Here is a 114,291-nt window from a genome sequence, read left to right as displayed (position 1 = left end):
GTCGCGGATCGCCTCGGCGGCGCTGGTGTAGATCGGGCCGCCCACGGGCAGGATGACGTCGGCGTTCTGGTCGATCAGGGTCTGAGCGGCCTGGCGCGCCTCGGTGCCGGCGGCGAAGCCACCGGTGAACGAGCCGGTCTCCTTGTCCCAGCCGACGACCTCGACGTTCTCGCCGGTCTCCTCGTTGTAGTACTGGACGCCGTCGTAGAAGCCGTCCATGAAGATCGTCACCGGCGGGATCTGGATGCCGCCGAAGGTGCCGACGACGCCGGTCTCGCTGTAGCTCGCGGCCGCGTAGCCCGCGAGGAAGGCGGCCTGGGCCGTGTCGAAGACGATCGGCTTGCCGTTCTCGACGTCCGGAGCGCCGTCCTGGTCGGCGTCCAGCTGGTCGTCGATGATGGCGAAGTTGATGTCCGGGTTCTCGTTCGCGGCCTCGATGGTCGCCTCGGCGAGGAGGAATCCGACCGTCACGATCAGGTTGCAGCCCTGGTCGACGAGGTTGGTGATGTTCGGCGCGTACGCCGACTCATCCGCCGACTCGACGGTGATCGGGGTGACGCCGAGCTCCTCCGAGGCGCGCTCGAGGCCCGTGAGCCCCAGCTCGTTGAACGAGTTGTCGTCGAAGCCACCGGCGTCCGAGACCATGCAGGGCACGAAGTCGCTGGGCGCCTCGGCACCGGGCTCGGCCGAGGGGTTCTCCGACTCCTCCGGGGCGGCGGCGCACCCGGCGAGCACGAGGGCGCTCGCGCCGAGCGTGGCAAGACCCGCGAAGGCCTTACGGGAAGTGATTCTCAAGATGTCCTCCAAGATGCTGCCCGGCGGTGAGCCGGGACCATTGAGGTACACGCTATCGACAAGAAACCCGGGAGGAAGGCCGCTGGAAGCGGTTGCGACCGAATGGTTATCAATCCGCGACGGAGGCGAGATGCCGCCGAAACAGCGGTCAGTCGGGGGTGCTTGGCGAAGTGACCTCGAGTGCGCCCTCGACGATGGCGGCACGCAGCTCGTTGATCTCGGCTGCCAGCTCCGGCGACACCCGCTCCTGCAGGTCGTGGTACGGGGCGATGTCGACGCCCCCGTTCTCGAGCGTCCCGATGAACGGCTCGTTCGAGAACTCGTCGTTCATGCTCGATTCGACGATCTCGACGACCGCGTCACCGGTGTTCTTGAGCACCGAGGTCAGCACGACCGGGCGGTACTCCTCCGGAAGCGTCTCGTAGCCGTCGGAGTCGACCCAGATGATGAGCGCGTTGCCCGAGTCGAGCGCGGCCTGCGCCGCACCCTGCCCGACCTGACCCGCCACTGGGAGGATCACGTCGGCGCCCTGGTCGATCAGCGACTGGGCCGTGGTCACGCCCTTGTTGATGTCTTCGAAGTCGCCGGTGAAGGTGCCGTCCTGCTCCTCCTTGTCCCAGCCGAGCAGGCGCACCTCGGCGTCGTGCTGCTCGTTGTAGTGGTCGACCCCGTCGGCGAAGCCGTCCATGAACAGGGTCACCGGCGGCTGGTTGCCGCCGCCGAAGGTGCCGACGATGCCGGTCTCACTCACCCCCGCAGCCAGGTAGCCGGCGAGGAACGCCGCCTGCGCCGTGTCGAAGACGATCGGCTTGATGTTCTCCCCCTCGACCAGCTCGTCGACGATGGCGAAGTCGACGTCGGGGTTCGCCTCGGCGAAGGACTGCGTCGGGGGCGCCAGCTCGTAGCCGACGGTGAGGACGAACCCGCACCCCGTGCCGACCGCCTGCTCGACGTTCGGCTCCAGATCCGTCTCCGCGGTCGAGACGAGCACATCGGCGTCGATGCCGAACTCCTCCTCGGCGACCTGCAGCCCCTCCCAGCTGGCCTGGTTGAATGAGCGGTCTTCGAGGCCGCCGGAGTTCGTGACCATGCGCGCGCAGAAGTCGGTTGCAGGCGCCGTCTCGCCGCCGCCCGGAGTGCGCTCCGGGGCGGGCGCGCAACCGGCCGCCCCGAGCACGACGGATGCCGCGGCGACGGCGACGAGGAACGGACGGGAGCGAGTCATGGAGCCACCTCTCTTCCCCAACATCTTGCCGCAGGGGTCGGTCACGGCGAGGTCACGGTTCGGGTTCTCAGCCCGTCACGTGCGCTCAGCCCTCCGGCCCTTCACCTCGGCAGACTCAGCACAAGCGACAAACCCAAGGACCGACTACAGCACGTCGGAGCGGCCGGAGATCTTCAGCGCGTCGACGACCGCCTTCACACGCTGGGCGTTCGCACTCGTGGTGACGAGGAGCGCATCCGGGGTGTCGACCACGACGATGTCCTGCACCCCGATGAGCGAGATGAGCCGGCCGCTCTGGCTGACCACGACGCCGCTCGACGCGTCCGCCAGCACGCGCGCGTTCTCCCCCAGGATGGCGAGGTCCGACTTGCGGCCGCCGGAATGCAGCTTCGCGATGGAGGCGAAGTCGCCCACGTCGTCCCAGTCGAAGTCCCCCGGGATGACGGTGAGCTTCCCCTCGGCGGCGGCGGGCTCCGCGACGGAGTAGTCGATGGCGATCTTCTCGAGCCGCGGCCAGACCGCGTCGACGACCGCGCCGCGGCGTGGACTGTCCCACGCCTCCGCCAGTTCGCGGAGCCCGGCCACCAGCTCCGGCTTCGACTTCGCCATCTGCTCCAGCAGCACGTCGGCGCGGCTGATGAACATGCCGGCGTTCCAGAGGTGGTCACCGCCCCGCACGTACCGTTCCGCGGTCTCCAGGTCCGGCTTCTCCACGAAGGCGCCGACGCCGAGCGCGCTCGGCGCGCCGTCCAGTGGCATCGGCTCGGTGCAGCTGATGTAGCCGAACCCGATCGCCGGCTCCGTCGGCGTGATGCCGACCGTCGCGATGTAGCCCGCGTCGGCGGCGGCGACCGCCTCGGCGACGGCGCGGCGGAACCGGCGCTCTTGCCCGATGACGTGGTCTGCCGCGAAGGAGCCGACGATCACGCCCGGCTCCCGGTGCTCGAGGATCGCGGCAGCAAGCCCGATCGCCGCCGAGGAGTCCTTCGGCTCGCTCTCCAGCACGACGTTATGGTCGGCGAGCTCCGGGATCACGGCTTCGACGGCCGCCCGGTGGGCGCGGCCCATGACCACCATGATGCGGTCGGGTCCGGAGAGCGGGACGAGGCGCTCCCAGGTCGAGCGCACCAGCGACTTGCCGGAACCGGTGAGGTCGTGGAGGAACTTGGGGGCGTCGGCCCGGGAGAGCGGCCAGAGCCGCGAGCCGATCCCGCCCGCCGGGATCACACTGTAGAAGCGGTCGAGCGGTGCCTCGGTTCCGGTCATGCGACCACCCTAGACCGCGCCCGCCGCCCGTCCGGGGACGGCCTCGCCCCGCCCGGCCGGTGCACAGCGAGCCCCGGTTCTGGCCCAATAGACTGGGGGCGAGGCTCGACGAAGTGACCGCGGCATCGACGCGCGGCGCCGGATCGAGTGCCCGCGAGGAGTGAAGAGCGTGTCAACAACCGCCGGAGGACCCCTGGTGGCGGATCCGTCCGCCACGTCGTCATCGCAATCCCGGATTCCGCTGCCGAAGCGTCCGGCCGGCACCGTCTACCGCGGACGCGAGGGCATGTGGTCGTGGGTGCTGCACCGGATCACGGGCGTCGCGATCTACTTCTTCCTGCTGGTGCACATCCTCGACACCGCGCTCGTGCGCGTGAGCCCTGAGGCGTACAACGCGGTCATCCAGGCGTACAAGACGCCGATCATGGGCGTCGGTGAGCTGGCCCTCGTCGCCGCGATCGGGCTCCACGCGCTCAACGGACTGCGCATCATCCTCGTGGACTTCTGGTCCGTCGGCACCCGGCACCACCGCCTGATGTTCTGGATCGTGATCGCGCTCTGGGTCCTGCTGATGGCGTTCTTCACCCCCCGCCACCTGATGCACGTCTTCGGAGGCTGACCCGTGACCACCGAGACCGTCGAGGCACCACGCTCCGCGCAGAAGGCGCGCCGCAGCACCAACCTGGAGAAGTGGGGCTGGATCTACATGCGCGTGAGCGGCGTGGTGCTCGTCGTGCTGATCTTCGGCCACCTGTTCGTCAACCTGGTCGCGGGCGAAGGCGTCTCCGCGATCGACTTCGCATTCGTGGCCGGCAAGTGGGCGGACCCGTTCTACGTGGTGTGGGACACCCTGCTGCTCTGGCTCGCCCTGATCCACGGTGCGAACGGCATGCGCACGATCATCAACGACTACGCCTACCGCCCGCTGCTGCGACGGCTCCTGCAGCTGGCGCTGCTGGGCTCGACCGTCGTCCTCCTCATCCTGGGAACCCTTGTGATCTACACCTTCGACCCGTGCCCCGTCGGCGCCGACCCGTCGCTGCTGCCCTCGTTCTGCGGGGCGGGGCAGTGACGTCGCGGAGCCGCATCGAATCGGCGCTGGACGCAGGCGAATCGACCGTCCTGGACGGGGTCCACTACCACCGCTACGACGTGGTCATCGTCGGCGCCGGCGGCGCCGGCATGCGCGCCGCGATCGAGGCCGGCCCGAAGGCGCGGACCGCCGTGATCTCGAAGCTGTACCCGACCCGGTCGCACACCGGTGCGGCGCAGGGCGGCATGGCCGCCGCGCTCGCCAACGTCGAAGAGGACAGCTGGGAGTGGCACACCTTCGACACCGTCAAGGGCGGCGACTACCTGGTGGACCAGGACGCTGCGGAGATCCTCGCGAAGGAGGCCATCGACGCGGTCCTCGACCTCGAGAACATGGGTCTGCCGTTCAACCGCACCCCGGACGGAAAGATCGACCAGCGGCGCTTCGGCGGCCACACCGCCGAGCACGGCAAGAACCCGGTGCGCCGGGCCTGTTACGCCGCGGACCGCACCGGCCACATGATCCTGCAGACCCTGTACCAGAACTGCGTCAAGCACGGCATCAACTTCTTCAACGAGTTCTACGTGCTCGACCTCGTGATGACCGAGGTGAGCCCCGGCCCGTTCAAGAAGAAGGTGCCGCAGCCGAGCGGCGTCGTCGCGTACGACCAGGCCTCTGGTGAGCTGCACGTCTTCCAGGCGAAGTCGATCGTCTTCGCCACCGGCGGGTTCGGCAAGATCTACAAGACCACCTCGAACGCGCACACCCTCACCGGTGACGGCGTCGGCATCATCTGGCGCAAGGGCCTGCCGCTGGAGGACATGGAGTTCTTCCAGTTCCACCCGACCGGCCTCGCCGGCCTCGGCATCCTGCTCACCGAGGGTGCCCGCGGTGAGGGCGCCATCCTCCGCAACGCCTCCGGCGAGCGGTTCATGGAACGGTATGCCCCGACGATCAAGGACCTCGCCCCGCGCGACATCGTCTCCCGGTGCATGGTGCAGGAAGTGGCGGAGGGCCGCGGCGCCGGCCCGAACAAGGACTACGTGCTGCTCGACTGCACGCACCTCGGAGCGGAGGTGCTCGAGACGAAGCTCCCGGACATCACCGAGTTCGCCCGCACCTACCTCGGCGTCGACCCGGTGCACGAGCCGGTGCCGGTGATGCCCACCGCGCACTACGCGATGGGCGGCATCCCGACCAATGTGAAGGCGGAGGTGCTGCGCGACAACGACACCGTGGTGCCGGGCCTCTACGCCGCCGGCGAGTGCGCCTGCGTGTCGGTGCACGGCTCGAACCGTCTCGGCACCAACTCCCTGCTCGATATCAACGTCTTCGGCAAGCGCGCAGGCAACAACGCGGTGGAGTACGCCCGCACGGTGGACTTCACCCCGCTCCCCGACGACCCGGCGGGGCCCATCCGGGAGCTCGTCGAGTCGCTGCGGAACTCCACCGGCACGGAGCGGATCGCGGCCATCCGCAAGGAGCTCCAGGACGAGATGGACCGCAACGCCCAGGTGTTCCGCACCGACGAGTCCCTCGAGAAGGTGACGCACATCATCGCGGGCCTCCGCGAGCGCTACCGGAACGTCGGCATCCAGGACAAGGGCAAGCGCTACAACACCGACCTGCTCGAGGCGATCGAGCTGGGGTTCCTGCTCGACCTCGCCGAGGTCGTCGTCTTCTCCGCGCGGAACCGCAAGGAGAGCCGCGGCGGGCATATGCGCGACGACTACCCGAACCGCGACGACGCGAACTACATGCAGCACACCATGGCGTATCTCACCGGCGACGCCCAGTCGTCGCTGGCGGACGACCACATCCGCCTGGACTGGAAGCCGGTCGTGATGACCCGCTACGAACCGATGGAACGGAAGTACTGATGAGCTCCGCGACTCTCGAGAACACTGCGGCCGAACCGAACGAGAACACTGCGGCCGAACCGAACGAGGTCATCCCGGCGGAGTCGAAGGAGGTCAGTGCGGCACCCGCGAACGCCATTCAGGCGTTCACGGTGACCCTGATCATCCGCCGCTTCGACCCCGAGCGGGATGCCGAGCCGTTCTGGCAGGACTTCGACGTCGAGCTCTACGCCACCGACCGGGTGCTCGACGCGTTGCACAAGATCAAGTGGGAGCAGGACGGGTCGCTCACCTTCCGCCGCAGCTGCGCGCACGGCATCTGCGGCTCGGACGCGATGCGCATCAACGGCCGGAACCGGCTGGCGTGCAAGACGCTGATCAAGGACCTCGACATCTCGCAGCCGATCTACGTCGAGGCGATCAAGGGCCTGCCTCTCGAGAAGGACCTCATCGTCGACATGGAGCCGTTCTTCGAGTCGTATCGCGCGATCCAGCCGTTCCTCGTCGCAACCTCGAAGCCGGAGAAGGAGCGCATCCAGAGCCCGGTCGCCCGGGAGCGGTTCGACGACACCACCAAGTGCATCCTGTGCGCGGCGTGCACCTCGAGCTGTCCGGTGTTCTGGACCGACGGCCAGTACTTCGGGCCGGCCGCGATCGTGAACGCGCACCGCTTCATCTTCGACGATCGCGACGAGGCCGCGAAGGTGCGCCTGGACATCCTGAACGACAAGGAGGGCGTCTGGCGCTGCCGCACGACCTTCAACTGCTCGGAGGCGTGCCCCCGCGGCATCGAGGTCACGAAGGCCATCCAGGAGGTCAAGCAGGCGCTCGTCCTCGGCAAGCGCTGACCGTCCCCTGCGCTTTCGACGCGGCCGCTGCCGTGCGAAAGCGGGCCACTTCGGCATCTGCGGCCCGCCGCGGCGGGCCGCATGCGCCGAAACGGGCCATTCTCGCGCGACGCTGCTACGGCGCATCTCCGCCGGCTCTGTTCCGCCCCCGAAACAGGTCGGCGGAGGCGCGCTGACCCCCGCGCGCCTCCGCCAACGGCGGTCCCCCATGGGCCTTCAATGGCCCGGAGTCCGCTTCACCCCTGATCCCTTCCCGGGCCTCTGGTCCCTTGGGAATCGATCCGTTTCTGCCCCTCCGAAGGAGCGGCAGACGACTCGTTCCTTAGTATCACCCGGACGGCTCGAAACGCCGTATTCAGGATTTGTGGCGCCTTTTTCCAGTCGATTTTTCTTCGCCGGAGCGATCAGGGTTTTTTCGGAATCGGCACCGATTCGCACGTTTCAAAAATCTTCTCGGTGAAGATTGCTGCCGTGCGGGTGCTATATGGCCCGCCGGAGCAGGCGCTCTTCTCGAGCGGGATCCGGTGTTCCGAAGGCGCAACGCGCTCAGCTTCTGCGGATACGTTCACCGGCATGCCGAACCCCGAATTCGATCACTCCGAACTGACCGCCGTCTTCTTCAACACGACCCTGAAGCGCAGCCCCGCCGTCAGCAACACGCAGGGCCTCATCGACATCAGTGCCCGGATTCTGCGCAAGCAGGGTGTCACCGTCGACATCATCCGCTCGGTCGACCACGACATCGCGAGCGGGGTGTACCCGGACATGCGCGAGTACGGCTGGGAGACGGACGAGTGGCCGGAGCTGACCAAGCGGGTGCTCGCAGCCGACATCGTGGTGATGACGGGACCGATCTGGCTCGGGGAGCAGTCGTCGGAGGCGCGGAAGGTGATCGAGCGCCTGTATGCGCTGAACTCGCAGGTGCGCGACGACGGGCAGTACCTGTTCACCGGGAAGGTCGGCGGGGCGATCGTGTCGGGCAACGAGGACGGCGTGAAGCACGTCACCTCGAGCTGGCTGTTCAGCCTCGCCCACATGGGGTTCACGATCCCGGCGAACGCGGACTCCGGCTGGCTCGGTCCCATCGGACCGGGGCCGAGCTTCCTCAACCCCGCCTCCAACGGCCCCGAGACCGACTTCACGAACCAGACGCTGACGACACTGAGCTGGAACCTCATGCATCTCGCGGCGATGCTCAAGCGCGCCGGCGGCTATCCGCGGTGGGGCAACCTCCCGAACGCGTGGGCGGAGGGCGAGCGCTTCGGTTTCGAGCCGTACCGCGGTCCCTTGACGGACGATTGATCCGTCGCACCGTTTCGAGACCCGCCCTGGCGGGTGCCCACCTCAACCAGCGAGCTCGGCCGCCTGCCGCGCGTCCGCGGCGGTGCGCGCGCCGCACGCGGCGGCCGCTTTGGACCGGGCCTGTTCCAGCGTCACGGCGGCGAGCGCGGCCCGTACGTCCGCCAGCGCTGCGGGGGTCATGCTGAGCGTCGTCACGCCGAGGCCCACGAGCACCACGGCGAGCGCCGGATCCGCCGCCGCCTCACCGCAGACGCCGACGCCCTTGCCGACGGCCGCGCCGGCATCGCCGAGCAGCTTCACCAGCCGCAACACCGCCGGATGCCACGGGTCCTGGTACCCGGCCACGCTACCCAGCAGCCGGTCCGCCGCCAGCGTGTACTGGGCCAGGTCGTTCGTGCCGATGCTCACGAAATCCGCGACCTCGAGCACCTGGTCCGCGACCACCGCGAGGGAAGGCACCTCCGCCATCACCCCGACGGTGTTCAGGCCGAGCTCTTTGCCGAGCCGCACGAAGTACTCCGCCTCCTCGGCGTCGGCGACCATCGGCGCCATCACCCACAGGTCTGCCTCCGAGGCGTCCTGCGCGTGCTTCAGCGCGATCAGCTGGTCCCGCAGGACGTGCTCGCTGACCCGCAGCGCCCGCAGCCCCCGCAGGCCGAGTGCCGGATTCTGCTCGTGGGCGTCGGTGAGGAAGCTGAGCGGTTTGTCGGCGCCGGCGTCCAGCACCCGGACGACGACCCTCCTCCCCGGAAACGCCTGAAGCAGCCGCGTGTAGCTGTCGCGCTGACGCTCGATGCTCGGCGCGGTGTTGGCATCGAGGAAGAGGAACTCCGTGCGGAAGAGCCCGACGCCCTCGGCGCCGAGCTGCACCGCTGCCGGTGCATCATCCGGTGAAGCGAGGTTCGCCAGCAGCGGCACCTTCGTGCCGTCGGCGAGGGCGCCGTCCGTGATCGGCGCGGTGGCGGCCTCCGCACGTTCGGCGATGCGGCTACGTGCGTCGTCGATCAGCGCCTCCTCCGGATCGACGAGCACGGTGCCGGCAGCGGCATCGGCGATCACCACGGTGCCTGGCGTCAGGTCGAGCGCCCCCGTCACGCCGACGATGGCGACGATGGCATGGTGCCGGGCGAGAATGGCCGTGTGCGAGGTGGGGCCACCCTCGCTCGTGACGAGTCCGAGCACCTTGTCCAGATCGAGGAGCGCGGTGTCGGCGGGGGCGAGGTCACGGGCGACCAGCAGGAACGGCTCGTCGCTCGCCGGCACACCGGGAGCGGGCACGCCACGCAGCTGCGCGCGGATCCGCTGGGACACGTCGGCGAGGTCGGTGACACGCTCAGCCATGCGGCCGCCCATCGCCGTGAGCGTCTCCTCGAACGCGGCGAACGCCTCGAAGACCGCTCGCTCCCCCGTCGTGCCGCCGACGACCCGGGCCCTCACATCGTCGATGAGCATGGGGTCCTGCGCCATCATGGCGGCGGCCTCGAGCACCCGTTGGGCGTTCCCCCCGGCGACGGCGCCGCGTCGCGCGAGTTCGGCGGCGACCGCGTCGAGCGCATCGGTCACCGCCCGGAACTCCCGATCCGCGTCCCCGTCGTGCTTCGCCTGCTGCGGCTCCGGCAGAGGGTCGGGCATCCTCACGATCGGTCCGACCGCGACGCCACGTCCGACACCAGCACCGCGAAGCTCCATGCAGTCCTCCTCTGTGCCCTCGGGTCCTTGCCCGAGTGCGGATCGCTGGCCGCCAGCATATTCCCGGCGACTACCCTGACGGGCATGGCGGAATCAGGCTCGACCGAGTCGCTCGGGCAGCGCGCGGCGAAGCTGTTCGCCAGGGCGCAGACGCTGCGGCCGGTGCGGGTCGCGGTGCACTACATCGAGGTGCGCGGACCGATCCTCGGCAGCGGACTGGCCTACTCGGCGATCTTCGCCGTCTTCGCGGGACTCTATGTCGGGTTCGCGATCGCAGGATTGGTGATCTCCGGTGACATCGGCCTCCGCCAATCGCTGATCTCATTCGTCAACGAGAACGTCCCCGGGCTGATCCAGGCAGGCGACGGCGCCGGCGGCGCGATCGACCCGCAGGACCTGCTGAACGCCGACGTCTTCGGCTGGACCGGCGCCTTCGCCCTCGCGATCCTGCTTGTGATCGCGGTGAGCTGGCTGGGCTCGGCGCGGGACGCCGTGCGGGGCATCTTCGAGCTCGACCCGCTGGAGGCCAACTTCGCCCTGCTGAAGCTGAAGGACCTCGGCCTCGCCGTGGCGTTCGGCGCCGTGCTGCTCGTCTCAGCGCTGCTCTCGGTGGCAGGGACGCAGGCCACGGGCTTCGCGCTGGGTCTCCTGGGCATCGACGAGGACTCCCTCGTCGGCACCGTGCTCGGCCGGATCGTCACGCTCACGATCATGTTCGCGCTCGACGCGTCGCTGCTCGCCGGGGTGTACCGGATCCTCTCCGGGGTGCCGATCCCCTGGCGGCGTCTGCGCGGCGGTGCCCTGATCGGGGCGGCGGCGCTGGGCGGGCTGAAGGTGGCGGCGTCCGCCTCGCTCATCGGAGCGGGCGGGACGAACCCGCTGCTGTCATCCTTCACGGTGATCATCGGGCTGCTCATCTTCTTCAACCTGATCTGCCAGGTGATCCTGATCGCTGCCGCCTGGATCGCCGTGGGGATCCGCGACCGCGGCATCGTGCTCGACCCGGCGCTGCGGGAGAAGCGGCTCGACGAGGCGCGGGAGCTGATCGCGGCGCACCGGCGCGGAGAGCCGGAGCCGCCGCAGGAGCCGGCCGCCGGACCGCGCCGCCGCCGGACGGGAAGCAGGAAACGCCGATCATAGGATGGAGCGCGTGCCCCGACCGCTCCGCATCGCCACCGTCAACGTCAACGGCATCCGGGCCGCGTTCCGCAAGGGGATGGACGACTGGCTGGAGGCGTCCGGCGCGGACATCGTCGCGATGCAGGAGGTGCGCGCGACGACCGAGGACGTCGAGGCACTGCTCGGCCCTGAGTGGGACATCCTGCACGACGCAGCGACGGCGAAGGGTCGTGCGGGCGTGGCCATCGCCAGCCGCCACCGCGCGCACATCCACCGGGTGAGTCTCGGGGCGGACGACTTCGACAGCGCGGGCCGGTGGCTGGAGGCGGACTACGACGTCGACGGCGCGATCGTCACCGTGGTGAGCACCTACGTGCACAGCGGCAGCGAGGCCGACGAGGTCAAGCAGGCGGAGAAGTACAAGTTCCTCGACGCGATGGAGGAGCGGCTGCCCCAGCTGCAGCACCACAACGAGCGGGCGATCGTGCTCGGCGACCTCAACGTCGGCCATACCCAGCTCGACATCAAGAACTGGAAGGGCAACCAGAAGCACGCCGGCTTCCTGCCCCGCGAACGCGCCTACTTCGACCGTTTCTTCGGCGCGCGCGGGGAGAAGGTGACGGGCACGGACGGGTCGGATGGCGTCGGGCTCGGCTGGGTCGACGTGGGCCGGCGCCTCACCGGTGATGTGGAGGGCCCGTACACCTGGTGGAGCATGCGGGGGAAGGCCTTCGACACCGACACCGGCTGGCGGCTGGACTACCACGTCGCGACGGCCGCCCTCGCGGACACCGCCACGAACTACCGCATCGACCGTGCCCCGTCCTGGGACAGCCGCTGGTCCGACCACGCCCCGGTCACCGTCGACTACACCCTCTAGCCCTCGCTATTGTTCCCATTCCGGCTCGATGTGCCCGCCGCGGCGGCAACAATGAGCCGGAACGGGAACAATCAGCGGGATGAAAGACTGAATGGCATGACGAAGCCCCGCCTGTTCTCCGGAATGCAGCCGTCCGCGAACTCCCTGCACATCGGCAACTACATCGGGGCGCTGCTGCAGTGGCGGGAGCTGCAGACCACGCACGACGCGATCTTCTGCGTGGTGGACCTGCACGCCATCACGGTGCCTCAGGATCCGGCGGCGCTGCGGGCGCAGACCCGGCGCACGGCGGCGCAGTACATCGCCGCGGGCATCGACCCGGCGCGCTCCACACTGTTCGTGCAGTCGCACGTCGCCGCGCATCCGCAGCTCGCCTGGGTGCTGAACACGATCACCGGCTTCGGTGAGGCGAGCCGGATGACGCAGTTCAAGGACAAGACGGCGAAGCAGGGCACCGAAGCCGCGAGCGTGGGCCTTTTCACCTACCCCGTTCTGCAGGCGGCCGATGTGCTGCTCTACGACGCGGTGGTGGTCCCGGTCGGCGAGGACCAGCGCCAGCACATCGAGCTGACCCGCGACCTGGCGCAGCGCTTCAACAGCCGCTTCGGAACGACGTTCGTCGTACCGGAGGTGAGCATCCTCAAGGAGACGGCGAAGATCTACGACCTGCAGAACCCCGCCTCCAAGATGTCGAAGTCGGGCGAGACCCCGGCCGGCATCATCTGGCTGCTGGACGAGCCGGCCGTCACCGCCAAGAAGATCCGCTCCGCGGTCACCGACACCGGCCGCGAGGTCGTCTACGACCCGGAGGGCAAGCCGGGCGTCTCGAACCTGCTCACCATCCTGTCGGTGGTCACCGGCGCGAGCCTGGACGCGCTGGCGGCCCAGTACGACGGCCGCGGGTATGGCGACCTGAAGAAGGACGTCGCGGATGCGGTGGTCGCCGAGTTCGAGCCCATCCGCACGCGAGCGCTCGAACTGCTCGACGACCCGGCGGAGCTCGACCGGGTGCTCGCCGGGAACGCCGACCGGGCGGCCGAGATCGCGGATGCGACGCTCGCGCGCGTCTACGACCGCGTCGGGTTCCTGCCGCGCGCATGATCCCGGTCGTCCTCCGCACCGAGCGGCTGGTGCTCGACCAGCCCGCGGAACGTGACATCCCGCTCATCACCGAGTACTGCCGTGACCCCGTGTTCGAGCACTACCTCACCACACCCTGGCCGTACGAGGAGCAGCACGCCAGGGGCTTCGTCACCGCCTTCGTGCCGAGCGGCTGGGCGGAGGACCGGGAGTACACCTGGGCGATCCGCGAAGCCGAGGGCGGCCCGCTGCTGGGGGTCGTGGGGAACGGCGTGGCGCCCGGCGGGATCGGCTTCTGGCTCGGCGCGCCGCACCGAGGCATGGGCTACATGACCGAGGCGGTGCGCGTGGTGCTGGATTGGGCGTTCGAGCGCGGCGCATCCCGGATCGCCTGGGAATGCGTCGTGGGGAACCACGCCTCCGCGGCCGTGGCACGCAAGTGCGGCTTCCGGTACACCGGCGAGCGGCCCGTTGGCGCATGGCGGGGTGCGTCGCGCCCGCTCGCCTGGCACGGCGAACTGCTGGCGGACGATGATCGCGCCGAGAAGGACGGCTGGCCCGCGTGACGTCGGTGGTGCTGTTCGACCTCGACGACACGCTGTTCGCGCATCGTCGGGCAGTGGAGCTGGGCGTGCTGGCGCAGCGGGCCGAGCACGGCGGCGACGTCGCGCTGGCCGACGACGCCGCGGAGCTCCACCGCTGGACGCAGCTGGAGGAGCTGCACTATCACCGGTATCTCAGCGGGGAACTCGACTTCCTCGACCAGCGCCGCCATCGTGCCCGCGACTTCGTGGCACCGTACGGACTCGACCTCGCCGACGACCTGGCCGCGGACACCTGGTTCGACGCGTACCTCGAGAAGTACCGCGACGCGTGGACCCTGCTCCCGGACGCGCTCCCGTGCCTGGCGGAGCTGCGCCGCAGGATCCCAGGCGTTCGGTTCGGCGTGATCACGAACGGTGAGCTCGCCTTCCAGACGGCGAAGATGGACGCCGTCGGGCTCAGCGCGCACGTCGAGCACGTGATCGCCTCCGGGCACGTCGGCTTTGCCAAACCCGACCCGCGCATCTTCCGGCTGGCGTGCGGAACCTTCGGCGTGACCCCGGCGAACGCCGCGTACGTCGGCGACCGGCTCCGCACCGACGCGCTCGGTGCGCGCGACGCCGGCCTCACCGGCGTCTGGCTCGACCGGCCGGACCACGCAGCCCCCGAACCGCCGGACGACCCCGCGGATCCCGGCGTCCCGCGCATCCGCACACTCGCCGAGCTCCCCGACCTCCTCGCCCGGCCCGCGAGCTGAGGTGGTCGACCGCCGCTGACGCCGGAATGGTCCCCCGTTACGGGGAATACTTCGTCTGGAGCCCGGTTCTATACACTCGTATTCAGCAATACACGTGCTCCGGGGTCGGTGAGAGTCCGAACCGGCGGTGACAGTCCGCGAGCTGCGGGAGGCGAAAGCCGAACGCGGTTGATCCGGTGGAATTCCGGAACCGACGGTGAAAGTCCGGATGGGAGGATGCACGAGCGGGCGCGTCGCGCCCGCGGGTCGACCGACCCTTCCCGGAGCCGTCTCGAGACGAGAGGCACCGGATGACCGACTTCGAGCAGGCCATGCGCCACGCGCTCGCGCTCGCGTCGCACGGGCCCGTGACGGGCGGCAACCCGCAGGTCGGATGCGTGCTCATCGACGAGAACGGCTCCCGCGTCGCCGAGGGCTGGCATCGCGGTGCCGGCACCGCCCACGCCGAGGTCGACGCCCTCTCGAGGCTCGCCGCAGCCGGCCGCTCCGACGCGAGCGGCCTCACCGCCGTCGTCATCCTCGAGCCCTGCAATCACCACGGCCGCACCGGCCCGTGCGCTGGGGCTCTGCTCGATGCCGGGGTCGCACGGGTGGTCTACGCCGTTCCGGACCCGGGCGCGGCGTCAGCCGGCGGCGCGGAGCGTCTCGCCGCCGCAGGCGTCGAGGTGATCGGCGGCGTGCTCCGCGCCGAGGTCGAGGACTTCCTCCGCCCGTGGCTGACCGCGACCCGGCTCGGCCGGCCGCACGTTGTCGTGAAGTGGGCGTCGACGCTCGACGGGCGCGCGGCGGCCGACGACGGCACCAGCCAGTGGATCACCGGGGAGGCCGCGCGGCAGCGGGTGCACGAGCAGCGCTCGCAGGTCGACGCGATCCTCGTCGGCACCGGCACCGTGCTGGCCGACGACCCGAGCCTGACCGCACGCGGCGGCGACTACGGCGAGTTCCTGCCGTTCCAGCCACTGCCCGTGGTGATCGGCGAGCGCCCCGTGCCCGCCGACGCGAAGCTGCGCTCCCACCCCGCCGGACTGCTCGAGACCGGAACCCGCGACCTCGACGAGGTGCTTCGCGACCTCTACGCCCGCGGCATCCGGCGCGTGCTGGTCGAGGGCGGCCCGACGCTCGCCAGCGCGTTCCTCGAGGCCGACCTCGCCGATGAGCTGTCCGTCTACCTGGCGCCGGTGCTGCTCGGCGGCGGCCGCCTCGCGGTCGGCGACATCGGCGTTCCGACGCTCGCGGCGGCGAAGCGGCTGACGCTCTCGTCGGTCGAGTCGCTCGGGGGCGATCTGCTCGTCATCGCCCGCCCCACCGCTTCCGCATCGCAGCCCGCCGGCGCGCCGGTGCTGCACGACACCGTCAAGTCCACAGCCACCACCGCGGCGCCCGCTGCCGCGGAGAAGGAGTGATCATGTTCACCGGATTGATCGAAGAGGTCGGCGAGGTCGTCGGCGTGGAGCGCGGCGGTGACGCCGCCCGGCTGACGGTCCGCGGCCCGCTCGCCGTCTCCGACGCCACCCACGGCGCGTCCATCTCGGTGAGCGGCGTCTGCCTCACCGTCATCGACTCCGGCCCTGACTGGTTCACCGCCGACGTGATGTCGCAGACCCTCGCCATGAGCTCGCTCGGGGAACTCCGCGAAGGGCAGCCGGTGAACCTCGAGCGCGCCGCCCAGGTGGGTGACCGTCTCGGCGGGCACATCGTGCAGGGCCACGTCGACGGAACCGCCGAGGTGCTCGCGGTGACGGACGGATCGGCGTGGCGTGTTGTGCGGTTCACCCTCCCCTCGGACCTGGCCCCGCTCGTCGCCTCGAAGGGCTCCATCGCGGTGGACGGTGTCTCGCTCACCGTGTCCGACGTCGGACCGGACTGGTTCGAGGTATCGCTGATCCCCGAGACGCTGACCGCGACGACCCTGGGCACCCTGGTGGCCGGGTCCCGCGTGAACCTCGAGACCGACATCCTCGCCCGCCACGTGCAGCGGATGCTGCAGTTCACAGAAAACTTGGACCTCACCGGGTCCACGACCGACCGAAGGAGCGGACAGTGAGTCTCGCCACCATCCCCACCGCCCTCGAGGCGCTGCGCGCCGGCCGCCCGGTGCTCGTCGCCGACGACGAGCACCGCGAGAACGAGGGCGACGTCATCCTCGCCGCCGAGCACGCCACGCAGGAATGGATCGCCTGGACGGTGCGCCACACGTCCGGATTCCTCTGTGCGCCGATGACGAACGAGATCGCCGACCGCCTCGAGCTGCCCGTGATGGTTCTCGACAATGAGGACCCGCGCGGAACGAACTACACGATCACCGTCGACGCGGCCGACCGGAACACGACGGGCATCAGCGCCGCGGACCGTGCTCACACGCTGCGCGTGCTGGCCGACCTGAGCTCCACCCCGGCGAGCCTCCGCCGGCCGGGTCACATCCTGCCGCTGCGCGCGGCGGACGGCGGTGTGCGTGAGCGGAACGGGCACACGGAGGCGGCTGTCGACCTGCTGAAGCTCGCGGGGCTCACCCCGGTGGGCGTGATCGGCGAGGTGGTCGCCGACGACGGCGAGATGATGCGGCTTCCGGGCCTGCTCGCCCTCGGCGACGAGTTCGGCATCCCGGTGATCACGATCGCGGAGCTGATCGAATTCCTTCAGGAGTTCCACTGCGACACCCAGGTGCCGATGCCGGTCGAGATCCCGGAGTCGCCGCAGGTGCGCTTCGAGGTCGAGACCACGGTGCCGACGGAGCACGGACCGTTCCGGATGCGGGCGTACCGCGACCGCACGACGGGATCCGACCATGTCGCGATCGTGAACGGCGAGGTCCGGGACGGCGCGCTGGTGCGCGTGCACTCCGAATGCCTGACGGGCGAGGCGTTCGGGTCGCTCAAGTGCGAGTGCGGCCCGCAGCTGGACGCTGCGATGGAGTCGATCGCCCGCGACGGCGGAGTCGTGATCTACCTCCGGGGCCATGAGGGTCGCGGCATCGGCCTTGTGAACAAGCTGCGCGCGTACCGGCTCCAGGAGCAGGGCATGGACACGCTGGACGCGAACCTCGCCCTGGGCCTGCCTGCAGACTCACGCGACTACGGCGCCGCGGTCGGCATCCTGCGGGACCTCGGCCTCAGCAGCGTGCGGCTGCTGAGCAACAACCCCGAGAAGATGCGCCAGCTGACCAAGCACGGTATGAACGTCGAGGAGCTGGTTCCGCTGCTCGTCGGGGTCGGCATCGACAACGAGGGCTACCTCGAGGCGAAGCGGGACCGGATGGGCCATCGGCTGCCGGAGATCCTCACGAGCGACCAGCTGCTCGCCGACCTGGAAGGACACCCGTCATGAGCGGAGCAGGATCACCGGAGCTCGAGGTGGACGGGACCGGCATCCGCGTGACCATCGTCGCCGCCTCGTGGCACGAGCAGATCATGGACGGCCTCATCGCGGGCGCCCGGCGGGCGCTTGACGCTGCCGGCGCCTCGGTGAGCGAGGTGCGGGTGCCGGGCAGCTTCGAGCTGCCCATCGTCGCGAAGGCCGCACTCGAGCGCGGAGCGGATGCGGTGGTGGCGCTGGGCGTCATCATCCGGGGCGGAACGCCGCACTTCGACTTCGTGTCGAACGCCGCCACCGACGGCCTGACCCGGGTGGCGATCGACACCGGGATGCCGATCGGCTTCGGCGTGCTCACCCTCGACGACGAGCAGCAGGGCATCGACCGCGCGGGACTGCCAGGCTCGAAGGAGGACAAGGGCGCGGAGGCCGCGCAGGCGGCGCTCGCGACCGTGCAGCTGCTCCGGCAGATGCGCGGCGTCATCCCGCCCGCGAAACCGGATCTGGTGGTCGCGAACCCCGGTTCCGCGGAAGAGGGATGAGCCGGACATGCTGAAGGGAATCGACCCGCTGCTCAGCGGTGAGCTGCTGAGGATCCTCGACGAGATGGGCCACGGCGATCAGCTGCTGCTCGTCGACCGGAACTACCCGGCCGCGGCATCCGGCAAGCCGGTCGTGCGGCTCGGCGAGGCCGGCGTGGTGCGGGCCGCCAGCGCGATCCTCAGCGTGTTCCCGCTCGACAGCTTCGTGGAGCGGCCGCTCGAGCGGATGGAGGTGAACGACGATCCGTCGATCGTCACCCCGAACCAGGAGGCCGTCCTTGCCCTCGCCCGCGAGGAGCACGGCGAAGATCTCGAGTTCGGGATCATCCCGAGGCTGGAGTTCTACGAGCGCGCGAAGCACGCGTTCGCCGTGGTGCACACCCTCGAAGCGCAGCCATACGGGTGCTTCCTGCTGCAGAAGGGCGTCATCTTCGAGCCGGGGTCGTAGCGCGTCCCCAGCCGGCTGAGCGGTCCGCTCAGTCGAGGAAGAGGGCCTTCAGGCGGGTGGTGGTGAACACCATGCCGATGGCCACCATTGCGGCGAAGTAGAGCACGTGCCACAGCATCGCGATGCTGAGTGCGCCGGTGGTGAGGCCGCGCAGCAGCTCGACGCCGTGCCAGAGCGGCAGGGCCTGGATGACGTACTGGATCGGCTCGGGGTACACGGTGATCGGGTAGAACGTCGCCGAGAAGAGGAACATCGGCAGCATCACGAACGCGATCCAGTCCATCTGCTGGAACGTCTTCATGTAGCTGGTGATCGCCATCCCGACGCTCGCGAAGCCGAACGCGATGAGCAGCACCGCGGGGAGCGCCAGCAGCGCCGTCCATGCCAGGTTCAGCCCGAGCAGCTGCATGACGACGAGGAAGGCGGCCGCGTACATCAGGCCCCGCAGCAGCGCGAGCGAGATCTCGCCGATCGCCACGTCGAGCGGCCCGAGCGACGTGGACAGCATCCCGTTGTACAGCTTCGAGTACTGCATCTTGAAGAACACGTTCCACGTGGAGTCGTAGATCGCGCCGTTCATCGCGGACACCGCGAGCAGGGCGGGTGCGATGAACGCCGCGTACTGAACCTCCTGACCGGTCGTCGTGGCGACCGTGCCGACGTACCCGCCGAGTCCGATGCCCATGGAAACCAGGTAGAACAACGGCTCGAAGAATCCGCTCGCCACCACCAGGTAGTTGGTGCTCTTCGTGGCCAGGAGCCCCCTGCGGACGACGGAGCGCGCGTTGCCCGCGTAGAGCGAGCCGAGCACCCGGGCGCGCTGGCGCGGCAGGTCGAGCGTGGTCGGCGCGAGCGTCATTTGTTCAGCCTCCTCGTCACCACGCGCTGCGTGATCCACCAGCACACGACGGTGATGGCGGCCAGATACGCGACGTGCAGCAGGGTGACCCAGATCGGCTCCTCCAGCCCGTAGCTGAACACCCGGCCGAGCTCCGTCCCGTGCCACAGCGGAGAGACCCATCCGATCCACCAGAAGTAGACGGGCAGGTCGGTCAGCGGGAAGAACGTGCCGGAGAACAGGAACATCGGGGTGACGCCGAAGCGCATGATCATCGCCATCTGCCCCTTGTCCTCCTCGATCCGGGAGGTGTAGGAGGCGATCAGCACCCCGACCGCGATGCCGGTGAGGGATGCGGTCAGGATGTTGACCACACCCGATGCCAGCGGTACCGCGCCGAAGAGCAGCATGACCAGGTAGTAGATGCCGACGGTGGGCAGGATCCGGGCGAGGATCGCGAGGATCATCCCGTTCGCGATCTGATTGCCGGAGATCGGCGCGGCGTTCATGGCGAAGGCGATGGGGTTCCACTTGAACGCCATCATGAACGGGTAGGTGCTCTCCTCGGTGGCCACCATCACGGCGGCCGTGGCGAGCAGCGCGGGAGCCACGAACGTCAGGTAGCCGACCGCCGCGCCGCCGCCCGCCGGCACTGCCTGGTCGACCAGCGTGGCGAGCCCCACCCCGAGAGCGAACAGGTAGACGAGCGGGTTGCCGATGCTCGTCATCACGATGGTCTGCAGGTAGGCGCGCATCGCGAGGAGCCGGTGTTCGAGGATGTACAGCGATCCGAACCGGCGCGGCTTGACGCCGGCCGCTAGCGCGGCGTCGGTGACATCGGTCCCTGAGCTCGTGAAAGGGGTCATTCCACCAGGCTCCGTCCGGTGAGCCGCAAGAACACGTCCTCGAGGCTGGAGCGGCGCACGAGGCTGGTCTTCGGGTTGAGTCCGAGCGCCGTGACACGCTCCAGCTCAGCCTCGCCGTCGGAGCTGTAGATCAGGATGCGGTCGGGCAGCACCTCATGCCGTTCGCCGATGCCGCTCAGCTGCTCCGCGATGCCTGCGTTCTTGTCGGAGCCGAAGCGGACCTCGAGCACTTCACGGCTGGAGTAGGTGCGGATCAGCTCCGCCGGCGACCCCTCGGCCATGATCTTGCCCTTGTCCACCACGACGAGCCGGTCGCAGAGCTGCTCCGCCTCGTCCATGTAGTGCGTGGTCAGCACCAGCGTCGTGCCCTGCTCCTTCAGCCGGAACAGGCGATCCCAGAGGATGTGCCGCGCCTGTGGATCGAGTCCCGTGGTCGGCTCGTCCAGCATGAGGATGCGCGGGTCGTTGACGAGCGCCCGCGCGATCGTCAGGCGGCGCTTCATGCCGCCGGACAGGTCGTCGACCTTGGCCTTCGGACGGTCGGACAGCTGCGCGAACTCGAGCAGCTCGTCGGCCTTCTTGCCGAGCTGCGACCGCGGCAGCCCGAAGTAGCGCCCGTAGACGATCAGGTTGTCGCGGACTCGCAGCTCCTGATCGAGGTTGTCCTGCTGCGGGACCACGCCGAGCTGCGACCGGATCTCGGGCCCGTGCCGGTCCGGATCCAGGCCGAGGATGCTCAAGCTGCCGCTGGTCCGGCTGGAGACGGCGCCGACCATGCGCATGGTGGTCGACTTGCCGGCACCGTTCGGACCGAGCAGGCCGAAGGACTCTCCCGGCGCCACCTCGAAGCTGATGCCGTCGACCGCCGGGAAGTCCTTGTACTTCTTGGTGAGGTCCTGTGCGGTGATCACGGGGGCTGGCACAGTATGCGAGCCTAACGGGATCCGCCCACACCGGCTCGGCCTCGGTGTTCGCTTTCGGCTGACGCAAGGATGTCAACCTGAGTTGACACGCTCGGCCGGCCGGAATAACGTCGGACTGTGACCGATCTCCTCACCGCTCTCGCGAGCGAATCCGGCGACGAAGACCCGCTGAAGGCCCTGCGGGCGCTCCGCGCCATGCGGACGGAGCTCGACCGGCAGGAGGGCGCACTCGTCCGCAAAGCGCGGAACATCGGCTGCGGCTGGCAGATGATCGCGACCGCGCTCGGGGTGACACGGCAGGCGGTGCACAAGAAGTACGGGCGTCGCTAGGCGCACTCGAAGCACGGGCGTCGCCGGACGCACTCGATCAGAAGGAACCCATGAGCACCGCCGCTGCGACGCGGCGCGGCATCTTGCGCCGCGCTACGCCCGAGGAAGGCCCCCGCGCCACATTCGGGCAACTGCTGCCATACCTGCTGGAACACAAGAAGGCCCTCGCGGTCGTCATCGCACTCAGCATCCTCAGCGCGGCGGCCGCCCTGGTGCAGCCGCTGCTCGTCGGCCAGGTGATCACCGTGGTGCAGGCCGGCGAGTCGTTCGGCGGCCTCGTCTGGGCGGTCGTCGCGCTCGTCCTCGCGGCCGCGATCCTCAGCGGCGTGCAGCACTACCTGCTGCAGCGGGCGGGGACCGCGGTCGTCTACTCCGCCCGGCGGACGCTCGTCCGGCGCCTGCTCAACCTGCCGATCCGGGAGTTCGACACCCGCCGCACCGGTGACCTCGTCTCCCGCGTCGGCTCCGACACCACCATGCTGTACGCAGTCCTCACGCAGGGCCTCGTCGACGCGATCGGCGGTGCGCTGGTCTTCGTCGGCGCGCTGATCGCAATGCTCATCATCGACGCGCTGCTGCTGGGACTCACCGTGCTCGTCATCGGGGTCGCGATCCTGACGGTCGTCACGCTGTCGCGGCGGGTGCGCACGGCCAGCCAGCAGCAGCAGAGGAAGGTCGGCGACCTCGCCTCCGCGGTGGAGCGGGCGCTCAGCGCCATCCGCACGGTCCGCGCGACGAACGCGACGGACCGTGAGGTCGAAGCGATCCAGGAGGAGGCGCAGGGGGCGTATCACTCCGGCATCCAGGTCGCGAAGGCCTCCGCGTTGATCGTTCCGATCTCCGGGATCGCCATGCAGGCATGCTTCCTCGTCGTGCTCGGCGTCGGCGGATTCCGCGTCGCCGCGGGTGAGCTCTCCGTCGCCTCGCTGGTGGCGTTCGTGCTGTTCCTGTTCATGACCCTGCTGCCGCTCGGCCAGGCGTTCGGCGCCATCACGTCGGTGAACCAGGCCCTCGGCGCACTCGGCCGCATCCAGGAGATCGTCGACCTGCCGAGCGAGCGCGAGGCGGACTCCGGCGTCACGCCCGCCCCGCCGGTGCCCTCCAGTGCGGCAATCGCGTTCGAGGAGGTGCACTTCAGCTATCCCGAAGGCGCCGACGAGGCCGCCTCCGGCGGTGGCTCGGTCTCCGACGCCGACGCGGTCGCCGCCGCGGAGGAGGACCCGGTGACCCACGAGCTGACCGTGCTGCGCGGCGTCACCTTCTCGGTGCCGCGCGGATCCCGCACCGCGCTGGTCGGGCCATCGGGCGCGGGGAAGAGCACCGTCCTCGCGCTGATCGAGCGCTTCTACGATCCGACGGCCGGCGTGGTGCGTTTCGACGGCGTGGACATCCGCGCGATGGACCGCACGCAGCTGCGGAGTCAGATCGGCTACGTGGAGCAGGATGCTCCGGTGCTCGCCGGCACCCTCCGCGACAACCTCACCCTCGCCGCCCCGGACGCCACCGAGGAGCAGTGCATCGAGGTGCTCCGCGCGGTGAACCTGGGCGGAGTGTTCGAGCGGAACGAGCTGGGGCTGGATGCGCCGGTCGGCGAGGACGGCGTGATGCTGTCCGGCGGCGAGCGTCAGCGTCTCGCGATCGCCCGGACGTTGCTGGCGGCCCCGCCGATCCTGCTGCTCGACGAATCGACGTCGTCGCTCGACGGGCTCAACGAGCAGCTGTTGCGCGAGGCCATCGATGCGGTGGCCGAGAACCGCACCCTCATCGTGATCGCACACCGGCTGTCGACCGTCGTCGACAGCGATCAGATCGTCGTGCTGGAGCGCGGCCAGGTCGTCGGCGTCGGAACCCACTCCGAACTCGTGAACACGACTCCGCTCTACCGAGACCTGGCGAAGCACCAGCTCCTGGTGTGACGGCACACGAACCGGTCGCTGGTGTTCCCGTTCCGGCCCAGTGGGTCCGGCGCAACGGGAACAACAGGCCGGAACGGGACGTCAGGCGGCGTTCGAGTCCGAGACGGTCGCGCCAGCCGCTGCCAGCTCCTCGAGCGCGGCGTCGCTCGACGTCGGCGCCACCCCGGCGATGAGGTCGCGCAGCACGCGAACGGTCCGTCCGGCGTGCAGCGCGTCGAGCGCCGACGCGCGAACGCAGTAGTCCGTCGCGATCCCCACGACGTCGACTTCAGTCACGGCGAGATCATCCAGCACCTGCGGAACCGAGCGGCCGTCCTCGGTGGTGCCCTCGAAGATCGAGTACGCCGGCACCCCTTGGCCCTTCTTCACGTGCACGTCGATGAGCGACGTGTCGATCGCCGGGTGGTACTCCGCCCCCGGAGTTCCCGCCATGCAGTGCCTCGGCCACGTCACCACGAAATCCGGAGCCGCATCCGTCGCGAAATGCCCGCCGTTGTCGTTGTCGGGGTCATGCCAGTCGCGCGACGCGAACACATGGTCGTACCGGCCCGGGTTCGCCCGCAGGTACCCGGTGACCTGCGCCGCGACGGCGGCGCCGCCATCCACCCCGAGGGCGCCGCCCTCGGTGAAGTCGTTCTGCACATCGATCACGAACAGTGCTCGGCTCATGCCGCTATTGTCCCAGTTCCGGAGCCCCGTGTCGGCGCCCGGCCGGTCCACGGGGCAGGGACGGTCTACAGGTTCGACAGATTGTCGCCGCAGCTGTAGACGCCTGTGGCGAGGGTGTCGAGCGCGAGCTTCGCGTCCTCCCGCACGTTGCCGATCGCGTAGAAGGCGAACGTGAGGCGCACGCCGTCCTTCGCGTTGATGACGCCGCCGAGGCTGTACGCCGTGTCGATCCAGCCGGTCTTCGCGACGACGTTGCCCCGGGCGACGCCGTTCTCGCCGGTGAAGCGTGCGGCGAGGCTCCCGGACTGACCCGCCACCGGGAGCCCGTCGTAGAGGAGGTTGAGGTGCTGCTCACCGCTGATGACCTTCACCATCAGCTCCGCCACGTACGACGGCGCCACGTTGTTGAACTCGCTCAGGCCGCTGCCGTCTTTGATCACGAGCCCCGACGTGTCGACGCCGTAGGCTTCCAGCGCACCCGGGATCGCCTGCTGGAGCGATGCGGCGGAGCCGTCGAGCCCCATCGCCTTGCTGGTCACGCGGGCGAGCATCTCGGCGATGGTGTTGTCGCTGACGAGGAGCATCTGCTGGATGAGCGACCGCACCGGCTGCGAGCGGACTTCCGCGAGTTGCGCCGCGTCCGCCGGCGCCGCGCCGGTGGTCACCGCGAGGTCGCCGGCGATCACTCCCCCGGTGTCCGCCTGGCGGAGGGCGTCGACGAAGAACTGGCCGGCCCGGCCGATGGGATCGGTGCTGCGTGGGCTGGTGCTGCGCGTCGGGTCCGAGCGATCGGCGTCGACCTGGAGCGCGGTCACCTCGGAGTGGTAGCCGATCTCCTGTTCGCTGCGCTTCCACGCCGGGTCCCACCGGTCGGCTGGATCCCAGTAGCCGGCGTCGAGGAGCACCTGCGTGATCGGCTGACCGGGGTTCGCGGCGGCCCAGGCGCTGACCGCCTGAGCGGCGAGGTCACCGAGCTTCGGGGCGCCGCGGTAGAAGCTCTCCTGACCCGGACCGAGACGGGTGATCGTCGCGTCGCCGCCGCCGACCAGCACGATGCTGCCCGGCGTGGGTCCCGCCATCACCCGGGTGCGGAGCTGGTAGTCGGGACCGAGCTCGGCGAGCGCCGCCGCAGCGGTGAGGATCTTCAGCACGCTGCCGGTGCGTGCGGGAACCGTGCCCTTCCGGTCGAACAGCGCCTCGCCGGTGTCGGCGCGCAGCACATAGCCCTGGAAGTCGGCGAGCCGCGGGTCCTTCGCGAGATCGTCGACGGAGCAGGTGCGAAGGCGGCTGGCCTCCGGAACGGCTGAGGGCGTCGGCCGTGGCGGCTCGGGCGTGACGGTCGGAGTGGGCGTCGGGGTCGGAGCGGGCAGCGTGCCGGCCGCGACGCCGGCGAACACGGCCCCGGTTCCGAGCAGCACGAACACCACGGCGAGCACCGACGCCAGCCATGCGGTCGGATGCGCACGGACGGTGCCCAGCAGACCGCCCGGCGTGCCCGCCCCGGCCGGCTCGCCGGAGCCGGCAGGCGCGGCGCGACGGCGCTCCGCGGCGCGCTGAGTCTCCCCCGGATCAGTCACCCCACCATGGTAGGCGCTGCCTCACCCTGGGCTCACTCGTTCGGGTACCGCACGCCGATCTGGCGCCTGATCTCGTCCATGGTCTCCAAAATGGAGACGGACTCCTCAGTGCTGAGGATGTCGCCCGAGAGCGCACCCGCGGCGGCGAGTCGCTCCAGCTCGAACGCCTGGAACTGCATGCCGCGGCCGGTGACCTGCGGCACCTCGTACCGCTCGAGCACCTCATCGCGGGCGTCGAAGACGGTGAACGATGTCGGCGTGTACCAGACGGGATCGATCGCGATTCGGCCCTGCGTGCCGAGGATGGCGGCCGTGTTCGGGCCCTTCGCGTCGAGCGCCGTGTGGATCAGCGCGCTTCGGCCGTCCTCGTACCCGAGGACGATGGAGGTCTGCGCGTCGACGCCGGTCTCGGTCGGCGTCGAGAACGCCTGAATGGAGTTTGGCGTGCCGAGGATGTCGGATGCGAAGGAGAGCGGGTACACGCCGAGATCGAGCAGTGCGCCGCCGCCCAGCGCGGGGTCGTACATCCGGGAGGTGAGGTCTCTCTTCACCAGCTGCGTGTGATCCGCGATCAGGGTCCGGACGTCGCCTATTGCACCGCTTGCGATCACCTCGCGGAGGCGCACCATCGTCGGCACCCACCGGGTCCACATCGCCTCGAGCACCACGAGCCCTCGGGCGGCTGCCAGGTCGACGACGGAGCGCGCCTCCGCGGCGTTCAGGGTGAACGGCTTCTCGACCAGCACGTGCTTGCCCGCGTTCAGTGCCAGCTCCGCGTTCGAGGCATGGAACGGATGCGGCGTGGCGACGTAGACGGCGTCGACGGCGTCGTCCGCGACCAGGTCCGCGTAGCTGCCGTGCGCGTTCGCGATCCCGTACCGTCCGGCGAACTCCCGCGCCGTGCCGTCCGAGCGTGACCCGACCGCGGTGACGGTTCTCCCGTTCGCCTGCAGGTCCTTCACGAAGGCGCCGGCGATGCCGCCCGCGCCGAGGATGCCCCACCGAAGCCCTGTCGCCATGACTAGGACCGTAGCAGTCGGCGGCACCGTGCCCCCAGCGGGGCGCCCGCCGGCCGGATGAACACGGCCGTCATCGCAGCGGGGCAGGCACCGTCTTCGACTCTTCCCACGCGATCGTGTACACGACGCGGCGGAGCTCCCGGCGGAGGACCTCCTCGAGCGCGGTCCGCGCCGCGAAGTCCATCGACGCGTCCCGCGCGATGTACTGCAGACGCAGCGCGCTCTCCATCTCCGCCATCACCACCGTGCCGACCGACGGCATGTGGAGCACGATCCGGTTGTCCGGCATGCGGATGGATTCGTACCGGCTCACGAAACGCCGCGCGAGCCGTGGCACGGTGACTTCGGGATATTGAGCGAACACCGTCGCGGATGTCGAGATCATGGCTCGATGCTCACAGGGGCGGGTTCACGGCGGGTGAACTTGGCGTGACCAGCGTGTGACCATCCCTCCATGGCGAGTTTGGCGGAAAGCGCCACGAACAGCGCCCAATTGCCCTCGACGAGCAGCCGGCTCTCCGTGAGCGCTTGCGCCAGCAGGGCGCACAGCAGCAGGAACGGCCCCCAGCCCGGCGACGCCGTCGTCGTCAGCGGACCGCCCATCGCGCGCGTCCACCCACGGACGAGCGCGGCGACCGCCAGGACACCAGCGATCGCCGCACCCACCACGCCGAGCTGAAGCAGCACATCGAGCAGGGCGTTGTGCGCCTGAAGGTATTCGACACCGTCGATCACGACGAGGCCGTCATACGGCTGGACCCACGGCGCCCAATAGCTGACCCAGCCCCAGCCGAGCGCCGGTCGCTGCTCGACGAGCCCGAGCACGGTCCGCCAGATGTCCACCCGGTTGGTGAGGTCGCTGCGGCCCAGCACCCCGAGCGCGACCGGAAGGATGGAGAGCACGCCGGCGAGCCCGACCGAGAGCACCGCCAGCACCACGCCCTGGAAGAGGCGGCGAGTGCGCGGAGGCACCCGTCGTACGAGGAGCAGCACGCCGATCAGCATCGCGAGCCCTGCGGTGACGGCGATGACCGTGGCGGATCGGGTGAGGGTCAGCGTGCCGATCGCGAGGCCGACGGTCCACGGCGCGCGGCGGACCGCTTCGCCGCCGACGATGCGGGCGCCGATCGTGAGCAGCAGCAGCAGCGCCAGGAACGCGAGCAGGTTTCGGTTGCCGACGATCCCCTGGACGGGACCGCCGAGCAGCAGCTGGTTCTCGCTCCAGAAGTAGGCACCGGGGGACGTGGCGCCGTACCCCGTCCAGAGCGGGGCGACGCGGTCCTGCACGATCAGGGCCACGAAGCCCTCGAAGGCCAGGCTGAGCAGCAGCACGCGGCTGAGCGCCGACGACAGCGCCGCGACGAGCTGCCGCCACGAGAGCGAGAGCGCCAGCCAGATCCCCGCGGCGGCGGTTCCCCACTGCGCGAGCAGGCCAAGCACGGTCGCCCACCGATATTCGCTCCAGAGCAGCGAGCAGGCGCTGAACAGCAGGAACGCCACGAGTTCCGGCGGGACGGACAGCAGCCGGGGGTCCCTCCGGTGTCGCCAGAGGCTCAGCGCGACGAGCCCCGCGAGCGCCCCGGCGACCCCCAGGTACCCCGGCCATCCCGCCAGATTCCGCACGCCCTGCGCGGCGAAGAGGAAGAACAGCATCCACTCGCCCAGCCGCTGAGCGATCGGCGCCGGTGTGGGCGGTGGAAGTCGCGCTGCGATCTCCCGCCCGGTCATGGTCAGAAGATAGGTCCGCGTTCCGCCGTTCCGGGAAGAAGTCGCGAAGCCTTCTTCACAAGTTCACCGGCCGGTCACCGAATCCGAGGCCACCGGCGAGGGGTGCCGCCGGAGGCGATTCCCCCGCCATCGCGAGACTGCGCAGCCCGCCGCGCGGCGGCACCTCCACCGGGATCGGCCAGCGAGGCTGCAGCTGCCCGCCGGCGGCCGCACCCGGCGGCACCGCGATGGCGGGGGCCAGCCAGCCCCGCACCTGGCGCATCCACGTCGCCCCTGTCCCCGCCAGCGGCCTGCGGTGCGCTGCCGCGGCGTCTGGCGGCTCGTCGGTCGGAGCGACGCCAAGCACTCCGAGCAGGTGCCTGGCGAGTTCCGCGTGGCCGGCGCGGGATGGCGATGTCCCGTCCGGCGACCACAGCCGCTCCGCCCGCAGCTCGTCCCGGTCCCATGGGTCCACGAGCACGGCGCCCCGGTCGTGCGCGATTCGCCGAACGGCGGCGTTGAAGAGGACGGTGCGGTCATCCGACGGGTCCGCCGCCGAGGTGAACAGCACCACAGTCGCCCCCGTCTCGCCGAGCACGGAGGCGACGAACTCGTACCGGTCGAGCACGGCCGCCAGTTTGGTGCTCGACAGCAGGACGTCGGTCGGGCCGACGGACACAGTCACCAATGTCGGCTCGAACTCCAGCGCTGACGGGAGCTGCTCAGCGATCAGCGCGGTCAGCCGCCGGCCGCGGAGGGCAAGGTTCGCGTACTCCCATCCGGGAGCCGTAGCGGCGAGCCCTTCGGCTACCCGGTCCGCCCAGCCGCGCACCCCGTTCGGAAGCCGCCGATCCGGGTCACCGACGCCCTCGGTGAAGCCTTCTCCAAGCGCCACGTACCGGCACGCCGCTGCAGTGCTCCGGCGGGCGACGGCGCTGACCTTCATCGAGCCATCGTGACGGGGCTGGTTGACCGGGAGGTCACCGCCCGGTTGCGGTACGGCGAAGGATCGTCGGGCGGATTGAACTCTGGGTGAACAGCATGCCGGAACCGGTGCGCGGCCGGGCCGGAGCGCGGAGTATGGGCTACAAGGTCGGGTTCGCGGGTGAGGAGGACGCAGTGGGTGAGATGGACGATGGTGCTCGATGCGCGGAGCATGTCGGCGAGGTGTTCCCGCCGCGGTGCCCGCAGTGCGATGCGCTCCACGAGGAGAGCGTGCTCGACGAATGGGATCCGGTCGCGATGACGGACCGGCATCCCTTCCCGCTCGCGAGCTGACCCCCGCCGGTGCGCTGGGACGCCCGCCCGCAATGGCGCGGACGGGCGTTCCGGGCGGCTGAGTCAGCGGCGCATCAGGCGCCGCATGCCGACGAGCGTCCCGCCGAGCAGCAGCAGGAGCGTGGCGGAGGCTGCCAGGGGCAGCGCGGCTCCCGCGCCGGTCGTGGCGAGGCCGTCGCCGTTCCCGGTGGCTCCGCCGGCCGGCTGCGGCTCGGCGGCGCCGTCGTCGGGGCCGCCTCCGGTCCCGTCGTCGCCTCCGTTGTCGTCGCCGCCGTTGCCGTTCCCGCCGCCGCCGTTGCCGCCGTCACCACTGCCCCCGTCGCCTCCGCCGTCCGGGTCGACGTCCACGGCGGCGAGCGTGATATTCCGCATCTGCGGACGGCTCGAGTTGCCGGCCACGTCCACGGCGACGACCTCGATGGTGGTGGTGCCGGGCTGGGCGATGGTGAAGGTCGCTTCGGCGCCGCCTCGCGTGCCGCCCGCCGTGGTCGCGCCGGTGAGCTGCCAGCGGAGCTCCCGCACGCCGAGGTTGTCGTCCGCGTGCAGGGTCACCTCCACCGGTCCGTCGTACTTCCCCGACGCCGGCAGCGGGGGCAGGCTGATGTCGACGATCGGCACCTCCGAGTCCACGACCGTGTAGCGGAACTCCACAACCGTCCGGTGCCATGCCATGTCGACCGCCTCGACCTCGATCACGTGCTCGCCGATGCTGTGGGTGTCGAGCGGGGCATTGGGATCGTAGACCGAGTCGCAGACGCGGAGGCCCGATCCCTCGTCCCCGCATGAGTAGTCGAACACCGCCTCCTCGTCCAGCCCATAGAGCACGTCCGTCGGCACGGTGATCGTCGGTGCGTTCCCGTCGATCGGGAACTCGTGGATCGTGCGCGGCGAGACGTTGCCGATCTCGTCGGCCGCCCACACCTCAAGGCCGTGCCGGGCGTCGCCGGAGATCTCGACTTCGGCCGACGCGGCGTTCACGGTCTGCGTCGCTCCCCGGTCGACCCGGTAGAAGATGGTCGCCACCTCGGACTCGCTGTCCGTGGCCGAGATCGTCGCAGTCGTCGGGCCCGCATACCAGCCGGTGCTCGGCAGCGTCTCCTTCGTCACGGTTACCGCGGGCGGCGTCCGGTCGCTGCTGGTGCGCGCGACGACCTGATAGGAGAAGGAGTCGCGGTTGTCGTTGCCTGCCTGGTCGACGCCCCAGAGGCCCACCGAGAACGTGCCGACCGTCGAGGTGTCGAGCCGGGCGCCGGAGGGAAGGCTGCCGCCGCAGTCCTGCACGCCCGAGAGGTGGTCGACGCAGAGGTAGTCGAACGTGACGACATCGCCCTGGAAGACCTTCGTCGGCGTCTCGGTCGAGAAATGGGGGCCGGTGGTGTCGATCGGCACCTCGAACGACTGGTTCCCCTCCCGGTTGCCTGCCACGTCGACCGCGGCGAAGTCGAGGGTGTGCCGCCCGTCGCCGCCGAAGGCCAGGCTCGCCGTGTCACCGGCAACGGAGGTGTCGACGCCGTCGATCGTGTACAGGATCCTCGCAACGCCGGATTCGTCATCCGTCGCCGTGATGGTCATGCTCACAGTGCCGTTGACGTACCAGCCGCTCGCCGGCAGCGCCGGCATGTGCAGCGTGGACTCGGGGGCGTGGGTATCGGGCGCCGCCGGTTCCGCCGCCGCGGCAGCGCCTGCGACGACGGAGCTCGCGAGGATGCCGGTCACTGCGGCGCCGACGAGCGTTCGCTTGCGCCGGCGGGATGTCGAGGTCGGGTCGGAAGTCATGCGCTGCGGGGTTCCTTGTGCTCGGGAGTCGTCTCGGCCCACCTGAGCCTCATCGAGATTCCCGGGCCGGGTGTCCCGGCGGTAAGGGATCGGCGTCACGACATGTCGGCACGAGGTCGGGACACGGGACGGCCCCCGGCTGAGACGCGAAGAGGCGCGGGCGCATCGTTCGCACCCGCGCCTCTCACGTCAGCTCAGGACTCGGCGCCGTCCTGGTCCTCAGCGCCGGATCCCCGTCCCTGGTTCAGCACATCGCCGGCTCCCGGGCCGCCGATGAGCTCATCGTCACCGTTGTCGCCGTTCAGCGTGTCGACACCGAAGCCGCCCAGCAGGAGGTCGTCGCCGTTGCCGCCGGCGAGAGTGTCGTCGCCGCGACCGCCGCAGATGATGTCCTCACCGTTGCCCCCGGTGATGACGTCGTCCCCGGCGAGGCCCATGATCACATCGGCGCGGTTGGTTCCGCGGAGCACATCATCGCCCTCCGTGCCCGTGATCGTCGGCAGCAGCCCGGAGCAGCGCTCTTCGAGGTCGATCCCGAGCACCACCGGGTCGTGGTCGCTCGAGCGGTACGGGGTCGGTGCGTAGAGCGCCGGGTCACCGGAGTACTGGTGGGCGAACGACTCGACGGCGTTGATGTTCCAGTGCGTGAGGTCGGTCACCTTCTCGGCCAGCGGTGCGGTCGCCATGGCGTGGTCCAACGACCCCGACATGTCGTTGAAGACGTAGCTGTACCGGCCCGGGTCGAGCAGCTCGCCCAGGTCGATGTAGCCGGCGTCGCGGAGCGCCTCGATCGGATCCTCCTGCGTGTACGCGTTGAGGTCGCCCATGATCAGCACGTCGTCGTCGCCGGTCTGCTCCCGGAGGCCGGCGGCGAACGCGGCGAGCGCCTCCGCCTGACGCACGCGGTCCCCGTTCCAGAAGCCCTGACCATCGCCATCGTCGACGTTGTCCGGCGACGGCGCGGGATCGCCATCCCGCGGACCGCTCTTCGACTTGAAGTGGTTCGCGATCACGGTGAAGGCGTCGCCGTCCATCACGAACGTCTGCGCGATCGGCTCGCGTGCGTTGAACCACACCTCCTCGTCGACCGGCGCGACGGATTCGCCGACCGGCTGGACCACATCGTGCTGGTAGATGATGCCGTTGCGGATCGCGTCGCGGTCGACTCCGTACAGCTCGTCCGGAAGCGGCACGTAGCTCCACTTGTCGTACCCGGCAGCCTCATTGAGGCGGCGAACGAGGTCAGCGAGTGCCTGGTCGGCGTCGCCCGGGGAGTAGCCGGTGGAATCGGTGTCCTCGATCTCCATGAGGGTCACCACGTCGGCGCCGAGCGCCTCGATCGCAGGCACGATCTTGGCGGCCTGCAGCTCGAGCTGCTCCGCGCTGCGGGCGCCACGGCCCTCCCCGCCGAAGGTGACGAAGTAGTTCAGCACGTTGAATGCACCGACCTGCACATCACCGCCGACATCCTCCGGCTCAGCGGGGCGGGTGTTCTGCGGCGCGAAGACGCCGTCGGCGGTGCCGTCGGCCGGCTGCAGCCGCCACTGGCTGAAGCCGTAGCCCAGCACCAGCGGTTCCGTGAATGCGAGCTCGTCACCGACGCGCACGGGGGTGGTCGGCGACAGGTACGGACGGGTCGTCGTGCTGACTCGGGCGCTTCTTCCGTCGTCGAGCACGATGCGGCGCAGTTCGTTGTTCTCCGCGACCTCGGCCGCCTCGGCAGTGCCGGGGCGGGCGAGTTCGGTCGGCTGCACGAGCAGGCCGCCCTCGGAAAGGGTCAGCTCGCCGAAGCTGGTGAGGTCGAAGACCTCGCTCACGGTGAGGGTGTCGACGGGCTCGACGAGCATCCCCTCGAGGCGCTCCCGCGTCGCGTCCTCGGCCGGGAGGTCGAGCGCAGCCGCAGCCGGGAGGTCCGCCACGGTGCCATCGGCACAGACTGCCACGTCCTCGCGCGAGGTGATCTGTGTCTGCCCGCCGAACTCGCTCGCCGAGCCGGTCACGGCAACGGTGTCCCCGAGGTCCACCGCAACCGGGCTGAAGACGAAGATGCCGTCCGAGGTGGCAGGGTTGCCGTCGCCGTCCACGTCCTGGAGATAGAAGCCGGAGAATCCGGGAACGTCGCCGACGACGACACCGCGCACGGTGACCCGCTGACCAGCGAGCGGTGTCTGGGCGCCCTCACCCTGGACGGCACCGATGTCGTGCGTCGGCGCGACGTCACAGACGGCGACCGGGTCCGGCTCGGGCTCGGTGGTCCCGCCGCCGTTCACGGCGCCCTTCGTTGCAGGCGCCGGACCCGACCAGACCAGCCTGTCGGAGGTGGGGTCGTAGCTGCGGGACAGCGACTGTCCGGCGGGAGTCGAGTTGGTCTCCGTCACTCCGATGTCGGTGCTCGGGATCCCTGCCGCGGGGCCGGTGGTTGGCGTCATCACCCCGCCGTAAGACAGGAACTCGAGCACCTCGGCACCGCGGACGAGGGCTACGCCGTCCGGGTTCCCGTTCTGGATGCCGTTCACCGGATACTCCAGCACGGCGACGGCGGCCGCCCCGGCGGGAGCTGTCACGGCCGGCAGGGCGTCGGTGTCGTACACCGCCCCGTTGCCGCCGTTGTACAGCACGATGGACAACCCGGCGGAGCTGGTGCCGGCGGGCAGATGCACCTCGATGAACTCGCCGGTGTCGGTGCCGGCGTTGTCGTAGTGGATCTCGGAGATGTACGGCGCCGTCGGCGGCGCCGCGCTCGCGCCGACTGCCGGAAGCCCGGCCAGTGCGAGGGTGGCGACGGCACCGAAAGCGCCGAGAGCAACGGCTCTGGGCCGGTGCGGATCGAGGGTGGTGAGTGGCACTGAGGGTTGTCCTTCCGGGGGTGGCGTTGTGCGTCCTGGCGACCGTAAGTGACGAACGTGAACATCGCATTTCCTCTTCGGCGTGTCCCGGCACGCGCCGGTCACCTCCCGGTCACCTCGACTTGGGAACGTGTAGCGTTCCTGTTTCCGACCCACGAGGAGATCCATGTCATCCGCTCCAACTCGTCGCGCGCTCGCCGTCACGGCGGCCGCCGCGACGCTGCTGGCGTGTGCGGCACCTGCCGCAGCCAGCGCCGCTAAGCCTGTGAAGTCCCCCAAGCCCGACTTCACCCTCACTGTGCTGCATGCCAACGACCTCGAGTCCGCCCTGCTTCCGACAACCACGGACGACGGCGTCACGTACGGCGGCGCCGACCGCTTCGTCGAGCTCATCCAGCAGCAGCAGAAGGCCGCCACGACCGGAAAGCCCGGGCCCGGCCAGGCCGGCAAGCGCGGCGAGCTGACCATCTCCGCGGGCGACATCTTCCTGCCCGGCGCGCAGCTGGCCGCGAGCGAGGAGTCGGGCGAGCCGATCTACGACGCGACCGCCTTCTCGGCCGCCGGGTTCGACGTCTCGATCTTCGGCAACCACGACTTCGACCAGAACCCCGACTTCCTCGCGCAGTGGCTGGGTGACGTGACCTCGGACACCGCGTTCGTCTCCGGCAACCTCGGGTTCGAGGCGGAGCCGTCGCTGCTCGCCTACGTGGAAGACGGCACGATCGTCACCACCCACGTCGAGAAGATCAAGGGCGAGCAGGTCGGCATCATCGGTCTCACGACTCCGGACCTTCCCCGACTGTCCAGCTCCCGGAACGTGACGGTGGATCCGGATCTGGCCGGCATCGCGAACGCGCAGGCTGCGGCCTATGCCGAGGCGGGCGTCGACAAGGTCGTGCTCGTGTCGCATCTGCAGGACATCGACAACGAGCTCGCCCTCGCCGCGGAGCTGAGCGGGATCGACATCATCGTCGGCGGCGGCGGCCACGAGCTTCTCGCGGACGAGGGCGACCCGCTCCTGCCGAACGGCTCGACGGTGTACGGAAGCTACCCGTTGACGCCGACCGATGCGGACGGCGACGTGGTGCCCGTCGTGACGACCAACGCGCTGTACGGCTACGTCGGCCGGCTCGTGGTCACCTTCGACAAGGCAGGCGAGATCCTGACGGTGCACGACGACCTCTCCCGGGCGATCCCGGTCACCTCCGTCGGCCCCGACGCGGTCGATCCCGACCCCACCGTGCGGGAGCAGGTCATCCGCCCCGTCGAAGGCTACGTCGAGGCGCTGGCCGAGGAGATCGTTGCTGAATCCGAGGTGCCGCTCAACGGCATCCGGAATGACGTCCGCAGCCGGGAGACCAACCTCGGCAACCTGGTCGCCGACGCACTGCTCGCGGCGGGTCAGCGTGAGGCGGAGGCGGCCGGGGTGACGGCGCCCGTGGTCGCCCTGCAGAACGGCGGCGGCATCCGGAACGCCAGCGTGCTGCCGACCGGCGACCTGAGCGCACTCGACACCTACACGGTGCTGCCGTTCGCGAACTTCGTGGCCGTCGCACCGGCCATGCCGGTCGAGACATTCATCGCCGGGGTCGAGCACGGCCTGTCCGGTGCGGTGAAGGACGGGGTGCTGCAGCCGGCTGGCTCCTTCGCCCAGGCGGCCGGATACTCGGTCACCTACGACGCCGACCAGCCCGCGGGATCCCGCATCGTAGACCTCGTTCTCGACGACGGAACCGTCCTCGTGGAGGACGGTGTTCCGACCGGCGCGCTGGAGACGATCTCGGTCGCCACGATCGACTTCCTGCTCCGCGGCAGTGACGGATACCCGTTCGACGGCGTGGACTTCACCGTGCTTCCGGTCACCTATCAGCAGGCGTTCCAGACGTATCTGGAGGTGGACCTCGGCGGCACCGTCACGGCTGAGCAGTACCCGGTCGGCGGCCAGGGCCGTATCGTCGCGGTCTGACGCACCCCACAGGGATGGGCGCTCCACACTCAGGTCTGGGGCGCCCATCGTCGTTGCCGGGAATCGTCCCGGTGCCGAGACCGTCTGCTGCGCGCCGCTCCCGCCGTCCGGTCGACGGGCGCGCGCGCCCGCTCAACAGACGAAGGAGCCGTCCATCCGGACGACGCCTTCTTCCTGTGGAGGGGCTTTCCCGGTATTCCGTTCTCCGGCATGAGATCAAGGGTTGGCGGCATCGCCTGGAAGGGCAGATCCTCCGGACGCTTGGCTGGAATCCTCCGGTGGAGCAGCAAGATCGTCGGCTCGTCCTCCGGGACGGGGGCCGCCGCGGCCGCCTGTCCGCCGGTCGGTGTCTAGACCGAACCACGGATAGGCGGGTACGATCAGCTCGATCGAGACGAGGAGGTGGCCAATTGTCGGACGTCAACCGCATGGTCCCTACCGCTCACCTCGCTGCCTGACCCGATCTCGGACTATCTGGGCGCTCTGCGCGGCGAACTGGTGAGGACTTCCGCCCTGCCCGGCGGATGCCAGTCGTTGCTGCGTATTCCGACACCTTTTCCTAGTCGAGGTCTCCTTACATGTCCCGGGTCCGGGTGCGATCGCGTTCGCGATCAGTCTTGTCATCTTCTTCGCCGTCATCCCAGGCGCGTGCGCAATGAGCGCCGCGCAGCACCTGGCCTGGCGAACTCGATTCCGATGGTTTCTTGCGGCCGGTACTGCCACAAGTGCCGGTGACGGCATCCGATTGGCCGGTGGCCCGCTGCTCGTCGCCTCGGTCACATCAGATCCGGTGCTCGTCGGCGCCTCGATCTTCGTGCAGCAGATGCCGTGGGTCGTGATCGCACTTCCCGCAGGCGCCTGGATCGACCGCGTGGACCGCGCACGATTCCTTGCAATCGTCACCTTGTTACGTTCGCTCATCGCGCTCACCGTGGTGGCGCTCCTACTCAGTGGCGGTATTGCCGTACCCGTGCTTCTCGGGACGCTGTTCTTGATGGGAGTCGTGGAGGTGATGGCCGACACCACCTCCGGGGCACTGTTGCCTGAGTTGGTTCCCAGCGAGCACCTGGCCCAAGCCAACGGCCGGCTCGGTGCCGTCTTCGTCGTGGGAAACCAGATGGTCGGTCCGACCGTCGGCGCTCTGCTGTTCGCCGTGGAACCGATATGGCCCTTCGTGGTCGACGCGATCGCCCTGGTGCTGGCCGCGACGTGCCTGACCGGATTGCACCGCCGCCACGTCCGCCCCTCGCGACCCCCAAGCGGGCCCAGCACGATCCGGCGCGACATCAGCATCGGGATGCGCTGGTTGTCGACGAACCGGCCCGTACGACTCCTCGCGCTGCTGCTCGCCGTGATGAACGTCACCTTCGCCGCGGCGTTCGCATCCTGGGTGCTCTACGTGAACGTGCGCCTCGGACTCCCCCCAGCGGCATTCGGCTTACTCATCACCGCCAGCGCGGTCGGCGGGTTCACCGGCAGCCTCATCGCCCCCCGCCTGATGCGCCGCTTCGGCGCAACCGCACTGCTCCGCACCGGTCTCATCGTGGAAGCAGCCGTTCTGGCGATCCTCGGCACAACGCAAAGCCCTGCCATCGCTGGCCTCGCCATGCTCGTCTTCGGTGCACACGCCGCAGTCTGGGGAACCGTTGCAACCACCACCCGGCAGCGCCTCGTACCAGAGCCGATGCAAGGGCGAATCGGCAGCCTCTACGGCCTCATCACCATGGGTGGCTCAGCGATCGGTGCACTCATCGGAGGAGCCATCGCCCAAGGCACCAGCCTTTGGACGCCGTTCCTCATCGGTGCGGCGATCGACGTGGCATTCACTCTCGCCGTGTGGCGATCGCTCGGACGAACCATGAAGATCGACAATCGCGGTGCTGAACGCACGTGAGTCACCACGCCGGCAGAGCCGCGAATCCAAGAAGCACCTGGTTGAGCCAGGAGGCTTTCACACTTCTGGGCACGATCCAGGTAGATGAAACCGGGAAACAATACCGGGAAGGTATCCCGAAGATACCGGGATACCCTCTGTGGAGCCGCCTAAGGGAATCGAACCCTTGACCTATTCATTACGAGTGAATCGCTCTGCCGACTGAGCTAAGGCGGCGTGGCCGCGGGGCACCCGGCGCACAGCAAGAAAGCTTAGCCGATCAGCGCGGGCGTTCCGATCCGACCAGCGACTCGAGCTGCTGGAACTACTGCCGCAAGGTATCGCCGCTGTTGCACAGTGGCAGACGCGGACGCGCAGGGGTCAGAACCCGCACCTGAAATCCTCGTCCGGAACCGCGCCGGTGAGGAGATAGTCATCCACGAGTGTGTTCACGCACGGGTCGCCTTCGTCGTATGCGATGTGGTCGTCACCGTCGTAGCTGATCAGGACGCCGCTCTCCAGCTGTTCGGCCACCTCGACCGCGGACTCATACGGGGTGGCGGGGTCACCCGTCGTTCCGATCAGCAGGATCGGGTCAGCGCCCTTCCCCTCCACCGGTCCGACGATGTCGCGTGGCGGGTACGGCCAGTTCGTGCAGACGGGGTCGGCGATCGGGACATCGCCCTCGAGCGGGCTGATCCGGTTCAGCTCCTCTACCTGGCGCTCCAACTCGGCGGGGTCGGTCTCCGACGGGTGATCGATGCAGGTGATCGCGTAGAACGACTCGAAGAAGTGGCCCTCGTACTCGCCGTCCACCCGCTGGAAGTAGGCGTCCGCGAGCGCGAACGTGGTGTCCGTCTCCCCCAGCGCGATCTCCTGGAAGGCCTGGCTGAGGATGGGCCAATACCGCTCCTCGTAGAGGGCCGCGCTGATGGCCGTGTCGAGAACGCCGGCGCTGAGCATCCTCCCGTCGTCGTGCGGCAGCGGGGACTCGTCGAGCCGGTCGTAGAGGTCGGCGATCACCTGGATGTCGGTGTCCGGGTCTTCGGTGAAGGGGCAGGCGGTCTCGCGGCAGTTCTGGAGGTAGTTGCGCAACGCCCGGTCGAAGCCCTCCGTCTGGCCGAGGATCCGCTCGTACATGGTCTCGGCAGGGTTCACGACTGCGTCGAGGACCATCCGCCCGACCTTCTCGGGGAAGAGGTCCGCGTACTGGGCGCCGATCTGGGTTCCATACGACATGCCGAAGTAGTTCAGCTTCTCGTCGCCGACGAGCGCACGAAGCAGGTCCAGGTCGCGCACGGTGCTCAGCGTGTCGATGAAGCCGAGCAGCTCCCCCGTGTTCTCGGCGCAGGCGTCGACGAAGTCTTCCCCGGCACGCTCGACGTCCGCGATCCACTCCGCCGAGCCGGGCTCGCCTTCCGGGATGCCGAAGAGGAACTCGTCGAAGTCCTTCGGATCCGTGTAGCAGACGACGGCGGACGACGAGCCGACGCCCCGCGGATCCCAGCCGACCAGGTCGAAGTCGCTCCGCACTTCTTCGCTCACCACGCCCTCAGGTGAGTTCTTCACGAAGTCGACTCCGCTTGCTCCGGGCCCACCCGGGTTGAAGAACAGGCTGCCCTGCGGGTCGCCGTCGAGCGCCCGATGCCGGGTGAGCGCCAGCTCGATATCGGTGTCCGGGGAGGGGTTCTCCCAGTCGAGCGGCGCCTTCACCGTCGCGCACTGCGCGTCGTTGCCGCACGCCCTCCACACGATCGACTGCTCGAAGTAGGGGCGCAGCTCATCCTCGACGTCCTCGCCCGTGGGTGTCGACGTCTCCGCGGGGGTGAGGAGGTCGAAGATGCCGGTGCAGCCGGTGAGGAGCAGCAGCGGAGCGAGGGCCGCAGCGGCGAGAGCGCGGCTACGGGTCCGACGGGAATGCATGCGCCGAGCCTACGCAGTGGGCCTGGCATCGGCCCGCTGGTGCGGACGCGCCACGCTCATCAGCATCGCCTCCATTGCGAGCGCCGGGGCGACGTTCCCCTCGATCCGCTCTCGGGCGGTGGCGATCGCGTCCAGCACGCCAAGGCTGTCCTGCGGCTCGGACGCCGCCGCGGCGCGCTCGACGTCTGACCGGATCGCCTCGTTGACGAGCTCGGTGGGTGCCTGGAGCTGCACGAGCAGGATGTCGCGGAAGAGCGACATCAGGTCGACGAGGATCCGGTCGAGCCCGTCGCGGAGGCTCCGGGTGGCCCGGCGCTTCTGGTCCTCCTCGAGCGCCTTCAGCTGGGAGCGGAGCGCGGGCGGAACGGTGCCGCCGGGCTCGACGCCGAGCGACCGGAGCGCCTGCTGCCGCTCCTCCGCGTCCCGCTCCTCGGTGATCGCCTTCGCATCCGCCGTGGCGAGCTCCAGCAGGGTGGCAGCGGCGTTGACGGCGTCGGGCACCGAGCGGATGCCGAGGACGAGTCCCAGGGTGCTGCTGCGGCGCTCCCGCGCCTCCGGGTGCGTCGCGAGTCGTTGGGCCATGCCGATGTGCGACTGCGCCTCGCGGGCGGCGCGGAGTGCCGTGACTGCGTCGATCCCGTTCCGCCGCTCCAAGAGGGCGGCGACATCCGAAACGGACGGGACCCGCAGCCGGACGCTGCGGACTCGTGAGCGGATGGTGGGAAGCAGGTCGGCGTCGCTCGGCGCGCAGAGGATCCACACCGTCCGGGGCGGCGGCTCTTCGAGGGCCTTGAGCAGCAGGTTCGAGGTGCGCTCGGTCATCCGGTCGGCGTCTTCGATGATCATCACCCGGTAGCGCCCGACCGATGGCGAGAACTGGGAGCTCGACAGCAGCGAGCGCACCTCGTCGATCGTGATGATGACGCGCTCGGTGCTGAGCACGGCGAGGTCGGGATGGGTGCGGGCGTCGACCTGGCGTTCGGTCGCTTCGTCCGTGTCGCCGTTGCCCGCCGGGGAGAGCAGCGCGGCCGCGAACGCGAAGGCGAGGTTGGAGCGGCCGGAGCCGGGAGGTCCGGTGATCAGCCAGGAGTGCGTCATCACGCTGGCGTCGCCGGGGCGCGCCGCGGCCGCGGCCCGGAGCACGTCGATCGCCTCCTGCTGCCCGATCAGCTCATCCCATCCCGCCACACGATCAGCCTAGAAGGACCGGCCGACGGGCGCGGCAGGCGCAGTCGGCCCTGTGCGGATCGGACCCTTCGACGGGCACAGGGACCGATCGGTCACAGGAGAGAGGCGACTCGGGTGCGGACGCGGCTGGCGATCGTGTCGACGGGATCGTCGGCGGGGAGGACGAGGAACCGCTTGGGCTCGGCGGCGGCGAGTCGCAGGTAAGCCTCGCGGACGCGGCTGTGGAAGTCGTGCTCCTCCGCCTCGAGCCGGTCGTAGCGGGTGCGGGACTCTACCAGCCGGGCGCGGCCGATCTCGGGATCCAGGTCGAGCAGCACGGTGAGGTCCGGCAGCAGGCCCTCCGCCGCCCACAGCGAGAGCCGGCGCACCTCCTCGGGGTCCAGCTCCCGGCCGGTGCCCTGATAGGCGATGGAGGAGTCGAGGTAGCGGTCCTGCAGCACGACGGCGCCGCGTTCGATGGCCGGGCGCACCTTCGTGGCGATGTGGTGTGCGCGGTCGGCGGCGTAGATCAGCGCCTCGGCACGTGGCGCGATGTAGCCGCGGCGGTGCAGGATGATCTCCCGGAGCTCGAGTCCCAGATCGGTTCCACCCGGCTCACGTGACAGCACCACCTCACGGTGCTGCTCCTCCTCCAGCCACTGCTGCAGCAACGCGGACTGCGTGGACTTGCCCGACCCGTCGCCGCCCTCGAAGGTCACGAAGAGGCCGGCCACCTACTTCTTCTTACGCGTCGCGGTGGTCGTCCGGCGGGCTGCGGGCTTCTTCGCGGGAGCCTTCTTCGCCGGTCCCTTCGCGCGTTTGTCTGCCAGCAGCTCGACCGCCCGGTCGAAGTCGACGGTCTCGACCTCCTCGCCCCGCGGGATGGTCGCGTTCGTGACACCGTCGGTGACGTACGGGCCGAACCGGCCGTCCTTGATCCGGATCGGCTTGCCGCTCTCCGGGTCGGCGTCGAACTCCTTCAGCGCGCTCGACGCGCGGCGTGCACCGTACTTCGGCTGGGCGAAGATCGCGAGCGCACCGTCGAGGTCGACGTCGAAGATCAGATCCTCGCTCTCCAGCGACCGGGTGTCGGTGCCCTTCTTCAGGTAGGGACCGTACCGGCCGTTCTGAGCGAGGATCTCCTCACCGGTCTCCGGGTCCGCGCCGACGGTGCGCGGAAGGTCGAGCAGCTTCAGGGCCGTGTCGAGGTCGATGGAGTGCGGGTCCATGCTCTTGAACAGGGACGCGGTGCGCGGCTTCTCGACGACCTTCTTCTTCGCCTTCGCCGGCTTCGCACCGTCCCCGGCCGGCTGGACCTCGGCCTCCGGCTCCTCGGGGTCCAGTTCGGTCACGTACGGCCCGAAGCGGCCCTCCTTGGCGACGACCCGCTTGCCGTTCTGCGGGTTGACTCCGAGCACCCGTTCTCCGACCTCGGGCGCGTCCACCAGCTCACGCGCCTTGTCGACGGTCAGCTCGTCGGGTGCCAGCTCCGCGGGGATGTTGACCCGCCGGGGGGCGGCGTCCTCCGCGGCGCCGTCCTCCGCCACCTCGAGATAGGGCCCGTAGCGGCCGATTCGCAGCGTGATGTCGTCGGAGAGGCGCACGGAGTTGATCTCGCGCGCGTCGATGTCGCCGAGGTTGTCGACGACGCCGCGCAGGCCACGATGCTTGTCGGTGCCGAAGTAGAACTCGCTGAGCCACCCGGACCGATCCGCTTCACCGTCGGCGATGCGGTCGAGGTCGTTCTCCATCTCGGCGGTGAAGTCGTATTCCACGAGTTCGCCGAAGAACTCCTCGAGCAGCCGGACGACGCTGAACGCGATCCAGTTCGGCACGAGGGCGGTGCCGCGCTGGGTGACGTAGCCGCGGTCGATGATGGTGGAGATGATCGACGCGTACGTGGATGGGCGGCCGATGCCGAGCTCCTCGAGCTTCTTCACCAGGCTCGCCTCGGTGTATCGCGGCGGCGGGCTGGTCTCGTGGCCCTTCGCATCCACCGAGAGCAGTCCGAGACGCTGCCCGCGCTCCAGCGGCGGGAGCTTCGCCTCGGCGGGCTCGGCGGCGTCGTTGCGCTCTTCGTCGCGCCCTTCCTCGTAGGCGGAGAGGAAGCCCCGGAACGTGATGACGGTTCCGGATGCGGTGAACTCGGCCACCGTCTTGGCCCCTTCGACTGGCTCAGGGACGGATGCGGTGATGGTCACCGATGCGGTCGAGCCCTTCGCATCTGCCATCTGCGACGCGACGGTGCGCTTCCAGATGAGGTCGTAGAGCTTCCACTCGTTGCCGCGCAGGGTCTTCTCGAGCTGGCCCGGGGTCCGGAACGTGTCACCGGCCGGGCGGATCGCCTCGTGGGCCTCCTGCGCGTTCTTGCTCTTACCGGTGTAGACGCGGGGGCGCTCGGGCACCGTCTCGGCACCGTACAGCTCGCGCGCTTGGGCACGGGCCGCCTCGATCGCCTGCTGCGACAGCGTCGGCGAATCGGTGCGCATGTAGGTGATGTACCCGTTCTCGTACAGGGACTGCGCGGTGCTCATCGTCTGCCGGGCGGAGAAGCGGAGCTTGCGGGCCGCCTCCTGCTGCAGGGTCGACGTGGTGAACGGCGCGGCGGGCTTCCGCGAGTACGGCTTGGACTCGACGCTGGCGACCTCGATCGGCACGCCGGGAGCACGCAGCGCCTCCGCCAGCCGCTGCGCGGTGTCCTCGTCGAGCGCGACGGCGTCGCTCTTCAGCCGGCCCAGATCGTCGTAGTCACGGCCGGTGGCCACGCGCTTGGCGTTCAGCCGGTTCAGCCGGGCCCCGAACGGCGACCCCTGGCTGTCGGCCGATGGTGAGAGCTGTGCGGTGAGGTCCCAGTAGCTCGCCGAGAGAAAGGCGAGCCGCTCACGCTCGCGGTCGACGACGAGCCGGGTCGCAGCGGACTGCACCCGGCCGGCGGACAGCCCCGGACCGACCTTCCGCCACAGCACCGGCGACACTTCGTAGCCGTACAGCCGGTCGAGGATGCGGCGGGTCTCCTGCGCGTCGACGAGGGCGGTGTCGATGTCGCGGGTGTTGTCCCGCGCACGCTGGATGGCCTCCTTGGTGATCTCGTGGAACACCATCCGCCGCACCGGCACCTTCGGCTTCAGCACCTCGAGCAGATGCCACGCGATGGCCTCGCCCTCGCGGTCCTCATCAGTTGCCAGGTAGAGCTCGTCGGCGTCCTTGAGCGCGCGCTTGAGGTCGGTGACGGTGCGCTTCTTCTCGTCGGAGACGACGTAGTACGGCTCGAATCCGTTCTCGACATCGATGGAGAACTTGCCCATCGACCCCTTCTTCAGCTCCGGCGGCAGGTTCTTCGGCTCGATCAGGTCGCGGATGTGGCCGACGGAGGCCTGCACGTCGTAGTCACCGCCCAGGTACTGAGCGATCGTCTTCGCCTTCGCCGGTGACTCGACGATGACGAGTTTTCTTGTGCCTGGCACTGGTGGTTACCTCTTAATTAAGGAAGTCGCGATCGGGGCGGAATTCTCGTCGCCCGACAGCGACACGATACACACTGCAACGCTGGGCGGAACCCACCGCGTCCCCGAACCGACTCCGCCCGCTCCGGCTCCCTGGTCTACGGAGGTGCGTTCTCGGCGGGCGGTCCGGCGGATGAGGTGGCGGTGATCGGCAGCCCGAGCAGGGTGACGCCGGCCGTGATCGTCGCGATGAGCCCGTCGACCGAGCAGCGCAGCACGGACGCGCCGTTCCCTTCCGCGACGGTTGTGGCCAGTTCGCACGGCGCTCCGGGCGCAAGGCCCACGACGGAGTCGGCGGCGGCGAGCGCCGCCGCGTCGGCGGCGTCCTTCACACGGTGCTTGACCGGGGCGAGGAGCGCGAAGGGCAGCAGCACCGTGATCGCCACCGCGAGCGCCGCGACGGTCCCGAGGGCGAGGACCGATCCGGCGCCGCCCTCATCGTTCCGCCAGCGCACAGCTCTCCGCGCGGAGTTCGAGAGCGGAGAGGGGCCCGGGTGCCCGTGCCGTCAGAACCACGCACACGAGCCCCGCCCGGTCACGGCGGGAGACCACCGCGCCGGGGACCAGCACACCTGCTATCCCCTCGGCCGCAGGTGGCGGATCGCCGCGGGCGAGCGCCCGTGCGGTGAGGCCCGCCGCGTCTTGCAGCCGCACCGACTGGGAGCCGACGGCGAGCGCGCCGAGCGCCAGCGCCATGAGCAGCATGACTGCGGGAAGCGCAGCCGCGAATTCCGCCGTGACGCTCCCCCGCTCGGCGCGCACCTCAGCCCGGCAGTGTCAGGGCGGTGCGCACCACATCGGTGAGCATCTGCCGCACCTCATCGCTGCGCATGATCACCACCAGCAGTCCTGCGAAGCCGACGGCAGCGAGCGTGGCCACGGCGTACTCGGCGGTCGCGGCGCCTCGGTCGTCGCGCAGCAGCGGACGGAAACGGCCGGGATGGGTGGGTCCGGTGCGTCGGTTTGTGCGGATCAACACGTGCCTCCTCGAGATCGTCGGCACGAACGTCTTCAGTGTGCATGTGCGACCGGGCGGGCACGCGGAACTCATCGCGTCGGTGGGGTCTGCTCGATGCCGTGCTGCCGGGGAGGACGGGATGGACCGCCGCGCCCCCGCCGACCGGCACCGATCAGAGCTGGTTCGCCGGCACGTCGAACGTGTTGCAGGCCTGCGGCCCCTCCTCATACCCGACGACGAACCACTTCTGGCGAGACTCGCTGGCCCCGTGGGTCCACGTCTCCGGCTGAACCTGACCCGAGGTCCGCTCCTGAATGCGGTCATCGCCGACCGCCGCGGCTGCGCTCAGCGCCTCTTGCAGCTGATCTTGCGTGATGGGCTCGAGCAGCGGTCGCCCTTCAGCGTCCTGGGTCTCCGTCGCATCTCCGGCCCAGGCGCCGGCGAAGCAGTCCGCCTGCAGCTCGAGTCGCACACCGTCCGAGTCGGGCCCGCTCTCCTGCATGTTGAGGCCATCCATGATGCCGGTCGTGTTCTGGATGTGGTGGCCCCACTCGTGCGCGACGACATACAGCTCGGCGAGCGGACCACCTTCCGAGCCGAAGCGCGTCTGCAGGTCGTCGTAGAACGCGGTATCGATGTAGATGGAACGGTCGGCGGGGCAGTAGAAGGGACCCACAGCGCTCGTGGCGTTGCCGCATCCGGTGCTCACCGACTCGGTGAAGAGAACAAGCTCCGGCTGCACGTAGCCCTGGACCTGCCCCGACCAGTAGTCGTCGAGCGTGTCCGCCGCGCCGACCATCCGGCAATCGATGTTCTCGTTGGCGTCCTGGCCGGTGTCGCACTCCGCAAGGCTGATCTCCTCGCCGGGCGCCGCGGGCGCCCCGCCGCCGAGCCCACCGGCGAGGCCGGAGAGGTCCACCCCGAAGAGCTGTCCGATCAGCACGATCGCGACCAGCCCGAGGCCGCCGCCGCCCACGGCGATGCCGGTGTTCCGGCCGCGCTTGCTCACCCTACCGCGGCCGATCCGGGCATCGTCATTGAACGTCATGAGGCACACCGTATCCACGCCGGCTCAGAAGGTGCCCATCGTCTGAGTGAGCACTGAGAGCAGCAGCGGCGCCACTCCGAGGGCGAGGAAGGCGGGCAGCACGCAGATCCCGAGCGGCAGCAGGAGCGTCACGCCGAGTCTCGCGACGCGGATCTGCGCCCCGGCGAGGTGCTCGCGCCGCGCCTGGTCCGCCTCGGCACGGAGGAGGTCGGCCGCCGGCACGCCGGCCCGGACGGCGAGTCGCAGCACGCGCTCGGCCGTTGTGCCGGCTTCGGTGCCGGCATGCTCGCGCAGGATCTCGCAGGCCCGGTCGATCGACGCGCCACCGGAGAGCGCGATGGCCAGGAGGTCCAGATCCATCCCAGGCACCGTGCCGCTCGGCTGAGCGGCAGCGACGAGACGCGCCGTCCACCCCCGGGCGAGCAGCAGCAGGCCGATGCCCGCCCCGCCGCACACCCACCCGGGTGGTGTGCCGAGCAGCACACGGAGCGGATCGAACCCCAGGCCGATCCCGAACAGGATCCCGAGAGCAGGCAGCCAGAGCACCAGCCGTCGGGTGGCTGCCGGGCCGGCGAGGGCGACGCCGATCTCCCGCGACGTCTGCCCGAGATCGCGAAGGGCGGACGCCATGCGCTGCAGGCTCGGGGCGAGCGGCGCGCCGGAGACCGTGGCGATCGCCCAGGCGAGGGCGAGGCACTGCCACGCCTCCCGCTGCTTCGCCTGAGCGCGTGCGGCCGCCGCGGCGACGGCCTCGGCGACCGGGACACCGCCGGCGATGAACTCTGCGGCAGCGGCCGCCGGACTGCCGGGCTCGGCGTCCAGGTAGCCCCAGGCGCTTGACGGGGGCACACCCGCGGCGAGCAGCACCGCCAACCGGTGCACCGTGCCGGCGGCGCGGTCGAACTCCTCAGCCGAGTTCACGCCGCTGCACCTCGAGCCGGTCGCGGCGGTTGAGCCGAAGCCGGCCGACCGCGACCAGCCGGCGCGAGCCGCTGGCGTGCTCGAGGTGAAGCACCGTGCCCACCGCGCTCACCGCCTGGCGGGCGAGCGCCTCGGCCCCGAGGCCCGCCAGCGCCCCGAGCGCCTCCAGCCGCGCCGGCACATCCTGGAGGGAGTTGGCGTGCACCGTGCCCGCACCACCCGCTGAGCCGGTGTTGAGAGCGGTGAGGAGCTCCCGCACCTCCGGCCCGCGGCACTCACCGACCACCAGCCGGTCCGGCCGCATCCGAAGCGCCTGCCGCACCAGCTCCTCGAGCGAGACGCCGCCGGCACCCTCGATGTTGGGCTGGCGCGCCTCGAGCGAGACGGTGTGCGGGTGGTCGACCCGCAGCTCCGCCACGTCCTCCACGACCACGATCCGCTCGGTCGGCGCGGCGGCGCTCAGCAACGCGGCGAGCAGCGTGGTCTTCCCTGCCCCAGCGCCGCCGGTGACCAAGACGTTCTCGCGGACCTCCACCAGTTCCGTGAGCTCGCGTCGCTGCTGGGCGGTGAGCATCCCCTGCTGTTCGAGGTGATCGAGGCTCCATCGTCCGAGACGTGGCAGCCGGATGGAGATCAGTGTGCCCGACGGCGAGATGGGCGGCAGCACGGCGTGAACGCGGATCCCGTCGTGGAGGCGCACGTCGACGCACGGGCTCGCCTCGTCGAGGTGCCGCCCGCCCAGCTGCACGAGCCGCACGGCCAGGTCGCGCGCCCGGTCCTCCGGAATCCGGATGGACGCTCTCACCAGCCCGTCCCCGGAGTCCAGCCAGACCTCGGGCGAGTTCACCAGCACATCGGTCACGGCCGGATCTGCCACGAGCGACGAGAGGGGCCCGAAGCCGGTGGCGTTCCGCGCGAAACCCCGGGGCTCGCCGGCGTGCGGATCATCGAGCGGCGCATCGGGCGCAGATGCTCCGGCGCCGGCTCGCACCGGAACGAAGGGGGCGGCTGGCATGCGGCGACGGTATGCGACCGACGACTCGGCTGGAGTGCGGGTGAGGCACTCGGGGCCTGCCATGCGTGCGCGAACGCTGGGGAGGACTTGACGCACCCTGAGAGCGGGCCGATCGACGGGTTAAAGAGGGGCGGCGCCCATTGGGGGGAATAGGCGCCGCCACAGCAACGTCGGATTGGGGGGAATCGCTGACGTTGCGGAACCGAACTCTCGCTCGGCTACTCGATAGTACTCCTTTGCCTTTGCGCCGCAAGCGGTATTCCTGGCTGTTGACAGGGGATATTCAGGTGAGCCGTCGCGCCGCAGCACGTGGCACCGCTCACCGCCCCGTCAGTAGGATCGAGAGCGTCCGCCGCCGGCCGGCGCGGACCAGTTCTGCTCCGACAAGGGACCTCTCGTCAATGACGTCGATCGACAGCCTCCTGCATGAGAACCGAAGGTTCCCTCCCAGCCCGGAGTTCGCCGCCTCCGCGGTTGCGGGACCGGACCTGTACGAGCGGGCGGAAGCGGACCGCCTGGGGTTCTGGGCAGCCCAGGCCAGGGAGCTGCTGACCTGGGAGACGCCGTTCTCGCAGACGCTCGACTGGTCGAACCCGCCGTTCGCGAAGTGGTTCGCCGACGGCAGACTGAATGTCGCGTACAACTGCCTCGACCGGCACGTGGAGGCACGCAACGGGAACCGGGTCGCGTTCCACTGGGAGGGCGAGCCGGGCGACACCCGCACCGTCACGTACGCGGAGCTGACCGCCGAGGTCAAACGCGCCGCCAACGTGCTGACATCGCTCGGCATCGGGCAGGGCGATCGGGTGGCGATCTACCTGCCGATGATCCCGGAGGCGGTTGTCGCGATGCTCGCCGTCGCCCGAATCGGAGCGGTGCACTCGGTCGTGTTCGGCGGCTTCAGCTCCGAGAGCCTCCGCGCCCGCATCGACGACGCATCGGCGAAGCTCGTGATCACTGCGGACGGCGGATGGCGCAAGGGCAAGGTGGTGCAGTTGAAGCCCGCCGTCGATGCCGCCCTTGCCGACGGGAAGTCGACGGTGGAGAGCGTGCTCGTCGTCCGGCGCGCGCAGAACGCGATCGACTGGACCGACGGCCGAGACCAGTGGTGGAACGACGCGATGGCGGGCGCAGCGGACGAGCACGAGGCGCAGGGCTTCGAGGCGGAGAACCCGCTGTTCATCCTCTACACCTCCGGCACCACCGGAAAGCCGAAGGGCATCCTGCACACCAGTGGCGGGTACCTGACCCAGGTCGCGTTCACCCAGAAGTTCGTGTTCGACCTGCATCCGGAGACGGATGTGTACTGGTGCACCGCCGATGTCGGCTGGGTGACCGGACACAGCTATGCGATCTACGGGCCGATGGCGAACGGGGCGACCCAGGTGCTGTACGAGGGCACCCCGGACACCCCGCACCCCGGCCGCTGGTGGGAGCTCATCCAGAAGTACAAGGTGTCGATCTTCTACACCGCCCCCACGGCGATCCGCTCGTTCATGAAGGTCGGCCGCGAGATCCCCCAGCGGTTCGATCTGTCGTCGCTCCGGGTGCTGGGCAGCGTCGGGGAGCCGATCAACCCGGAGGCGTGGGTCTGGTACCGGGAGGTGATCGGCGGTGGCACCACCCCTGTCGTCGACACCTGGTGGCAGACCGAGACCGGCGGCATCATGGTCTCCGCCCTCCCTGGCGTCACCACCGCGAAGCCCGGCTCCGCTCAGGTGCCGATCCCGGGCATCACGGTCGACGTGCTCGGCGACGACGGCACCCCGGTTGAGAACAACCAGGGGGGGCTCCTCGCCGTGACCGCGCCCTGGCCATCCATGCTGCGCGGCATCTGGGGCGACCCGGACCGGTTCAGGGAGACCTACTGGTCGAAGTTCTGGGACGCGCCCGGCGGACCGTTCTACCTCGCCGGTGATGGTGCCCATAAGGACGAGGACGGCGACCTCTGGCTGCTCGGCCGCATCGACGATGTGATGAACGTCTCGGGCCACCGCCTCTCCACCGCGGAGATCGAATCCGCCCTGGTGTCGCACCCCTGGGTCGCCGAGGCCGCCGTGGTCGGCGCGAGTGACGAGACCACCGGCCAGGCGGTCGTGGCGTTCGTCATCGTGAAAGCCCGGCAGGCGGACGTCGCCACCGCATCTGAGGCGTCCGACGTGCTGCGGAAGCACGTCGCCGAGCAGATCGGCGCGATCGCGCGTCCGCGGACGATCTACATCGTCTCCGAGCTGCCGAAGACCCGGTCGGGCAAGATCATGCGCCGACTGCTCCGCGATGTGGCGGAGGGCCGGGAGGTCGGCGACACCACGACCCTCGCCGACACCTCGGTGATGCAGATCATCACCGACAAGCTCCGCTGATCGCAGCGGTCGCTGAGCTCGTCGAAGCGTCCGACCCTTCGACGGGCTCAGGGACCGGAGTCGGTCAGGCGAACTCGAGGATGAGCTCCACCTCGACCGGGGCGTCGAGCGGGAGAACCCCGACCCCGACGGCGCTGCGGGCGTGCTTGCCTGCGTCCCCGAAGATCTCGGCCAGCACGTCGGATGCGCCGTTGATCACCGCGGGCTGGCCGGTGAAGTCGGGTGCGGAAGCGACGAAGCCGACGACCTTGACGATCCGGGTGACGCGGTCGAGCGAGCCGATGACGCTCTCGGCGGCCGCGAGCGCGTTCAGCGCGCACGTGCGGGCGAACCGCTGCGCGTCCTCCGCCGACACCTCGGCGCCCACTTTCCCGGTCGCCGGGAGTGCGCCATCAGCGAACGGGAGCTGACCGGCGGTGAAGACCAGGTTGCCGGTCACAGCGGCCGGCACATAAGACGCCACGGGCTTCGTGACCTGCGGCAGGGTGAGCCCCAGCTCAGCGAGCCGGGCCGCCACGGCCCCGCTCATTCCGCGGCCTTCGGGCGCTTCAGGTAGGCCACGAGGCCACCTTCCGGGCCCTGGACGACCTGAACCAGCTCCCACCCCTGGGAGCCCCAGGTGTTCAGGATCGCGGTCGTATTGTGGATCATCAGGGGTGTCGTGAGGTATTCCCACGTCGGCATGTCAGCCATCCATTCAACTCCGCTCCGGGCGCCATCGCGTACCCTTGATTGTATGTCTGCCCAAAAAACGAAGCCTGCCGGGATCCTCGGCGCGATCGCCGGACTGTTCGGCTTCAGCGCCCTCGCCGGCGTGCTCGTGACGGTCATGGTCACCCCCGCGATCGCCATCACCGGCATGACAGCGAGCACCTCGATCAGCATCTTCGAGAACCTGCCGAACTTCATCGAGCTGAACCGGCAGGTCGAGCGGAACACCATCTACGCGATGCAGGACGGCAAGCCGAAGAAGATCGCGACGATCTTCCAGCAGAACCGTGAAGAGGTCGGCTGGGACCAGATCTCGGAGCACGCCAAGAACGCCCTGACCAGCGGCGAGGACCGCCGGTTCTATGAGCACGGCGGCGTGGATGTCGCGGCAGTGGTGCGCGCGGCGGTCGGCAACACCGTCTCGGGCGGCATCCAGAGCGGCGCGTCGACGCTCACCATGCAGCTGGTGAAGAACATCTTCGTCCAGCAGGCCCTCGAGATCGAGGACGCGGAGGAGCGGAAGGCCGCCTACCAGGAGGCCATCGATCCTGAGGGCTTCGACCGCAAGCTGCGCGAGATGCGCCTGGCGATCTCCCTGGAGAAGAAGTACTCGAAGCAGGAGATCCTGCTCGCCTACCTCAACATCGCCGGCTTCGGCGGCAACACGTACGGCATCGAGGCCGCCGCCGAGCGGTACTACAAGACCACCGCGGCGAAGCTGACGCCCGCCCAGGCGGCCAGTCTCATCGCGATCGTGCAGTACCCGGGTCTGCGCAGCCTCGACGACCCGGAGCACTACGGCCCCAACCAGGAGCGCCGCGACCAGATCCTCACGCGCATGCTGCAGGACAAGAAGCTCACGCAGGAGGAGTACGACGAGGCGATCGCCACACCGGTGGACGAGACCACCGTCACGCTCCGCAACCCGAGCAATGGCTGCCGCAGCGCACACGAGTACGGCCGGCAGTGGTGCGACTACATCCGGAAGAGCATCGAGGACCTGGAGAGCCTCGGCGCGACGCCGGAAGAGCGCGCCGCCAACTGGGCGCGGGGCGGCTACAAGATTTACACCTCGCTCGACCTGAACCTGAACAAGATCGCACAGGATTCGGTCTGGGCGAATGCGAACGGCCGCGAGGACCGCTTCCGGCTCGGCGCGGCATCGACGAGCGTCGAGGTCGGCACCGGCTGGATCATCACGATGGCGCAGAACAAGACGTTCGACGACAGTCCAGAGGCCGCCGACCAGTGGACGAAGAGCGCCGTCAACTTCAACACCGACAAGGCCTATGGCGGCTCCAACGGGTTCCGCCCGGGATCGACGATGAAGCCCTTCACGCTCCTCGCCTGGCTGAAGGCCGGCCGGGGACTCAACGAGGTGGTGGACGCGAACGAGAAGACGTACGACCTCACCGAGTTCAAGCACTGCGAGGGTCCGCTCGGCGGCGTCTGGGAGCTCGGGAACGACGCGGGCGAGAGCGGCTCGCGGACCGTTGTCGACGGCACGGTCGGGTCGGTGAACATCGTGTTCGCGGAGATGGCCAAGCAGCTGAATCTGTGCGACATCTCCGGCATCGCGGAGAGCCTGGGCGTGCACTCCGCCAACGGGGCGGAGCTGAAGGACCAGAATCCCTCGTTCATCCTGGGCTCCTCGGACGACAACGTCGCGCCGCTCACCATGGCCGCCGCGTACGCCGCCATCGCCAACAAGGGTGTCTACTGCGAACCGCGCGCCGTGGTGAAGATCATCGACCCCCAGGGCGAGGAGCTTCCCGGTCAGAAGAAGGACTGCCGCGAGGCGCTCGACCCGGCGGTCGCGGCCGCCGGGATCTACGCCATGCAGCGGGCGATGGCGAACTACGGCGCGAACCCGGGAGACGGCATCCCGATCTTCGGCAAGACCGGAACGACGGACGATGCGATCCAGACCTGGGTGATGGGTGCGACCACCAAGGTCGCCACCGCGACCTGGGTGGGCAACATCTCGGGCGAGCAGAACCTGCGGCGGATCTCCGCCACCGGATACTGGCCCTTCTACGCGGACGTGCGGCACCAGATCGCGCAGCCCATCATCCGTGCCATCAATGCCAAGTACGGCGGAGACCAGTTCCCCGCCGTCGAGCCGAAGTTCTTCAACGGCGCCAACGCGCCGCGCGTGCCGGGAGGCATCATCGGATCGTCGCTCGACGGCGCGCGGGCTGCCCTCGCGGCGGTCGGACTCGGCTTCAACCACGGGGGCGAGGTCGACTCCGACATGCCAGTGGGCACGGTCGCGGCGAGCAACCCGGCACCCGGAAGCCGCGTGGCGCTGGGCAGCACCGTGACGGTCTACACAAGCAACGGCTCGCAGATCGGTGTCGAGGTTCCGGATGTCGTCGGGCAGAGCTTCGACGACGCGCGAGGGACGCTGAGCGGTGCCGGGTTCGAGGTGCGGGAGGTGTGCGTTCCGGCCGACCGCGGAGACGAAGACGAAGACGAAGACGACGAGAACGGCAACGGGAACGGCAACGGGAACGGGAACGGGAACGGGAACGACAATGACGGCGACTTCGGTCGCGTCGTAGCCCAGAACCCCGGTGGCGGCGAGACCGCCAAGCCCGGCAGCCGGGTCGACGTCGGCGTGCTGCGCGAGTCCTGTTGAGCCCGGCAGTCAGCCGGGTGGTGGCCGGCACCGTCGCGGGAGCGGCGGTCGCCGGCCTCGGAGCGCTCGCGTATGGGGGCCTGGTCGAGCGCAACCGGTTCACCGTGCGCTACGAGCAGGTGCCGGTGCTTGATCCAGGAGCGCGCTCCATCACGATCCTGCACCTGAGCGATCTGCACATGGCGCCCTGGCAGCGCATCAAGCAGGAGTGGGTCCGCTCGCTGGCGGCGCTCGAGCCGGATCTGGTGATCAACACGGGCGACAACCTCGGGCACGAGCGTGGGCTGGAGGGGCTTCAGGAGGCGCTCGATTCGTTCCGCGGCGTGCCGGGCGTGTTCGTCCACGGATCGAACGACTACTTCGGCCCGACCGCGAAGAACCCGCTCAAGTACCTCTCGTCCCCGTCGGGCGGCGGAAGAAGGGAACCGGATCTCGACACCGGTGCGCTTGAGCGCTACTTCACCGATGAGCTCGGGTGGCTCGACCTGAACAACACGGCCAGGGCCATCGAGTACCGCGGCTCCCGCATCGAGCTGTTCGGTGTGAACGACGCGCACCGCGGCTGGGACCGGCTCGACCGGCTCACCGGCGCGATCGATGAGATGCGGGAGAACGTCGGCTGGCAGGACGACCCCTCCGGGCCTGAGGCCGTCACGATCGGTGTGACACACTCGCCGTACCAGCGGGTGCTCAACACGTTCATCACGCACGGCGCCGACGTCATCTTCGCCGGGCACACGCACGGCGGCCAGGTGCGGCTCCCCGGTCAGCCGGCGATCGTCACCAACTGCGACATCCCGCGGGACCAGGCGCAGGGTCTGAGCGTCTGGCACCACGCGTCCCGGGCGGCGTATCTCAACGTCTCGGCGGGACTGGGCACCTCGATCTACGCGCCGGTGCGGTTCTCCTGCCCGCCGGAGGCCGTGGTCGTGACGCTGACCCCCGGAGATATCGGCTATTCTTGACGAGGCTCCCGCGGGGGCCGCATTTTCGGGGTGTGGCGCAGCTTGGTAGCGCGCTTCGTTCGGGACGAAGAGGTCGTGGGTTCGAATCCCGCCACCCCGACAAATGACTGAAGGGCCGCCCCCAGGGCGGCCCTTCTCATTTGTCGTCGGGTCTCGGATCCGGGTCATTCGGACCCCAAGGGAAGGGCCCGGGCGTTGCCTGACTCCTCTCGTGGCCTTCATACGACGACGCGTCAGCATTGTCCCGGTCGATCGCGGCCGCCCTTGAGCGACGCTCCGTCACAGCTCCGGCGGCGACGGTACGGTGAGTATGCAACCTCGAGAGCCGAGACGGTGGCTGCTATCTCGTCGTCTGGCACGACAACTAGATCGTCGAACGGGCGCGGGCTACGGAACTCCAAGGCCGGCTTCCATGCGCCATCAGTCCGCAGCAGCGTGCGGTACTGCAGCTTGTCGAGGAAGGGCTGCACCTGGGCCGTCTGATCGACCCGCCGCCGGTCGTAGTAGGCGCGATTCCACTCAAGGAAGATTATCGGCCGATGTCGCGCAACGGTGTCGGTCGCGCCACTGAGGAATCGGTCCTCATGGCCCTCGATGTCGCACTTGATGACCCGTAGTGCTCCCCGGCCCAGCGCCGAAATAGCGCATTCGTCGAGTGTGACCGTCGCGACTTGTACGGAGCTGTATCGATCATCTCTCCCGTCTGGGATCTCGATGGATGCATTGCCGGTCGCTGCGCCCTCCTCGAAATCCTCGCGAAGGATCATCGTCGCCTCCCCCGATGAGTCCGACAGCGCTGCGGGGATGATTTCAGCGACCTGAAGAAGTCCGTTCATTCGGAGGTTGTGCTGGAGCCGGGCCGCGTTCGATGGAACCGGCTCGAATGCGACAATGCCCCCCTGTAGCTCCAGCGCTCGCCGGGCGAGCGGGACGGACCAGAAGCCGATATTCGCTCCCGCGTCGATGGCGACACAGCCAGGCTCAGTCATGAGCGCGCACGCCGCCGCAATAAGGTGATTATCGAAGTCACGGGTGTAGTAGGCCAGCCACTCCGTTCCGCTCCGAAGATCGAGACGTAGCCGGTGGCCTCCGCGCATGTCAGCATCGACCAAAGGACCAGCACCGAACCGCAGCGAAAGCCTGTTGACTGGTCGCACTCGTCGCCACTCGGCACGACTGCTCTCAGGCAGCCGCTGCCAGAGTGCCGAAACTCCCGAACGCGCCGACTCTACGACCCGAGCCAATCCCCGTTGCGCCCCCAGTACCACGGTCCCCCCAGCCTCTTCGTTTCGCCGGGCACCCGGGAGGATGTGGTCGCCCTCGAGTGGCGTACGATCAAGAATCCTCTCATGGCGTACGACTGATCTGTCCCTAATCGATGGCTCGAGGAGGCCCACTTTGGAGACTGCTGAGACCACGACGATCGTGATCGCGATCGTCGCGGTGGCGTCGAATGTGTTCACCATGTACCACGCCAGGCAGCAGTCCAGAAGGCAGGGTCGAGAAGACTGGCGCCTGACCACGGGGAAGGCGTACGTCGACGGCCGGCGGGCCCTTCGGCGCTTCGTAGGTGACATCTCCGACTCCGCGTTGGCGCATGCCCCTAATCGGCCCGCCGATTTTCCGCACTACGTCGGGGTCGCGGAGGCCGACGCTCGGTTCAGCGCGTCGTCGGCCTCGCTCCTGGACGCCTACGAGGAGATCGAGCAGTACGGTACGTCGGAGGTCCGGGATCTGTTCAGTGAAACGATGGCGCGGGCTCAGGTGCTCCCGCGGCTCCGGGGTCAGGGCGGTTATCCTGGCGAGCCGGACCATGCAGGCTCCACCGGGTGGAGCGCAGCGCACGATGAGTACCGAAGCGCTTTCGAGCGACTGGCACGCCGTATGGCCCTTGAGCGGGAGAAGTCCGAGAGGGCCAGCCGATAGCCTCTGTTGATGAATCGCACTCCGCCCACCGGCGTCGCTTCCCGCGGAGCGCACGGCGCCGAGTGCGCTCCGCGATCGCTCCCACCCTCCGTCCGGTGCGTCGGGGTGGCCGAAGCAGGACCGATCAAGCGGTCCTTGGTGTAGGCCTGCCAGACCTGTCCTACGGTCGGTTGCGGAGGACTTTGGGCCGCAGTACACCTGATCAAGCGTCACGAGGAACGCGTAGTCGAGGTTTACAGCCTTGATGCGCAGTGCCTTGCGCTGCGGCCGTCGCCGACACGTCAAAGGGCTACCACGTGGTTCTACCGTGCGCCGTGGCCCCCACACTCAGAAGGAGCGATGGGAACGATGGAATGATGGGCAGTCGGATCTTGCGAGAGGTCCGGACGTAGTCCCGAAATGCCGCCAGAGTACCCTGTGCATCACCCGAGCCGGGTGCCGCGCGAGCGGAGTCGGGGTCCGGTCACGCGAAGTCGGCGTCGGGTCCCGACCGGTAGCTGAACTCGACGCGCGGCCGGTATCCGCGATTGAGCACCCCGCCCGACTCCTCCAGGTAGCAGGCGCCGCAGAGGGACTCGTAGGTCACGTCTCGACCATCGATCGCGACCTGGTCGCCGTCGAAGACGAATTCACCCTCGATGCTCCGGGCGTTGAACACCGCCTTCCGTCCGCAGCGGCAGATCGTCTTCAGCTCCTCGAGCGAATGGGCGACCTCCAGGAGCCGCCGGCTCCCGGGGAAGGCGACGGTCTGGAAGTCGGTGCGGATGCCGTACGCCAGCACCGGCACCCGTTCGGTGACGGCGATGCGCAGCAGGTCGTCGACCTGCCCCTCGTTGAGGAATTGCGCCTCGTCGATCAGCAGGCAGCTGACGTCCTTGCCGAACCGCTCGAGCGCCCGACGGCGCTGGGAGAAGAAGAGGTCGTAGACGTCCTCGTTCAGGCCGATCGTGAAGTCCACGGGCCGGGTGACCCCGAGCCGCGACACGATGGCGGCGTCGCCCTTCGAGTCGATCGCCGGCTTCGCCAGCAACACCAGCTGGTGCCGCTCCTCGTAGTTGTACGCGGCCTGGAGCAGCGCAGTGCTCTTGCCGCTGTTCATCGCGCCATACCGGAAATAGAGCTTCGCCATCAGATCAAGTATCCGTCCTCGGCGGCCCTGCGGATGAGCTCCGCCTTGCGGCTCGCCGGCCGCCCGACCCTGGCGTATTTCTCGCGAACCCGGCGCAGGAAGGTCTTGACGGTCTCGTACTGGACGTCCATGCGGTCCGCGACCTCCACTGCGCTGAGTCCGCTCGCGTACAGGGAGAGAGCCTGCGCCTCACCGGTGCTGAGCTTGGGCTTGACCGCCTCTTCAGCACCCGCCGGCAGCGGCCGCCAGGATGGCGCGCCGCCCTCGGACCGGGCCATGCCGAGCACGCCGCGGGCGACGTTCATCACCTCGCCGAGCGGGAGCACCTTCGACACGAACGCCTCCGCACCCGCAGCAAGGGCGCGATCCCGGATCTCGTCGGAGTCGTGAGCACTCAGCACGACCACTTTGGCGCCGGCAGCCCGGCAGGTGCGCACCCGCGCCTCGATGGACACCGGCTCCTTCAGCTGGAAGTCGAGGAAGACGATGTCGGTCGGGAAGTGTGCGCTGTGCACGAGCTCCGGCCAGGTGCTGGCGCAGAGCACGAGGTTGAAGTCCGGCGCGTTCGCCCCGATCCACGACGTCAGGCTGTCGAGCAGCACCTCGTGATCGTCGAGCACAGCCAGGCGCACCGGCCCGCGGCCGGGGGCATCAGGAACGCCCATACGAGAACTCCAATCGGATTGCAGACGGCGAGGTCTTGAGGGTGAGACCGGGGAACATCACCCGCATGACCGCGAGGTAGGGGTCGAGGATCGAGCGAGTGGCCCGCTCCCTATGGTCCAGGTGCGCGTGCACTGTTGCCCGCACCTTCCGCGGCTCGCCGACGAAATGGATGCGGAATCCCCTCGGATCGAACGACGGGGCGGTGAACATCGCCAGGAGCAGCGCTCTGAGCGCGGCGCGCTCGTCAACGCTCATGAGGGACGACAGGCGGTCGGGATCCACAACCGGGTGGTCCTCGCTGACGCCGCCGGGAAGGAAGCGCGCCACACCGCTCTCCAGCCAGTTGCGGTCGACCTCGGCCACCATGACGCCTCGGATGGCCGCGGCGATCGCGGCGGCCTCCGCCCGGTCGGTCTCCGTGATGTCGCCCCGTTCGAGCACTCGGGCGAAGAGCGGGACGACGTCCTGGTTCAGGATCGACACCCGGTTGCGCTGAACCTCGCGGCGGATCTCCTGGCGCAGCACCGGCGCGGTCTCGATCGTCTTGGACGCGACCTCACGCCGCCACCGGTCGAACTCGCGGACCATGCCGTATCCGAAGACCGTGGCACCCAGCGAGAGCGCGAGCACCGGGGCGGTCCACGTGATCACATGAATCCAGGGCAGCACGGTGCTCGGCGAGATGTGGGCGTGCAGGAGCGCGATCGCACCGACGAGGGTGGTGGAGATCCCCGTGCCGACGGCCAGTTCGTGCGGCGGCCGGTAGGGCGACAGCGCGAGCGTCAGGATGCCGACGGCGATCGGGATGAGATTGTTCCGGCCGGTCGGGTCTGTGCTCCAGCCCGCCGCGACATCGACGAGCATCGCCCCGATGGAGAGCCCCAGCACGACGACGTGCACGGATCTCGGCACCGGGGCCCGGGCGGGGCTGATCGCGACGGCCAGGATGCTGCACGCCGCCGCGACCAGGCCGATGGCCACGAGTGCGGTGGCCGGGCTGCTGGAGTTCAGAAACCGCACCACGGCGAGCGTGAGCATCAGTGCGGGAAGGATCGCGAGCACCAGCAGGATGGCGCGGCGCAGCTCGAAGCTCGCCGCGGGATCCAACTGCTGCTGCGTCTGCTCGCGGGTGGTCACGGCGCCGCCACCTGGCGCCGGCGCCGGATGCCGAGCGCGGCCGCTGGCGCCTCGACCGGCACGCGGATCATCACGGACGTTCCGCGCCCCGGAGTCGACCACAGCCGCACCGCGCCACCGGCGTGCTCGACGCGGGTCCGGACCGAATGGCGCAGGCCCATCCGGTCGGCTGCGGTCTCACTCTCTGAGAACCCGCGACCGGAGTCGACCACCATGACCGTCACCTCCGAGTCGGTGCCGTACACGGCGACCTCAGCCCGGTCGGTGCCGGAGTGCTGCAGCACGTTGGCGAGACACTGGCGCACCGCGAGCCCAAGCGCCCGGGATGACTCCCGGGTCAGCCTGGCGAGCACGGTGAGGTCGCCGCTGACGTTCACCTGCAGCCCAGCGCCCCGCGCCCCGTCGATGGCGGCGGCAAGCCGGCTCCGCTGCCAGTCCGCCCGGGGATCCTTCTCCCCCGGCTCCGGCTCCTCGCTCAGCCACTCCTCCCCCAGAAGCAGCGTCAGATCGTGCTCCATCTGGGCTCGCTGCGCCGGCGCCAGCGGGCCAGCCGGCGCGGCAGCCAGCGCCGCGAGGTCGTTGAGGACGGTGTCGTGCATGAGCGCCGCCGCGGTCATCTCGATGTTGTAGCGCAGCGACGCGAGCTGCTCGTCGCGCTGGGCGCGCAACAGGTCCCGCCGGGCGCGCGACGCCCCACGGAGCCCGGCCACCATGCCGATCAGCGCGACGAGGGCGAGGGTGCCGGTCGGCGTCACCGCCGGCACGATCACCGCACCGTGCTGCAGTGCCGATATGGAGACGACGGTGATGCCGCCCAGGAACGCGACGATGGTCGCGAGGAGCGGCACTCCCGGCCGGGTCGCAACGCCCGGCGCCAGCATCAGGCCCAATGCCGGGAGGGCGATGATGTAGCCGTCGACGTGCCTCATGGCATCAGGCTGCGAGTGGAAGATGACCGCGAACGCGTACACGCAGACGACGCCGGCGGCGATCATCACCGCGAGGTCCCCGCGGGCGCGGGTGCGGATGTACCGGAGCATCAGGGCCGCGATCCCCGCCAGCGGCACGAGCCCTGGCCACAGGCGCAACTGCGGGTCGGACGCCTGCATGACCAGCACCGCGATCGCCGCCACTGCGATGTGGACGAGCGCCGCGGCGGAAAGACCGCTCGTGGCCGAGCGCACGACGGCGACGGGCACGAGGTGCGGCGGCATGCCGAGCGACATCCGGTCCCCCTTCTCCGTCGCGCGTGTACCGCATTATTCCACCGACGGGGGACACTCCCTGTCATTTCGACAGTAGTGCGACGTAACACTCCCCCCGAATTGGGGCACCGGGCGTCGGGCGCGCCAAGGTGCGCGCGGGCTCTCGATGCGATTCACTCGGCGTCGGGGGCGTGTAGCACTATTCCGGCGAAGCGCATGGTCGGCACGAGGGGCATTCTTTGGATTCACAGTGGGGGCGGCCGTTTCGCGTGCTCGCCGTTGGCGGAGCGCCGGTACCGGGTGAGGGACTCCGGGGAGGCCGGCTCGGGCTGCCGGAGCGGCTGGCTGAGGAGTTGAGCGACGCGCTCGGCCGTGAGGTACAGGTCGACGCACTCGGCGACCGCACGCTGACCCTCGCCGCCGCCGCGGCGTCGCTGACACCGGAGGCGCTGGCCGGGCAGGACGTCGTCCTGCTGCGGCTGGGGACGGACGAAGCGCTTCGGACGCTGCGCCTCAACCTCTGGCGCAGGCGGATGAGCGCGCTGCTCGACCGGCTGAACGCACTCACTCCACCGTCGACCCGCATCCTCGTCGTCGGCGTCCCGGCGGTGCAGTCGCTGCCCGGCTCGGAACGCGACGACCTGAGCGCTGCCCGCAAACACGCGAAGCGCTTGAATCGGGTGACGCGGCGGCTGGTGCGGACATCGGCGAAGGCGTCTTTCGTGCGGCTGCCACGAGCGGAGCGCGACCTCGAGCTCCAGCCAGCGCCGGAGACGTACTGGCGCCTGGCGCGGTTCCTCGCGCCGCAGATCGCCCGGCGGCTTCCCGCCACGCCCTCCGTGCCCGCCGGCGCGGTCGACCGGATCCTCGCGCGATTCACCGAGCGGATCGATCAGCTGCCATCGGACGGCTCTGAGCGCCTGCTGCGGCTCGTCTCCCACGCGAGAATGAGCTTCGGCACCCGCTACGCCGCTCTTGCCCTGGCGGACGAGACGGGCTCCTGGCGGTACTGGTCGCTGGGCTGGGACGCCGACGACCGGGCGGCTGGGGCGCATGCGGCGATCCTCGGCAGCGACGCGGCCGACGTGGTGACGGATGCGCGGCAGGACGACCGGTTCTCCGGGCTCGGATCCACGGTCGACGACCGGATCGGATTCTTCGCCGGAGCGCGCGTGCAGTGGTCGGGCGTTCCGGTGGGCGCGCTGTACGTCTTCGACGGCGCACACCGCAGCGGGGGCCGACTCGATGAGCGGCTCCTCCGGAGCCTCACCCGGATGGTCGAGCAGGAGCTGCGCGCGCTGCTGGCGGAGCGTCATTCGCTCACCGATGCGGTCCGCCCGCTCCCGGCCGAGCCCACCGTCAGCACGGGGCCGCAGTTCGCCCTGACCGCCTGACCGAACCGGGGACCCCTGAGCCTGTCGAGGGCACTGCGGCCGTCACCTCGCGCGGTCGCTTATCGGAAGCCCGGTCCCTGAGCTTGTCGAAGGGCCCCTACCGGAAACCCGGTCCTGAGCTTGTCGAAGGGCCGTGCGAATCGCTGCCTCAGAACAGCGTCGGCGGCCCGACCTGTGCCGGCAGCTCCAGCTGCAGCAGTGATTCCGCGCCCTTCGCCAGGGCCCGTGACCTCACCCCGCCGGACGCGGGGTCGGCGCGGCCGCGCTCGAGCCCGTGCGCTCGGACCAGGGGACGGATCCGCGCCGCCAGCCAGGTGCGGTATTCCTTCGGCGCGTAGGCACCCGAGCTGTACATCGCGCGGTACTTCGGCACGAGGTCCGGCCGCTCGCGCTCCAGCCATGCGAAGAACCACTGTTTGACGCCCGACTTCAGGTGGAGCGCGGAGTACAGCACACTGCTGGCGCCCGCCTCCTTCGCCCGTCGCAACGCGTCGTCCAGGTGCCCTTTCGTGTCGGTGAGGTACGGCAGGATCGGCATCAGGAACACGGTGCAGTCGAGCCCGTGCTCACGCACGGCGGTCACCGTGGCGAGGCGCGCCGCGGTGCTCGGCGTGCCTGGCTCGACCGACTGCTGCAGGGCGTCGTCATAGATGGCGATCGACATCGCCAGGTCGACGGGAACGTGTCCGGCGGCCTCGGCCAGCAGCGGCAGGTCGCGGCGCAGGAGCGTGCCCTTGGTCAGGATGCTGAGCGGCGTGCCACTGTCGGCGAGCGCCGCGATGATGCCCGGCAGCAGCCGGTACCTGCCCTCCGCCCGCTGGTACGGATCCGTGTTGGTGCCGAGCGCCACGGGCGGATGCTCCCAGCTGGGCTTCGCCAGTTCCTTCCGAAGGACGTCGGCGACGTTCACCTTGACGATGATCTGCCGGTCGAAGTCGTCGCCCCCGTCGAGATCGAGGTACGTGTGCGTCGGGCGCGCGAAGCAGTTGTGGGCGACGACGCCGTTCGCGATGAAATCACCCGTACCCGTCGTCATGTCGTACATGTCGACGACCTCACCCAGATCCTCGATCGAAACCACTCGAAGGTCGGCGGTGGACTTCGTTGCCATCCCTTCGATGCTCGACTTGCGCGTGATCGCCGGGCCCGTCAACCGGAGGAAGCGCTGCCGCATCTGCTGCCCGCCAGTCACGCGTACACAGGCGACGAAGTACGACGGCTCGCTCGATTCCGGAATGCCGGTGGACCCGAACCCGACCAGCTTGTCGTCCGCGGTGAGGTGTGGGCGGGCGTCAGGTCCGCTCAGGGAGCCGGTGACGTGCTTCCAGCCCCGGTCGGTGAGGAACCGATGATTGCTGCTCGCCGTGAGCTGCGTACCATCGGCGAGCGTGATCCGGTATGCCCGCTTGCGTGTTTGCCAGTGGGCGAGCACCTTGGTCTTGACGTAGCGGCGATAGGCGCCTTCCACGCGGGTGCCGTAGATCTCGTCACCGACATTGACTGACCAGATGGGCTGTTGCCGCCCGTCCCCCATCAACACCATCGTCTCGGCACCCACACAATACGTGCAGGCATGCGAGCATCCGCGGTACGGGTTGATCGTCCAGCCGTACGGCAGCGCCTTGCTGGCACCGGGCACATGGTTGAGGGCGCTCTTCGCAAGCACCTCGTGGAACGTGATGCCGGCGAACTCCGGCGTCCGGACCGACCTCACGAGGTTGTTCAGCTTGGCGAGCCCGGGCAGCGCTTCGCTGCTCTCCGCCGACAGCCGCTGCCCCTCCCACCGCATGCCGCCATTCGAACAGAGTTTCGAGCCACGGTCAAGCCGCCAGGCCGCGAGTCCCTGCTGAGGGCCTTAGCTCAGCTACGGCGAGACGTCGGGGTCAGGCGTCGGGGCCGGGAGCCAGCTTCGGGACAGGCGTTCGCGTCGAGCGCCTGCGGGTCTTCGCCGGCGCGACGGGGGTCGCGCCCGCGGGCACCGGAACCGCGCCGTCCGGCGCCTCGATCGGCTTCGGACGGCGACCGCCAGGCGCCGGCCGATCCGGCAGGAGGCCGAGCGCGCGACCCGTCGCGCCGAGCGTGCGCTTGGCCACGGCCTTGTTGGACGAGAGCTGGCGGCCGTAGCTGGGCACCATCTCGAGGATGGCGGGCGTCCACTGCTTGATCCGGTCGGGGAAGCAGTTCTCCAGCATGCCCAGCATGATCGGCACGGCGGTCGACGCTCCGGGTGAGGCTCCGAGGAGGCCGGCGATGGAGCCGTCGGCCGAGGTGACGACCTCGGTGCCGAACTGCAGCACACCCCGCTTCTCCGGATCCTTCTTGATCACCTGCACCCGCTGGCCGGCGACGATCTTGTACCAGTCCTTCGGGTCGGCGTTCGGGTAGAACTCCTTGAGCGCGTCGAACTTCGTCGCGCGGCGCGCCAGCAGCTGGCCGATCAGGTACTGCACGAGCGGCAGGTTCGCGAGGCCGGCCGACACCATCGGCACCAGATTGTGAGGACGGACGGATGCCGGCAGGTCGAGGTACGACCCGGTCTTCAGGTACTTGGGGCTGAACCCGGCGTACGGCCCGAACATGAGGCTCGCACTGCCGTTCACCACCCTGGTGTCGAGGTGCGGCACCGACATCGGCGGCGATCCGACCGCGGCCTTGCCGTACACCTTCGCGTTGTGCCGCCGGACCACATCCGGGTTGTCGCTTCGCAGGAACTGCCCGCTCACCGGGAAGCCGCCGAAGCCCTTGATCTCGGGGATGCCGCTCTTCTGCAGCAACCCGAGCGCGTGCCCACCGGCGCCGACGAAGACGAACCGGGCGCCGATCTCCCACGGGGTGAGGCCGATGTCCCGCTTGCCTTTGACGAGCCAGGTGCCGTCCTTCTGCCGCTTGAGGTTCGTGACGCGGTGCTCGGTCCGCACTTCCGCGCCGTTGGCCTTCAGGTAGTCCACCATCAGCCGGGTGAGCGCCCCGAAGTCCACGTCCGTCCCGGAGTCGATGTAGGTGGCGGCGATGGGCTGGCTCTTCTTCCGTCCTGCGATGAGCAGCGGGGCCCACCTGCGGATGACGGCGGCGTCTTCGCTGTACTCCATCCCGGCGAAGAGCGGGTGGTCCTTCAGTGCCTCGTGGCGCTTGCGGAGGTAGGCGACATTGTCCTCACCCCACACGAAGCTCATGTGTGGTGTGGCGCTGATGAACTGCTTCGGGTCCGGGAGGTGCCCCTGGTTCACCAGGAACGCCCAGAACTGCCGCGAGACCTGGAACTGCTCGTTCACCTTCACGGCGCTCGAGATGTCGATGGTGCCGTCCGGCCGCTCCGGCGTGTAGTTCAACTCGCACAGCGCCGCATGGCCGGTGCCGGCGTTGTTCCACGGGTTTGAGCTCTCCAGGGCGACGTCGCCGAGACGCTCGTAGATGCGGATGTCCCACTCGGGTTCGAGCTGCTTCAGGATCGTCCCGAGTGTGGCACTCATGATTCCGCCGCCGATCAGGGCGACGTCGATGGGCTTGGGCACCCGACAAGTCTACGGTCGGAGCAATATCGGCGGTGTCGGCCAGCCGCCGAATCCCCCGCCGTGACGAACGAGAAGGCTCAGCCGCCGACGGCGACCGTGCGGAATCCGGCGTTCCCCATGGACGAATCCGGAGTGTTCGACGAGCGGGCCGAGTTCCGGTAGCGGTTGCAGTACGAGTCGTGGCAGAGGTATGAGCCGCCGCGAAGGATCCGAGCGGTCCCGTCTTCCGGGCCTCGCGGGTCGTCTTTCGGGGACCTGAGGTAATAGGCGGGGTGGAACCAGTCCGCGCACCATTCCCAGACGTTCCCGACGGTCTGCCAGAGCCCGTACCCGTTCGGTGCGAAGGTGCGAACCGGCGCCGTCGCCGGAAATCCGTCCTCCGCGGTGTTGCGGGCAGGGAACTGCCCCTGCCAGATGTTCACCTGCCAGCCGTTCCCGTTCAGCAGCTCGTTCCCCCACGGGTACCGTGCGCCGTCGAGGCCGCCCCGCGACGCGTACTCCCACTCCGCCTCGGTCGGCAGCCGGCGGCCGGCCCACTGGCAGTACGCGACTGCGTCGTTCCAGCTGACATGCACGACCGGGTGGTCGTCCATGCCCTCGACGGTGGAGAGCGGACCGCCCGGATGCCGCCAGTCCGCGCCGCGGACCCCGAGCCACCAGGGTGCGCCGCCGGCGGGCCCGATCACGTCGGTCGGTCGCGCCTCGAGGGCGAGATGGAAGACGGCGCTGTAGCCGAACGTCTCGGCCTCGGTGGCGTACGCGGTCGCCGCGACGAAGCGGGCGAACTCCCGATTCGTCACGCTCGTCGCGTCGATCTCGAATCCGTTCACCGATACCTCGTGCACCGGACGCTCACCGTCCGGCCGGTTGCCGTCGCCGTACGAATCGCCCATCGTGAAGGTGCCTGCCGGGACGCGGACCTGTTCGATGGAGTGGGACTCGGCTCCCCCTGCCGCAGGGCCTGTCGGTCGAGCAACCTGCCCGGCGGAGTCGCGTGCCGGCGCGCAGCAGTGCGGGTCATCGGGCATGGCCTGCAGGTCCGCGCGTCCATGGCGTGCGTCCGCGGTCGGCCCATGGGCTGCCGCCCACTCCGGCGGCTCGCCGCCGCCGTGGTTGTCCGGCGCGTTGGATGCACGCATGGGCTTCACGTTAGTGCGCGGTGGTGCGGGCGCGTCGTGCACTCCCGCTGGACGGCGAGTGCAGACGTCCCGGCGTTGCGGCAGCCCAGCGCGCCGACAGGTCCGCGATTCGGCGGGCCGCCTTGCGACACCCGTTAGCCTTTCCGAATGGCCTCCCCCGAATCGGACGCGCACGCCCGAAAGGGCGCCCGCTACTGGGTCGCGCTTGCGGTGACGGGCGTGATCGGCGGCATCCTCTCCGGCGCTTTCGGGGTCGGCGGCGGGATCCTGATGGTGCCCCTCCTGATCGGGCTGACCGGCATGGATCAGAAGCGGGCGGCCGCGACCTCCCTGGTGGCGATCATCCCGACGGCGATCGCGGGATCAGCCACCTACTTCGCCAACGGCGAGGTGGATCTGCTGGTTGCGCTGCTCGTCGCGATCGGCGGGGTGGCCGGCTCCTACCTCGGCGCCAAGCTGCTGAGGCGCATCCCGGTCGTGTGGCTGCGCTGGCTCTTCATCGCACTGCTGATCGGAATCGCCATCCGCCTGTTCCTGATCGCGCCGGAGCGCGGCGCCGAAGTGCAGGTCGACTGGCTCATCGGGCTGGCGCTGGTGGCATCCGGCCTGTTCATGGGCGTGGCCTCAGGGCTGTTCGGCATCGGGGGCGGCGTGATCCTCGTGCCGCTGCTGATCACCGGCTTCGGCGCCGGCGACCTCGTGGCGAAGGGCACCTCGCTGCTGGTCATGGTCCCGACCGCGACGATGGGCACGATCACGAACGCCCGCGGTCGCATGGTCGATGTGCGGGCCGGTGTGGTCGTCGGTCTCGCGGCGACCCTGGCGTCGTTCATCGGTGTGGCGCTGGCGTTCCTGGTGCCGCCGGAGGTGTCTGGGATCCTGTTCGCGATCCTGCTGATCATCTCGGCGGTGCAGCTGACGATCCGCGCCGTCCGGCTGCAGCTGAAGTAAGACCACGAACCTAGGGGCGGCCGAAGCCCCGGTACGTCCAGCCCGCGGCACGCCAGCGGTCGGCGTCCAGCGTGTTGCGGCCGTCGACGATCAGCGGCGTTCCGACGAGACCCCGCGCCCAGGCGGGATCGAGTTCGCGGAACTGCTTCCACTCGGTGACGAGCACCACCGCGTCGGCGCCGTCGAGCGCCTCCTCCAGGCCGGCGGCGTACTCCAGCTGCGGATGCAGCCGCCGCGATGTCTCGACCGCTTGCGGATCCGTCGCGACGACGTCCGCGCCCAGGCCTTTCAGCTGCACCGCGATGTCGAGCGCCGGCGAGTCACGCACGTCATCCGAATCGGGTTTGAAGGCCAGCCCCAGCACGGCGATCTTCTTCTCGTACACCGACCCCCCGAGCGCCTCGGCGACCAGCTCGACGAGGCGGGACCGGCGGCGCAGGTTGATGCTGTCCATCTCCCGCAGGAACGCGAGCGAGTCGCCGCGGCCGAGTTCCTCCGCCCGGGCGGTGAAGGCCCGGATGTCCTTCGGCAGACACCCTCCTCCGAAGCCCACCCCGGCATTGAGGAACCGCCGGCCGATCCGCTGGTCGAAGCCGAGTGCGTCCGCGAGCTGGGTGACGTCTGCACCGGTGACCTCCGCGATCTCCGCCATGGCGTTGATGAAGGAGATCTTCGTGGCGAGGAAGGCGTTGGCAGCCGCCTTCACCAGTTCCGCCGTGGCGTAGTCGGTCGCCACCACGGGAGTGTCATTGCCGATCGCGACGGCGTAGACCTCGTCGAGCGCCCGCCGCGCGCGTACGCCCGCCTCGCCGGATGGGAGTCCGTAGACGATCCGATCGGGCGCGATGGTGTCGTTGACGGCGTATCCCTCGCGGAGGAACTCGGGATTCCACGCCAGCACCGCACCGGTTCGGGCCGTCTCGAGCCGCGGGGCGAGGCGGGCAGCGGTGCCGACCGGAACGGTCGACTTGCCGACCACCACGTCCCCTGCGTTCAGGTGCGGCAGCAGCGAATCGACGGCCGCGTCGACGAAGCTCAGGTCGGCCGCGCTCTCGCCCCGCTTCTGCGGGGTGCCGACGGCGATGAAATGGACTCGAGCGCCGCGCACCGCGGCCACGTCGGTGGTGAAGGCCAGCCGGCCGGCTCCGAGTGCGTGCTGGAGCGCACTCTCGAGCCCCGGCTCGTAGAACGGCGACCGGCCGGCGGCGAGCTGGGCGATCTTCTGGGCGTCGACGTCAACGCCGACGACGTCGTGGCCCAGAGCCGCAAGCGAGACGGCGTGAACGGCACCGAGGTAGCCGCAGCCCAGCACGGAGATGCGCATGCCCGCCTCCTCACCGACTCGTTCGTCAGGCCCCCGCGTCGGCGACCGCTTCACCATTGATAGCAGAATCGCCGGCCCCACCCGGGCGGGCAGGCGTCAGGACGCGAGGCCCGCGGTGAGCAGGCCGACGCCCGCGACGATCAGCCCGGCCGTGAGACTCGCCGCACCGACCCACAGCAGCAGAATGAGCCGGTTCGGCTTCTCCGGGTCTCGGCCGAGCACCGAGAGGAAGAAACCGGCCGGCATCAGGATGGCGGCGATGGGAACCAGCGTGCGGGCGGCGAAGCTCCAGAAGCCCTCCAGTTGCGCGAAGTCGATCACGGAGAGGATCGCGACGCTGAGCACCAGGAGCACGCCGGCGTGGGCGTGCCCGGCTCGGAAGAAGCTGACCTGCAGCGCGTTGGCGGGGACCTTGCGCCGGACGACGCGGGTCATGAAGTAGCCGCCGCTCTCGACGGTGACGAGGGCGAGCAGCAGAATGCCGATCAGGACCGCGGTCTGTGGTTGGATAGCCATAGTATCCAGTATTGGATATCTCGACTATCCAACGCAAGGGGGAGTTGTGCGCGTGTCGGAACTGGTGTCGCAATCGGGCGTGCCGCTCGCCTCGGTGAAGTACTACCTCCGTGAGGGCGTGCTGATGCCGGGCGTCTCGACCGGCGCGACCCAGGCCCACTACGGCGAGGAGCACGTCCGGCGGCTGAAGCTCATCCGCGCGCTGACCGTCGTCGCCGGGTTGAGCGTGCAGAAGACCCGCGAGGTGCTCGCGATCATCGACACCCCGGAAGCAGACCTGTTCGAGTCGCTCGGACGGGCTGTCGCCGCACTTCCTCCGTACACGGAGGGCGTCGGTGATTTCCCCCGTGCGAAGTGGGCGCTGGAGCGGCTGGGGCAGCTGTACGAGCCCCGATACGCCGCGGTCGCGCAGCTCGAGCGTGCCCTCGAGGCAGCCGAGGAGGCCGGGCTCCCGCTCAGCGAGGAGCGGCTGCTCGTGTACGGCCGGCACATCATGGCGATCGCCGAGGCGGATCTGAACGACGTGCCCGACGACCCCAGCCGGGCGATCGAATACGCGGTGCTCGGCACGGCAATGTACGAACCGGTGCTCGCGGCCCTCCGCCGGCTCGCGCACCAAGACCTCGCCAGCCGGCGGCTCGCGGCTTCCCGCTGACCGAAGGCGGCGCCTGAATGCATGTCCATACGGACGACGCGCCGGCGCTGACCGGATCGCCCGAGGCAAGGCCGCCTCAAAGACGCCGGAGCTCGACGGTCCAGGTGTGCCCGTTCGTCGCGGTGCCACTCAGCGACATCGAGGTCTGCGCTGGCTGATAGTCGCCACTGAACGACAGGGTGTTGTCCGTGGTGGCGACATCGATGGTGAGCACGCCGTCCACCACGGCCCAGGTGCCCTCGTACAGCGTGTCGCCGACGGTGACCTGAGCATCCTGGTCGGTGCCCAGGATCACGACCGTGTCGTCCCCGTCGCTGTCCACGCCGGACCAGGTGGAGATTGCGAGGTCCTCGACCGGCTCCACCCCAGGCTCTTCGGTCTGCGGGCAGTAGTCCGCGCCGAGTTCCAGGCTCGCCTCGATCTCGGAGGCGGCTGCTTGGACCTCCTCCGGGGTGCCGAAGTCGATCGCGTCGAGCTCCTCGACGGTCTCGGCTGCGATGACCCGATCGAGCTTGCCCATGCGCTCCTGGAGGTACTCCTCGATCACGCCGATGTCGTCCGCGATGCCTGCCGGCCAGGAGACGCCCTCGAGCTGCCGTTTCGCCGTCTCCGCCTCGATGCGGCTCAGCGACGCAGCCTCCTGCAGATCCCGCAGCGGCGCCTCCAGATCGCTCCACGTCCTGTCGAATGCGAACGCCGCGTCGTTGAACGTGCAGATCGTCGCGCTGAAGGCGGTGGCGGCTTCGCCGGTGCTGACCGCGGTCGGGGTGGGAGTCGTGCCACCGGTCACCCGGGGCAGGAGCGAGCAGCCGCTCAGCGCAAGCAAGGCGAGTACGAGCGGGACGGCGTGGAATCGGGTGCGGACCATGACGGAAAGCCCTTCTGGGGGTGGGTCGCCGAAGCGCGCCAACGGAACGGCCAGGGCGCCACGCGAACTCTTCGGGTAAGAGTGGAGGAACGATATCGCGTACGCGAAGCGGCTCGGAAGCCCTGATTTGCAACGATTCGGCCACTCAACCGGCGCGAACCGCCATCGCGGTGAACCACCGAGACGAATCGCCGCAGACCGGCGCCGCGGGCTCTGCGCCGCGCCGCCGGCCGGTCAACCGCCAGCCTCCGGCCACCGAAGTCTCAGGTTCGCGAACTAGCGTCGGGATTGCAGGTGAGCCGGGGGCTGTCTCTGGGGCCGCCTGCAGGGGAAGGGGTGATTCGTTGTGCGCGCTTCCAAAGCGACGACCGTCGCCGGTCTGGCGCTGCTGATCGTGGCTCCGCTTCCCGTTGCGACCGCGATCTCCGCCACGGCGGCCCCGTCAGCGCCGAGCACACTCGGACTCGATGACCTGGTCGACGACACCAAGGACAAGGCGACCGACACCATCGACGAGGTGACGGATCCAGTCGAGGACATCCTCCAGCCGAAACCCGAACCGGAGCCTGAGAAGCCGGTCGTGGTGCCGAGTCCGCCGGCTCCTGATCCGGTCTCCCCCGCGCCGCCGAAGCCGAAGCCCGCTCCGAAGCCGCCGACCACCACGGTGCCGGAGCCTGCGCCGGCGCCCGCCCCGCTTCCCACGACCGACACCGACTCGAAGCCCGATTCCGGCGCGGGCTCCGGTTCTGGCCCCAGCACCGGATCGGGTTCCGGCTCGGGCTCCGGCTCATCCTCCGGAGGCACGAGATCGGGATCGTCGGACGGCGACGCCGGAACCGGCTCGGATGCTGGCGCCGGCAACGACACAGCCCCAGGCGCGGGGGTCGATGCTGGGGGCAACTCGTCACCGGGTGTCGTGATCGCAAGCGCCGGCCCGATGACGTCTTCCACGTACTACGAAGGGGCGCCGCTGCTGCCCGAAGCCAACTCCGGTGATCCCAACATCCGGTCGCTGCTCATCGCGGGTGGCGAGCAGAACGAGGCGATCTCTCCCGTGGCGGACGACCGCCCCGGCTCGGTCACGGGCCTGCTGGTGCTCGGCGCGCTGGCGAGCCTGATGCTGTACGGCTCCGCGGCATATCTGAAGTTCGGGAAGCGGCCCCCGGCGACCGGTCGGCACAAGGGCTGACCGACGGGCGCTGCGGTCGCTAGAGCCGCAGGACGCCGAGGATCCCGGCCCCGCCGGCGACCACGCCGGTCAGCGCTATCAGCCCGCCGATCCCGATCAGCATCGGCGTGAAGCGCTTGCCGACTGCCGGCTTCGGCGGCGGCTCTGCGCGGTGCTTGGCACTGCTCACGGTCATCTCCTCGTGTCCGCCGCAATGCTGACACGGATGTCCCCCTAACTGGTGCTTTGCGTCGCGGCGTGTCCTCCATAGTGTGGACACCGAGGGATGACCCGAAGATCCCTCTTCCCCGAAAAGGATCGGGCCCGCCCACCCCCTCAGGCGGGCCCGTCCCCTTTAACGGCGGACGCCCCGGTCAGCGGCGAAACCACCGGCAGAGGACGGCAACAGTCAGCTGCGGGACTTGCGCTCGGCGATCAGCTCCGCGATCTGGACCGCGTTCAGCGCCGCACCCTTGCGCAGGTTGTCGCTGCTGATGAACATTGCGAGCCCACGGCCGTCCGGCACACCCTCGTCCTGGCGGATGCGGCCGACGAGGCTGGGGTCCTTGCCCGCGGCCTCGAGTGGCGTCGGCACATCGATCAGCTGCACGCCAGGCGCGTCCTTCAGCAGCTCCTTCGCACGCTCGGGGCTGATGGGATTGGCGAACTCGGCATTGATTGCAAGCGAATGCCCGGTGAAGACCGGCACACGAACGCAGATGCCGCTCACCAGCAGGCCGGGCAGCTCGAGGATCTTGCGGCTCTCGTTGCGGAGCTTCTTCTCCTCGTCGGTCTCGTCCATCCCGTCGTCGACGAAGTTGCCTGCCTGCGGGATGACGTCGAATGCGATGGTCTTCGGGAACTTCTTCGGTTCGGGGAACCGCAGGGCGGTGCCGTCGTGGACCAGCTCCATGGGGTCCTGCTCGACCGCCGCCCGGGTCTGCTCGAGCAGCTCCTCACCGCCGGCGAGACCGGCACCGGAGACGGCCTGGTAGGTGCTGACGACCAACCGCTGCAGCCCGGCCTCCTCATTCAGCACTTTCAGCACAGGCATCGCCGCCATCGTCGTGCAGTTCGGGTTCGCGATGATGCCCTTGCGCGCATCCGCGATGCGATGGGGGTTCACCTCGCTCACGATCAGCGGCACCTGCGGATCCATCCGCCAGCCCGACGAGTTGTCGATGACGAGCACACCGGCGGCGGCGAATCGCGGAGCCTGCGCCTTGCTGGTGGTTGCCCCCGCCGAGAAGATAGCGACGTCGAGTCCTGCGGGGTCGGCGGTCGCGGCGTCCTCGACGACGATCTCGCCGTCCCTCCAGGGCAGCGTGGTTCCGGCGCTGCGGGCGCTTGCGAAGAAGCGGATCTCCGCGACCGGGAAGTCGCGCTCCTCGAGCAGCCGCCGCACGACCGCTCCGACCTGGCCGGTGGCGCCGACCACGCCGATCCGGATGCCGTCCCGGGCGTCGACCATGTCGAACGGATTCGGGGAGTCGGGCAGCCTCTGGTGCTCCTCGTCGGATGGCGCGGCGCTCGAGTTCTTCGGCTCGACGGTCGACTCGGATCCTGAGCCCGTCGGATCCGTGGCTGTCCCTTCGACCGGCTCAGGGACCGTGTTCTCCGGCGCGGTCGCGGGCTCAGCGATCGCGGCGTTCTCCTTCGCCGCCTCGGCGGCGTGGAGCTCCTCGAGGGTGGCGTCGGGGTTGGTGGTGTCGGTCATCGTCCCGTTCCCGCGTAGACGACGGCATCCTGCTCGCCGTCGAGTCCGAATGCCGTGTGCACCACGCGCACGGCGTCATTGATGGTGTCCGCCCGGGTGACCACCGAGATGCGGATCTCACTCGTGGAGATCATCTCGATGTTGATGCCGGCCTCATACAGGGCGGTGAAGAGCTTGGCGCTGACGCCGGCGTTCGTGCGCATCCCGGCGCCGACGAGCGCGAGCTTGCCGATCTGGTCGTCGAACTGGAGCGTGCTGAAGCCGATGCGGTCCTTCTGCGTCTCGAGCGCCTGCATCACCCGCAGACCCTCGGCCTTCGGCAGCGTGAAGGAGATGTCGGTGCGCCCGGTGGCGGCCGCGGACACGTTCTGCACGATCATGTCGATGTTCGCGCCGGTGGTGGCGACGAGGGTGAATATCTCGGCGGCCTTGCCGGGGATGTCCGGCACATCGACGATGGTGATCTTCGCTTCGTTCAGATCAGCGGCGACGCCTGCGATGATCGGCTCTTCCACTGTCTCACCGTCCTTCGGGTTGTAGACGTACGTGCCCGGGCTGTTCGAGAAGGACGACCGTACGTGGATGGTAACCCCGTGCCGCCTGGCGTATTCCACGGCGCGGATGTACAGCACCTTCGATCCGGCGGCCGCGAGTTCGAGCATCTCCTCGCTGGTGATGCGTTCGATCTTCGTCGCCTTCGTCACCACTCGGGGGTCCGCGGTGAAGACGCCGTCGACGTCGGTGTAGATCTCGCAGACCTCGGCGCCCAGCGCCGCCGCCAGGGCGACCGCGGTCGTGTCCGAGCCGCCGCGGCCGAGGGTCGTGATGTCCATCGTCTCCCGGCTGAACCCCTGGAAGCCGGCCACGATGGCGATCGCGCCGGCGTCGAGCGCCTCCCGGAGACGGACGGGCGTGACATCGACGATGCGGGCGGCGCCGTGCCGGGCATCCGTGATCATGCCGGCCTGGCTGCCCGTGAAGCTGCGCGCGTCGACCCCCATGCCCTTGATGGTCATCGCGAGCAGCGCCATGCTGATCCGCTCCCCCGCGGTGAGCAGCATGTCGAGCTCGCGCGGCTCTGGCAGCGGCGTGACCTGTCCGGCGAGGTCGAGCAGCTCGTCGGTGGTGTCGCCCATGGCGCTCACGACGACGACGACCTCGTTGCCTGCCTTGCGCGTCTGCACGATGCGCTTCGCGACCCGCTTGATGCTCTCGGCATCCGCCACCGACGATCCGCCGTACTTCTGCACGATCAAGCTCACGGGTGGCACTCCTGGGAACGGCGGGATTCAACCGCTCAGCATACCGGTCGCCCGCGGAGGGGTTGCCCCGTGTGACGGGCGCGCGAGGCCGCGAAACGACGCGCGCCCGCGGCGCGGAGGCTCCGCTCAGTACTGCACGGCGAACGCGAACAACGACACCGCGGCGGCCGCGATCGCGCCGGACGCCAGCAGCGCCGCCTTCATCCACCCCGTCAGCTCGGCTCGCATGGCACCGAGAGTAGCGCTCACAGGAGAACCGAAGGTTACGACTCGCGGAACTCGTGTGCCCCGAATGGGGGGTGCCCCCGAGGCGATCGGCTTTCCCACCCGGCACGGCACGGAGGTCCCTGTCACGAGCTCCAGGGGCGCCCGGACCCGCACCGAACGCGCCGCGGGTTCGGAGTCGGGGTGCACGAGATGAGCGGCGGTCGAACCGTCGTCCGTGCGCAGTCGGCGCCCTCAGCAGTGACGGCGGCGATCAGTATGGGCGGGTGAGCGCCAAGGCGCCGAGCGCCACCGAGGCCGTGCCGCTGACGGTCAGAACCCAGACCTTGAGAATCGCCCGCATGCGGTTGCGACTGGCGGAGTTCTGGTCAGCAGCGCTCATGGTTCCCCCAACGTCCCTCGTTGGAGGGTAACCGGCGAGTCCCAGCCGGCCGTGGAAGCCGCGCCCGCGGGTCGCCGAACTGGTTCGCGACCGAATCGGCCGCCGGGTCAGTTTTCGACGAGCCGCCTGCCCTCGAAGGCGCGGCCGAGGGTCACCTCGTCGGCGTACTCCAGGTCACCACCGACCGGCAGCCCGGAGGCGAGCCGGGTGACCCGCAGGTTCGGCTGCATCAGCATCCGCGTCAGGTAGGTGGCGGTCGCCTCGCCCTCGAGGTTCGGGTCGGTGGCGATGATCACCTCGGTCACCGTGCCGTCGGCGAGCCGCTGCATCAGCTGCCGGATGCGGAGGTCGTCGGGGCCGATGCCGTCGATCGGGCTGATCGCGCCGCCGAGCACGTGATACAGCCCACGGAACTCCCGGGTCCGCTCGATCGCGACCACGTCCTTCGCCTCCTCGACCACGCAGATCGTGGAGTGCGAGCGGCGGGGGTCACGGCAGATGCCGCACAGCTCCTGCTCCGCCACGTTGCCGCACAGCTGGCAGAACCGCACCTTCTCGCGGAGCTCGGTGAGGATGGAGGCGAGCCGGGAGACGTCGAAGCTCTCCGTCTGCACGATGTGGAAGGCGATCCGCTGTGCCGACTTCGGGCCGATGCCCGGCAAACGCCCGAGCTCGTCGATCAGCTCCTGGACGATTCCCTCGTACACGTGCTAGAACTCCGGTCTCTGCTGCGGCGGAGCGATCTTCTGCTCCTCGATGAAGCTGGCATTGAGGATCTCGCGCACCACGGACTCGCCGTAGCGGCGCGGGGCCTCCGGTGAGGAAGTGGCGGAGCGGCCCCCGGTGCGTGAGCTTGCCGACCCTTCGTTTCGCGGCCCGCGAGTGGCGGTGTGCTCAGGAGCTTGGGCAGGGGGAGATGCGGGTGCCTCGGCCCCCGAACCGGGCGAGAGTGCCGAACGAGGGGCGGGCGCTTCGGCCGACTCGGCGACTTCCGTCTGCTGCTGCGGTGGCTCCGCGACCGGTGCGGCGCGCCCCGCAGGCGCGGGGTCGTCCCCCGGCGGCTCGGACTGCGGGATCTGCACGACCGACCATCCGCCCCCGGCCGGCTGCGTTCGAATGGGCTCAGGAGCCGGCTCCGGTGCGTGCGCCGGCTGGGCGGCGCGCTCGGGCGGCCGTGCGGGCTCGGGCTGCCGGACGGGCGCGGCGGGGCGCTCGTCGGCCGGTGGGGCAACCGGAGCAGCCTCGACCGGTGCCGAATGGTACGGATCGGTGGGCTCGTCGTAGTCAGGCTCGGGCGGCGGCGCCAGATCCTCCGCAGGACCACCGCTCTCGACCCGGGCGATGAACTTCACCCGGATGCCGAGCACATCGAGGATCGCGCGTCGCAGGTGCTCGCTGACGCTCTCGCCCGCGCCCTGCTGCTGCTCCTTGAAGCGCGCAGCATCCGTCTCGCTCTGGAATGCCACCGTGAGCACGTCGTCCTTGAGCGCCCGCGCCTGTGACGCGAACACCACCATCCAGGAGGAACGCTTGGCCTTCTCGACTCGCTCCAGGATCTCCGGCCACGAGTCGCGCACCTGCTGCAGCGTCAGGGGGCCGACCCGCACCGGAGCAGGAGGAGGCGGTTCCGCGGTCCCGGAGCCTGGTGCGTGTCCTGCGCCGGGACGAAGGGAAGGGGCAGAATCAGGCATACCAGCGGGCGCAGCGACCGCGGCGACCCGCGGTGCGGGCGTCTCGGCGGGCGCAGCGACCGGAGCGACCCGCGGTGCCGGCGTCTCGGCTGGCGCAGCGACCGGAGTTCCGCTGGGTGCGGACGCATCCGCGACCCCGACGCGCCGTTCGAGCCGCTCGACGCGCGCGAGCGCCCCGCGCTCGGTGTCGTCGCTCGCGGGCACCAGCACGCGGGCGACCATGAGCTCGAGGTGCAGCCGGGGCGACGTCGCTCCGGTCATCTCGGTGAGCGCCGCGTTCACGACGTCCGCCGCCCGGGAGAGCTCTGTAGGTCCGAACGCGGCCGACTGCGCCGTCATCCGCTCCAGATCGTCCTCGGTCGTCCCCCGCAGCACGGCGGAGGCTCGATCTCCCGCGGCGGCGACGATGATCAGGTCGCGGAGCCGCTCGAGCAGGTCCTCGACGAAACGGCGCGGGTCCTGACCGGTCTGGATCACCCGGTCCACCGCGGTGAAGACCGCGCCGGCGTCGCGCGCGCCGAGCGCCTCCACGACATCGTCGAGGAGCGCCCCGTGCGTGTAGCCGAGCAGCGCCACCGCACGCTCGTACTGGAGCTCGATCGTTCCCGAGCTCGAAGGGTCGGAACCCGCGATCAGCTGATCCAGCAGCGACAGGGTGTCGCGCACCGAGCCGCCCCCTGACCGCACCACGAGCGGCAGCACGCCGGGCTGCACCTGCACACCCTCCCGGTCGCACAGCTCCTGCACGTATTCGAGCATCTGCGCGGGCGGCACGAGCCGGAACGGGTAATGGTGGGTGCGCGACCGGATGGTGCCGATGACCTTCTCGGGCTCGGTCGTGGCGAAGATGAACTTGATGTGCTCCGGCGGCTCCTCCACAATCTTCAGGAGCGCATTGAACCCCTGCGGGGTCACCATGTGCGCCTCATCCAGGATGAAGATCTTGAAGCGATCGCGGGCGGGTGCGAACACCGCCCGCTCGCGAAGGTCGCGGGCGTCGTCGACACCGTTGTGACTGGCGGCGTCGATCTCGACCACGTCGAGCGATCCGCCGCCCTCCCGGCTCAGCTCCACGCAGCTCGGACACACGCCGCACGGGGTGTCGGTCGGCCCTTCCACGCAGTTCAGGCACCGGGCGAGGATGCGGGCCGAGGTGGTCTTGCCGCAGCCGCGCGGGCCGCTGAACAGGTACGCGTGGTGGACGCGGTCGGAGCGCAGCGCCGTGCGGAGGGGATCCGTCACCTGAGACTGGCCGATCAGCTCGGCGAACGTCTCGGGCCGGTAGCGGCGGTAGAGGGCGGTGACCATCTCGTACAGAGTAGTCGCGACCTCCGACTCCCGCCGGACGGGGACGACTGCTGGGGAGGGCGACCGCGGGCACAAAAAAGGACCCCTCGCGCACCCGCCAGAGCCCGGTTACCCTTGCTGCGTCTCCGCCCTGGGGGAGTTGGCCTGGATGGCGCCACGCGAGGAGCCGACTCCAGTGTAGTGCCCCGCTGACTGTTCCCGTTTCGGCTCGATGTGCCCGCCGCGGCGGGCACATCGAGCCGAAACGGGAACTCTGACGGGACGCAGAGGCGCGCGTGCTTGGCTGATGCGATGAAGATCGGTATCGCCGGGGGCCACGGAAAGATCGCCCTGCTGCTGTCGCGGATCCTGCGTGACGCGGGGCACGAGGTGGTGGGCATCATCCGCAACCCTGAGCACGCGGACGACCTTCGCGAGGCCGGGGCGGAACCGCTCGTGCTCGATCTCGAGCAGAGCTCCCCCGACGAGCTCGCCGGCCACCTCGTTGGTGCTGACGCCGTGGTGTTCGCCGCTGGAGCAGGTGCCGGCAGCGGCGCGGCCCGCAAGCTCACCGTCGACCGGGACGGCGCCATCCTGCTCGCGGACGCCGCCGAGGCTGCGGGCGTGCAGCGCATCGTGGTCGTCAGCGCCATCTCCACAGACGAGTTCGACCCGGGATCCGACGACGTGTTCCAGGTGTACCTCCGCGCCAAGAGCGAGGCCGACGCGGACATCCGGGCGAGAACCCTCGACTGGACCATCGTGCGTCCGGGAAGCCTGACGGATGACGCGCCGACGGGCCACGTGCAGGCCGGCGACACGGTGCCGAACGGCAGCATCCCGCGTGCCGACGTCGCGGCCGTGCTTGCACAGGTGCTCACCCGGCACCGGGCGATCCGCCGCCAGTTCGAGGTCACGAGCGGGGAAACCCCGATCGCCGACGCCGCCTTCTGACGTGCCGCGCAGACGCCGAAACCGTTCCCTTCCGGCCTGGTGCGTCCGGCGCTGGTGCGTCCGGCGGTAGGGACGCACTGGGCCGGAACGGGGGAACTATGGCAATGGTGCGGGCGGTCAGCCGGCCAGGACGGACGCGGTCTGGCGGGCGATCTCGAGTTCCTCGTTCGTGGGGATCACCAGCACCGCGACGGGCGCGTCATCCGGTGAGATGAAGCGCGGCACCTTCGAGGCCAGCTCGTTGCGGTCGTCGTCGACCCGGATCCCGAAGAACTCCAGTCCGGCGAGCACCCGCCGGCGCAGCGGCACGTTGTTCTCACCGACGCCTGCGGTGAACACCAGGGCGTCGAGGCCGCCGAGCTGCGCGACGTACGCGCCGATGTAGTGCCGGATTCGGTGCCGGTAGACCGCGAGCGCCGCCTCCGCGACCTCGTCGCCGGCTGCGGCAGCGGCCTGTACGTCCCGCATGTCGCCGGTCCCGGTCATCCCGAGCAGGCCGCTGCGGCGGTTCACCAGCTCGTCCAGCTGGTCGACGTCGAGCCCGGCCACACGGTGCAGATGGACCAGCACCGCCGGGTCGATATCGCCCGACCTGGTGCCCATCACGAGGCCCTGGGCCGGCGTCATCCCCATCGAGGTGTCGATCGAGATCCCGCCCCGGACGGCGGTGGCCGATGCCCCGTTCCCGAGGTGGAGCACGATGATGCGCAGCTCCTCGATCGGCCGCCCGATCAGCTCGGCTGCGCGCTCGGAGACGTACTTGTGCGAGGTGCCGTGGAAGCCGTAGCGGCGAATCCGGTGCTCGGCGGCGAGGTTCGCGTCGATCGCGTAGGTGTACGCCGCCGGCGGCAGGGTGGCGTGGAACGCCGTGTCGAAGATCGCCACGTGCGGCACATCGGGCAGCGCCGCCCGCGCGGCGCGGATGCCGGCGAGGTTCGCAGGGTTGTGCAGCGGCGCCAGCACCGACACGTCCTCGATGGCCTGCACGACCGCCTCGTCGATCACCGTCGGGCCGGAGAACCGATCGCCGCCGTGCACCACCCGGTGCCCGACCGCCGCGATCTCGATGCCGGGGTCCAGGTCGGCGAGGATCGCGCGGAGTCCGGACTCGTGATCGGGGATGCCCGATCCGGGCTCCCCCACCCGTTCCAGCAGTCCGCTCGCCAGCGGACGTTCGGCGTCCAGGTCGATCAGCTGGTACTTGATCGACGAGGAGCCGGTGTTGACGACGAAGACCGTGGTCATGCGGGGGTCGCCCCCTGCGCCTGGATCGCGGTGATCGCGACCGTGTTGACGATGTCCCGCACGAGCGCTCCGCGCGAGAGGTCGTTGATCGGCTTGTTCAGCCCCTGCAGCACCGGCCCCATCGCCACCGCGCCGGCGCTGCGCTGCACCGCCTTGTAAGTGTTGTTCCCGGTGTTGAGGTCGGGGAACACGAAGACCGTCGCCCTGCCGGCGACAGGCGAGCCCGGCATCTTCGCCGCAGCCACCGTCGGGTCCGCCGCGGCGTCGTACTGGATGGGCCCCTCCACGAGAAGATCCGGCCGGCGCTCCCGCACCAGCGCGGTCGCGGAGCGCACCTTCTCGACCTCGGCGCCGGACCCGGACTCACCGGTCGAATAGCTGAGCATGGCGATCCGCGGCTCGATGCCGAACTGCGCGGCCGTCTGGGCGGAGGAGACCGCGATGTCGGCGAGCTGCTCCACCGTCGGCTCCGGGATGACCGCGCAGTCGCCGTACGCCAGCACCCGGTCGGCGAGCGCCATCAGGAAGATGCTCGACACCACCGAGACACCTGGACGGGTCTTGATGATCTCGAACGCGGGCCGGATCGTGTGCGCCGTGGTGTGCCGCGCACCGGAGACCATGCCGTCGGCAAGTCCGAGGTGCACCATCATCGTTCCGAAATAGGAGACGTCGGTGACCGTGTCGGCCGCCATCTCCGCGGAGATGCCCTTGTGCGAGCGGAGCCGCGCGTACTCCTCGGCGAACCGGGACCGCAGCTCCGGGTCGAACGGGCTCAGCACCCGCGCGCCGGAGAGCTCCAGGCCGAGCTCCGCGGCGCGCCCGCGGATGTCCGCCTCGTCCCCCAGGATCGTGAGGTCCGCCACCTCCCGCTGCAGAAGCGTGCTCGCGGCGCGCAGGATGCGGTCGTCATCTCCTTCGGGCAGCACGATGTGCCTGCGGTCGGCCCGCGCCCGGTCCAGCAGCAGCTGCTCGAACATCAGCGGGGTCACCACGTCGGACGGCGTGACCTCGAGCCGCCGCAGCAGCTCCGGCCCGTCGACGTGGCGCTCGAAGAGGGCGAGGGCTGTGTCGTACTTGCGCTGCGAGTCGGCGGCGAGCCGGCCGCGGGTCTGGGTGATCCGGAGCGCCGTGTCGTAGGTGCCGAGCTCGCTGCGCGCGATCGGGAGCCGAGTGTCGAGGCCGTCGATCAGCCGCTCCACCGAGGGGGCGAGATCGAATCCTCCGTTCAGGATGATTCCGGCGAGCGACGGGAAGGTGCCGGACGCGTGTGCCAGCAGGGTACCCACCAGCACGTCGGACCGGTCGCCCGGCACGACGACGACGGCGCCCTCCAGCAGGCGCGGCAGCACGTTCTCCATCGACATCGCGGCGACCACGACGCTCAGCACCGCGCGGTCCAGGTTCTCGGGGTCGCCCTTCAGCAGCGTCGCGTCCGTCGCGGTCATCACCGCCGCCATGGTCGGCGCGACGAGGAACCGGTCCTCCGGGAGCGCCCACACCGGAACGTCTGCACCGGCCTGCTGCGGTTCCCCGTGATCGTGCAGCGCGCCGCGGACCGCATCGACGATCCCGTCGAGAGCCTGCTCATCCGCTCGGTTCGCGACGATGCCGAGCAGCGTGGCGTGCGCCGCCCGGAGCTCCGCCGTGGTGACCTCCGCCACCTGACGCAGGTCGTCCGGGGTGCGCGGTCCGCTGCCGTCCGAACGCCGGCCGCCGAGCACCAGCAGCACGGGGGCCGCGAGGTTCGCGGCGACCCTCGCGTTGTACGACAGCTCGGTCGGCGTGCCGACGTCGGTGTAGTCCGATCCGACGATGAGCACCGCGTCGCACTGCCGTTCCATCCGAGCGAACCGGGTGAGGATGCGGCTGAGCGCCTCGTCCGGATCCGTGTGCACGTGCTCGTACGTGGTGCCGAGGCACTCGTCGTAGTCCAGGTCGACGGTGTCGTGGGCGAGCAGCAGCTCCAGCACATAGTCTCGCTCCCGGTCCGACCTCGCGATCGGGCGGAACACCCCCACTCGGGAGACCGAGGTGCGCAGCGTCTCCAAGACGCCCAGTGCGACGGTGGATTTTCCGGAGTTGCCCTCCGCGGAGGTGAGATAGATGCGCGTCGCCACCCGATAACCCTAGGACGCGGGGTACGGAGGCGGCTGGGCAGCGCCCGCGGAGCCGGTAGACTTCCTGCAGGCTTCGCCGACTCCCGTCGGCGGCGCTGACCGGAGGATTCGCCTAGTGGCCTATGGCGCACGCTTGGAAAGCGTGTTGGGTGAAAGCCCTCGGGGGTTCGAATCCCCCATCCTCCGCTGATGCTGTACAGGGATCGGGGGATCCGTGTCGGCGGACGCACCGGCGACCGTCAGCATCTTGAGCGTTGGGAAACGGTTTCCGGATGGGTGAACGGTTCGATTTCCTGATGCGGCCGCGCAGGTCGCTGCTTCGAACCGCATGGATCGCGCTGCTCGTCGGCTCCGTGCCGGTGTTCGCGGTCCTCTACTGGCAGGCCACCCAGGCCCACGGGTCGCTGCTGACCGTCGTGCAGGTGCACCTCGTCGTGATGCTGGCGGGGCTTCTCACCTACTGGCGGCAGAAGTCGGTGTTCACCGGCATCACCGGCGGCGCCCTCGTCGGCAACGGCATCTTCTCCCCCAGGGTCCGAGTGCCGCTCGACGAGATCCACCGGGTGGAATTCGTTCATGTGGAGTCCCGGGAGCCGGATGAGCCGTCGGTGCAGTTCGTCGCGCTGGACGCCGACGGTCGCTGCCGGTTCCGCATGCGCGCGCACTATTGGCACATGAGCGACCTGCGGACGCTCGCGGACCGACTGGGCTCCGCCGGGGACCGTCGCGAGCCCCTGACGACCGAAGAGTTCTTCGCTGCGTACCCGGGCAGCGCGTACTGGTTCGAGCGGCACCCCGGCCTGCGGTTCACCCTGGCGGCGGTCGGCGTGCTCGGGGCGGTGCTCGGCGTCACCGCGCTCGTGGCGGCGGCCGGCATGCCGACGTTCCTGGGCTGAGTCCCGCCGGCCCGGCAGGGCGCCACGGTGCTCGCCGCCGGTCGCCGGGATCACCGCGCCGCCGGCGAGGCGAGGGCCGGCACGCTCACCCGGGCAACGCCGGCGGCGGCGTACGCCTCATCCTCATCGAGCGACTCGCGTTCCAGCAGCCGCTGAGCCAGCTGGTCGAGCCGTTCGCGGTTGTCCCGAAGCGTCTTCACGGCTTCGCCGTACGACTCCTCCATGAGGCGCCGAACCTCCTCGTCGACCAGCTGCCTGGTGGCCGGCGACGCCCCATCGGCTCCGAACGGCTGCTCCTGACCTGACGGCGGGAGCACCGCCACCGGACCCACCGCGCGGGACATGCCCCAGCGGCCGACCATCTGGCGTGCGATCTGGGTCGCCTGCTGGAGGTCGTTCTCCGCGCCGGTCGTCACGTCGTGGAACACCGCCTCCTCGGCGGCACGGCCGCCAAGCGCTCCGGCGAGCCGGCCGCGGAGATAGCTCTCCGAGTATCCGTACCGGTCGGCTTCCGGGGTCTGCACGGTGACGCCGAGCGCCTGCCCGCGCGGGATGATCGTCACCCGCCGCACCGGATCCGCTCCCGGCGTCAGCATGCCAAGCAGCGCGTGGCCGGACTCGTGATACGCGGTCCTCACCCGCTCCTCCGGTGAAAGCACGATTCCCCGAACGGTGCCGAGCACGATCTTCTCCAGCGCCTGACCGAAGTCCGCGCCGGTCACCCGCTCGTGGCGATGCTTCGCGGCGGTGAGTGCGGCCTCGTTGACCAGATTGGCGAGGTCGGCGCCGACCATGCCGGGCGTGACGGCCGCAACCGCTCCGAGGTCGACATCGGCGGCGAGCGGCACCTCCCTGGTGTGCACCCGCAGGATCTGCAGGCGTCCCCCGAGGTCGGGCGGGCTGACGGCCACACGCCGGTCGAAACGGCCCGGCCGGAGCAGGGCGGGATCGAGGATCTCCGGGCGGTTGGTGGCGGCGAGCACCACCACCCCTTCGTCCCCGGCGAACCCGTCCATCTCGGTGAGGATCTGGTTCAGCGTCTGCTCACGCTCGTCCGATCCACCTGATGAGAAGGAGCCGCCGCCCCGCGCCCGGCCGATCGCGTCCAGCTCGTCGATGAAGACGATCGCGGGAGCGACCTTCTTCGCCTGGTCGAACAGGTCGCGCACCCGGCTCGCTCCGACTCCGACGATGGCCTCGATGAACTCCGAGGCCGAGATCGAAAAGAACGGCACCCCGGCCTCCCCGGCCACCGCGCGGGCGAGGAGGGTCTTGCCGGTCCCGGGAGGGCCGGAGAGCAGCACGCCCCGCGGAATCCGCGCCCCGACCTGCCGGTAGCGATCGGAGTTCTTCAGGAAGTCGACGATCTCGCCCACCTCGTTCTCGACGTCGTCGATACCCGCGACATCGGCGAACGTCGTCCGCCGCGCGCCGTCCGGCTGGTATCGGGTCGCCTTCGACTTGCCGAACCCTCCGAGTCCGCTCCCGCTCGCGGCCGCGGCGCTCCGCCGCTGGAACCAGACCAGGAGCCCGACGAGCAGGAGGATGGGACCGAACCCGAGGAGGAGCTGCACCAGCAGCGGCGCTCCGGCGTCCGGGTTCTCCGCGTGGACGGGAACCCCATGGGCCTCCAGGGTGGCGAGCAGGTCGTCGTCGGCGAACGACGGGCGCTGCGTCGAGAACGCCTCGATCTGAGGAAGGGCACCGGATTCGGGCGCGTGCTCGACGGCCATCTTGAACGTGCCTTCGATCGTGTCGGCCGACGCGTACACGTCCTGGACGTTCCCCGCATCGAGCTGCTCGGTGAAGAAGGTGTACGGAATCTCTGCACGGGGTGCCCGCGCGGTGACGACCGAGGTGAATGACCAGTTCAGCACAAGGCCTGCGATGAGCAGCCACCAGAAGCCTCGGAAGCGACGGGGCGCCGGCGCACCGGACGGATCACCCTGAGCGCCCCCGGGTGAACGCCCGCTGCCCTCCGCCGCCCAGCCGCGCAGCCGATCCAGAAGGCTGAGGGGCTCCTTCCCGCCGTCCGGGCGGCTCCGGTCGGGCGGGCTGAGACGGAGCGACGAGCCGCCGGAACGGCGGCGGGTGGTCTGTGTCATGGTTCCTCCAAAGGATCTCTGACCCGACTCTCGCCCTCCGCCACCCCGGTCGCGCCCGGTGGGTACCCTGGTCGCACCCCGGTCCACGCCCGGCCCATCCCTCGGGACCGGGGCACGTTCCGTGCGGAGCTGCGTGCGGCGGTGATCGCGCTCCCCGTGCCACGCAGGCACCCGCACCTCAACCAGGGTCTCTCCCTGGCGCGGCGGGACCGGCCGAAGCGCACGATCACAGATGCGGCGCGATCGCGCCGCTTCCCCGGGAGATCGGGCGCTGCTCGGCCTCCCTGACAACAGGAGCGAACCACATGGGATTCTTCAGCAACCTTCTCGGCATCAGGCGGCCGGCCGACCCCGTCGAGGAGCGCGCCGTCGACGAGCTGGCGGTGCAGCGCTACGAGCACCTCCTCCGGACCGCGCCGCCGGAGACGGTGGAGCAGGTCCACACCGAGGCGTTCGAGCGGCTCACCCAGCAGCAGCGCGACCTCCTCTTCCAGAAGCTGCTCGACGGCGCCCGCACACCGGAGGAGCGACCGGCCGACGCCAGTTCCGCGTCCCTCGCCAAGAGCGCCACGGACGCGGAGGTCGTCGAGCCTGGAGCGCTCAGCCGCCTGATCGGCGGTCGGCGAGGGAAAGACGGCGACGACCTCCTGGGTGGCTCGCTCCTGAACTCGATCGCCGCGTACGCCGTCGCGTCGAGCGTCTTCGAGGCGTTCTTCTTCGCTGCGGCGGTCGGGCACCTGCCCCCGGTGGATCCGTCGGGAAACGGTCGCACCGACGAGCCGGTCGATCCCTCCACCTTCTCTCCAGACGCAGGCTGGGGCGACTTCGGGCTGTGAGCGGCGCGGTGCGCGCTATCCGACGGGAATCCTGATGCCGTACAGCGGCGCGTCCGGCCGGCTGGACGGCAGGGGCTGGAAGCCCAGCCGGTCGTAGAACGCAGCCGCCCCGGTGTTCGCCGGATCGAAGGACAGATGCGCGCCGCCTGCTCCGCGGTCGGCCGCAGCGGCGAGGAAGCGGCGCATCAGCATCCTTCCCCAGCCCTGCCGCTGCAGCTCCGGCAGCAGGTCGATGTGCAGGTGAGCCGGGAACTCGTCGATGGCGGGGATGAGCATCCGCTCCGGATGGAACCCCGCCCAGGTGTCCTCGTCCTCCGTGTACTTCGCCGTCAACCGCGGCAGCCACTCCCGCCGGTACCGCTCCACGAACCCGCGGGTGTCTGCCGTGCCGAGGATGTATCCGGCGACGCGCTCACCGCCCTCGGGGAGCGGGACCGCCACGACGAAGGCCAGCCCGGGCTCCAGCTCCAGGTAGGGCCCCGCCCAGAGATCGCCCAGCAGGTCGTCGGTGACGTACCGCCCCCGCGCGTCGCCGCCCGCGTTTCCCGTGCGCACGCAGACGTCGTAGACGTCGCCGTGATCTGTGGGGCGGTAGCTGCGGATCACGCCAGCCGGTCCTCCAGGCCCCACGGCTGGCCGTAGCCGCCGTCCGCCTCCGGACGCGCCATGAGCTCCAGGAAGGGCGCCGCGTCGAAGGCCTCGGCGCCGAGCACTCCCATGCCCTCCCAGGTGCCGTCGGCCAGCAGTTCCAGGGCGATCACCGGATTGAGTGCGGTCTGCCAGACCACGCACTGGCTCTCATACTCCCGCATCGTCCACTCGTTGTCGCTGACGTGGTACAGATACACCTCTCGCGGGTTCCCGTCAGTGCCGGTTCCGGTGACCCACACGCCCGCACAGGTCTTGCCGGTCATCCGCGGACCGATCGTCGCCGGGTCGGGCAGCGCTGCCGCGACGACGTCACGCGGGGCGACGAGCACGGGGCCTTCAGCCGATCGCACCTGGATCGGAGTCGTGGAGTCGAGGTGCAGCTGGTGCAGCGTCTTCAGGATCCCGATGAACTCGTTCCCGAGCCCGTACTTGAAGGTCACCCGTCTGGCGTCGAGTGCCCGCGGCATGAGGAGCACCTCCTCGTGCTCCACGTTCACGCACTCCACCGGCCCGATGCCCTCGGGAAAGGTGAACACCTCAGGCTCCGAGAACGGCGCCGTGGTGTACCAGCCGCGCTCCTTCTCCCAGATCACCGGCGGGTTGAGGCACTCCTCGATGGTCGTCCAGATGCTGAACGAGGGTGCGAAGATCTCGTTCCCGTCGTCGTCGCGCACGACCAGGTTCGCGCCGTCGCGGGTGCCGAGCTCGTCGACCTCCGAGAACAGGTGGTCGGTCGCGTAGCGTGCGAACACGTCGCTGAGTCCCGGCTCCACCCCCATGCCGACGAGGGCGAGCCTGCCGACCTTCTCCCAATCCGGGGCGAGCGCGAACTGGTCGTCGCCGAGCTTGATGTGCGTCTCTTCATACGGCCGTTCCGGGTGCGGCTCACTGAGACTCATGGCCATGTCGAGGTAGTCCGCGTCGGCGGCCAGCGCGCCGGCGAAGACGCTGGGCACGAACTTCGGCTCGACGGCGTTCATCACGTGGGTGATCCGGTGCGCCTTCGCCACCGCGGCGACGGAGTCCGCATCCGACGCGTCGATGCGCTCGGCGACGAAGCGACCGGCGCCCTTCGGATGCCGAGCGCCGATCCAGGCCACGGTGCGCTCGGCGCGCGCCAGGTCGTAGTCGCTCACCACCATCGAATCGAAGAACGACCTGCGGGCGGCGATCTTGGCGATCGCGTCTCCGACGCCACCGGCGCCGACGAGGAGGATTCTCATGAGCACACGCTATCGGGACTGCCATCTCGCCCCCAGGGCGCCGTCGCGCTATGCGGCCACCCGATCACGCTGCGTCCGCTCCCGCTGAAGCCGTGCGGCGAAGGGCGCCCACACGACCACGGCCATGCCGGCGCCGACCAGCAGCCCACCGACCGTGTCGCTCAGCCAGTGGGCGCCCAGGTAGGTTCTGCTGAGCATCATCAGGACGGCGTACGCCACCCCGCCGATCCACACCCAGGTCCGGCGCAGGATGATGCCGAGCGTGACCGCGATGGTCGCCGCGTTGGCGACATGCCCCGAAGGGAACGAGCCGTGATCCGCGACGACGAGGATGTCCTCCGGCCGCGCCCGGTCGAAGAGGTTCTTCAGCAGCTGGACGACTCCCGCGCTCAAGGCCGACGCGATCACGAAGTAGAGCGCCCCCCAGCGGTGCTTCGTCAGGATCAGCAGCACCGCGACCAGGATCGGCACGGCGAGCACGCCGAACCACCCCCCGCCGAGGAAGTCCATCAGCCGCGCCGGCACCTCGAAATAGGGGCTGCGGGTCTCCAGCAGTCCGTCGTTCCATTCGGTGTCGAACTCGACGTCGGTTCCGCGGAAGGCGATCACCGCCCCGCCGGCCGCGGCCAGCCCGACCGCGGACACGCCGCTCACGAGCGGCCAGTGGCGGGTGATCCAGCGGGCTTTGCGGCGCTCCTCGGTGCTCATCGCCCTTAAGGTAGCGGGCGCATCCGGTGGTCAGCCGAGCGCGGGCACCGTTCTCGGCTGCACGATGAGCCACAGCGCCGCGATCGAGACGACGACACTGCAGGCCATGACGAGTCCCATCGGAACGGCATCCGCCGTGCTGACGAGGCCCACGATCGGCGAGAGGATCCCGGCCGTCCCGAAAGTCGCCGCGCCGAGCACCGACGCCGCCGTGCCGGCCTCCGTGCCGTGGTTCGCGAGCGCGAGGCCCTGCACGGCGGGGAAGATGAGGCCGCAGCTGAAGATGAAGAACCACAACGGCACCAGCAGCCCGATCAGTCCGGCGCCTGCCGTGTCGAGGGTGACGATCGTGACCGCAGCGACCAGCTGCATCGCGGTCGCGAACGCGATCACCCACTGCGGCCCGACCGACTTCTGCAGTCGCGAGCTCAATTGAACCCCCGCAACGACGCCGATGGAGTTGATGCCGAACAGCAGTCCGTACTGCTGCGGGTCGAACGAGTACACCTCCTGGAACAGGAACGGCGACGCCGACAGGTACGCGAAGAGCCCCGCGAAGTTCATGCCGCCGACGATCGCGACGCCGACGAAGACCCGATCCGTGAAGAGCGAGCGGTACCGCTGCCGCACGGTGCTGTGCCCGCCCGCCGCCCGGCGCTCGCGGGGCAGGGTCTCCCGGACGAAGAGGGAGGTCGCAACGATGACAGCCAGCCCGTAGACCGCGAGGAACACGAACAGCCCACGCCAGTCGGCCACCTGCAGCAGTTGCGATCCGATCACCGGAGCGAGGATCGGCGCCAGACCGTGCACGAGCGCCAGTCGGGAGAGCATCCGCACCAGCGGGTACCCGCCGAAGAGGTCGCGGACGACCGCCATGGCAACCACGACACCGGCGGCGGCACCGAACCCCTGCAGCAGCCGGAAGATCGCGAGCCAGGTGAAGTCGGGGGCGAGCGCAGCGCCGAGGCTCGCCAGGATGTGCACCGCGGTGGCCAGCACGATCGGCAGTCGCCTCCCCACCCTGTCGCTCCACGGGCCGACGAGGAGCTGGCCGAACGCGAAACCGAGCATCGTGGCGCTCAGCGTGACCTGGATGGCGGCGGTGGAGACGTCGAGGTCCTCCTCGAGCAGCGGGAAGGCCGGGAGGTAGAGGTCGACGGTGAACGGGCCGAGCGCGGTGAGGGCGCCGAGGACGAGCACGTAGACGAGCCGCTGGCGGCGGGAGAGCGCATCGCCCGGATGCGGAATCGGGTTCACGAGGTTCCTGAAGACGAAGAGAAAGAGAAACAGCGACCGGAAGCGGTCGCTGTTGACACCGGGAAATGTTGTTCCCTCGAACTATTCTAGGCGACCTGATGGCCAATGGAGCCGTCGCGACGACGGCTCCAGGCCCATTCCCGGTCGACCTTCAGCGGGCTGGCATGGACGGCGGCGCGGTCGACGCCCGGATCACGAGTTCCGGGGCGCGGGTCGCCGGCTCTCCGCCGCCGACGGTGTCCGGATCGATCCGGGCGAGCAGCCGCTCGACGAGGTCCCGTCCCTGCTGGGCGTAGTCGATCCGCACGGTGGTGAGCGGCGGGCGGTAGAACGCCGCCTCCGGGGTGTCGTCGAATCCGGTGACGCTGATGTCGTCCGGCACCCGGAAGCCCCGCTCCGTCAAGGCGAGGATGGCGCCGAGCGCCGTCTGGTCGTTCGCCACCACCAGGGCGGTCACGTCCTCGAGCCAGCCGGCGCCGAGAACGGCCGCGTGTCCTGAGGCGGACGACCAGTTGCCGTAGACCACCCCGGCCGGCTCGAGCCCATGCCGCGCGAGCGCCTCGCGCAGCGCCGTCTCGCGGTTGCGGGCGGCCAGCCAATCGGGCGGACCGCCGAGATAGCCGATACGCGTGTGACCGAGGCCGACGAGGTGATCGACGATCGGGTCCAATCCGCGAGAGTGGATGGACTCCGCCTGAGCCTCGTCCCCCGGCTCGGTCTCGAGCAGCACCGGCACGTGGAACGTGGCACCCTCGAGTCTGCCGAGCAGCTGATCCACCGGGGCGAACGCCACGACGCCGGCGACATCCTGGGCGTCCACCGTCTCGATGGCACGGTCGAGCGCCGAGGCGTCATCGGGGTCCACCGCGACGACGTCGAGCAGGTAGCCGGCCTCCCGGGCGCGCTCGGCAGCACCCTGGATCGTCTTCGCCGGACCGATCTCGAGCATCTCGTAGACGAGCGCCGCGATCCGGTACGAACGTCTGGTCGCGAGCGCGCGGGCGGCGCGATTCGGCCGGTAGTTGAGGTCGCGGAGGGCACGCTCGACGCGCTCGCGAGTCTCCGCCCGGAACCCGGTGTGGCCGCGGAGATACAGCGCGACCGTCTGGTGCGACACCTTCGCCTCGCGCGCGACGTCGTAGATCGTCGCGGGCTTCGGCTGCGGCAGCTCCGTCACCATGATCCCCGCCTCCTGCTACGCGGGGATCCGCTTGGCCCGGGCGAGCTCCGCCACGAACCACCCGCTGTCCTTCACGATCCGCTGCTGCGTCTCGTAGTCGACCCGCACGATGCCGAATCGCTTCGTGTAGCCGTAGCCCCACTCGAAGTTGTCGAGCAGCGACCATACGAGGTAGCCGCGCAGGTCGACGCCGCGCTGGAGCGCACGGTGTGCGGCGGTGAAGTGGCGGCGCAGGTAATCGACGCGCTTGGCGTCGTGGACCCGGCCGTCCTCGACCCGGTCCGGGAACGCGGCGCCGTTCTCCGTGATCATGAGCGGTTGCGAGGGGAACTGCTCCTTCAGGGAGACCAGCAGCTCCTCCAGGCCGTCTGGCGCGATGTTCCAGCCCATGTCGGTGTACGGCCCCGGCTGCACCAGGAACTCGACATCGGCGCTGCCCGGCCAGGGCGACCCTCCGACGTCCTTGTGCCCGTCGGCGGCCGAGCGAGCGCTGACCCCGTCCCACATCTTCACCGTGACGGTGGAGTAGTAGTTGACGCCGAGGACGTCGACCGGCTGGCGGATCTCCTCGAGATCGCCGGGGAGAACGAACGACCAGTCCGTGATGCCGGCGGTGTCCTCCAGCAGGTCGGCCGGGTACTGCCCGCGCAGCATCGGCCCGGTGAACGCACGGTTCGCGAGCGCGTCGATCCGCCGGATCGCCTCCGGCGAGCTGTCGTCGTCGCCGCGGATCACGTGGAAGTTCAGCGTGACCGAGTACTGCGCGTCGGCCTTGGTGACGCTCGACCGAAGTGCCTGCAGGGCGAGTCCGTGCGCCAGATTCAGGTGGTGCACCGCCTGCAGGGCGCCGAGCGGGCTGGTGAGGCCGGGTGCGTGCGCGCCGGACCCGTACCCGAGGTAGGCGGAGCACCATGGCTCGTTGAGCGTGGTCCAGGTGTGCACGCGGTCGCCGAGGGCGGCGCCGACGATGCCCGCGTACTCCGCGAAGCGCAGGGCCGTCTCCCGGTTGCGCCAGCCGCCGGCATCCTCGAGCGCCTGCGGAAGGTCCCAGTGGTAGAGCGTCGCGATCGGCCGGATGCCTCGATCGAGCAGGCCGTCGACGAGCCGGGAATAGAAGTCGAGCCCCGCGCGGTTCGCCGGCCCCGACCCGGTCAGCTGGATGCGCGGCCAGGCGATCGAGAACCGGTACGCCTCAAGGCCCAGCTCCGCCATGAGGTCGAGATCCTGCTCCCACCGCCGGTAGTGGTCGTCCGCCACGTCGCCGGTGTCGCCGTTCACGATCTTGCCCGGCGTGTGGCTGAAGGTGTCCCAGATGCTCGGGCCGCGCCCGTCCTCGTGCACCGCACCCTCGATCTGGTACGACGCCGTGGCCGAGCCGATCAGAAAATCCGGGGAGAACTGCAGCCCACTGTCGCGGTAGTCGGGGCTGCCGGAGGCGGTGTCGGTCACAGGGTGAGTCCTGCCTTTCCGTCTGTGGACGTCGTCGCGGCGCCGCCCAACACCCTAGCCGTCCAGCGTTCGCTCCCCCGGCTCGTCAGCTGCGCCTCGGTCTCGCCGAAGCGGACGTCGAACGTCGCCGTGCGCCCGTCCGGCTCGGCCACGACGAGCGATCGCCCGGTGCCTGCCGGGCCGGGCGTCACCACCAGCTCCAGCCCGTCGAGGTACGGGTAGTCCGCGCGGTCGTCCCGCCCGCCCACCGGGATCACGGCGCCAGGGCGCACGTAGAGCGGGAGGGTGTCGAAGCCGTGCGTCTCGCGCCGCCACGTGCCGCCCGAGACCCTCTCGCCGGTCCACCAGTTCGTCCACTCCCCCGCCGGCAGATAGAACTCGACCGTGCCGTCGGGGGTGAACACGGGAGCTACGAGCAGGTCGCGGCCGAGCATGTACTGCCGGTCGAGATACGCCACTGCGGGATCATCGGGGAACTCGAGCTGCATCGGCCTCATGACCGGGATGCCGCGTTCGGTCGCCTCGGCGCCCACCCCGAACAGGTAGGGCATGAGCCGGAGCTTGAGCTTGCTGAACGTGCGCGTCACCTCGACCGCGGTCTGGCCATCCGGGACCCCCGACTCCTGAGCGTCGAACATCCACGGCACCCGGTACGAGCTCGACCCGTGGAATCGGGAGTGGCTCGACAGCAGCCCGAACGCAGTCCAACGCTTGAACACGCCGGCGTCTGGGGTGCCCTCGAACCCGCCGATGTCGTGGCTCCAGAAGCCGAACCCGCTGAGCGCCAGCGACAGGCCGCCGCGCAGGGTCTCCGCCATCGACTCGTACGTGGAGGTCGAGTCGCCGCCCCAGTGCACCGGCAGCCGCTGCCCCCCGACCGTCGCCGACCGGGCGAACAGCACCGCCTCGCCGGTGCCCCGCGCCTCCTCCAGCACGTCGAACACCGCCTGGTTGTAGAGCTGCGTGTACCAGTTGTGCATGCGCTCCGGGCTGGAGCCGTCGAAGTACTCCACGTCGAGCGGGATCCGCTCGCCGAAGTCGGTCTTGAAGCAGTCGACGCCCTGGTCGATCAGCCGGCGCAGGTGCCGCTGGTACCAGGCCACGGCGTCGGGGTTCGTGAAGTCGACGAGGCCCATGCCGGCCTGCCAGAGATCCCACTGCCAGACGTCCCCGTCGGGCTTCTTCACGAGGTATCCGGCGTCGCGGGCCTCCGCGAAGAGGGCTGAGCGCTGGCCGATGTAGGGGTTGATCCACACGGAGACGCGCAGGTCCTTCTCGTGCAGCCGCGCCAGCATCCCGTCCGGGTCGGGGAAGACCCGCGGGTCCCACTCGAAGTCGCACCAGTTGAACTCGCGCATCCAGAAGCAGTCGAAGTGGAACACCGACAGCGGAAGGTCGCGCTCGGCCATCCCGTCGAGGAAGCTGGTGACCGTCGCCTCGTCGTAGTCCGTGGTGAAGCTGGTCGACAGCCAGAGCCCGTACGACCATGCGGGCACCGGTGCGGGCCGGCCCGTCAGCTCGGTGTACCGCTCCAGCACGTCCTTCGGCGTCGGTCCGTCGATCACGAGGTATTCGAGCGCCTCCCCGGCGACGGAGAACTGCACCCGCTCCACGGCCTCCGACCCGATCTCGAACGACACGTGGCCGGACGAGTTCACGAGCACCCCGTATCCGCGGTTGGTCAGGTAGAACGGCGTGTTCTTGTAGGACTGCTCGCTCGACGTGCCGCCGTCGGCGTTCCAGATCTCGACGGTCTGACCGTTCTTCACCAGCGGGCCGAAGCGCTCGCCCAGTCCGTAGACCAGCTCCCCGACGCCGAGCGCCAGCTGCTCATGGAGGTAGCTGCGGTGCGGCGGCACGCGGGTGCCGGCCCGCGCGTTGCCGACGAGGCCGCGGTCGATCTGGGCGTCGTCCTCCACGAGCATCAGACCCTGCGCCTTCGCTCCGCTGCGGGTGATCACTCGACCGCCGGACTCGAAGGAAAGGTCCCATGGCGCCCCGGCGCGGATGCGCGCGGTGAGTCCGCCGCTCACAAGCTCCGCGCCGTCCTCGGTGCGGTGCACCGCTCCGTGCCCCACCTCGGCGCCGACCAGGTCGAAGCCCGGGTCGCGACGGACACCCTGGAAGTGCTCGATCCGGACCCTGATCACACCCGGGAGCGGCGAGCTGAGGGTCGTGGTGATCATAGGCCGGTTCAGGGTGTCGCCGCGGCGCTCGATGACCTTGGTCGGTGCAGTGACGACGAGCTCGCGCTCGCGCGTCTCGATGTCGTACGCCTCCTGGCCGTACAGACCGGTGACCCCCGGCCGGAGCTGCCAGAACCCGTCGGTGAACTTCATTGCATGCCTTTCTGGTGCGCCCGCTTCGGGACGCGGATCGTGCCGACGGCTACTTGACGGCGCCCGCGGTGATGCCCCGCGTCAGCGTGCGCTGGAAGATCAGGAAGAACACCAGCGTCGGGATGACGCCGAGCAGCGCGGAGGCGCTCGTCGTCGTCACATCCATCAGTCGGTCGCCCTGCAGCACGCTGATCGCCACCGGGACGGTCTGATTGGCGTTGCTGACGAGGAACGTGAGCGGGATCAGGAACTCGTTCCACGTCCAGATGAAGAAGAAGATGAGCAGCACGCTGAGCGTCGGCCGGCTGATCGGCACGATGATCCGCCACAGGATGTGCCAGCGGCTGGCACCGTCGAGCGCGGCGGCCTCGAGCACCTCCTTCGGGAACGTGCCGTAGACGCTCGACAGCAGGTACGTGCCGAACGCGCTCTGGATCACCGTGAAGATGATGATCACGGACCACGGATTGTTGTAGAGCCCGATCTCCCGGAACATGTAGTAGAGCGGGTACAGCAGCGCCTCCTGCGGCAACAGGTTCGCCAGCAGGAACAGCACGATGATCCACGTCCGTCCGCGCACCCGGCCGATGCCGATCGCGAAGGCGTTGAGCACCGAGATGATCACGGCGAAGAGCGCCACGAGACCCGAGATGTAGATCGAGTTCCACAGCTTCTCCGGGAAGTCCACCCGCTCCCAGAACGCCACGATCCCGTCGAAGTACAGCTGCGTCGGCAATGCCAGCGGGCCGGACGTGTTGTAGTCGGCCGGTGACTTGAACGAGTTGATCAGGATCAGCAGGAACGGGAACGCGATCAGGATCGCCACCAGCACGGCCAGGCCGAGGATCACCCAGTCGCCGGGGGTCTTCGTCTTGCGCCGGCGAGGCCGCTCCCGCTTGGTGGCGACGACGGGGAGCGCCGGGGCGGCTTCGGTGGTCACAGGCCTTCCCTTTCCTTCGCCTCCGCGGCGTGCTGGGCGCGGAGGAACACGATGGCGACGACGCCGATGAGCAGCGTCAGCGCGGTGGCGACGGTCGCGCCGTAGCCGACCTGCTGGGACTGGAAGAACTCGGTGTACGCGTAGTAGCTGGGCACCAGCGTGCTGGTGCCGGGCCCGCCTCGGGTGAGCACGTAGATCGGGCCGAAGACCTTCAGTGCCGCGATGGTCGTCGTGAGGGTCACGACGAAGATCTCCGGGCGGATGATGCTCACCGTGATGGCCCGGAATCGCTGGAACCAGTTGGCGCCGTCCAGCTCCGCCGCCTCATAGAGTTCCGGATCGACCCGCTGCAGGGCCGCCATGAAGATGACCACCGGGTAGCCGAGCTGTACCCACACGAGCACCACCATGATGCTCGCGAGCGCGGTGTCGGGGCTTCCGAGCCAGTTGTTCGCAAGCCCGCCGAGTCCGATCCCCTCCAGGATGGTGTTGAGGGCGCCGTTCTGCGGGCGGAGGATCCAGCCGATCACGATGCCGGCGACGACGACGGGGAGGATCTGGGGCAGGTAATAGGTGGCGCGGAGGAAGCTCGCAAGCCGTCCGCCGAACTTCCGGCCGATGAGGTCGAAGAGCACCGCCGCAAGGACCAGGCCGAGCAGCGTCGGCACGATCACCATCGCGACGATCATGTAGATGCTGTTGATGAAGGAGGCCCAGAAGGCGTCATCGCCGAGGAGCTCCCTCCAGTTCTCCAGCCCGATGAACTCGGGCGGGCGGATGCCGCGCCATTCGGTGAAGCTGAGGTAGATGTTCCAGCCCAGTGGGATGAGCACGATCCAGGTCAGCAGCGCGAACCCGGGGATGAGGTAGAGCCAGTATCCGAGGGTGCCGCCGCGTCCGCCGGTTGGGATCATGCCCTCTTCCGCGCGCTTCACCTTGCGGGGTGCGCGGACGAAGGGAACCGCCGATGCCATGTGGAGTCCTTCAGTCGTCGTTGAGATCCGGGGACCGGTGGTTGAGGAGGCGGCGCTCGTTGCCGCCGTCTCGAAACCACCTGCCGCGCGGGCGGGGTTTCGAGACGCGCCCCAGGGGGCGCTCCTCAACCACCGATATGGGAACTACTCGCGGAAGTCCGCCGCGTAGTCGTCGTACTCCTCGCCGAGCGACGTGAGCACCTCGTCCGACGACTTGGTCCCGTTGACGAGCTCCTGCAGTTCCGCGACGAGGGCGTCGTAGAACGTCGGCGTCGGCCAGTCGGGGTAGAACGCGAGGCCGTCGCGCTCGTTGACCGTGTTGAAGCCCTCGATGAGCTCCTGGCTCTTCTCGTCCGTGATGTCCGCGACCTCAGCCGCGACGGGCAGGCCGCCGTTGTTGCCGAGCAGCGCCTGGATCTCGGGGCGCATGGTGATGTCGATGAACTCGTACGCCAGCTCCGGGTCACCGGAGTTTGCCGGGACGACCCACATGTTGCCGGCGGAGCCGAGGGTCAGGTCCGACTCCGGGAAGAGGAACGTGCCCCACTCGAAGCCGTCGATCTCGTCCGCGAAGCGGCCGTACCACCAGCTGCCGGAGTAGAACATCGGGGCGTCGCCGTTGATGAACGAGACTCCCGCGTCCTCCGCCTTCAGGCCGGTGATGTCCTCGGAGATGAAGCCCTTGTCGACGTACTCCTGAACCTTCTCGGTCGCGTAGGTGAGAGCCTCGCCCTGCCAGTCGACCTCGTTCTCGTAGAGCTGGTAGTCGTTGACGAACTGACGGTCCGCCTGGGACAGCGCGAACTGATACCAGAGCTGACCCAGCGGGTACTCGAGGGCCGCCTCGGCGAGGGGCGTGGTGCCCTCGTCAGCGAAGGTCTGGAGCACGGCCTCGAACTCGTCGAGGGTGGTGGGGACCTCGACGCCGGCCTCCTCGAAGGCGTCCTTGTTGTAGTAGACCATCACGTACTCGCCGTAGTTGGGCACGCCGTACCAGTCGCCGGAGCCCATCACGCCGTCTTCGCTGTAGCGCGCGGTGGTCTGCAGGGAGGGGGCGAGCTTGTCGGCCCAGCCGTACTCCTCGACCGCATCGGTGATGGGACTGAGCAGGCCCTGGCTGGCCAGGAGGCCCGCGGTGGCGTTGCCCTTGTTGTACTCGAGGATGTCGGGCGCCTCGTCCGAGTTCAGCACCTGGCTGGCCGTGCTTCGGATCTGCTCGAAGCTGCGCTCCTCGAACTCGACGGTCGCCCCGGTCTCCTCCTCGAAGACCCGGATCGCCTCGTCCCAGGCGACACCCATGGCACTGTTCGCACCCTCGAAGTGCCACAGGGTGAGGGTGTTGTCACTTTCCTGGGCTCCGCCGCCGCCGCCCGAGCAGCCTCCCAGCAGCAACGCACCCGCGGCAGCTGTGGCCACGATTGCAGGGACTCTCCTGCGCATCCGTACCTCCTTGTAGTGGAGCAGACCCGCTGGACGCGTTACCGGTAAACCGACCACGCGGTGCGCAACCACTCCGATGCTGATGTTTGGAACACCATAACCGCAGTGTTACCGGTAAACAAGCGAATGGACGCGATTCCTCAGAAATCGCTTTCCGAAGCTTCGGGAATGCGACTCAGCGCTCCGGGGCGCCGAGGTGCGTCTGGAAGTGGGTGATCGCCAGGAGCTCGTCCTCGATGGCGCCGCCCTCGTGGGCGTTGTACTCCCAGACCGTGATGTCCTTGTCGCCGGCGTACCGGTTGAAGGCCGCGAAGACCGTGGATGGCGGGCAGATCGCGTCCATCAGTGCGGTCGTGAAGACGGCCGGCGCCGTGGCCCGCGGGGCGAAGTTCAGTCCGTCGAAGTAGCTGAGCGTGCGATGGACCCGTTCCACCTCATCCCGGTGGATGCGGAGATAGTCCGCGACCTCCCGGTACGGATACGCGTCGGTGATGCGGGTCGCGCGCGGGAAGTCGCAGAGGAACGGCACGAAGGCGGCGACCGCGGCGATGTCGTCGCGCAGGCCCGCGACTGCGAGCGCGATGCCGGCGCCCTGGCTGCCGCCCTGCACCGCGATACGGCCAGGATCGACGATCTCGAGCGCGCGCGCCGCGTCCACGGCGCGCACCGCGTCGGTGAAGAGCCTGCGGTAGTAGTAGGTGTGCGGGTCGCGGATGCCGCGCGTCATCACGCCGGGAATCGCGGGACCGGCCGGGCCGTCGTCTGGCGTATCGCCGCGGCTCCAGCCTGCACCCTGGCCGCGGGTGTCCATCTGCAGGTGCGCGAAGCCCGATGCGGCGAGCAGCAGGCTCTCGGCCGCATGTCCGCGCCCGCCGCCGTAGCCGACGTACTGCACCACCGTCGGAAGGGGCCCGGTCGCATTGCGCGGCACGCGCAGCCATGCCCGCACACGCGTGCCGCCGGATCCGCGGAAAGTCACGTCGAAGACGTCGATCGTCGTCATCGAGGTCGCCACCGGGCGGACGTCGACGTCGAGCGGTCGGCCTGACGCCTCCGCGAGGGTCTCGCTCCAAAAGCGGTCGAAGTCCTCCGGCTCCGTCTGAGAGCCGGAATAGCGGCGGAGCTCCAGCTCCGGAGAATCGGTCAGCACGCGTCCATCCTCCAACACCGGGGCTGCCTGGTAACGCTCGCATAGGGTCCCGCTCCGCGGCGTGCCGAGGTCCAGGCCGGAACGATGAAGGGCGCCCCGGCCGAAGCCGGGACGCCCTTCACGCGGATCAGGACTCGAACCCGATGGGCAGGTACTGCTCCACGTTGTCCGCGGTGACCACCGGGGCGTTCAGCACGATCCGGTTCGGCACCTCGACCTCGACCAGGTCGCTCATCGCCTTGCCCTGGGCGATGAGCCGGGCGAGACGGATGCCGTCGGCGGCCTGGGTGGACGGGTAGATGACCGTCGCCTCGAGCGGCGTGTCCCCGGCCTGGATGGCCTCCATCGCGTTCCTGGAGCCGGCGCCTCCGACCATGAAGAACTCGTCGCGGCCCGCGGCGTCGATCGCGGCCAGCACGCCGATGCCCTGGTCGTCGTCGTGGTTCCAGATGGCGTCGATCTGCGGGGCGGCCGACAGCAGCTGCGACGCTGCCGCTTCACCGCCTTGCACCGTGAAGTCGGCAGCGACTCGGTTGTCGACGTTCAGCCCGCAGTCGGACAGGGCATCCTCGAAGCCCTGGCTGCGGTCCTGCGTCAGCGGCAGCGAGTCGATGCCCGCGATCTCGGCGACGACGGCGTCGGGGTTGTCACCGAGCTTCTCGCAGATGTAGGTGCCGGCGCTGACGCCCATGCCGTAGTTGTCGCCCAGGATCGTCGTGCGGGCGGCGAACGGGCTTGAGAACTCGCGGTCGACGTTGATCACCGGAATGCCGGCCTCCATCGCCTGGATCGCGACCTCGGTCAGCGCAGCGCCGTCGGTTGGCAGCAGCACGATGGCGTCCACGCCGTCGTTGATGAAGCCCTCGACGTGGCTGATCTGCAGGTTCGCATCGTTGGTGCCCTCCGCGACCTGGAGTTCGATGTCGTCGTACTTGTCAGCCTCCGCCTGGGCGGCCGAGTTGATCGCGCCGAGCCAGCCGTGGTCGGCAGCCGGTCCCGAGAACCCGATGGTGACGGTCTCTCCCGACTCTTCGTTGCCCTCGACGGTGCTCTGGGTCGGCTCTTCGCCGCCGCCTTCGCCGGCGCTTCCGGTGTCGCCGGGGGTACAGCCGGCGAGCAGGCCGATCATTGCGAGGGATGCCCCGCCCGCGATCATCAGTCGCTTGCGCAGGGTGCGTGGTGCAAGCATTCGTTCCTCCTAGTGATGTATGCAGTTCGTCGACGCGGAGGAAGCCCCGGAGGCGGCCCGAGCAGTCGCCGCGACGTCCTCCTCGACGTCTGGTGCAACCCTACCCATGGGAACGCTCCCCGGCGCGGAAAAGTGCCGGAGAAACCCCGAAACAGCACGCCCTGGCGGGGATGCCGTTCTGTTATGTTCCCAGCATGATCAGTGATGACCATGGAGCACCCCTGCTCGAGGTCCGCGGCATCGTGAAGAGCTTCGCGGGAGTGAAGGCCCTCCGCGGCGTCGACCTCACCGTGACGCCCGGCGAGGTGCACTGCGTGCTCGGCCAGAACGGCGCCGGCAAATCGACCCTGATCAAGACCCTGGCCGGCGTTCACACGCCGGATTCCGGCGAGATCCGCTGGAACGGCGAGGTCGTCACGCTCGCCGATCCGACCGCCGCGATCGAGATCGGCATCGCCACGATGTACCAGGAGCTCGACGTCGTCGACGGTCTCACGGTGGCCGAGAACATTTTCCTCGGTCACGAGCACGCGAACTTCGGTGTCTCGAACCGGCGGATGGCGAATCGCATGGCGCGGGAGCTGATGAACCGGCTCGGACACGGCGACCTCTCGCCGAACCGGGAGGTGGGCAGCCTGTCCGCCGCGAACAAGCAGATCGTGAGCATGGCGCGGGCGCTCTCCCACGACATCAAGCTCATCATCATGGACGAGCCGAGCGCCGTGCTCGACGCCGAAGAGGTGAAGAACCTGTTCCGCGTCGTGCGCGAACTCACGGCGCAGGGCATCGCCGTGATCTACATCTCCCACCGGCTCGAGGAGATCCGTCAGATCGGCGACCGGATCACGGTGCTGAAGGACGGCCAGAGCACCGCCAGCGGGCTGAAGGTCGCGGAGACGCCCACTGCCGATCTCATCGGCCTGATGACCGGCCGGTCGGTCGAGAACGTCTTCCCGCCTGCGACGCCGGTCCCCGCCGATTCGGGCGTCGTGCTGGAGGTCGAGAACCTGAGTCTCAGAGGCGTCTTCTCCGACGTGAGCTTTCGCGTGCGGGCGGGCGAGGTCGTCGGCCTGGCGGGCCTCGTCGGCTCAGGACGCAGCGAGATCCTTGAGACGCTGTATGGCGCGCGGAAGGCGACGTCCGGCACCGTGCGCGTGGGCGGCAAGCCGTTGGCGAGAGGCTCCGTGCCGGCCGCGGTCGCAGCCGGGATGGGGCTGTCCCCTGAGGAGCGGAAGAGCCAGGGACTGCTCCTCGAGGAGCCGGTCTACCGCAACGTGACCCTGTCGAGCTTCGCCCGCTGGGCCAAGTTCTCCCTCCTCAATGAGCGCGAGGAGCGCAAGCGCACCCTCGCTCAGATCGAGGCGCTGGAGCTTCGCCCCGCGGATCCGGACCGTGCAGCGAAGACCCTCTCCGGGGGCAATCAGCAGAAGATCCTGCTCGCTCGCTGGCTGCTGCACGGCACGAAGGTGCTGGTGCTCGACGAGCCGACCCGGGGCGTCGATGTCGGCGCCAGGTCGGAGATCTACGCCCTGATCCGCCGTCTGGCCGCGGCGGGCACCGCCATCGTCGTCGTCTCGAGCGAGATCGAGGAGGTGCTGGGTCTCGCCGACCGGGTGCTGGTCATCGCGGATGGCCGGGTTCTGACCACCGCGGAGGCGAGTGAGTTGAGCGAGCACGACGTGCTCGATCTCGTTCTGAAGGGAAGTGCAGCATGACCGTGCAGACCGAGACCCCGCCGACCGCCGGCGGCGAGGACGGCAAACCGACCGGCAGCTTCGGGCGAAACCTGCTGAGCGGCTCCGCCGGCCGGAACCTCGGGCTCGTCATCGCCCTTGCGCTGCTGGTGCTGGTCGGAGCGATCACCGCCGGCGACCGGTTCACGAACATCGACAATCTGGTGTCGATCCTCCGGTACGCGTCGGTCATCGGTGTGATCAGTGTGGGCATCACCTTCGTGATCATCGCCGGCGGCATCGACCTCTCCGTCGGCTCCGTGATGGGCCTGTCCACCATCGTCGCGACGATATCTGCGGTGCAGCTGGCGTCGACGCAGACCTGGTGGGGCCTGATGGCCATCGTCGCCATCGCCACGGGAGCGCTCTGCGGCCTGGTCAACGGGGTGGTCATCGCGTACGGCAAGGTGGTCGCCTTCATGGCGACCCTGGCGATGCTCGTCGCCGCGCGCGGCCTCGCGGAGCTGATCTCCAATCGTCAGACCGAGATCGTCGACGTGCGCGGCTTCCTCGCTTTCTTCCGCGGCGCTCTCCTGGGCGTTCCGATCCTGGTCTGGATGTTCGCGCTCGTCGCGGTCGCCGGCTGGTTCCTGCTCAATCGCACGACCTTCGGCCGCCGGACGGTCGCGATCGGCGGCAACCTGGAGGCGGCCAGGCTCGCCGGCGTCAAGGTGCGACGGCACATGGTCGCCCTGTATGTGCTCTCGGGCACCACGGCGGGCATCGCCGGGGTGATGATGCTCGGTCGCACCACGGTCGGCACTTCCACCCACGGCCTGCTCTACGAGCTCGACGCGATCGCCGCGGTGGTCGTCGGCGGCACGCTGCTCGTCGGCGGTCGCGGCACCATCGCGGGCACCGTGCTCGGCGTGCTGATCTTCTCGACCCTGACGTACGTGTTCGTGCAGAACAACCTCTCCAGCTCCGTGCAGCAGGTGGTCAAGGGCATCATCATCGTGGTCGCGGTGCTGCTCCAGCAGCGGTTCGCCTCACGCGACCCGAACAAGGCGGCCCGCACCGGCTGACGCCGCTCCGCACCCTGAGCGAACTGTTCCCGTTTCGGCTCGATGCGCCCGCCGCGGCGGGAACATCGGGCCGGAACGGAAACAATCTCGCGCGATCCTGGCGACCCGCGCGGTGCGCCGGGCTCCGTCAGGCGGATGCGCTGAGTGACACCGGGTCGGCGAGCAGCGGCGCGAATGCGAGCTCGGCCGCCCCGACGATCACCAGGTTCTCGCGCAGCTCCGCCCGTTCGATGCGGACGCCCTCCGATATGGCCGCGAAGGAGGCCTCCCGCACACGCAGGCGGAGGCGCTCCGGGTCGACATCGAACAGTGACCCGAGGAAGCCGCCGAGCAGCACCAGCTCCGGATCGAAGGCGGCGATGAAGCTCGCGATGGAGCGGGCGAGCACGTCGAGCTGCCGCTCGAGCTCCACGCGGACGTCGGGCGCACCACTCGCCAGCAGGGCGTCCAGCTCGTCGGGGTCTGCGGCGCTCCGTCCGAGCGCCGCGAGGAGCGGCTCGACGCCCACTTCCGTCTCGAGGCACCCGCGATTGCCGCAGTGGCAGGGGCCACCCGCAGGGTCGGCCAGCGTGTGGCCCAGCTCGCCGCCGTACCCCGCTGCGCCGCCGAGCGCACGTCCGCCCGTGAAGACGGCACCGCCGATGCCGCTGCGGCTGCCGTTGAGGTAGACGAGGTTCCGTGCGCCCTTCCCGGCGCCGTGGATGAGCTCAGCGACGGCCGCCGCTTTGGCGTCGTTGGTGGCAACCGCTGGGACGCCGAGCGCCTCGGCCATCCGGTCGGCGAGCGGTTCGTCGTGCCATCCCAGGTGCGGGGCGAAGGTGACGAGCCCGTCCGGCGAGCGAACGAGTCCCGGCAGGGCGATCCCGGCTCCGACGACGCGCACTCCCGCGTGCCGGCGTCTGAGCTCGGTAGCCATGCCTGCGGCGAGCGCGACCGCCTGTTCCGCGGTCGGCACGCCGGCGGTCTCCCGGCGGATGCGGCCGTGCACGAGCCCGCCCAGCCCCACCAGGCCCACCACCACAGCGTCGAGATCGGGGTGGACGGCGAGGCAGGCGATCCGGCCGTTCGGGTTCACCACGGGGCTCGGCCGGCCCACGGTCCCGCCGCCGGGGGCCGCCGTCTCGAAGACGAGATCCCGCTCCGCAAGCTCGCTCACGAGCGCCGCGATGGTGGACCGGTTGAGGCCGGTGCGACGGGTCAGCTGGGCCCGCGGCTGCGCCCCGTCCTGGGCGAGGAGGGTCAGGATGGTGGAGAGATTGTGCCGGCGGGTCTGGTCGTTGCTGTTCCCGAGGCCCGCTGCGAGCGGGCGCGGCGGATCGGTCAGGTTCCGCACGGCTCCTCCTTCGCTGGGAGTCCACAGTATCGGGCGATCCGGCTTTGACACCCTCCCCCGACAAGAATATGTTGGGGGCGATAACTTTTCCCTCATCGACGACGCTGACTGGAGCATCCGCATGACCCTCACGCCCACCCGCGACGACAAGTTCTCGTTCGGCCTCTGGACCATCGGCTACAACGGAACGGATCCGTTCGGCGGTCCCACCCGTGAGCATCTCGACGTGGTCGAGGCCGTCACGAAGCTCTCCGAGCTGGGCGCCTACGGTCTCACCTTCCACGACGACGACCTGTTCGCCTTCGGCTCAGACGACGCCGCGCGCCAGACGGAGATCGACCGCCTGAAGCAGGCGCTCGCCGACACCGGTCTTCTCATCCCGATGGTCACCACGAACCTCTTCAGCGCTCCAGTGTTCAAGGACGGCGGCTTCACCTCCAACGACCGCCAGGTGCGCCGGTTCGCGCTGCGGAAGGTGCTGCGCAACATCGACCTCGCGGCGGAGCTCGGGGCCAAGACGTTCGTCATGTGGGGCGGCCGCGAGGGCGCCGAATACGACGCCGCCAAGGACGTCCGCTCCGCGCTCGAGCGCTACCGGGAGGCGGTGAACCTGCTGGGCGACTACGTCACCGACAAGGGCTACGACATCCGCTTCGCCATCGAGCCGAAGCCGAACGAGCCGCGCGGCGACATCCTCCTCCCGACCCTGGGCCACGCCCTCGCGTTCATCGAGTCGCTGGAGCGGCCGGAGCTCGTCGGCATCAACCCCGAGGTCGGGCACGAGCAGATGGCGGGGCTGAACTTCGCGGCCGGCATCGCGCAGGCGCTGTACCACGGCAAGCTCTACCACATCGATCTCAACGGCCAGCGCGGCATCAAGTACGACCAGGACCTGGTGTTCGGCCACGGCGACCTGCACAACGCATTCGCGCTCGTCGACCTGCTCGAGAACGGCGGCCCGAACGGCGGCCCGTCCTACGACGGCCCGCGTCACTTCGACTACAAGCCGTCGCGCACGGAGGACGCCAACGGCGTCTGGGACTCCGTCTCGGCGAACATGCGCACCTACCTGCTGCTGAAGGAGCGTGCCGCGGCCTTCCGCGCCGACCCGGAGGTGCAGGAGGCGCTCGAGGCCGCGCGCGTGCCCGAGCTCGCGCAGCCGACGCTGAACGAGGGTGAGTCCTACGACGACCTGCTCGCGGACCGGACCGCCTATGAGGACTTCGACCCGAGCGTCTACCTCCACGGCAAGGGCTTCGGCTTCGTCCGCCTGCAGCAGCTCGCCACCGAGCACCTCCTCGGCGCCCGCTGACACCCACGCCCTTCCTCGAGTCGCGGACTTCTCAGTCGACACACGTCGATTCGCATGAGAAGTCCGCGACTCGGCGGATGCCCCTCGATCGGAGGATGGACATGATACTCGTCGCCGGGGTCGACTCATCGACCCAGAGCTGCAAGGTGGTCGTCCGCGACCTCGACACGGGCGCCGTCGTGCGCACCGGCCGGGCGTCGCATCCAGACGGCACCGAGGTGCACCCCGATGCCTGGTGGGATGCGCTCACCGTCGCGCTCGCAGATGCCGGCGGTCTCGAGGACGTCGCGGCGATTGCCGTGGGCGGTCAGCAGCACGGCATGGTCGCGCTGGACGCGTCCGGAACCGTGATCCGGCCCGCGCTGCTCTGGAACGACACCCGCTCGGCGCAGGCAGCCGCAGACCTGACCGACGAGCTCGGCGCTGAGCGCTACGCCGCGCGCACCGGTGTGGTGCCGGTCGCATCCTTCACCGCCACGAAGCTCCGCTGGCTCGCCGACGCCGAACCCGAGAACGCGGCGCGAGTGGCGGCCGTCGCACTCCCGCACGACTGGCTCACCTGGCGGCTGCGCGGCTTCGGACCCGACAACCCCGTGCTGGAGGAGCTCGTCACCGACCGCTCCGACGCGAGCGGCACGGCCTACTTCGACACGGCGGGCGGGGACTACGACCGCGAGCTGCTGGCGCGCGCGCTGCGCAGGGACAGCGCGGAGAACGTGATGCTCCCCCGCGTGCTCGGCCCCGCGGAGTCGGTGGAGGGTCCCGCGGGCTCACCGACCTCCGGTCTCCGCATCGGCGCGGGTGCCGGCGACAACGCGGGCGCCGCGCTGGGCCTCGATGCGAGCCCGGGTGACGTCGTGGTCTCGATCGGCACCAGCGGCACCGTGTTCGCGGTGACCCGGAACCCCGTCCAGGACGCCAGCGGCACCGTCGCCGGCTTCGCGGACGCGACCGGCAACTTCCTCCCCCTCGTCGCGACGCTGAACGCCGCCCGCGTGCTCGACGCGACGGCGCGGCTGCTCGGCGTCGACCACACCGAGCTCGGCCGCCTGGCGCTCGAAGCCGAGCCAGGCTCGGCGGGCCTCGTGCTGCAGCCGTATTTCGAGGGCGAGCGCACCCCGAACCGACCGGACGCCACCGCCACCCTGTTCGGCATGACGCTCGGCAGCACCACCCGCGAGAACCTCGCGCGCGCGGCGATCGAAGGACTGCTCTGCGGCCTCGCGGACGGGCTGGACGCGATCCGGAGGCACGGCGTGGTCGCGAGCCGGCTGCTGCTCGTCGGCGGTGCGGCCCAGAACCCGGCCGTCTCGGCCATCGCCGCGCAGGTCTTCGATGCGCCGGTGGTGGTGCCGGAGCCGGCCGAGTACGTCGCCCTCGGCGCTGCGGCGCAGGCCGCATGGGCACTCACCGGCACTCGTCCCGCCTGGACCGTGCAGACCTCGTCGGAGCCGCCCGCCGACCACCGGCCGGTCATCCGCGAGCAGTACCAGGCCCGCGCCTGACGGTGCTCGCTATCGGCCCCGGCACGTCCGGGGTTACGGTTGAGCCGTGACGAGCGCGCTCATCATCTCCGGGGGTTCGGACTACAGCGATCCATGGCATCCGTTCGCCGAGACCTCGAAGCGGATCGCCGGGGTGCTCGAGGCCGCCGGCTGCACCACCCTGATCGCGGACCGCGTGGCCGACGCGGACTTCCACGACGCGCAGCTGCTCGTCGTCAACGCCTGGAACGAGGACCGCGCCTCAGCGGGCGACGCCGCGCTGCGGGCGGGGATCGAGTCGCACATCGGTGCAGGGAGGCCGCTGCTCTCGGTGCACTGCTCTGTGATGCTGTTCGGGGCGCCACCGGAGTCGGCGTGGGACGGCTGGGAGGCGATCACCGGCGCGTTCTGGGAGCGGGACGTGAGCCTGCACCCGCCGTTCGGCGACGCGGTGGTGCGGATCGCCACCGACGGGCACCCGATCGTGGCCGGGGTGCGGGACTTCACGGTGCAGGACGAGCGCTACAGCTTCCTCAGGATGCGCCCCGATGTCGAGCCGCTCGCCTGGCACGAGCATGAGGGCGTCGAGCATCCGCTGCTCTGGGCGCGCACCGTCCGGGACGCCCGTGTCGTCGTCGACCTGCTTGGGCACGACGCGCGTTCGTACGACTCCCCGGCGCGCCGTGAGCTTCTCGCGAGGGCCATCGCCTGGCTGCTCGACGACCTCGACTGACCCGACGGACACGGGGCAATTCGGCGTATCCGCGCCGCGGCGCGCAGCAGGAACGCCGGAGCCCCGGCCGCGGCAGTGGCGGTCGGGGCTCCGGGAGCGAGTCGGCGAGCCTCAGGTGCGGGCGCCGGCTCGCCGCTTGTTGAAGACGTCGAACGCGACGGCCAGCAGCAGCACCATTCCCTTGATGAACTGCTGGTAGTCGGTTTCCACGCCGAGCAGCGACATGCCGTTGTTCAGAACACCCATGATGAGGCCACCGGTGATCGCGCCGACCACGGTGCCGACCCCACCCTGCACGGCCGCACCGCCGATGAACGCCGCAGCGATGGCATCGAGCTCGAACAGGGTTCCGGCTCCCGGGCCGGCGGAGTTCAGCCGGCCGGTGAACACCAGCCCGGCGAGGGCAGCCAGCACGCCCATGTTCACGAACAGGTAGAAGTCGATCTTCCGCGACTTGATGCCAGACAGGTCCGCCGCGTGCCGGTTGCCGCCGACCGCATAGATGTGACGGCCGAAGACGCTGCGCGTCATCACCGCGGTGTACACGATGACGAGCACTGCAAGCACGATGAGCACCACGGGAGTGCCACGCGAGCCGGGCGCGATGCCGAGCAGGTACGTCAGGCCGAGGATCAGGATCGCGGTGAAGGCCATCTTCAGGACGAACCAGCCGAGGGGCTCCGTCTCGAGATCCAGCCGGACTCGCTTGACGCGCTCCCTCACCTGCTGGCTCACGAAGAAGATGAGCGCAAGCACGCCGAGTCCCACAGTGATCCACTCCGCCGGCGACGTCGCCGCCGGGAAGAGCTGCGGGAACAGGTATCCGCCGCCCAGCTGCCGGTACTCGGCCGGGAACGGGGTGATCTGCTGGTTTCCCAGCACGATCTGGGTCAGCCCGCGGAATATCAGCATGCCGGCGAGGGTCACGATGAACGCAGGTATTCCGACGAACGCCACCCAGAACCCCTGCCAGGCGCCCACGATCGCTCCGATGACCAGCGAGCCGAGGAGCGCTACCCACCACGGCAGTCCCCAGTCGGCGATCATCACGCCGGACATCGCACCCACGAAGGCGGCGACCGAGCCGACCGAGAGATCGATGTGGCCCGCGATGATGATCATCACCATCCCGATCGCGAGGATCAGGATGTAGCTGTTCTGCACGATGATGTTCGCGACGTTTCCGGCGGTCAGCAGCCGACCGTTCGTGAGCACCTGGAACAGCAGCACGATGACGAGCAGCGCGATGAAGATGCCGATCTGACGCAGCCGGCTGGTCAGGAAGCTGAAGCTTCCCCGGAGCAGGGTGCCCCGCACCACCGAGTTCTGTCCAAGCTCCGGACCCTTAGTGGACGATGACATGGTCGGCTTCCTTCTCCTTCGTCATGAACTGCATGAGGCGCTCCGGTGTCGCCTCGCTGATCGGCACCTCGCCGGTGATGTGCCCCTCCGAAAGGGTGTAGATGCGGTCGCAGATACCGAGCAGCTCCGGCAGCTCGGACGAGATGACGATGATCGCCTTCCCCTGCGCCGCGAGCGTATTGATGATGGTGTAGATCTCGTACTTCGCGCCGACGTCGATGCCGCGCGTGGGCTCGTCGAGGATGAGCACATCCGGATCGGAGTACATCCACTTCGACAGCACGACCTTCTGCTGGTTGCCGCCCGAGAGCTTCCCCGTGATCGACCCGACCGACGGGGCCTTGATGTTCATGCTCTTGCGGTACCGGTTCGCGACCGCGAATTCCTCGTCGGCGTCCACCCAGCCGCGCGGCGCCAGCTTGCGGATCCCGGCTGCGGAGATGTTCCGCTTGATGTCCTCGATGAGATTCAGCCCGTAGCGCTTGCGATCCTCGGTGGCGTAGGCGATTCCGTGCCGGATCGCTTCCGACACGTTGCGGATCTTGACCTCCTTTCCGTGCATGTAGACACGGCCCGAGATGTGCGATCCGTAGGCGCGTCCGAACACGCTCATCGCGAGCTCGGTGCGGCCGGCACCCATGAGTCCGGCGATCCCGACGACCTCGCCGGCGCGCACCGAGAGGTGGGCACCGTGGATGACGACACGGGCCGGCTCCGTCGGGTGGTGCACCACCCAGTCCTCGATCCGGAGGATCTCCTCGCCGATCTTCACGCTGCGGTCGGGATAGCGGTGTTCGAGGTCCCGTCCCACCATCCCCTTGATGATCCGGTCCTCGGAGATGTCGTCGGTGTCGAGATCGAGCGTCTCGATCGTGCGCCCGTCGCGGAGGATCGTCACCTTGTCGGCGATCGCCTTGATCTCGTTGAGCTTGTGGCTGATGATGATCGACGTGATCCCCTGCCCCTTGAGGTGGCGGATCAGGTCGAGCAGATGCGCGGAATCCTCATCGTTGAGTGCCGCGGTGGGCTCGTCCAGGATGAGCAGCTTCACCTGCTTCGAGAGCGCCTTGGCGATTTCGACGAGCTGCTGCTTGCCGACGCCGATCTCGCTCACCGGGGTGACCGGGTTGTCGCGCAACCCCACACGTGCGAGGAGCTTCGCGGCCTCGGAGTTGGTCTTGTCCCAGTTGATGATCCCGCGCTTCGACTGCTCGTTGCCGAGGAAGATGTTCTCGGCGATGGAGAGGTAGGGGCTGAGGGCGAGCTCCTGATGGATGATGACGATGCCGGCGTTCTCGCTGTCACGGATGTCGCGGAACTCGACGGGCTGTCCCTCATAGACGATCTCACCCTCGTAGGTGCCGTGCGGATACACCCCGGACAGCACCTTCATGAGCGTCGACTTGCCTGCGCCGTTCTCGCCGCAGATGGCGTGGACTTCGCCCGGCTGGACGGAGAGGTTGACGTTCTGGAGGGCCTTCACACCCGGAAACGTCTTGGTGATGTTGCGCATCTCAAGGATGTTCTGCGCCACTTGGTCCTCGCTTCGTTGTCGTGGATGGCTGAAATCTACGCCCGGAGGGCGCCCGGCGGGAGTATGAGCCCCCGCCGGGCACCTGAGCCGCTACTCGAGGTCGGACGCCTCGTAGTAGCCGCTGTCGATGAGCACCTCTTCGTAGTTGTCGACCGTGACGATCTCGGTCTCGAGCAGGTACGACGGCACGACCTTGACGCCGTTGTCGTACGTCTCGGTGTCGTTCACCTCGGGCTCCTCGCCGCTCAGCACGGCGTCGACCATCTTCGCGGCCTGGTCGCCGAGCAGGCGGGTGTCCTTGAAGATCGTCGAGTACTGCTCGCCGGCGATGATCGACTTGACCGAGCCGACCTCGGCGTCCTGACCGGTGATCACCGGCAGGTCGCTCGCCGAGTATCCGCCACTGGTGAGCGCCGAGATGATGCCGATCGAGAGGCCGTCGTACGGCGAGAGCACACCGTCGATCTCGGTGTCACCGATGATCGTGAGGAGGTTCTCCATCCGCTCCTGCGCCGTCTCCGGCAGCCAGCGAAGGATCGCCGCCTGCTCGAAGTCCGTCTGACCGCTCGGCACCTCGAGCACCCCGGAGTCCAGGTAGGGCTGGAGCACCTCCATCGCGCCGTTCCAGAAGAACGTGGCGTTGTTGTCGTCCGGGCTGCCTGCGAAGAGCTCGACGTTGAACGGGCCCTCCTCGCCGGTCTCCTCGCCGTTCTCGTCCAGCACACCGAGCCCGATGAGCAGCGACGTGGCCTGCTGCCTTCCGACCTCTTCGTTGTCGAAGGTGGTGTAGTAGTCGACGTTCTCCGAGCCGCGGATGAGGCGGTCGTATGAGATGACGGAGATGCCCTGGTCCGCCGCCTGCTGGAGCACGTCGGTGAGCGTGGTGCCGTCGATCGCCGCGATGACCAGCGCCTCGGCTCCGGACGAGATCATGTTCTCGATCTGCGAGACCTGCGTCGGGATGTCATCGTTCGCGAACTGCAGGTCGACGTCGTAGCCGAGCTCTTCGAGCTGCGACTGCACGTTGTCGCCGTCCGCGATCCAGCGCTCCGACTGCTGGGTCGGCATGGAGACGCCGACCTTCCCGCCGTCGGACTCGCCCTCGCCGCCTCCGCCGCCGCCCCCTCCGCCGCCGCCCGTGCGGCTGCCGCTGCAGCCGGACAGCGTGATGGCCAGAATTCCCGCGGCAGCGACGCCGCTGAGGATGTGCCTTCTCTTCACTGTGTTTCCTTTCTCGATGCTGTTGGTTCTCGGTCCGGCCGCGATCTGCCGCCGGGGTCGACCGGCCCGATGCGGCCGGCGAGTCTTCGGTCAGAGGGCCAGTGCCCCCTGCGGGGCCTGGTCGGCGCTGCTGTCCCATCGGGCGTCCGTCGGCTGGCCGTAGACGTTCTGGTAGCGGTCGAACAGGGCGTCGATCTTCTCCTGCGGGATCGGGACCGGCTCCCCCAGCTGGCGGGCGATGTGCACCGTG

The 114,291-nt window shown here is 69.5% G+C and carries 100 protein-coding genes, 3 tRNA genes, 1 other RNA gene and 1 riboswitch (1 of these 105 only partly in view); of the genes, 38 read left to right on the top strand and 66 right to left on the bottom strand.

Going from position 1 to position 114,291, the window contains the following annotated elements:
* The 3 genes from ACFFGH_RS29620 to ACFFGH_RS29610 form a co-directional block, all read right to left on the bottom strand.
* On the bottom strand, positions 1-795 hold the 5' portion of the coding sequence (locus ACFFGH_RS29620; protein ID WP_386675634.1) for a BMP family lipoprotein. Its footprint begins 327 nt before the window's first position; the window shows 795 of its 1,122 coding nt (coding positions 1-795); it begins with the start codon at positions 793-795; its stop codon lies off the left edge, out of view.
* Positions 796-943: 148 nt separating this feature from the next.
* Positions 944-2,020: a BMP family lipoprotein gene (locus ACFFGH_RS29615; RefSeq protein ID WP_386675632.1), complete on the bottom strand. Its 1,077-nt coding sequence runs from the start codon at positions 2,018-2,020 to the stop codon at positions 944-946.
* Positions 2,021-2,164: 144 nt separating this feature from the next.
* Positions 2,165-3,286, bottom strand: coding sequence for a mannose-1-phosphate guanylyltransferase (locus ACFFGH_RS29610; protein WP_386675630.1), 1,122 nt, complete (start codon positions 3,284-3,286; stop codon positions 2,165-2,167).
* 169 nt (positions 3,287-3,455) lie between these two features.
* Between ACFFGH_RS29610 and sdhC the strand changes: the two genes are divergently transcribed.
* From sdhC to ACFFGH_RS29590, 4 genes are read left to right on the top strand one after another with little or no spacing between them, the layout of a single operon-like run.
* Complete coding sequence (gene sdhC / locus ACFFGH_RS29605; RefSeq protein WP_386675628.1) at positions 3,456-3,905, top strand: succinate dehydrogenase, cytochrome b556 subunit; 450 nt, start codon at positions 3,456-3,458, stop codon at positions 3,903-3,905.
* Between the two features lie 3 nt (positions 3,906-3,908).
* Positions 3,909-4,358 carry a succinate dehydrogenase hydrophobic membrane anchor subunit gene (locus tag ACFFGH_RS29600; protein WP_386675626.1) on the top strand — a complete coding sequence of 150 codons (450 nt, stop codon included), beginning with the start codon at positions 3,909-3,911 and terminating at the stop codon, positions 4,356-4,358.
* A 50-nt stretch (positions 4,359-4,408) separates the two neighbouring features.
* A complete protein-coding gene (gene sdhA, locus ACFFGH_RS29595) occupies positions 4,409-6,199 on the top strand; it encodes a succinate dehydrogenase flavoprotein subunit (RefSeq protein ID WP_446686182.1) in 1,791 nt (596 codons plus the stop codon).
* Positions 6,199-7,026 carry a succinate dehydrogenase iron-sulfur subunit gene (locus ACFFGH_RS29590; protein WP_386675624.1) on the top strand — a complete coding sequence of 276 codons (828 nt, stop codon included), beginning with the start codon at positions 6,199-6,201 and terminating at the stop codon, positions 7,024-7,026. Before sdhA ends, ACFFGH_RS29590 begins: the two co-directional genes overlap by 1 nt.
* 404 nt (positions 7,027-7,430) lie before the next feature.
* On the opposite strand, the gene ACFFGH_RS29585 is transcribed toward ACFFGH_RS29590, so the two are convergent.
* Complete coding sequence (locus tag ACFFGH_RS29585) at positions 7,431-7,601, bottom strand: hypothetical protein (protein ID WP_386675622.1); 171 nt, start codon at positions 7,599-7,601, stop codon at positions 7,431-7,433.
* Between ACFFGH_RS29585 and ACFFGH_RS29580 the strand changes: the two genes are divergently transcribed.
* Positions 7,600-8,328 carry a flavodoxin family protein gene (locus ACFFGH_RS29580; RefSeq protein ID WP_386675620.1) on the top strand — a complete coding sequence of 243 codons (729 nt, stop codon included), beginning with the start codon at positions 7,600-7,602 and terminating at the stop codon, positions 8,326-8,328. The genes ACFFGH_RS29585 and ACFFGH_RS29580 overlap by 2 nt on opposite strands.
* A gap of 42 nt (positions 8,329-8,370) precedes the next feature.
* On the opposite strand, the gene ptsP is transcribed toward ACFFGH_RS29580, so the two are convergent.
* A complete protein-coding gene (gene ptsP / locus ACFFGH_RS29575) occupies positions 8,371-10,017 on the bottom strand; it encodes a phosphoenolpyruvate--protein phosphotransferase (RefSeq protein WP_386675618.1) in 1,647 nt (548 codons plus the stop codon).
* A gap of 84 nt (positions 10,018-10,101) precedes the next feature.
* Here ptsP and ACFFGH_RS29570 point away from each other — a divergent pair, with 84 nt between their 5' ends.
* From ACFFGH_RS29570 to ACFFGH_RS29525, 10 genes are all read left to right on the top strand, one after another.
* Positions 10,102-11,157, top strand: coding sequence for a YihY/virulence factor BrkB family protein (locus tag ACFFGH_RS29570; protein ID WP_386675616.1), 1,056 nt, complete (start codon positions 10,102-10,104; stop codon positions 11,155-11,157).
* A 10-nt stretch (positions 11,158-11,167) separates the two neighbouring features.
* On the top strand, positions 11,168-12,016 hold the full coding sequence (locus ACFFGH_RS29565) for an exodeoxyribonuclease III (protein WP_386675614.1): 849 nt from the start codon (positions 11,168-11,170) through the stop codon (positions 12,014-12,016).
* Positions 12,017-12,112: 96 nt separating this feature from the next.
* Entirely contained in the window at positions 12,113-13,117 is a 1,005-nt protein-coding gene (gene trpS, locus ACFFGH_RS29560; protein ID WP_386675612.1) for a tryptophan--tRNA ligase, read from the top strand.
* Positions 13,114-13,662 (top strand): GNAT family N-acetyltransferase, encoded by a 549-nt coding sequence (locus ACFFGH_RS29555; protein WP_386675610.1) that lies wholly within the window; start codon positions 13,114-13,116, stop codon positions 13,660-13,662. The genes trpS and ACFFGH_RS29555 overlap by 4 nt, the downstream gene beginning before the upstream one ends.
* Complete coding sequence (locus ACFFGH_RS29550; RefSeq protein ID WP_386675608.1) at positions 13,659-14,396, top strand: HAD family hydrolase; 738 nt, start codon at positions 13,659-13,661, stop codon at positions 14,394-14,396. The genes ACFFGH_RS29555 and ACFFGH_RS29550 overlap by 4 nt, the downstream gene beginning before the upstream one ends.
* 91 nt (positions 14,397-14,487) lie before the next feature.
* A riboswitch (FMN riboswitch) is annotated at positions 14,488-14,621 on the top strand.
* 65 nt (positions 14,622-14,686) lie between these two features.
* Positions 14,687-15,799: a bifunctional diaminohydroxyphosphoribosylaminopyrimidine deaminase/5-amino-6-(5-phosphoribosylamino)uracil reductase RibD gene (gene ribD, locus ACFFGH_RS29545; RefSeq protein WP_386675606.1), complete on the top strand. Its 1,113-nt coding sequence runs from the start codon at positions 14,687-14,689 to the stop codon at positions 15,797-15,799.
* Positions 15,800-15,801: 2 nt separating this feature from the next.
* Complete coding sequence (locus ACFFGH_RS29540) at positions 15,802-16,440, top strand: riboflavin synthase (RefSeq protein WP_386675604.1); 639 nt, start codon at positions 15,802-15,804, stop codon at positions 16,438-16,440.
* Positions 16,437-17,720: a 3,4-dihydroxy-2-butanone-4-phosphate synthase gene (gene ribB, locus ACFFGH_RS29535; protein WP_386675602.1), complete on the top strand. Its 1,284-nt coding sequence runs from the start codon at positions 16,437-16,439 to the stop codon at positions 17,718-17,720. The genes ACFFGH_RS29540 and ribB overlap by 4 nt, the downstream gene beginning before the upstream one ends.
* Positions 17,717-18,247, top strand: a complete 531-nt coding sequence (gene ribH, locus ACFFGH_RS29530; protein WP_386675600.1) for a 6,7-dimethyl-8-ribityllumazine synthase — start codon at positions 17,717-17,719, stop codon at positions 18,245-18,247. Before ribB ends, ribH begins: the two co-directional genes overlap by 4 nt.
* Positions 18,248-18,254: 7 nt before the next feature.
* Positions 18,255-18,695 carry an RbsD/FucU family protein gene (locus tag ACFFGH_RS29525; protein ID WP_386675598.1) on the top strand — a complete coding sequence of 147 codons (441 nt, stop codon included), beginning with the start codon at positions 18,255-18,257 and terminating at the stop codon, positions 18,693-18,695.
* A gap of 28 nt (positions 18,696-18,723) precedes the next feature.
* Here ACFFGH_RS29525 and ACFFGH_RS29520 read toward each other — a convergent pair whose 3' ends face one another.
* Genes ACFFGH_RS29520 through ACFFGH_RS29510 form a run of 3 tightly spaced genes read right to left on the bottom strand, consistent with a single transcriptional unit; the run spans position 18,724 to position 21,310 of the window.
* A complete protein-coding gene (locus ACFFGH_RS29520; protein ID WP_386675596.1) occupies positions 18,724-19,554 on the bottom strand; it encodes an ABC transporter permease in 831 nt (276 codons plus the stop codon).
* Entirely contained in the window at positions 19,551-20,399 is an 849-nt protein-coding gene (locus ACFFGH_RS29515; RefSeq protein WP_386675594.1) for an ABC transporter permease, read from the bottom strand. The genes ACFFGH_RS29520 and ACFFGH_RS29515 overlap by 4 nt, the downstream gene beginning before the upstream one ends.
* Positions 20,396-21,310 (bottom strand): ABC transporter ATP-binding protein, encoded by a 915-nt coding sequence (locus tag ACFFGH_RS29510; RefSeq protein WP_386675591.1) that lies wholly within the window; start codon positions 21,308-21,310, stop codon positions 20,396-20,398. Before ACFFGH_RS29510 ends, ACFFGH_RS29515 begins: the two co-directional genes overlap by 4 nt.
* Before the next feature lie 129 nt (positions 21,311-21,439).
* On the opposite strand from ACFFGH_RS29510, the gene ACFFGH_RS29505 reads away from it, so the two are divergent.
* Both ACFFGH_RS29505 and ACFFGH_RS29500 read left to right on the top strand, forming a co-directional pair.
* A complete protein-coding gene (locus ACFFGH_RS29505) occupies positions 21,440-21,652 on the top strand; it encodes a helix-turn-helix domain-containing protein (RefSeq protein WP_386675589.1) in 213 nt (70 codons plus the stop codon).
* Between the two features lie 50 nt (positions 21,653-21,702).
* Positions 21,703-23,568, top strand: a complete 1,866-nt coding sequence (locus tag ACFFGH_RS29500; protein ID WP_386675587.1) for an ABC transporter ATP-binding protein — start codon at positions 21,703-21,705, stop codon at positions 23,566-23,568.
* A gap of 81 nt (positions 23,569-23,649) precedes the next feature.
* Here ACFFGH_RS29500 and ACFFGH_RS29495 read toward each other — a convergent pair whose 3' ends face one another.
* From ACFFGH_RS29495 to ACFFGH_RS29470, 6 genes are all read right to left on the bottom strand, one after another.
* On the bottom strand, positions 23,650-24,237 hold the full coding sequence (locus ACFFGH_RS29495) for an isochorismatase family protein (protein WP_386675585.1): 588 nt from the start codon (positions 24,235-24,237) through the stop codon (positions 23,650-23,652).
* A 65-nt stretch (positions 24,238-24,302) separates the two neighbouring features.
* Positions 24,303-25,814, bottom strand: coding sequence for a D-alanyl-D-alanine carboxypeptidase/D-alanyl-D-alanine endopeptidase (dacB, locus tag ACFFGH_RS29490; protein WP_386675583.1), 1,512 nt, complete (start codon positions 25,812-25,814; stop codon positions 24,303-24,305).
* A 32-nt stretch (positions 25,815-25,846) separates the two neighbouring features.
* Entirely contained in the window at positions 25,847-26,833 is a 987-nt protein-coding gene (locus ACFFGH_RS29485; RefSeq protein ID WP_386675581.1) for a Gfo/Idh/MocA family protein, read from the bottom strand.
* Between the two features lie 70 nt (positions 26,834-26,903).
* Positions 26,904-27,218 (bottom strand): hypothetical protein, encoded by a 315-nt coding sequence (locus ACFFGH_RS29480; RefSeq protein WP_386675579.1) that lies wholly within the window; start codon positions 27,216-27,218, stop codon positions 26,904-26,906.
* Positions 27,215-28,561, bottom strand: a complete 1,347-nt coding sequence (locus ACFFGH_RS29475; protein ID WP_386675577.1) for an O-antigen ligase family protein — start codon at positions 28,559-28,561, stop codon at positions 27,215-27,217. Before ACFFGH_RS29475 ends, ACFFGH_RS29480 begins: the two co-directional genes overlap by 4 nt.
* A gap of 55 nt (positions 28,562-28,616) precedes the next feature.
* A complete protein-coding gene (locus ACFFGH_RS29470) occupies positions 28,617-29,486 on the bottom strand; it encodes an SGNH/GDSL hydrolase family protein (RefSeq protein ID WP_386675575.1) in 870 nt (289 codons plus the stop codon).
* A gap of 134 nt (positions 29,487-29,620) precedes the next feature.
* On the opposite strand from ACFFGH_RS29470, the gene ACFFGH_RS29465 reads away from it, so the two are divergent.
* Positions 29,621-29,818: a hypothetical protein gene (locus ACFFGH_RS29465; RefSeq protein WP_386675573.1), complete on the top strand. Its 198-nt coding sequence runs from the start codon at positions 29,621-29,623 to the stop codon at positions 29,816-29,818.
* 63 nt (positions 29,819-29,881) lie between these two features.
* Here the strand turns inward: ACFFGH_RS29465 and ACFFGH_RS29460 are convergent, their stop codons facing one another.
* Both ACFFGH_RS29460 and ACFFGH_RS29455 read right to left on the bottom strand, forming a co-directional pair.
* A complete protein-coding gene (locus tag ACFFGH_RS29460; protein WP_386675571.1) occupies positions 29,882-31,594 on the bottom strand; it encodes an OmpL47-type beta-barrel domain-containing protein in 1,713 nt (570 codons plus the stop codon).
* A 194-nt stretch (positions 31,595-31,788) separates the two neighbouring features.
* Positions 31,789-34,440, bottom strand: a complete 2,652-nt coding sequence (locus ACFFGH_RS29455) for an ExeM/NucH family extracellular endonuclease (RefSeq protein ID WP_386675569.1) — start codon at positions 34,438-34,440, stop codon at positions 31,789-31,791.
* A 166-nt stretch (positions 34,441-34,606) separates the two neighbouring features.
* On the opposite strand from ACFFGH_RS29455, the gene ACFFGH_RS29450 reads away from it, so the two are divergent.
* Together ACFFGH_RS29450 and ACFFGH_RS29445 are read left to right on the top strand one after the other, a co-directional pair.
* Complete coding sequence (locus ACFFGH_RS29450; protein ID WP_386675567.1) at positions 34,607-36,406, top strand: bifunctional metallophosphatase/5'-nucleotidase; 1,800 nt, start codon at positions 34,607-34,609, stop codon at positions 36,404-36,406.
* Positions 36,407-37,061: 655 nt separating this feature from the next.
* A complete protein-coding gene (locus ACFFGH_RS29445; protein WP_386675565.1) occupies positions 37,062-38,300 on the top strand; it encodes an MFS transporter in 1,239 nt (412 codons plus the stop codon).
* 140 nt (positions 38,301-38,440) lie between these two features.
* Here ACFFGH_RS29445 and ACFFGH_RS29440 read toward each other — a convergent pair.
* The 11 genes from ACFFGH_RS29440 to ACFFGH_RS29390 form a co-directional block, all read right to left on the bottom strand.
* Positions 38,441-38,516, bottom strand: a tRNA-Thr gene (locus ACFFGH_RS29440).
* A gap of 144 nt (positions 38,517-38,660) precedes the next feature.
* Positions 38,661-40,202, bottom strand: coding sequence for an alpha/beta hydrolase (locus ACFFGH_RS29435; protein ID WP_386675563.1), 1,542 nt, complete (start codon positions 40,200-40,202; stop codon positions 38,661-38,663).
* A gap of 9 nt (positions 40,203-40,211) precedes the next feature.
* A complete protein-coding gene (locus ACFFGH_RS29430) occupies positions 40,212-41,390 on the bottom strand; it encodes a DNA polymerase III subunit delta' (protein ID WP_386675561.1) in 1,179 nt (392 codons plus the stop codon).
* Positions 41,391-41,482: 92 nt separating this feature from the next.
* Positions 41,483-42,103 (bottom strand): dTMP kinase, encoded by a 621-nt coding sequence (gene tmk / locus ACFFGH_RS29425; RefSeq protein WP_386675559.1) that lies wholly within the window; start codon positions 42,101-42,103, stop codon positions 41,483-41,485.
* Positions 42,104-44,833: a type I DNA topoisomerase gene (topA, locus tag ACFFGH_RS29420; protein WP_386675557.1), complete on the bottom strand. Its 2,730-nt coding sequence runs from the start codon at positions 44,831-44,833 to the stop codon at positions 42,104-42,106.
* 137 nt (positions 44,834-44,970) lie between these two features.
* Complete coding sequence (locus ACFFGH_RS29415; protein ID WP_386675555.1) at positions 44,971-45,327, bottom strand: Rv3654c family TadE-like protein; 357 nt, start codon at positions 45,325-45,327, stop codon at positions 44,971-44,973.
* Positions 45,308-45,577 carry a TadE family type IV pilus minor pilin gene (locus ACFFGH_RS29410; RefSeq protein WP_386675553.1) on the bottom strand — a complete coding sequence of 90 codons (270 nt, stop codon included), beginning with the start codon at positions 45,575-45,577 and terminating at the stop codon, positions 45,308-45,310. Before ACFFGH_RS29410 ends, ACFFGH_RS29415 begins: the two co-directional genes overlap by 20 nt.
* Positions 45,578-45,635: 58 nt before the next feature.
* A complete protein-coding gene (locus tag ACFFGH_RS29405; RefSeq protein ID WP_386675551.1) occupies positions 45,636-45,848 on the bottom strand; it encodes a DUF4244 domain-containing protein in 213 nt (70 codons plus the stop codon).
* 154 nt (positions 45,849-46,002) lie between these two features.
* The gene (ypfJ, locus tag ACFFGH_RS29400; protein WP_386675549.1) at positions 46,003-46,878 is read right to left on the bottom strand and encodes a KPN_02809 family neutral zinc metallopeptidase; all 876 of its coding nucleotides are present in this window, start codon (positions 46,876-46,878) and stop codon (positions 46,003-46,005) included.
* Between the two features lie 24 nt (positions 46,879-46,902).
* Positions 46,903-47,799, bottom strand: coding sequence for a hypothetical protein (locus ACFFGH_RS29395; RefSeq protein ID WP_386675547.1), 897 nt, complete (start codon positions 47,797-47,799; stop codon positions 46,903-46,905).
* On the bottom strand, positions 47,786-48,814 hold the full coding sequence (locus ACFFGH_RS29390) for a TadA family conjugal transfer-associated ATPase (RefSeq protein ID WP_386675544.1): 1,029 nt from the start codon (positions 48,812-48,814) through the stop codon (positions 47,786-47,788). The genes ACFFGH_RS29395 and ACFFGH_RS29390 overlap by 14 nt, the downstream gene beginning before the upstream one ends.
* A 401-nt stretch (positions 48,815-49,215) precedes the next feature.
* On the opposite strand from ACFFGH_RS29390, the gene acs reads away from it, so the two are divergent.
* Positions 49,216-51,177 (top strand): acetate--CoA ligase, encoded by a 1,962-nt coding sequence (gene acs / locus ACFFGH_RS29385; protein WP_386675542.1) that lies wholly within the window; start codon positions 49,216-49,218, stop codon positions 51,175-51,177.
* A gap of 64 nt (positions 51,178-51,241) precedes the next feature.
* Here acs and ACFFGH_RS29380 read toward each other — a convergent pair whose 3' ends face one another.
* Complete coding sequence (locus ACFFGH_RS29380; RefSeq protein ID WP_386675540.1) at positions 51,242-51,706, bottom strand: RidA family protein; 465 nt, start codon at positions 51,704-51,706, stop codon at positions 51,242-51,244.
* A complete protein-coding gene (gene sp36 / locus ACFFGH_RS29375) occupies positions 51,703-51,870 on the bottom strand; it encodes a Sp36 family protein (RefSeq protein WP_386675538.1) in 168 nt (55 codons plus the stop codon). Before sp36 ends, ACFFGH_RS29380 begins: the two co-directional genes overlap by 4 nt.
* A gap of 43 nt (positions 51,871-51,913) precedes the next feature.
* Between sp36 and ACFFGH_RS29370 the strand changes: the two genes are divergently transcribed.
* The 3 genes from ACFFGH_RS29370 (at position 51,914) to ACFFGH_RS29360 (ending at position 55,594) form a co-directional block, all read left to right on the top strand.
* Positions 51,914-54,529 (top strand): transglycosylase domain-containing protein, encoded by a 2,616-nt coding sequence (locus ACFFGH_RS29370; protein ID WP_386675536.1) that lies wholly within the window; start codon positions 51,914-51,916, stop codon positions 54,527-54,529.
* Positions 54,526-55,494 (top strand): metallophosphoesterase, encoded by a 969-nt coding sequence (locus ACFFGH_RS29365; protein WP_386675534.1) that lies wholly within the window; start codon positions 54,526-54,528, stop codon positions 55,492-55,494. Before ACFFGH_RS29370 ends, ACFFGH_RS29365 begins: the two co-directional genes overlap by 4 nt.
* Positions 55,495-55,520: 26 nt before the next feature.
* A tRNA-Pro gene (locus ACFFGH_RS29360) sits at positions 55,521-55,594 on the top strand.
* Positions 55,595-55,727: 133 nt separating this feature from the next.
* Here ACFFGH_RS29360 and ACFFGH_RS29355 read toward each other — a convergent pair.
* Positions 55,728-56,606: an FkbM family methyltransferase gene (locus ACFFGH_RS29355; RefSeq protein WP_386675532.1), complete on the bottom strand. Its 879-nt coding sequence runs from the start codon at positions 56,604-56,606 to the stop codon at positions 55,728-55,730.
* A 286-nt stretch (positions 56,607-56,892) separates the two neighbouring features.
* Here ACFFGH_RS29355 and ACFFGH_RS29350 point away from each other — a divergent pair, with 286 nt between their 5' ends.
* Complete coding sequence (locus ACFFGH_RS29350; RefSeq protein WP_386675530.1) at positions 56,893-57,420, top strand: hypothetical protein; 528 nt, start codon at positions 56,893-56,895, stop codon at positions 57,418-57,420.
* 463 nt (positions 57,421-57,883) lie between these two features.
* On the opposite strand, the gene ACFFGH_RS29345 is transcribed toward ACFFGH_RS29350, so the two are convergent.
* Genes ACFFGH_RS29345 through ACFFGH_RS29330 form a run of 4 tightly spaced genes read right to left on the bottom strand, consistent with a single transcriptional unit; the run spans position 57,884 to position 61,578 of the window.
* Positions 57,884-58,549, bottom strand: coding sequence for a thymidine kinase (locus tag ACFFGH_RS29345; protein WP_386675528.1), 666 nt, complete (start codon positions 58,547-58,549; stop codon positions 57,884-57,886).
* Positions 58,549-59,214 carry a response regulator transcription factor gene (locus ACFFGH_RS29340; RefSeq protein WP_386675526.1) on the bottom strand — a complete coding sequence of 222 codons (666 nt, stop codon included), beginning with the start codon at positions 59,212-59,214 and terminating at the stop codon, positions 58,549-58,551. Before ACFFGH_RS29340 ends, ACFFGH_RS29345 begins: the two co-directional genes overlap by 1 nt.
* Positions 59,201-60,352, bottom strand: coding sequence for a hypothetical protein (locus tag ACFFGH_RS29335; RefSeq protein ID WP_386675524.1), 1,152 nt, complete (start codon positions 60,350-60,352; stop codon positions 59,201-59,203). The genes ACFFGH_RS29340 and ACFFGH_RS29335 overlap by 14 nt, the downstream gene beginning before the upstream one ends.
* On the bottom strand, positions 60,349-61,578 hold the full coding sequence (locus tag ACFFGH_RS29330) for a sensor histidine kinase (RefSeq protein ID WP_386675522.1): 1,230 nt from the start codon (positions 61,576-61,578) through the stop codon (positions 60,349-60,351). Before ACFFGH_RS29330 ends, ACFFGH_RS29335 begins: the two co-directional genes overlap by 4 nt.
* Positions 61,579-61,796: 218 nt before the next feature.
* On the opposite strand from ACFFGH_RS29330, the gene ACFFGH_RS29325 reads away from it, so the two are divergent.
* Positions 61,797-62,951 carry an SGNH/GDSL hydrolase family protein gene (locus ACFFGH_RS29325; RefSeq protein ID WP_386675520.1) on the top strand — a complete coding sequence of 385 codons (1,155 nt, stop codon included), beginning with the start codon at positions 61,797-61,799 and terminating at the stop codon, positions 62,949-62,951.
* Between the two features lie 148 nt (positions 62,952-63,099).
* Here the strand turns inward: ACFFGH_RS29325 and ACFFGH_RS29320 are convergent, their stop codons facing one another.
* From ACFFGH_RS29320 to ACFFGH_RS29310, 3 genes are all read right to left on the bottom strand, one after another.
* A complete protein-coding gene (locus ACFFGH_RS29320; RefSeq protein WP_386675518.1) occupies positions 63,100-64,740 on the bottom strand; it encodes an Rv2578c family radical SAM protein in 1,641 nt (546 codons plus the stop codon).
* A 94-nt stretch (positions 64,741-64,834) separates the two neighbouring features.
* A complete protein-coding gene (locus tag ACFFGH_RS29315) occupies positions 64,835-66,463 on the bottom strand; it encodes a malate:quinone oxidoreductase (RefSeq protein WP_386675516.1) in 1,629 nt (542 codons plus the stop codon).
* Between the two features lie 77 nt (positions 66,464-66,540).
* The gene (locus tag ACFFGH_RS29310; protein WP_386675514.1) at positions 66,541-67,602 is read right to left on the bottom strand and encodes a formylglycine-generating enzyme family protein; all 1,062 of its coding nucleotides are present in this window, start codon (positions 67,600-67,602) and stop codon (positions 66,541-66,543) included.
* Positions 67,603-67,749: 147 nt separating this feature from the next.
* Here ACFFGH_RS29310 and ACFFGH_RS29305 point away from each other — a divergent pair, with 147 nt between their 5' ends.
* Complete coding sequence (locus ACFFGH_RS29305; protein WP_386675512.1) at positions 67,750-68,553, top strand: sulfite exporter TauE/SafE family protein; 804 nt, start codon at positions 67,750-67,752, stop codon at positions 68,551-68,553.
* Positions 68,554-68,563: 10 nt separating this feature from the next.
* On the opposite strand, the gene ACFFGH_RS29300 is transcribed toward ACFFGH_RS29305, so the two are convergent.
* Both ACFFGH_RS29300 and ACFFGH_RS29295 read right to left on the bottom strand, forming a co-directional pair.
* The gene (locus ACFFGH_RS29300; protein WP_386675510.1) at positions 68,564-69,877 is read right to left on the bottom strand and encodes a UDP-glucose dehydrogenase family protein; all 1,314 of its coding nucleotides are present in this window, start codon (positions 69,875-69,877) and stop codon (positions 68,564-68,566) included.
* A gap of 96 nt (positions 69,878-69,973) precedes the next feature.
* Positions 69,974-70,393: a hypothetical protein gene (locus ACFFGH_RS29295; protein WP_386675508.1), complete on the bottom strand. Its 420-nt coding sequence runs from the start codon at positions 70,391-70,393 to the stop codon at positions 69,974-69,976.
* Positions 70,394-70,445: 52 nt separating this feature from the next.
* On the opposite strand from ACFFGH_RS29295, the gene ACFFGH_RS29290 reads away from it, so the two are divergent.
* Positions 70,446-71,048 carry a MerR family transcriptional regulator gene (locus tag ACFFGH_RS29290; protein ID WP_386675506.1) on the top strand — a complete coding sequence of 201 codons (603 nt, stop codon included), beginning with the start codon at positions 70,446-70,448 and terminating at the stop codon, positions 71,046-71,048.
* Between the two features lie 76 nt (positions 71,049-71,124).
* On the opposite strand, the gene ACFFGH_RS29285 is transcribed toward ACFFGH_RS29290, so the two are convergent.
* On the bottom strand, positions 71,125-71,916 hold the full coding sequence (locus ACFFGH_RS29285) for a hypothetical protein (protein WP_386675504.1): 792 nt from the start codon (positions 71,914-71,916) through the stop codon (positions 71,125-71,127).
* Positions 71,917-72,262: 346 nt separating this feature from the next.
* Here ACFFGH_RS29285 and ACFFGH_RS29280 point away from each other — a divergent pair, with 346 nt between their 5' ends.
* Entirely contained in the window at positions 72,263-73,105 is an 843-nt protein-coding gene (locus ACFFGH_RS29280) for a hypothetical protein (RefSeq protein ID WP_386675502.1), read from the top strand.
* 19 nt (positions 73,106-73,124) lie between these two features.
* Here ACFFGH_RS29280 and ACFFGH_RS29275 read toward each other — a convergent pair whose 3' ends face one another.
* From ACFFGH_RS29275 to ffs, 7 genes are all read right to left on the bottom strand, one after another.
* Positions 73,125-73,274, bottom strand: coding sequence for a hypothetical protein (locus tag ACFFGH_RS29275; RefSeq protein WP_386675500.1), 150 nt, complete (start codon positions 73,272-73,274; stop codon positions 73,125-73,127).
* Positions 73,275-73,493: 219 nt separating this feature from the next.
* Entirely contained in the window at positions 73,494-74,555 is a 1,062-nt protein-coding gene (locus ACFFGH_RS29270; RefSeq protein WP_386675742.1) for an aspartate-semialdehyde dehydrogenase, read from the bottom strand.
* A gap of 242 nt (positions 74,556-74,797) precedes the next feature.
* A complete protein-coding gene (locus ACFFGH_RS29265; RefSeq protein ID WP_386675498.1) occupies positions 74,798-76,063 on the bottom strand; it encodes an aspartate kinase in 1,266 nt (421 codons plus the stop codon).
* Between the two features lie 478 nt (positions 76,064-76,541).
* Positions 76,542-76,670 (bottom strand): hypothetical protein, encoded by a 129-nt coding sequence (locus tag ACFFGH_RS29260; RefSeq protein WP_386675496.1) that lies wholly within the window; start codon positions 76,668-76,670, stop codon positions 76,542-76,544.
* A 107-nt stretch (positions 76,671-76,777) separates the two neighbouring features.
* Positions 76,778-77,377, bottom strand: coding sequence for a recombination mediator RecR (gene recR / locus ACFFGH_RS29255; RefSeq protein ID WP_386675494.1), 600 nt, complete (start codon positions 77,375-77,377; stop codon positions 76,778-76,780).
* Between the two features lie 3 nt (positions 77,378-77,380).
* Entirely contained in the window at positions 77,381-79,669 is a 2,289-nt protein-coding gene (locus ACFFGH_RS29250) for a DNA polymerase III subunit gamma and tau (protein WP_386675492.1), read from the bottom strand.
* A gap of 74 nt (positions 79,670-79,743) precedes the next feature.
* Positions 79,744-79,840, bottom strand: an RNA gene (ffs, locus tag ACFFGH_RS29245) — signal recognition particle sRNA small type.
* 120 nt (positions 79,841-79,960) lie between these two features.
* Between ffs and ACFFGH_RS29240 the strand changes: the two genes are divergently transcribed.
* Positions 79,961-80,602 carry an SDR family oxidoreductase gene (locus ACFFGH_RS29240; protein ID WP_386675490.1) on the top strand — a complete coding sequence of 214 codons (642 nt, stop codon included), beginning with the start codon at positions 79,961-79,963 and terminating at the stop codon, positions 80,600-80,602.
* Positions 80,603-80,719: 117 nt separating this feature from the next.
* Here the strand turns inward: ACFFGH_RS29240 and ACFFGH_RS29235 are convergent, their stop codons facing one another.
* Positions 80,720-81,847: an acetate/propionate family kinase gene (locus ACFFGH_RS29235; RefSeq protein ID WP_386675488.1), complete on the bottom strand. Its 1,128-nt coding sequence runs from the start codon at positions 81,845-81,847 to the stop codon at positions 80,720-80,722.
* Positions 81,844-83,967, bottom strand: a complete 2,124-nt coding sequence (gene pta, locus ACFFGH_RS29230; RefSeq protein WP_386675487.1) for a phosphate acetyltransferase — start codon at positions 83,965-83,967, stop codon at positions 81,844-81,846. Before pta ends, ACFFGH_RS29235 begins: the two co-directional genes overlap by 4 nt.
* 101 nt (positions 83,968-84,068) lie before the next feature.
* On the opposite strand from pta, the gene ACFFGH_RS29225 reads away from it, so the two are divergent.
* Both ACFFGH_RS29225 and ACFFGH_RS29220 read left to right on the top strand, forming a co-directional pair.
* Positions 84,069-84,153 (top strand) — tRNA-Ser (locus tag ACFFGH_RS29225).
* An 86-nt stretch (positions 84,154-84,239) separates the two neighbouring features.
* Entirely contained in the window at positions 84,240-84,863 is a 624-nt protein-coding gene (locus ACFFGH_RS29220; RefSeq protein ID WP_386675485.1) for a hypothetical protein, read from the top strand.
* 50 nt (positions 84,864-84,913) lie between these two features.
* Here ACFFGH_RS29220 and ftsH read toward each other — a convergent pair whose 3' ends face one another.
* On the bottom strand, positions 84,914-86,968 hold the full coding sequence (gene ftsH, locus ACFFGH_RS29215; RefSeq protein ID WP_386675483.1) for an ATP-dependent zinc metalloprotease FtsH: 2,055 nt from the start codon (positions 86,966-86,968) through the stop codon (positions 84,914-84,916).
* A gap of 305 nt (positions 86,969-87,273) precedes the next feature.
* Between ftsH and ACFFGH_RS29210 the strand changes: the two genes are divergently transcribed.
* Positions 87,274-87,804, top strand: coding sequence for a hypothetical protein (locus ACFFGH_RS29210; RefSeq protein WP_386675481.1), 531 nt, complete (start codon positions 87,274-87,276; stop codon positions 87,802-87,804).
* Positions 87,805-87,819: 15 nt separating this feature from the next.
* Here the strand turns inward: ACFFGH_RS29210 and ACFFGH_RS29205 are convergent, their stop codons facing one another.
* From ACFFGH_RS29205 to ACFFGH_RS29150, 12 genes are all read right to left on the bottom strand, one after another.
* The gene (locus tag ACFFGH_RS29205) at positions 87,820-88,410 is read right to left on the bottom strand and encodes a GNAT family N-acetyltransferase (protein WP_386675479.1); all 591 of its coding nucleotides are present in this window, start codon (positions 88,408-88,410) and stop codon (positions 87,820-87,822) included.
* Positions 88,407-89,678, bottom strand: coding sequence for a saccharopine dehydrogenase family protein (locus ACFFGH_RS29200; protein WP_386675477.1), 1,272 nt, complete (start codon positions 89,676-89,678; stop codon positions 88,407-88,409). Before ACFFGH_RS29200 ends, ACFFGH_RS29205 begins: the two co-directional genes overlap by 4 nt.
* A gap of 48 nt (positions 89,679-89,726) precedes the next feature.
* On the bottom strand, positions 89,727-90,386 hold the full coding sequence (locus tag ACFFGH_RS29195; RefSeq protein ID WP_386675475.1) for a phosphatase PAP2 family protein: 660 nt from the start codon (positions 90,384-90,386) through the stop codon (positions 89,727-89,729).
* Between the two features lie 30 nt (positions 90,387-90,416).
* Complete coding sequence (locus ACFFGH_RS29190) at positions 90,417-91,643, bottom strand: multidrug effflux MFS transporter (RefSeq protein WP_386675473.1); 1,227 nt, start codon at positions 91,641-91,643, stop codon at positions 90,417-90,419.
* A gap of 151 nt (positions 91,644-91,794) precedes the next feature.
* Positions 91,795-92,823 (bottom strand): LacI family DNA-binding transcriptional regulator, encoded by a 1,029-nt coding sequence (locus tag ACFFGH_RS29185; RefSeq protein WP_386675471.1) that lies wholly within the window; start codon positions 92,821-92,823, stop codon positions 91,795-91,797.
* A gap of 15 nt (positions 92,824-92,838) precedes the next feature.
* On the bottom strand, positions 92,839-94,272 hold the full coding sequence (locus tag ACFFGH_RS29180) for a GH1 family beta-glucosidase (protein WP_386675469.1): 1,434 nt from the start codon (positions 94,270-94,272) through the stop codon (positions 92,839-92,841).
* Positions 94,269-96,611, bottom strand: a complete 2,343-nt coding sequence (gene yicI / locus ACFFGH_RS29175) for an alpha-xylosidase (protein WP_386675467.1) — start codon at positions 96,609-96,611, stop codon at positions 94,269-94,271. Before yicI ends, ACFFGH_RS29180 begins: the two co-directional genes overlap by 4 nt.
* A 49-nt stretch (positions 96,612-96,660) precedes the next feature.
* Positions 96,661-97,551: a carbohydrate ABC transporter permease gene (locus ACFFGH_RS29170; RefSeq protein WP_386675465.1), complete on the bottom strand. Its 891-nt coding sequence runs from the start codon at positions 97,549-97,551 to the stop codon at positions 96,661-96,663.
* Positions 97,548-98,525, bottom strand: coding sequence for a carbohydrate ABC transporter permease (locus ACFFGH_RS29165; protein WP_386675463.1), 978 nt, complete (start codon positions 98,523-98,525; stop codon positions 97,548-97,550). Before ACFFGH_RS29165 ends, ACFFGH_RS29170 begins: the two co-directional genes overlap by 4 nt.
* A 144-nt stretch (positions 98,526-98,669) precedes the next feature.
* Positions 98,670-99,965 carry an ABC transporter substrate-binding protein gene (locus ACFFGH_RS29160; protein ID WP_386675461.1) on the bottom strand — a complete coding sequence of 432 codons (1,296 nt, stop codon included), beginning with the start codon at positions 99,963-99,965 and terminating at the stop codon, positions 98,670-98,672.
* 175 nt (positions 99,966-100,140) lie between these two features.
* Positions 100,141-101,115 (bottom strand): acetylxylan esterase, encoded by a 975-nt coding sequence (locus ACFFGH_RS29155; RefSeq protein ID WP_386675459.1) that lies wholly within the window; start codon positions 101,113-101,115, stop codon positions 100,141-100,143.
* 127 nt (positions 101,116-101,242) lie between these two features.
* Entirely contained in the window at positions 101,243-102,304 is a 1,062-nt protein-coding gene (locus ACFFGH_RS29150) for a substrate-binding domain-containing protein (protein ID WP_386675457.1), read from the bottom strand.
* Between the two features lie 194 nt (positions 102,305-102,498).
* Between ACFFGH_RS29150 and ACFFGH_RS29145 the strand changes: the two genes are divergently transcribed.
* Both ACFFGH_RS29145 and ACFFGH_RS29140 read left to right on the top strand, forming a co-directional pair.
* Complete coding sequence (locus ACFFGH_RS29145) at positions 102,499-104,019, top strand: sugar ABC transporter ATP-binding protein (RefSeq protein ID WP_386675455.1); 1,521 nt, start codon at positions 102,499-102,501, stop codon at positions 104,017-104,019.
* On the top strand, positions 104,016-105,062 hold the full coding sequence (locus tag ACFFGH_RS29140) for an ABC transporter permease (RefSeq protein ID WP_386675452.1): 1,047 nt from the start codon (positions 104,016-104,018) through the stop codon (positions 105,060-105,062). Before ACFFGH_RS29145 ends, ACFFGH_RS29140 begins: the two co-directional genes overlap by 4 nt.
* Positions 105,063-105,189: 127 nt before the next feature.
* Here ACFFGH_RS29140 and ACFFGH_RS29135 read toward each other — a convergent pair whose 3' ends face one another.
* A complete protein-coding gene (locus ACFFGH_RS29135; protein WP_386675450.1) occupies positions 105,190-106,395 on the bottom strand; it encodes an ROK family protein in 1,206 nt (401 codons plus the stop codon).
* Between the two features lie 121 nt (positions 106,396-106,516).
* Between ACFFGH_RS29135 and xylA the strand changes: the two genes are divergently transcribed.
* The 3 genes from xylA (at position 106,517) to ACFFGH_RS29120 (ending at position 109,924) form a co-directional block, all read left to right on the top strand.
* Positions 106,517-107,707 (top strand): xylose isomerase, encoded by a 1,191-nt coding sequence (gene xylA, locus ACFFGH_RS29130; RefSeq protein ID WP_386675448.1) that lies wholly within the window; start codon positions 106,517-106,519, stop codon positions 107,705-107,707.
* A gap of 95 nt (positions 107,708-107,802) precedes the next feature.
* Positions 107,803-109,212 (top strand): xylulokinase, encoded by a 1,410-nt coding sequence (gene xylB / locus ACFFGH_RS29125; protein ID WP_386675446.1) that lies wholly within the window; start codon positions 107,803-107,805, stop codon positions 109,210-109,212.
* A gap of 46 nt (positions 109,213-109,258) precedes the next feature.
* A complete protein-coding gene (locus tag ACFFGH_RS29120) occupies positions 109,259-109,924 on the top strand; it encodes a ThuA domain-containing protein (protein ID WP_386675444.1) in 666 nt (221 codons plus the stop codon).
* A 111-nt stretch (positions 109,925-110,035) separates the two neighbouring features.
* Here ACFFGH_RS29120 and mmsB read toward each other — a convergent pair whose 3' ends face one another.
* The 3 genes from mmsB to chvE form a co-directional block, all read right to left on the bottom strand.
* A complete protein-coding gene (gene mmsB / locus ACFFGH_RS29115; protein WP_386675443.1) occupies positions 110,036-111,286 on the bottom strand; it encodes a multiple monosaccharide ABC transporter permease in 1,251 nt (416 codons plus the stop codon).
* Complete coding sequence (gene mmsA / locus ACFFGH_RS29110) at positions 111,270-112,820, bottom strand: multiple monosaccharide ABC transporter ATP-binding protein (RefSeq protein ID WP_386675440.1); 1,551 nt, start codon at positions 112,818-112,820, stop codon at positions 111,270-111,272. The genes mmsB and mmsA overlap by 17 nt, the downstream gene beginning before the upstream one ends.
* Positions 112,821-112,910: 90 nt before the next feature.
* Positions 112,911-114,041, bottom strand: coding sequence for a multiple monosaccharide ABC transporter substrate-binding protein (gene chvE, locus ACFFGH_RS29105; protein ID WP_386675437.1), 1,131 nt, complete (start codon positions 114,039-114,041; stop codon positions 112,911-112,913).
* Positions 114,042-114,291: the final 250 nt, after the last annotated feature.

Source organism: Lysobacter korlensis (assembly GCF_042434515.1).
The sequence above is the reverse complement of the archived record's forward strand: the minus strand, read 5'-3'. Positions and strand labels throughout refer to the sequence as shown.

Bases quoted from the DNA above. Each gene is read 5' to 3' on its own strand.
- ACFFGH_RS29615 (WP_386675632.1), bottom strand. From the start codon at position 2,020: ATGACTCGCTCCCGTCCGTTCCTCGTCGCCGTCGCCGCGGCATCCGTC.
- ACFFGH_RS29610 (WP_386675630.1), bottom strand. From the start codon at position 3,286: ATGACCGGAACCGAGGCACCGCTCGACCGCTTCTACAGTGTGATCCCG.
- ACFFGH_RS29590 (WP_386675624.1), top strand. From the start codon at position 6,199: ATGAGCTCCGCGACTCTCGAGAACACTGCGGCCGAACCGAACGAGAAC.
- ACFFGH_RS29580 (WP_386675620.1), top strand. From the start codon at position 7,600: ATGCCGAACCCCGAATTCGATCACTCCGAACTGACCGCCGTCTTCTTC.
- ACFFGH_RS29585 (WP_386675622.1), bottom strand. From the start codon at position 7,601: ATGCCGGTGAACGTATCCGCAGAAGCTGAGCGCGTTGCGCCTTCGGAA.
- ptsP (WP_386675618.1), bottom strand. From the start codon at position 10,017: ATGGAGCTTCGCGGTGCTGGTGTCGGACGTGGCGTCGCGGTCGGACCG.
- ACFFGH_RS29570 (WP_386675616.1), top strand. From the start codon at position 10,102: ATGGCGGAATCAGGCTCGACCGAGTCGCTCGGGCAGCGCGCGGCGAAG.
- trpS (WP_386675612.1), top strand. From the start codon at position 12,113: ATGACGAAGCCCCGCCTGTTCTCCGGAATGCAGCCGTCCGCGAACTCC.
- ACFFGH_RS29555 (WP_386675610.1), top strand. From the start codon at position 13,114: ATGATCCCGGTCGTCCTCCGCACCGAGCGGCTGGTGCTCGACCAGCCC.
- ribD (WP_386675606.1), top strand. From the start codon at position 14,687: ATGACCGACTTCGAGCAGGCCATGCGCCACGCGCTCGCGCTCGCGTCG.
- ACFFGH_RS29540 (WP_386675604.1), top strand. From the start codon at position 15,802: ATGTTCACCGGATTGATCGAAGAGGTCGGCGAGGTCGTCGGCGTGGAG.
- ribH (WP_386675600.1), top strand. From the start codon at position 17,717: ATGAGCGGAGCAGGATCACCGGAGCTCGAGGTGGACGGGACCGGCATC.
- ACFFGH_RS29525 (WP_386675598.1), top strand. From the start codon at position 18,255: ATGCTGAAGGGAATCGACCCGCTGCTCAGCGGTGAGCTGCTGAGGATC.
- ACFFGH_RS29520 (WP_386675596.1), bottom strand. From the start codon at position 19,554: ATGACGCTCGCGCCGACCACGCTCGACCTGCCGCGCCAGCGCGCCCGG.
- ACFFGH_RS29515 (WP_386675594.1), bottom strand. From the start codon at position 20,399: ATGACCCCTTTCACGAGCTCAGGGACCGATGTCACCGACGCCGCGCTA.
- ACFFGH_RS29500 (WP_386675587.1), top strand. From the start codon at position 21,703: ATGAGCACCGCCGCTGCGACGCGGCGCGGCATCTTGCGCCGCGCTACG.
- ACFFGH_RS29495 (WP_386675585.1), bottom strand. From the start codon at position 24,237: ATGAGCCGAGCACTGTTCGTGATCGATGTGCAGAACGACTTCACCGAG.
- ACFFGH_RS29485 (WP_386675581.1), bottom strand. From the start codon at position 26,833: ATGGCGACAGGGCTTCGGTGGGGCATCCTCGGCGCGGGCGGCATCGCC.
- ACFFGH_RS29480 (WP_386675579.1), bottom strand. From the start codon at position 27,218: ATGATCTCGACATCCGCGACGGTGTTCGCTCAATATCCCGAAGTCACC.
- ACFFGH_RS29475 (WP_386675577.1), bottom strand. From the start codon at position 28,561: ATGACCGGGCGGGAGATCGCAGCGCGACTTCCACCGCCCACACCGGCG.
- ACFFGH_RS29470 (WP_386675575.1), bottom strand. From the start codon at position 29,486: ATGAAGGTCAGCGCCGTCGCCCGCCGGAGCACTGCAGCGGCGTGCCGG.
- ACFFGH_RS29465 (WP_386675573.1), top strand. From the start codon at position 29,621: ATGGGCTACAAGGTCGGGTTCGCGGGTGAGGAGGACGCAGTGGGTGAG.
- ACFFGH_RS29460 (WP_386675571.1), bottom strand. From the start codon at position 31,594: ATGACTTCCGACCCGACCTCGACATCCCGCCGGCGCAAGCGAACGCTC.
- ACFFGH_RS29450 (WP_386675567.1), top strand. From the start codon at position 34,607: ATGTCATCCGCTCCAACTCGTCGCGCGCTCGCCGTCACGGCGGCCGCC.
- ACFFGH_RS29445 (WP_386675565.1), top strand. From the start codon at position 37,062: ATGAGCGCCGCGCAGCACCTGGCCTGGCGAACTCGATTCCGATGGTTT.
- ACFFGH_RS29435 (WP_386675563.1), bottom strand. From the start codon at position 40,202: ATGCATTCCCGTCGGACCCGTAGCCGCGCTCTCGCCGCTGCGGCCCTC.
- ACFFGH_RS29410 (WP_386675553.1), bottom strand. From the start codon at position 45,577: ATGCTGCTCATGGCGCTGGCGCTCGGCGCGCTCGCCGTCGGCTCCCAG.
- ypfJ (WP_386675549.1), bottom strand. From the start codon at position 46,878: ATGACGTTCAATGACGATGCCCGGATCGGCCGCGGTAGGGTGAGCAAG.
- ACFFGH_RS29390 (WP_386675544.1), bottom strand. From the start codon at position 48,814: ATGCCAGCCGCCCCCTTCGTTCCGGTGCGAGCCGGCGCCGGAGCATCT.
- acs (WP_386675542.1), top strand. From the start codon at position 49,216: ATGACGTCGATCGACAGCCTCCTGCATGAGAACCGAAGGTTCCCTCCC.
- ACFFGH_RS29380 (WP_386675540.1), bottom strand. From the start codon at position 51,706: ATGAGCGGGGCCGTGGCGGCCCGGCTCGCTGAGCTGGGGCTCACCCTG.
- sp36 (WP_386675538.1), bottom strand. From the start codon at position 51,870: ATGGCTGACATGCCGACGTGGGAATACCTCACGACACCCCTGATGATC.
- ACFFGH_RS29370 (WP_386675536.1), top strand. From the start codon at position 51,914: ATGTCTGCCCAAAAAACGAAGCCTGCCGGGATCCTCGGCGCGATCGCC.
- ACFFGH_RS29345 (WP_386675528.1), bottom strand. From the start codon at position 58,549: ATGGCGAAGCTCTATTTCCGGTATGGCGCGATGAACAGCGGCAAGAGC.
- ACFFGH_RS29340 (WP_386675526.1), bottom strand. From the start codon at position 59,214: ATGGGCGTTCCTGATGCCCCCGGCCGCGGGCCGGTGCGCCTGGCTGTG.
- ACFFGH_RS29330 (WP_386675522.1), bottom strand. From the start codon at position 61,578: ATGTCGCTCGGCATGCCGCCGCACCTCGTGCCCGTCGCCGTCGTGCGC.
- ACFFGH_RS29320 (WP_386675518.1), bottom strand. From the start codon at position 64,740: ATGCGGTGGGAGGGGCAGCGGCTGTCGGCGGAGAGCAGCGAAGCGCTG.
- ACFFGH_RS29310 (WP_386675514.1), bottom strand. From the start codon at position 67,602: ATGCGTGCATCCAACGCGCCGGACAACCACGGCGGCGGCGAGCCGCCG.
- ACFFGH_RS29305 (WP_386675512.1), top strand. From the start codon at position 67,750: ATGGCCTCCCCCGAATCGGACGCGCACGCCCGAAAGGGCGCCCGCTAC.
- ACFFGH_RS29300 (WP_386675510.1), bottom strand. From the start codon at position 69,877: ATGCGCATCTCCGTGCTGGGCTGCGGCTACCTCGGTGCCGTTCACGCC.
- ACFFGH_RS29295 (WP_386675508.1), bottom strand. From the start codon at position 70,393: ATGGCTATCCAACCACAGACCGCGGTCCTGATCGGCATTCTGCTGCTC.
- ACFFGH_RS29285 (WP_386675504.1), bottom strand. From the start codon at position 71,916: ATGGTCCGCACCCGATTCCACGCCGTCCCGCTCGTACTCGCCTTGCTT.
- ACFFGH_RS29270 (WP_386675742.1), bottom strand. From the start codon at position 74,555: ATGGTCGACGCCCGGGACGGCATCCGGATCGGCGTGGTCGGCGCCACC.
- ACFFGH_RS29260 (WP_386675496.1), bottom strand. From the start codon at position 76,670: ATGAGCGCTGCTGACCAGAACTCCGCCAGTCGCAACCGCATGCGGGCG.
- ACFFGH_RS29250 (WP_386675492.1), bottom strand. From the start codon at position 79,669: ATGGTCACCGCCCTCTACCGCCGCTACCGGCCCGAGACGTTCGCCGAG.
- ACFFGH_RS29240 (WP_386675490.1), top strand. From the start codon at position 79,961: ATGAAGATCGGTATCGCCGGGGGCCACGGAAAGATCGCCCTGCTGCTG.
- ACFFGH_RS29235 (WP_386675488.1), bottom strand. From the start codon at position 81,847: ATGACCACGGTCTTCGTCGTCAACACCGGCTCCTCGTCGATCAAGTAC.
- ACFFGH_RS29220 (WP_386675485.1), top strand. From the start codon at position 84,240: ATGGGTGAACGGTTCGATTTCCTGATGCGGCCGCGCAGGTCGCTGCTT.
- ftsH (WP_386675483.1), bottom strand. From the start codon at position 86,968: ATGACACAGACCACCCGCCGCCGTTCCGGCGGCTCGTCGCTCCGTCTC.
- ACFFGH_RS29210 (WP_386675481.1), top strand. From the start codon at position 87,274: ATGGGATTCTTCAGCAACCTTCTCGGCATCAGGCGGCCGGCCGACCCC.
- ACFFGH_RS29200 (WP_386675477.1), bottom strand. From the start codon at position 89,678: ATGAGAATCCTCCTCGTCGGCGCCGGTGGCGTCGGAGACGCGATCGCC.
- ACFFGH_RS29195 (WP_386675475.1), bottom strand. From the start codon at position 90,386: ATGAGCACCGAGGAGCGCCGCAAAGCCCGCTGGATCACCCGCCACTGG.
- ACFFGH_RS29185 (WP_386675471.1), bottom strand. From the start codon at position 92,823: ATGGTGACGGAGCTGCCGCAGCCGAAGCCCGCGACGATCTACGACGTC.
- yicI (WP_386675467.1), bottom strand. From the start codon at position 96,611: ATGAAGTTCACCGACGGGTTCTGGCAGCTCCGGCCGGGGGTCACCGGT.
- ACFFGH_RS29165 (WP_386675463.1), bottom strand. From the start codon at position 98,525: ATGGCATCGGCGGTTCCCTTCGTCCGCGCACCCCGCAAGGTGAAGCGC.
- ACFFGH_RS29160 (WP_386675461.1), bottom strand. From the start codon at position 99,965: ATGCGCAGGAGAGTCCCTGCAATCGTGGCCACAGCTGCCGCGGGTGCG.
- ACFFGH_RS29150 (WP_386675457.1), bottom strand. From the start codon at position 102,304: ATGCTTGCACCACGCACCCTGCGCAAGCGACTGATGATCGCGGGCGGG.
- ACFFGH_RS29145 (WP_386675455.1), top strand. From the start codon at position 102,499: ATGATCAGTGATGACCATGGAGCACCCCTGCTCGAGGTCCGCGGCATC.
- ACFFGH_RS29140 (WP_386675452.1), top strand. From the start codon at position 104,016: ATGACCGTGCAGACCGAGACCCCGCCGACCGCCGGCGGCGAGGACGGC.
- xylA (WP_386675448.1), top strand. From the start codon at position 106,517: ATGACCCTCACGCCCACCCGCGACGACAAGTTCTCGTTCGGCCTCTGG.
- xylB (WP_386675446.1), top strand. From the start codon at position 107,803: ATGGACATGATACTCGTCGCCGGGGTCGACTCATCGACCCAGAGCTGC.
- mmsB (WP_386675443.1), bottom strand. From the start codon at position 111,286: ATGTCATCGTCCACTAAGGGTCCGGAGCTTGGACAGAACTCGGTGGTG.